Source organism: Halorientalis regularis, assembly GCF_023698535.1.
GTDB classification, from domain to species: Archaea; Halobacteriota; Halobacteria; order Halobacteriales; family Haloarculaceae; genus Halorientalis; species Halorientalis regularis.
The window spans coordinates 1-110,700 of the sequence record NZ_JALJCL010000012.1; the positions used below are offsets into that span (position 1 = coordinate 1).

Here is a 110,700-nt window from a genome sequence, read left to right on the forward strand (position 1 = left end):
CGTGGGTTGCCCCCTGACAGAGCTCACGCACGGCCGCGACCAGCGCGTCTTGGAACCCGTTCGACGTGGCGATCTCATGCCAGAGGTCGGCCGGCGCGCTGTTGGCGGTGGCGTGAATGTCGGCCCGTACGTCTCCGCCGTCATTCAGCGACGGTGTCAGGGAGCCCGCTGCCGTCTCAAAATCGAGTGAACGGTCTGCGTCGTACTGAAAGTCCCCGTCGAGCGTGCCAAAGCGACGCTCCAGGTAGGCATCGGCCTCGTCGCGAAGAACTGCCCGGCGCTGCTCGCCCCACTGGTCGAGCCGCTCGTCGACGAGATTGCCGAACACATCATGGTAGCCAGCGTCCTGCTCGAGGGAGGTCGTCGGAACCGTGCAGTCAATTTCGTCTTCGAGCCGGCCGTAGTCATCAACGGTACCGACATACTCCCCGAGTTCGCCGGCGCGCCGCGCGAGCAGTCGCGCGCGTTGCTCGCAGGCGACCTGCCAGTCCCCAGCCGTGGCCTGGGCTTTGATGCTCCCAGGGTCGCGGCTGTGCCCACAGCGGGGACATTCGACGCGGTCCTGCTGGTGGTAGTGCTCGGCCACCCAGAGTGACTCGCACTCGCGGCAGCCAAGCACGGCAAATCGGTCGGGAGAGTGGGTCGCGCCGGCCATGCTCAGGGCTGACTACAGACACGGCTCTTGCCATGCGGGCAGGCACGCTCCCCCGCGAGAGACAGCGCTACCGCTGTCTGTGGGGAACGCTTATTAGCCAGGCTGGAGAAATGAGACGTAAGCCGCGAGGGTAGTGTTGGTGCACAGGAACCCTCGCGGGGCGTCCCATTTTCCAGGCGTTTGGTTCTGAGCCTGTCGTGTCGCTGTAGCTGTTCAAACGGCGCTAACTTAAGTACTAGCCCCGCCGCCCGGTGGTTGGATCGGCTGGCGAGCCGGGCTACCGTGGTGGTGTTATCGGCAGCCGCTGTCAGCGGTTGCTGTCCTGGCGGTCCCCCTTCACCCCTTTGGCTTGCGGGTTTAGACGGCCTCTTGTTGGAGTGTCCGGTTGTATCAAACAAGCAGTTAGCTTTGGCCTGCCGGCCGGTATCGGCGTCGAAACGGTCTAACAGGACCGCCCCGGCCCCACAGAGTGAAACATGGTCACCAGCACCGACAGGGGTGTTCTTGTGGGCGACCGGTTCTGGCGGTATCTGGTGAGGAAGAGCGTCCTCTTCTCGTACATCCAAGCAACCGACGAGCGGCGCGTATCGCCCGTCTCGGGCCGTCAACCCTTGCTCACGGAGTGTCAATGTCCGCTCGGATTTTTTCGTCCCAGCGAGTATGTCACGGACGGCGTCGGTGAGGGCCTCCTGGAACTCGTCGCTCGTCAAAATCGACTGCAAGACAGCAGACGGGGGGGAATCACTAGCGTCGACGTGGAGAGCGTTAACCCGGTCCTGTGAGGACAGAACGAGAGTCACCGGCCACCTCCCCCGTCAGCGTCGAATTTTCCGACGCTCACGGCTCACACTCCGTGAGTTCACAGGACCCGACTGGTTGGCTTCGGAGAGAAATCCTAAAGCCTCCAGGGGCAAAATAGCAATCACGGACATACTGGGGCCAATCAGACAGTCCGTTCCTGGGGTCGTTCCACCGACCCCTGCCATTCACCGCACTCAGCCGCAGGCTTACTCGTCACCTCCGTCGTCTTCGTCCAGGTAGGTGATCTTCTTTGCCTCAAACTCGACGAGTGCCTCCCGACCGTCGATGGTGAGTGCCTGCCGGTGCTCTTTGGGCACGACCATCCGCCCGTCTTTGTCCACCTTCTTCGAGAAGGTGATTCTCTGTGGCTCGTCGCCGCTCATCGTACATCATTGTGAATTGAGACAGGTAAAAAGTGTTTGGCTCACCGTCATGCGCTCAATTGTTGTTCCTCGTCAAAGTTGAAGGGAAACTACGATTGCATTCATCCCGATGTAGCCGACAATATTCCCGTCCACGAAGCGCCGTGCAACCTGCAGGATGATTTTGAGTGTGATCACAAGCACCGCTGTCCCTACTACGAAGATCGCGACTTCGCTGAGAACGGCCGCTTTGCCGCGATGACGCTCGCCCTGTTTCTCGAGTCTGCTATCACTGGCATCTTCGAGGACCGGGACGTGATCGTGATCGACGAAGCCCACGGCCTCCCCAAGTGGGCCGAGATGTACGGATCCATCACGCTCGGCCCCGACACCGTGCCGAACTGGAATCGGATTCCAACCCCCTCGGTTAACAGTATCACCGACGCCGCCCAGTTCGCCGGCCACATTAACGCCGAACTGGAGCAGACCAGAATCGACCTGAAAGGGAAGCCGAATCTCAATCCCGACGAAGGAGCCCAGCTGAACGAAACCGAACGCCTCCTGCGAGACCTCTCATGGTTCCTCAACGAGTACCACAACTCCGACACGGAGACTGAGTGGCACGTCAGCCAGGGAGAAGACGGTGCCGTGACGGTCAAACCGATCAATCCCGAACGTCTCCTGTACCACACGCTGTGGGACCGAGGCAACAAATTCGCCCTGCTGTCAGCAACGATTCTCAGTCGCCGGTCGTTCTGTCACGAAGTCGGGCTCAATCCCGATCGAGTCGCGCTGGTCGATATCGACCACACGTTCCCCCTCGAACACCGGCCCCTATACGATATCATGCAGGGGAAGATGACGATGGACGAGCGCGACGAGACGATTCCAGACATTGCTGAAGCCATCGCGAAGGTCATGGCGAAACACCCAGACGAAAAGGGGCTGATCCACTGTCACTCGTACGGGATTCAAGATCAGCTATACGCCCATCTCGCAGATATCGTCGGCACATCCCGGCTCAGGGATCACGATAGCGCCAACCGAGACCCTGCGCTCGCTGATTGGAAACGGTCCAGCGACCCCGACGTCTTCCTGAGTGTCAAGATGGAAGAAGCGCTCGATCTCAAGGACGATCTCGCTCGGTGGCAAGTTCTCTGCAAAGCGCCATATCCGAATACGCAAGACCCGACAGTGGACAAACGAGTCAACGGAAACGATGACTGGAGGTGGTACTTCGGGACTACTCTCGCAACAGTCATGCAGGCCTGTGGCCGGGTTGTCCGTTCCCCAGACGATTGGGGAGCGACATACGTAGCCGACACAAGTTTCGAGGACCTCTTCAACCGAACACGCCCGCGGATGCCAAGCTGGTTCCGAGAACAAGTCGAAGCCATGGAACAGCCAGACCTCCCCCAGATCGCTCAACACTAACCTTTCGTTGACGGGCGCGCTGGACACAGCGTAGTACTTATACTACCGTAGCACATGTAATACACTATGGGGAGTGTCAGTTTCCGTGTTCCCGACGAGGTGAAAGCACGGATGGAAGAACACGACGAGGTGAACTGGAGTGCAGTCCTCCGTGACCACATCGAGGAGGAACTACACAGTCTGGAATCGCGGAATATCGCCCACGCAGTTGCGACCAGCGAGCGACTGAGCAGTGCCATCGACGCCGACGAGGTGGCGACGACAAACACAGCAGAAACGATCCGTGAGTTCCGCGACACCCGATACGGAGAGGAACAGACCTAATGGCGGACATTGTCGTCGACACCAGCACTGTCGTGAAGTGGTACATTCCCGAACAGTATCACGAGCAAGCCCGAGCACTTCGTGACGATTTCCTCAACGGCAAACACGACCTGTGCGCACCGGCACTCATGCCCTTCGAGGCGGTCAATGCACTCAACTACAGCGGCCACTACGATGGTGAGCGCCTTCGCGAGGCCGCACACTCGCTGGACAACTACGGTATCGAACTCGTCACGTTCGGGTCGGTCGGCCCCATCGCGGAGATCACGAATGCCGTGGACATCACGGCGTACGACGCTGCCTACGTTGCACTCGCCGTCGAACGGGATGAGATAGCCTACACCGCTGATGGAAATCTCTTACAGGATCTGGACGGGAGTGAGTACGAGGACACCGTCGCCCACATCCAGACCTACTGAGCAGTGAGTTGCGTTTCCTGCTGCATACACTCTCTGTATTGCCTACACCGATAGAACGACGATACTAATTTTGAACCAGCTGAAATATCCATTCAGAGAGTGCATCTGATGTGGTCGGGTCGATTTCGCCGTCATTCCCCACCAACGGTGATATCTTGTCGCCAGCCATCAACAGCGAAAAGTCAAGATCCTTCTTTGCTGGGCGGAGCAGATACGTCCGATTCCCGTTGTGGGCAGTCGCTTCACGTCGAATCTCTCCCTTTTCTTCGAGTTTGCTGGCGATCCGACTTCCAGTTCGACTACTCACGTCGAGTTCCTTCCACAACTCGCTCTGATACAAGGCTCCACGATCTCTGATCAATTCGAGAGCACGGTCCTGTTGGGAGTCAGATTGTGAGTCCTCAGTTGCACTGGATTCAGGTTGAGATGCCTCCTCGGTTGCCGATTGGTCGGTCTGAGAATCCTCGTCGGGTGACTCGTCAGTGTTCGCTGTCTGGGCATCCGTTGGTGATAGAAGGTAGGTCCGCCGCCCACTTCGCGTGGTTTCGGTTCGTTCGATTAATCCCTTCTCGGCAAGCGCAGTCGCAAGGCGACTGCCTGCCCGACTGTTGGCGTCAAGCGCTTTCCAAAGTTCGCTCTGGGTGATTTCGCCCCGCTCCTGGATCAACTCCAAAGCCCGTTGTTGTTGAGTCGTAAGATCACCAGTCGCATTCATTGGCTAGATTCGGTCACCTGTTAACTATCCATCTTGTGATCTCTTCTTGTTGAGTCCTCGCGATTGGAGCGATGAGTATCCAAGTCCCGCTCGCGATCGATAGTTCCAGCAGTGTCCAAGACCTCAAAGACGCCGTCCGGCACCACCTCGCTGACGACTCATACGGGCGATCACCAATCGAATACGATGCGCCGCCCCAGATCAGCGATCCCCTCGAAGCCGAGAAAGCCCTCAGTCGGCCAGGGCACAAATGCAGTGGTCGCAATCTCGGCGTCGTGATCAGTTTCAGGGGGAACCGCCCCTTCGCAACGGTCCACTTCTGGGAAGATCCTGCCAGTTACTCACTCGGTGGACACGCCGGGTGGTCGGACGCCGGCGACAGCGACACTCTGATGGAATACTACAGCGCGCTCGATACGCTTCTCGACGACCTTGGCGTACTCCACGATACCTACGGACTGTCCTGCCCCTGTGGCGAGTCCCACCGTACGACGGGCGGATACCGCGAGGTCCAGGAATGGTTCGCCAACCACAACGACGCCGCCCACGGCGAACGCGTCTCCAATACCGTCCTCGTGAAGCAAGAGGTCGTCCCGGCAGTAAAAGTGGAACCGCCCGCTCTCTGACGTGATATCATAAGAAAACTGTCTGATAGATATACCGCTCTACATCTATTCTACCGCGTCTACAATCACATACCCGGACCATAGTGACAAACTTTTTATGTATTGGTCCACTATATCATGATGGATAGTACCATGGAAGCGTCCAAATCCCCGTCAAACAAAATCGGTTCAGGCACGGCGAGTGCCAGGTGCCCTCAGCTGGACGAGAGCCGACAGATTTCGTTCGAGAGCGTGAAAGAGCAGCAGTCGAAAGTCTGGGAAGCAGCAGTCGAAGAGTCGTTCACCATCGAGAAAGGCGGTCGAAACGATCTGTTCACGATCGAAGCCGAAGACGGCGTCGTCGATGATGCCCTGCCAGTCCAGAACGCATCGTTGATCGAGTCTAGTGCAGGCCAGTTCTGGGGCTGGTGCAGTTGTAGGGACTTCGAGAGGGAGCACGTCTGCCCGCACCTCTGCGCGATCCGGATGCACGCGGCGCTGGATATGCTCACCATCCCACGAGAGTGATTGCGGATTCGCGGATGAATCAACAAATGCCAGAATCAGACCGTCTCCGACTCAAATTCGACAATATCCACGTCCAAGCGATCTTGGACGAGGAGAAGACCGTCACCGCTCGTCTCGGCCTAGACTACGATTCTGTCCACACTGGGGACACACTCGTTCTGTGCGATGAAGACGGGACCGAAATCGGTCATGCCACAATTGATCTCGTCGGCAGTCACGACATGGCCTACTTCGCCAGAGTCGCCGGAGACGGCCACTACTCCGGACACCGCTCCTACCGGAAGGTAGGGCAGTTTCTAGACCAGATGCGGCGGTACTATCCGGACAAGGAAATCGGACCTGAAACCGAGATGGTCGCAGTCTCGTGGGAACACTTCATCCCCCGGGACGACTACCACGGGGGGCGAGAGGCGTGGCGGGAGGGACGACAAGAACAGCGATGACTACAGACACTGCCAAAAAGGCCAAACAGAAACGCGCCCAATTCTCGGCGCTGTTGGCCGAGTACGACAGCGACGTAGTGGCGCAGGTTCGAGACGCAATCGAGGAGTCCACAATCGCCCACACGAAAGACGCCAACCTCTCCGTCGAGGAGTGGCTGGAGTTTCTGGAGAATGTCGGTACGGACGCCTACCTCTTCGCGATGGACACCAACTACACGGGACACGGAGAAGCCCGGAAAACCGAGTGGTATCTTAGACACGACGGCGACGCGTTCGTGTACGGAACCGGGAACACCGGAGAGTTGTATCGGGGCGACAACGCAGAGCAACAGATACAGGCCGTGATCGAGAACTACCGTGTGATCCCGACGCCGATGAGCGAATATCCGCTTCGATCAGCAAACGGTGGCGTTGAGAACCAGCGAGCAGAATGAGATGCAGATCGAACTAGACACGTTCCCCATGTCATCGGTCATAGCGGTCCTCAAAGACGCCGGCTTCGAGACACTCAACGAAATCGACAACGGTGGTTCCATCTCCGTGGAACACGACGCGGAGTACCAGGATGATCTCGTCGTCTCGAAACTTTCCGACCGTCAGCTGAGTGTCGCCCACACGTACTCACAGCGCGGCGACATCATGCACGACCCCGAACTCGTCTTTCAACACACCGGGGACGGCTGGGTCGTCATCATGTATCGCCAGGACCCAAGATTCAAGCGAGTGGACAAAAGCGGTCTCGCAATGGACGAATTTGTCTCCGACTGGGACCACCGTCTCAAAGAGCAGGGCTATGTCGACGCCAAGCCAGAGGTACTGTAGCTCAGTCTTCGATTCCTCTCTTTTGCGGCACTACATTGATATATTGGTATATCGAACAGGTAGCCACTACTGCAATGTCGGGCCAATGTGCAGTCTGTGAGGCCTCAGATGTGCTCCTGCGGGACTGCAAGTACTGTACTGGAGCCTACTGCCCCGGTCACGCCCTCCCCGAGAAGCACGACTGCCCTGGTCTGGCCAAGATCAAAGACAAGGAGCAGTGGGTGCGCGACCGGGAGACAAACATTCCAACCTACCGCGGCGAAGAGGTCCGTCCCCGCCCCGACCCTCTTGACGAAGACGAGATCACGACCTACGGGAGCGCCGAGGCTGAGTTCGAGAGTTCGCCGGATGTCGCGGTCGACGGCTCAATTGCGGGCGACTCTGCAACCGAGTCAGGAGAGCAACCGTCCGAACCCAGTGTTGTCCAGAAAATCGTCTCCCGGTTCAAATTTTGGTGACTGCACTACCGCACAGTGTCATTGATTTCAGGGCTTCCGAGAGTGAATATCCCGATCAGTGTGCCTGCGAATGCAGTACGTCGCACATCAAAGCCAAGATCGCCTGATCCGGCCGAGACAATAGATACTGGTGGGCAAATACCCTCAAAACTCCAAATAATAAACGTTTCGGCGAAAACAAGATTTTGAAAACGATAACATATCTTTATGTTTCCACAACTCATATTGGTAGATGCAATGGTAGTAGAAACAGCAGAGCTACAATCGGAACTCGAAGCAAAGGGAGAACTGATGCTCGCAGTCTCAGAATTCGACGAACCACTGGAGATGCATCTCCATGATACGGAGATTGAAGATGGTGTCATCACGATCGAATTGACCGATGGTGTCCTCACGTTCGATGTCGATGAAGTGGTGGCCTTCTGGCATCACACACACTCGTTCGCAGATCTCGGACTGGAAGACTGAGTTCGGCGGCCGGTGAGTTACACTCCGGCAGATTCAGTATAAAGCCAAGATAATCGGCACACTACCCATCCAGATGTGGTGTGCCGGTTTATTGACGACTGGCAGATGAGGAACCGACCTGAGCGCGCTGGCTCCATCCTCTGTACTGACCATTAACTGCGCTACCTGTACTGAGCAAAGCGATGAGGAAAGAATAGTTGAGTCACTGCGGACGCGATGCAATGGTCGTAGAATATCCGACGCTGACGAACTGTCTCAGCTGTGGTTCAAACAAACTCCGCGGTGTCCAGAGCATGGGCGTGACGATCACGGTCACCGAAGACGGACACAAACGGAAGGTCGGCGAGTCGCTCCCGGCGTACAGTTCTCTCAGCTGTATCGAGTGTGAGGCCGTCTTCATCGAAGACGGCGAAATCGTCAACGAGGAGTTCGCTGCGGCGCAGAACGCCGAGTAGCCACCCTCCCACTGTTTCATCTCAATTCCAATGCCACCGATCAAGAACTGGAAGAAAATATCGGACCAGAAATACGAACATCAAGAGCGTGAACTCGAGGTCACACTCGACGACTACAGTCACATCACTCACGACGGGCGCCACTCGCAGTACTACATCACTCTCCACGACGAAGACGGGACCAAGTACGAGATTGGGATGCGAACGTCCAAGCGCGGCGGGCGAAAGCGGATGGTCGGGTTCATGAGGAACCACCCTGATCCGGACATCAAAGCACTCAGAGAATCCGCGACACTGCGGAATCCACAGTAGTCCCAAATCGCTCTCGCCAGCTTGGGGCTCTGTCGGTGAACTGAGTCAGCTGGTCGCTGGTGAACCATATGCCACAGACAGAATCATCTCCCCAAGACCTGGACGCGGTTTACACCGAGCCAGAACACGATCCGGAGACGCCCCACATCGCACAACTGAACCTCAGCCATCCGAAAAACTATCTCGGCGTCCCACTCGCAGTGTGTGCCGACGGAGCAACAACTCGGCACATCACCGACTCGCTCGTTCAGACAGTCGGCTACGCCCGGCTCGGTGCCGAGGAATTGGGCCTGATCACTCGCGAATTCGAGGTCGGATCTGTCGGTCAGCAGGTCGTCGTCATCGCGACGGGCGAATTCGAGACGCCAACGGCGGCTCTCAGCGCCCTCAAAGACCTCAAAGGATCCCACGCCCGTCTCGCAAAGAAAGCGCCGTTCTGGGCCCATCTCGGACAGCGTGTCTATCGGCACTACCTACCCGCCGACTCGATTCTCACTGCTCTCGCAGACTGTGGCGCCATCGGCATCTCAAACGCAGTCACGCTTCCCGATCTCGTCACCCATCTCGCCGAACAGGATATCTCTCTCGCCAGTTCGATCTGTCTCCAGGACGGCTGGGAGCTCTCCCAGCAGGATCAGAAGCCGGCAGTCATTCACTCGCCCGACGGTCGCGAATATCCGCTCACGAGCAGTAGCAGTAACGGCTACAGTGGCCAGTTCCAGCATCTGAAGTCGCATCTCTACCACGTCGGGTTCGTCACCGACCCCGGCGTCGATACCGCAACACTGGATCCCACGACCGACCGATGGGCGCTCACCAAAGCAGGGCGGGCAGTAACAAGTTCTGGAGGTGATGCCGATGCGGAGTGAGCAAAGCTACATCAACGAGATCATCGGCTCATCCTACGTCGACGTCTACGCCGCTTCCTACATCCCTCGATATCGGTATCCGAATCGGCTGATGCACGCAGGCAAAGCCCACAATGATATGCGGGCAATGTGTACGCGACTGATCATCGACTCCGCCTACGAAGACGAGGACATGACCAACGAAGACGTACTCGAATCTGCTCTCAAGCAGTCTGCTGACATTGTCATCCCGAAAGATTATCCCGGCGAGCCTGAACGGACTCGCGAGTCGCTCGTCGACTTCCTCAACCGCTACCAGGACATCGACGGCCGCCGGCCCGAGATCATGCCCGTCCTCCAGCCACCCTACGTCGAACACTACGAAGCCCACGAGTCCTTCTACCAGCAATTCAGCCGGCTCGCCATCGGTGGGCTCCAGTCACTCAACGACCCGGAGAAACAGGTCCGTCGGATCAGAGCGATCAGCGATGCCGTCAGTGACCATACCTATCTCCATGCCTTCGGTGTCGGGACTTCGCTCACGATGATCCGGGCGATTCGGAACGAGCCGAACCTCATCGACAGTTTCGACACCAAGACAGCCGAGTTCGCGATCGTCAACAAGCAGATTCCCGACAAGGAATGGAAACAGCGCCAGCTGACGCTGCCCTCTGGTACCGACATCTCAACGGTCAACGGCCAGTTCGCCAAGAGTGTCCTGTTGATGGCGAACTATATGCTCACCGACCGCGTCGACGATCCCTGCCTGGAAGAGACCTATCACACTCAAACGAATCTCGATACAGTGCAAGACATGATCAACGACATTCCAGCCAAACAGCGACAGCATCGGTCTCAGCTGACAGTGGACAGAAACCAAGCTGGTCAGTCACAAACGTCTACCACGGCTGACCACCCTGATGACAGTACCACTCAGTCTGGGATTCAGAGTTATTGATCGAGAAATGGATTAAAATGCGCAGAATCGCAACACAGGAGTGCGTTCATCCGTGAATTGTCACAAACATTTTTGCTACTGGAAACGGTAGTCTTTGTTGCTCAGAGAAGTCTGAGCATCCTGGATCAGAGTTGATCTGCTGATTCCGGTTCATGACTCCGGGCATCTCCGCATGCCCCTCCGTACAAATGCAGACCAACAAGAGCCAACAGGAGCTTTCGCATTTGTCAGCCGCTATGAGAGTTGCACTCCGGACGTTGAGATGTCGCCGGTAGTACCAAGATGACTGGAAGAGACCCCAAATCCACTTCTCTTCAGGCGGGCGAGGGCGCCATATTCGAGTTTCTTCGGGAAGGGCCAGACCACACAGATCACCCTGTTGACCGATTACGACAACTACGCGAATACGTCGCAGACCTTCCAGAAACAAAAGCGGTGATCAAACTGGGGGATACTCCCCTCCCCAAGCAGTGCCCGTTTGAGAAATATCTCGTACTGATCGACAGCTGGCCTATCCCAGAGCGATTCACGGGGGAACAACACCAGACTGGAGTCAATCCTGACTACGTCCATCGAGAAACCTACACGGATGCGGCAGCCACGTGTGAATGCGGCGCAGTAATCAACACGACACGGGGTGGCGCAGACAATTGCCGGCTTGCCTCCTGCAACTCCTACTATCTCAGCCAAGCACGAACAGAAGTCTGGGAACGCCGCGCGGATATCATCAAACAGTCGCTCCGATACCAGCGGACAGATCAGTACATCGCGGCCAGAGTGGGTGCGGCAAGTCCGCAGGACATCCATCGGATGTACCAAGACCTGAATATCGACCAAAGCACTATCCGTCAAAAAGGGAAACAGCGGCTCAAGGGACTGTTGGAAGACCTGTCCGAACGCTTCACTCATACCGAGTTGGCGGTCGCGTTCGACATTCCACGATCAACGATCTCATCGTGGATCAACGGTAGCTGATCAGGATTTCGCCAGCCCCGTCGCGTTGGGTACCAGCGAAGGAACCACACCATGGCGCTCAATCCGGAAAATGCAGTTCGAGAGCCGCCGGTCTACAGGCGAAACAGCGGCGCTGCATACCACGGTGACAGCCGCATACTTCTCCAAGACATTCCAGAGGACAGCGTCGACGCGGTCGTCACGTCACCGCCATTCGGACTCGCGGATCCCCTCGAATACGGGAATCCAACCGCAGACGACTACCTCGATTGGTTCTATCCCTTCGCCGTTGAATTGACACGGGTGGTGAAACCGACTGGCAATATTCTCATCGAAGTCGGTGGCGGCTGGAAACCGGAAAAAGCGGTCCGAACCTCCTACCAGCACACACTCCCCGCTGTCTTCTGCGGGTCTGAGAGTTTCTCCGTAAGCCCTCTCTCCGCCCACCAGTCCGATGGTACTGAGGGAGGATACTCACCACCCGAGACAACTGACACGGTGTCTCCGCCCCAGCGGGCCCGCCACGTCGGTAGGCTGACCTGGTACAACCCTGGTACCGACCCAAACGATTCGCAGGAGTACGCGAAAAACCGGAAAACGCGCGTTCGGTGCATGGCTAATCCGATCCACTGGTTCACACCTCTCGGTGGCGACGATGAAGCCCACCCGCCGCTAAAAGCCCCCATCCAGGGCTCGTTCAACATCGATGTCGACGACACAGCGTGGGGGTTGTCGAACCAATCTGCCGATACGGTCCCCGACACTGTCCATCCGAGCGACTTCGAGATTCCTGGGAACTTCGTCGCCCAACCGTCCGATCTGCAGACACACCCCTCGAATCGCGACCTGCCGCCACTGCCACAGCTGGCGACACTCCGCTCACCGTCGATCTCGAAGACCGCTTTTACCGATGCGAAGCAGACGGTAGACCAGTTCGTTCGTGCAAAACTCGGCCTTCGCGATGCCCGGCCAGACCCAGATCGTCTCCCAGAACCAGCCGCGCTCGGCATTGAGCCTTCGGAACTCCGAAAGCATCTCTCGAAGTTCTGCGATCCCTCGCCGCTCGCTGGGGGCGCTCTGTTGTCCTACTACCGGTTCATCGAGATCATGCTGGACAGGGAGCCAGCCGCACTCTCCATCTCGAACACGGCATCGAATACGAAATACCTCCAGATGTGTCGCGAGGCGGGCCGTGACTGGCATCCGGCGCGCTTCCCCCGCAAGCTGGTCGAGTACCTCGTCCCACGCGTCTCCAACCCCGGCGACGTCATCCTCGATCCCTTTGCTGGGTCGAACGTCGTCGGCGCGGTCGCCGCTGAACACAATCGGGAGTGGATCGCCATCGACACCAACCGCGACTATCTCGAAACGTCCGAATTCCGGTTCCAGTCCCGCGAGACCGTTACCAGCACCGACGACCAGCAGGAGACGCTCAGTGCGTTTTCCGGAGATTGAGGACTGGCGAAAGAGACGAAATGTCTACCGAAGACGCCACCGAAGAAACGCCGTCCCAAAACGCGACAGTCATCGCGAAGGCACCGGTCAACATTCTCGTCGACGAGGACGAATCGCTCGAAGAGGCGCTTTCCAAAGAGACCGGCGAGCGGTTCTCCGAAGAACGGATGCAGTCGTTCTTCGAGGATGCGTCGTTTGTCGTTGCACCAGTGGACGACGATCAGACCGCAGCCCACGCCGGCCAAGAAATCGACCCGCTGGGCTACTACGTCGTCAGCAACGGTACCGCCTATGGCCCCTACAACGCAGAAGATCGGGCATATCGACGTGCTGCCCGCTGGAGCGAAAGCGAAGACGCAGAGTTCACCGTCGAACGTGGAGCTGTCCTCGCCGACAACTGTACGACCAACTCCCTGCCGGTCAAAACGCCGACCCGCGAGGAATTGCGGGACGGCCAGTAATCTGAGATGTCAGAGAATCCATACCCAAATCGACCAGATCCTCTCGCGGCGGTCGAGCGAGAACGGATCGTCCGCGATATCGCCTGTTGGAAGCACGAACTGGAACGCGACACATCGTCGGAATTCACGGACCAAGACCTCATCGAGTTCTGCGAGGAACTCCTGAGCCTGTCGGATACCGAACTCTACCATCGGTGGGACAATACCGTCGGCGAGTGGGTCCTATCCCGCGGTGATGTCGAGCGCCCGCAGACCGTCGACGACGAAACATTCCTCGAGTACCAGCTCGGTCTGCTTCTCAACGGCGAGCAGACAAAATACGGGTTTCTCAACACCGTTTCAATCCCCCCAGAAGCTCGGGGTTGACGCCAAGACTACCGGTCGATACGTGTTGGGTATTCGCGACTATAATGAATCATGGATACTCCATACACAGACCTCACGCTGCCGTTTGTGGAGAAAGGCGACGTAGTCCGGCTCAAGCGACCGTACTGGCCAGATACGTCGTCCCTTCACCGGAGCGTCAACAAGGCCCTCTCACGGCTTCTGATCAACCACCCCGAGATCGAGACCCGTGACGCTGAGAAGCCGGAAGAGGTGAGTCTCGTGCTCTGTCGGCAAGACGAGCGTGCCCACGAAATCCTCAATTTCACGCACGCTACAGTCGTCGAGATCCTCGATCGGTACTCTGGCGGTGAGTTGAACTGGCGAGCAATCGATCGGTTCCAAGCCGCCAGTGGGACCAACGACAGAGCAGGACGACCCGTCCAAAACGTCGCACTCCAGTTGCACAATCCGAGTACTGGACTCGTCTACTACGACCGTGGAGCCGGAACGCGAGGAATCCCCTCCTACGTGGATTTCCACACCGCTCAGTTGTCGCTCATCCAGAAGCACGATCGCTCCTACGAGCAGAGAACAACAGATATCGGGAATCTGCACCGATCGTTCGGGATCACTGAGGCGGAGCATCACGACCCCCACTTCGACGCCGAGTAGCCAGTGTCAGGTCTACTGCCGCCGCTCATATCGAGTAAAATGGCTGATTTCAAGTCTGAGATACTATCCTATAAAAGAACAGGTGAGTAACTATTGGGTAATGCCAACTGATGACTCTGCAGATTTGAGTAACTGGATAGATTCTCCGGAGCTTGAAGGCGAGAGTGAAACTTATCGTGTCCTTTCGCAATGGATTGAACGTCACACGGATGCGTCCGTGTACTGGAATTCGTCAAACGATTTAGGATACGATGTATTTCGAACAAGTGATGATCGGATTCCAGATCTGCTCACTGTAGATGAGTACAACATTGTCTACGAAGTGAAGAACGCCGATGGGACAGCAACAGAAGACGGAGGAAGCGACCACGCTAATGATGGTGTACTGCAACTAATCGAGTATTGGTCCGACTACGTGGAAGGAAACGTGAAATATCTAATTGATGGAAAATCAATCGAAATCGACAGGTTTGTTCTTGCCACGAATATGGCTCCCTTCGGGCGTCTATATATGGCTGAAGGGAATAGCGATGTACTCCGGACTGGAGATGGTGATGGCCGACAAAAGGCAGTCCAGCACAATCAGGTTCCGAACAACGAATTCAACGCCACAGAGAGGGCGATTAGACTGATGTGGCGATTTGCTGAACACAAACAGGCAGACACTGACGTTGGGATTGGTGCACTGCTATCCACTCGACTTGACGAAGATAATCCTGACCCTACTGCAACCCCTAGATCGCCCGTTGCAGATTTTGAACCACGCGTTCTCTACAAGCAGTTCAAGCCATATGATCAGTCCTGGTCGCATTTGTAATCTGTTCTGAGTACGAGGGCGCGGTTATTGAGGTCCGGCGATGGGTGGTGAAGTCCGGTAGATCATAAACCAGCATACGATTCATCCATGAGCAAACCACAGTAGTTGAGACTGGCCATCTCAATGCATATGCTCGAACCGATCAGTTTCATGAACAGGATTGTTGGTAGAATCCTCAGTCACCAACTGTATTCATGCCCTGTTCGAGAAGCGGGGGTTAGGATACCACCAGCTCCAAGATCTTACTCGTAGTAGTCGAGACGTTCGACAACCTCCGCAAAGGCAACATTCTGCTGAACATCAGTGATCTCGATGGTAACGCGTTCGCCTTGTTTGCTCTCAGGGACAATGACGACGAACCCACGCTCAACTCGAGTGATGCCGTCACCTTGGTCGCCGAGATCTTCGATTTCGACAGTCCGTTGCTCCCCGTTTTCAACGGGCGGTGTCTGTGGGGTATGCGTGGACTGGGAGGTAGCGTCGGTATCGCTGGTCTCGTCTGCTGTCGGTGCGGCTAGCACAGCCACACGATATGTCTTGCTGGGTTGGACCTCACCAGTTTGAACCTCTTGCTCTGGGATTTCGATAACAGCCGAGCCATTGCGTTTCTCGACAGACGCAGAGAACAGACACTGAAGTTGGTCAGGAATATGCATCAATCGTAACCTACACCGCTTGTCTGGCCGAAAGCACTTGATTCTACTCCCCAGCAATCCGTCAGACGATCTCGGAGAGATGGTAAGCCACAAATCCGGGGAATCGCATCAGCCGATGATGAGCGAGCGCCCTCCCCTCAAAGAACAGGCAACAGACCATCTCGAACAAGGTCTCAGCGCGGACGATCCCGGCACGAAGAACTTCCATATCCGGAGTGCGCTTCAGTTCGAGGAGTGCATCGAGGCGACAGACCAAGCTGACAACGCCCACGCCGACTGACGCTGGAATTACTGCTCCGGCGCGACGACATCGTCACACACCGGACACTCGGCCCAGATGCCCTCGCTGCCGTCATCCTTCTCGTATTCGACGAGGAGCCACGTCTCGGGGATCCGCTCGCCGCAGTCTGGACAGCGACCGAGTGATGATTCGTCGGTGTTCATACAGGGTGGAAGGAGCGTGTGACTGGTTCCTTCCAGTTGATACTGGAACGTCCGCAAATGTAAGCGTTCGGCAGACGGTCGCTCTATAGGACACCGTGTTTCCGGTGAACTGAATGTTCCACCTTCGCCGAGTCACAATCATCCAGAGTAGAGAAACGATGGATGTCCGGACAGTTCTCATAAAACTGCCCACCAAAGGTCGGCCAAAGGATAGTCGTAAAGTGCCAGCGTTGTGGGACCAAGGTGTTCGCGAAAATTGCTGAATGTCCTAACTGTGGGGTGATTGAACTCTGCCGATACGATGTCCTTCAATGGTCGCAGTGACGGTACTCCTAAGGGAATGGGAAAACGAGAATTATTCGGACATTCCGTCCTGACAACATTATGGAAACCGAAATTACCCACCGCCCTTCGTACGCCCACCTCGTCGTTTCGCTAGAGACAGGAGAAACTGTCCTTGCCGAACCCGGCGCGATGGTTAGCCACACGCCGTCGGTCAGCATTGAGACATCGTCGTCTCGAGATGGCTTGTTGAGTTCCGCCAAATCGATGCTGGGCGGCGAGTCACTGTTCGCCAACGAATTTACCGCCGAGGGCGAACCAGGAACGATCACACTCGCCCCACCCAAACCCGGAGACATCCGAGAGTACGATCTCAACGACGAGACGCTCTACGCCGTCGACGGTGCGTTCCTGGCGGCTGAACCACCGGTCGACATCGATTCGGAGTTCGGTGGTCTGAAGTCGATGCTGGCCGGCGCAAGTATCACCCCGCTCGCACTGACGGGGTCCGGACGCGTCTTCCTAGAGGCCTTCGGTGGTATCGAAGCCGTCACGCTCGATCACGGGGAGTCCTACATAATCGACAACGAGAACGTCGTCGCATGGGAGGGCACGGTCGACTTCGACGCCAGACGCGTTGGCGACCTGAAATCGACCCTACTTAGCGGTGAAGGGATAGTCATGGAGTTCACCGGGCCCGGTTCCGTCTGGTATCAGACCCGCGGTTTGGACTCGTTTGTCGATACCATCGCTAGTGCGCTCCCGACTGGCGACGACAACGACGCCACGATCGAATTCTGACACACCAAGCACACTTATGTGGAGTTTCTTCCACGTAGCCAGATTATGCCAACTTTTCTTTACTTGTGGATATATGTGAATTTCCAAATATTAGGCTTATAGTTTGTAGACATACTTGTCAATTAGAACACTGGAAATAAGACAGCTCATCATGAGAATAGCGGAGACGACTGCACCATCAAATGAGCCGGATTGCAACCAGTCAAGAACGAATCCAGCACTCAGAGTCAACCCAGCAACAACGACCCGCCAGTCCATAACACCACATTTTCTGAGGCAACAATTATTTTTGTTCACTGTACAAAATGAGCCCGAACCCTGTGGCAGCCTTTTATAATACGGCCACACTGTTAACTGTCAGAATCATCGCCCGACTTGAGCCGAATGCTTGCAGGCACCTGTGGTCTTTGCGGAAGATTGACCGATTGAGGTTTGAATTTATACCTGAAGTTGTATTGTCTTTTATTTTCATTCCGCTCAGTGACAATGCGCTCGGTTGCGGAGCGAATCAGTCCGCTGGCAGTGATTCGGACGGTTGCGTTATATGTCACGATATTTTGAGCGTTATATCGCTGTCCACCTGCGTACTGATCGGCGCGAAGCACCACCGATGTGGTGTTATCTACTTTACTGACATTGGTAACAGTAAAATTCCCTCGATTGAGCGCCCCTTGAAGCGGACCTCTTGCCGTTGAGAGACCACGGAGTCCCCGGGTGAACAGCTCAGTTCGGTTCCGTCTATTATCAAGCGTCACATTCCCATCAGTAACGGTGTACTGCCTGACAGAGGTCTCATTAGCAGTAATAGCAGTTGTAGTGTTCTGGGTCCCGTTTCTAGTTATCCGCTGTCCTTGTGCCACGTATTGTACCCGAGTAAGATTCCTCTCGGCTGCCACTCGGACCGAGGCAGCGATAGAAATAGTGCTGGCATTCGTATGTGTCCTATGAGTCACAACACCCGGCGTTTTGATTGCAGTCGTTTGGTGAGCGCGAATCATCTGCGTCACGTTACTGAGGCCAGTATCGGTAAGCCCTGCCGGGAACTGGTCAAGCAGAGTTGTGTTCGGCGTTGTCGGTGACGCAGTTGGCGTTGGTGTTGCAGAAGGTGTCGAGGGAGAAGATTCAATTGTCGAAGGCGACGTTGTTGATGCCGCAGTCGGCGTTTGTGTTGCGGAGGGTGTCGATGAGTCGGTATCGGATAGGCCCGCACAACCCGAGAGAGCGATAAGTGCAAGCAACCCAACAGCTACGGCGGTTCTTTGCAACTGTCTTTTGGAGGGCATACACCCTAGAATCCAGCGGATGAAGCAAAAACGACACGATATGCCACCCACAATAGCCACATGGTCTGTGTCCAGCTATACTGACCAAATCATTCCACTGCAGTAATTTGAATCCCGTCGACTCTTTTCCGGTGAACTATTTCTTAAACCGATGGAAGTGTTCACTTGGTCTCAAAAAAAGAAAGCCATTGTGAGAGGACTTATGCCGGTCAATGCGAGGGAATTACTCCACGCACCTACTCGTCGGCTATTGACTCGGCAATCTCGATCGTTTCGGATTTTGATAGATCACCGACAATGCTGACTGTGGAATTGTCACGGGGTAGAGTAAGCGCTGCGGTAGAACTACCGCCGAACTCGAACTCAGTATAGTAGGCGGTGTGGCCACCAACGTCAACCTCGTCGTACCGCTCTACGTCCTCATAGTTCACCTCAGTTGAGTCGCGCGTGGAGATGGTCACAGTCTCGTTGTTGGCTGCTTCGTACTGGAGCGTGACCGAGTGGTAGTCCGAACTGTCGAAGACACGAGCTTGCTCGAAGCTGTAAGATTCGGGCATGTCCGGCTCGGGAACCGTGTGAGAGGTTCCGTTCTTGAGCGCCGACAGCGATTCGTAGGTCTCCATGTTCGATTCGTAGCCCGGCTTCTCGGCGTCGTCGGGAATATCGATCGTGAACTGGTCATCTGGGATCGACGTGTTCAACGTGACGTTCTGGAACCGGCTAGTTGTCTCGTACTTGAAGTTCTCGCCGTCAGTAGCGATGTGGATCTGTTGCGGGAAGTACGTCTCTGTATCGATCCAGAGTGTCGCATCAACAGACTGGGTGTCCGGCATCGCACTCGCGTTCGCTGGCGTCACGTTCAGACGGTATGTCTGCTCGCCATCGATCTGCTCAGTTCCCACATACGACAACTTGCTGGTGTTGAGCGTTCGGTCGAGCGGGATTCCAGTGGTGACGTTGCCAGTGTTATTGAACGTGCTAACAGTGTTTTCAGCGGCATTGTAGATCACCGTCTTGCTCTGGTTGCGGACAGTGATCGTCTCGCTCTGGTTGGTCTCTCGTTCTGTTCGGATACGATCGTTTTGATAATCGACCCAGAGGTGCTGCTCGGCGGTCGTCGTCTGGTTCCCGTTCATTTGTACCTCACTCTCCATCGTCAGGACGACGGTATCAAGCGAGGCCATCCGATCACGGAATGTCTCGACAACTACCTCAGCGTCTGGAGCTGGCGGCTGGCTAGCATCGGGAGCTCCACTTGTCTGGGCGGACTGTTCAGGAGTCGACTGCAGGCTCATAGCGGCCGCTCCAGCGACAACACTGGAACAGACCAGCAGTGAGCCGAATGTGACTGCTAGGAGGGCAGTTCGCAAATCATTAGGGACCATTGCAGATCACTCTTACTGCTCTCTCGACATAATACGGGAAGGGCCTGTTCAGGGGTAGAACCCCAGACAAAGTTATAAGTATCTATGGTTGCTTGCGCGCATCTGCCGCGTTTCGAGTTGATAAAGACACCGCGCGGGCGTGAGCAACGAGATCAAGCTGAGTCCGCTGTCTAAAAGATACGCGGTGACGAGAAGTCAGCGGATTCGGCTCGAGAGTCCGGTTCGGACAGGTTTCTGCCAGAATTTCGAATGGTATCTGCTACGCTGACCAGAGCCGCCGCTCACAGCGGCGGCGAACCACCCGCCGCGAGACGGGTTACCCCACCGATCCGAGCGTGTCGTTCCAGTGCTTCTGGACGTCTCGAATCGCCTGCGGCACGCCACCCCGCATCGGGTGGCGTTGCCGCAGCCACTGGATCAACAACAGTCCAATCAACGCTGCTCTATTGAAAATGGAAGACGGCGATAGGATTAGTCCGTAACGGTTTGAGGAAATGAGGTCGAGACGGCGATTATGGGAGTCGCTTTGCTCGACCTCGTTGAGACAGCACTACGTGTAGCCAAACAAGCGTTGGGGAAGCGAGCGGGCAAGCCCGACTCGGGCGGGCTTGCCCGCGAGGCCCACATCGTCGCTCACTGTATTCGCAAGGAGGAGGGCCACAGCTACACCGAACTCGTTGATCGGTTGAGTCTCATGCCGGCGGTCTGCGACCGCCTCGGCATTAACCCGGACGCGCCGCCTGATCCAACCACGTTCTACCACTCGTTCGACCGCTACGCGATGTACGTCTGGCGGGCGTTGCTGCGCATTTCCGCGCAGCAACACCCGCAGTCTGGTCACGTCGCACTGGACAGTACGTTCTTCGAACGGAAACAAGCCTCACAACACTATCTCCAGCGGTGTGGGCGAAGCGTCAAGACGATCAAAGCGACGACGCTGACCGATACAGAATCGTTGGCGGTGCTGGATGTACACTGCTGTATCGAGCGTGAACATGATACGAAGGCTGGCCCGCGGGTCGTCCGCCGGAATGCGGACGACCTGCGGGCCTTGGCCGCCGATAACGGCTCCCAAGACCGGCATACCGAATACGAGATTGCTGCACATGATATCGAGTACCTCGTTCACTACCGCGGTTCAACAGCGAAGGCAACCGCGAATAACGTACTCATCCGAGCGAAGGGCTACACGCAGCGATGGATGGCAGAAACATCCTACTCGACGGTCAAGCGAACGCAGGACTCCGCCCTGCGTTCGCGGTTCTGGTACCGCCAGTTCCGTGAGATCGTTCTCCTGTTCGCCCTCAATAACCTCAAGAAGCTCGCCAAAACGCTATGATCCCGCTCCCGTACCGCATTTTCAATAGAGCAGAACAGACGGAATCCTGGAGACTGGCGATAGTACGCTGAGTCGTTTGACCCAGTTCCGCTAACCTACAGAAGAGCGTAGATCCAACTGGACACGCTCGGTGTCGGGAGGCTTCGGGGCCAGAAGCCCCGGGTTTGAAAGTAGAGATGGGCAGGAAGGGGTGGCGACGAGTCATGCGTCGGAGCCTGCCCACCCTCTATTCCATTCTCTGACTACCCAACCTTTCGAACCCGGAGAACCTCTCTGCTTGACTATCTGATGACGGTTCAGTCAAACTGACTGGGCGGCAGTAGCGAAGGCCAGAAACGGGAAGGGGCGGGCGGATGGAAAGGACTGATACACCATGCTTTCCGCCCACACATCGTTTGTGGCTGGTGGGATCCAATCTTTCGAACCCGGCGAACCTCTCTGGTTAGCTGATAAACACGTCTGAAGCTACTGCTTTTGCTTTTTATAAGTTCAGTTGCTCGTCTGTACTGACCGTTCACTGAGCAGTCCTAACGGGCGTTTGCGAACCGGCACATAACACCCGCTACTGCAGACCCATCCCCAACGATTTTTGTCAGAGCGCTCTCTACTGGTGGCAATGGCAATGGTCCTCGCCACACAACTCTCCAACAAACCGGTCCTCAGTGCGGATGGTGCAGAACTCGGGCACGTGTATAATCTCACGATGGATGTCAAGACGGGCGCACTCGAAGCGGTACTCGTTGAGCCGTCCGACCAGCCGATCACTGGGTTCGAGACAACTGACAACGGCCGGCTCCGCGTTCCGGCCCGCTGCATTGATGATCTCAGCGACTTCTTGATTGTCCGCAAGCCCGGTGAGTAACAGGCAGTCGCGTGTGAGCGCTCGCATCCACCATGGCGGTCGGATCAAGGCCAGTCGGCAACTGGCTGGACGCCTACCAGTCGAGGTACTGCTGTTCCCACCCGCGGTGGCCGCGCTTGGTGGCGGAATAGAAGCTGATGCGGCGATCTTTCGACTCCTTCTCGATCAATCCTTTGTCGACGAGCGTATCGAGATTTGAGTAGAGGTGGCCGTGATGGATTTCGGTCTCGCCTTTGAGCGTGAGGCTTTGGGGTTCGTCCAAGCCGGCAATCACGTACAGAAGATCGCGCTGGAAGCCAGTCAGATCGTGCATAGTAGGCTAAATTAGACAGTCCGCTGTGTTGAATGTATAGTGAGATAACGCAGGGGGCGGGAACTACGGGGCGTGTGACACCGACCCCGCCGCTCTTATATATGAGCTTGTCTTACACGTCAAAAATTTGGAAACTACGGGCGTGACTGGAGCGGTTACAGAGCCGGATGTTGTCACAGTCTCACTGAGGCGAAAACCGACCGGCCGCAATTACTCCTCGCTGGTCTCAGCTTCCTGGCGGTCGGCTTCGTCCTCTTCTTCATCCGAGCGGGCAGCAACGAGTCCACCGCGGGCAACGCTGTAGAGCGGCTCGTTTACGTGCATGACATCGCTGATGCTGAATGGGATGTCGGACTCCTCAAGGTGGTCTTGGAACAGTTCTTTGAACCCATCAGGGCTAGCTGTCCCGCCAGTGACGACGACGGGCACATCGAGTCCCTCTTCGATGTCTTCCTCGTCGACCTCGGCGACGATGTTGTCGATCACATACTCGAGCAGATTCTCGTAGTAGATGGACAGTGCTCCCTCGACACCACCAACATCAGTCTCGAAGTCGAGTGCAAAGTCCTCTTCTTTGATGGAAGTGACCTTATCGACCGGTGTACCGGTCGCCTGGGCTGCCTGTTCGTCAACCCAGTCGCCCCCGCGAGCGACGGAGAACTTCATTACAGGCACCGCGTAGTAGGAGAGACACACGTTGGTCATCCCAGCCCCGAAGGAGATGCCCAAGCCGGTAAACGAGCGGTCCGCTAGCTCTGAGTAGATAACAGCCATTCCCTCGTTGATAGGCTCGGCATCGTATCCCATGTCATCCAGGAACGATTCCAGCGTTTTCTGGTGGTACAGCGTCGACAGGTCGCTGTCGATGGGATCCGCGGGTGAGGAGAAGTACAGTCGCTCGCCGGGATAGTCGGGTTCACCGACCACCTGTTCGATGATGAGCTTCATCATCGGGATAGCCGACTGCTCGTCGCTCGAGAGGATTCCGTGTTGCATCGGGCGGCGGGTCTCCTTGTTGAAGATGTTCGCGAAGTTCAGGGCGTCGTCGCCGACGACGTACACTTTGTCTCCCTTGCGGATGTGGAGAACATCACTCCGGGAGAGCATCTGCTCGGCCATGTCGGAGTACTCAATCTCCACGAAGGAGTTTCGCTGCTGGACAAATACCGTGTCGGTTCCCTCTTGGTCCGCCGACAGGATATTCATCGTGCCCACGTCAAGGCCTGTTGCCATGTGCGTACCCGCGTGTGCTTGTCTGATAAATCTGTTTGCTGGTCTCTCAACCAGAAATTCATCATAATCAGACTCTGCGGCGGTACGCGGATTTGGTTCATTATCTCGCCGACGATCAGTCCGACAGCCAGGAACGCAAACGCGCAATCACTCCATCGGGTTCGTCATCCAGAGCGTCTACCTCATCGTTGCGCTTCTGCTGTTTGAGTTCGTTCAGCGCTGCGGTCTGGTCGTCGACTGTCGACTCTGAGGTTTCCACGTCACGGTCGCCACCCTTGAGTTGTTTGAGGCCCTCAACCTGCGAGTCGACGCCGCCGGGGTTAACAGTCTTTTTCGCCTCGACGTTCAGGCTGCCACTTGCCTCGTCGGCGTAGTCTTCCCTGAACGAGAGGTCGCGGTTGTCGTCTTTTTCGACGCCGCCCCAAGAGAGATCAACATTCGACATTGCCTCATCGATGTCTGCTTGGATCTCCTCGTCGGTCACGGTCTCGGTCGCCTCGTCGGCCCCGGAGTCCTCTGGCACGGCCACAGTGGCCTGTGCCTGTTCCAGTCGGTGGGCGACAAGGGCGCTCCCCGTGACGGCGGCCAACAGGGCCAACCCGACAGCATAGGTGCCAACGACCAGCAGCGTGTTCTGTGTCCCGAACTCGAACCACTGATCGGGGTAGGAGAGGACAAAGGCAACACTTGCTACGATGGTGATTGCGGTGCCGACAAGACCACCGACCGATGCCCGGCGCTCGGTGGGAAGCAGGATGACGACCGACAAGAGCGCGAGCGGCACCGAGAGCATACCGAGAAAATAGCCCGGCTGTGCGAGCGCGAAGTAGCCGCCCGTCCGGAGCCCGTAGAGACTGGCGCCGGCCACGAACAGCACGAGGCCGATAACAGCACAGGTGATACCTGCAAAAAAGAGGCCGAACCCAAAGTACACCTCGGATTCTGTTTCGGGTTCGCCAATGTAGCGTTCGTAGAGTCTAAGTAGCCTGTCGCCTGGGGGCGCGTCGTCAGCGGGCTCGTCTTCAGTCATTGTACGGCGTTACTTCCCCAGCGAATATGATAGTTTGGCCCGAGTCAGTTAATTGTCTGACTGCTCTCCGTTCTCTCCCTCCTCCTGTATATTCTGCAATTGTGAGACAGGGTCGTCATCACGTGTACTCCGGACCTCAGTTACGTTGTCTGGGTCAAGTTGCGGTTTATCAGACTCCTCGGGTGTCGATTCGACACCGGTCTCGATATCTGGCGATTCGGACTCGTCAGCGCCGAACAGCCACTCTCGAATACGGTCCAGTAGCGTCATCAGTAGTGCTTGAACAGAATGGCCTTCACATCGTCACGCGTCCGGGCTGTCTTGGTGCCGCCGTCAGGTAGGTCGACTTCGTAGCGGGCATCACCGTCGCCCTCGCGCCACTTCTCCTCGTGATCGTCGAGCAAGTTCAGCATCCCGGGACCACCGCTGGAGGCACCGTCATCATCGGCCGCCTCTTCATCAGTTGCTGAGATGTCTCTGCCTTCATCGACCACGTCTGTGGTGTCTTCGCCGTCATCCTGTGCTGTTGTCTCGGACTTGCCATCGGACACGGCTGTCGGATCGTCGGCCGCCTCAGCTATGTCGAGGAGGTACGCCATCACGTCGGTAGACTGGACTGAGGTATACTCGCCGGCGTGTGCCGCAGCTAGTTCCTTCCTAATGGCGGCGAACCGCTCGTGTTGTTCGCTCGTAATTTCGATGGATGGCATACTCCGTTCTACACTTCGACAATACAAAACAGTCAGTACTCGCTTGGCCGCCACACCACTCCGCTGGCACTCACTCTTTGTCGTCCGATTTCGTCCCCGGGTCCTCACCTGTTCCGGTGGTGGAAGCCTTGCCGTCTGTGTCGCTGCCATCCTAGTTCTCTGTCACGCTGGTACCGCTCCTCTCGTCGGCTGCTGTGGTCGCACTGTCATCGGAACTTGCCTCAGCTTCGGCACTGTTGTCGCCAACAGCCTCTTTGGCGGCAGCTGTCCCGTCTGTGTCAGCAGTCCTCTCGTTGGTCACAGCATCGCCCTCCGAACTGTCGTCTTCTGTGCTGTCTTCTGTAGCGTCGACGGCGGCACCAGCTTCGTCAGGTTGGGCCGCGGGATCGTTATCCGCGTGATCAGCATCGGAGTCGGTGACCGGCACGATTGTCTCGTCGCCAGCGTTGAGTACATCCGAGTGAGTCTCGCCAGTCGGAAAGTCGGCCCCTGGTTCCGGCCCGGACTTCGCCATGGTCGTCGACTCGGGACTACCACGAAGCTGAAAGCCATCGTCCTCTGTCGTCGCGTCGTCGTCCAGAGGGCCGTCTGGTGGTGTCGTGTCGTCAGTGACGCGGGCCACACCGTCGGGCACGGAGTCTAAAAACTTCGCCTCGAACCGCGTCAGTGCGTCGTCCCACGACTCAATATCGGTGTCCTCCGGCCGGTGGTCGATCAGAACACCGACGTACGAACAGTCTTCACAGACCTGGGAAACAGCCTCTCCCAGTTCATACATGGTGAGGTGGCCACCACAGCGGGGACAGCTCATATGAACAGGTACACTCGGAGAGGCAAAGTTCTTCGTGGTTGCGCCAACGTCGGGGGTGTAACTACCGCTGCCGGTCACCGGCAGTGTCGCACCTGTTTGTCTCGGGCATGCCAGGAGTCCGTATCTTCGAGTCTGGCATCTGCTTCAAGATAGCACGCGCTTCGCTGTCAGCACTCCGTGCATGGACAGCAGTGAGTATACAAGATGCTGAGACGCTTCTGTACCCACTCTTGGGTGAGTGATGATCAAAATTTACTGCCGTGTTGAATAGATTCTGAGTCACAGTTAGAGTGGCTCACAGAGCGGTTCTATGTTGGAGATGGCGAACATGAGGACGATTTCACGGAACTGTCGATACCAGCCGAGCGCTCGCACGGCATCGCCGAGCGAGCGCTTCGTTGTTGAATACGAAGTTTCGGCCATCCAGCGCTGAGAGTAGCCTTTTGCCCGGATGAGTGTGTTATGTCCTCGCGTCAACGGTTTCGATCCACGCTGTAAGATGAGTGGCTCGACACCGAGGGCTTAGAACTCGTATTTCGTGATCCAGTTGTGGAAAGCTTTGTCAGCAGCCACTGATAGCAGGTCGTCCGCGTTCCGGCGGACGACCTGCGGCCCGGTCTTCGTATCGTGTTTCCATCGGGCGGAGATATGTACGTCAAGAACAGCAAGGGACTCTCTATCCGTTAGTGTCGTCACTTTCAGTGTCTGGACGTTACTTCCTGACCGCTGGCGGTAGTACGACGAGGCTGAGCGACGGTCGAAGAACGTGCTGTCCAGAGCTGCGTGACCAGACTGCGGGTGTTGCTGCGCTGAAACGCGCAGCAACGCCCGCCAGACCCACATTTCCAACCGGTCGAACGATTTGTAGAGCGTAGTGAAGTCAGGCAGATTGTCCGGATCTAGGCCAAGTGCGTCACAAATATCGGTCATATACTGTAGCCGATTCGGCGTTTCACGGTAGCTGTGGCTGTCTTCGAGCCGGAAACAGTGGAGAACAACGTGCTTCCAGCGGGCGAACCCGCCGCTGGCGGGCTCGCCCGCGTGCTTCCCCAACGCTTGTTTGACTAGCTGCCGACACTGCTCCACGAAGTCGAGGAGATCGACTTCCATAGCCAGAATCGATTTCCTCGACTTCGCCCTTCTAACCCGTGATAACCGCCGATTAGATCGCTATTCAACGCGGCACGAACAACAATGATTCAATCAGCTGTATTCTGTTGTCTGATAGTCCGAGTTAAGTGATTTTAGACGTAGACGGGTAGTATGGCTGAAATTACGGTCGGTGACGACACCTTGGATGTTGAGATCATTGCCGCAGATACTGAGTCACAGTTCTACATTCGTGTGGAATATGAGGATCCGGCGGGAGAACGGCGACGCAATGAGTGGCAACTGGATGTGGACAAGCGGAGTGAGCTTACCATTGACTGGATCGAACAGACACTGTCGGAGTGGACTGAGCGTCGTGATGACGTGGCCTCTCTGGCGAGTTTCTCGATCCAACGCGTCGACGTTGCTCGGCAAGGCGAACACATAGATGCTTACTCCGCCACCAGCCCCACAGACGACCAGCCTATCGACCCAGCAACGGCCACCAGCGACCTTCCGTATGCACAGGGGGATAGAATCGCCTACTACGTCGACGGCCCTGACAGTACTGTCTACGGCTACACGACAGACGCGATTGTGACAGAACTCCCACCGATCCACAAACAGCATCGAGAGCCAATCCAGGGCAAAGTCGAGATCGATACCGGCGTCGATACCAAACTCATCCCCACAGACTGGGTCGTTGGCCCGGCTGTGGACGGTGACATTGACCGACCGAACGAGAAGATTTGATTCGAGCTATGGCTGTTGTACTATGCAGTTGGACGACTACTTGAGCGTGTCGCTGCCACCATCCCGCCGTGGCCCTGACACGTGAGTCTCGCCGTACTGTCTTCCGGCAAATCGCCCAGCGATCCTACGCCGACTGGCCCACGTACGAGTCGTGCCCGCTATTCGATCGCTCTTCTCTCCCCGCACTGGAATCAGATGTTCGGCTCGTTGCGGAAACCTGGTTCCAACATGACGATCACAATAGCGTTGATCAATTCGTCCACGCAGTGCCACTCACATACGTCCAGTTCGATGCTCACGACCGGTATGCAGGCTCAACAAGCTACGAGATGGAGACGCTGTTTCGCCTATTCCTGCTGAAAGAATGCCATGGCTGGGACCACGAAACCGCGCTCGTCGAATACCTCACCAAGCATCCCGATCTCTGTGATCAACTTGGCCTGGAGTCGGTCCCCAATCAGTCCACCCTGTGGCGGAGCTGGCACCATCGGTTCACTGCTGATCTCCAAGACACCGTCGAGACAACAGCGCGGACCATCCTCATCAAAGCCCAGAATGCAGGCGTCACAGTCCCGCGCGATCCAGAACATCAGAGCCGCAGATACGAGAACGGGAGTACGGAATCAGATCCTGACGACCAGACCGTATTAGAGCAGGCCGAGACCGTCACTGAGCAGGTGAGTTGCGTTGCATTACCAGCGTTCTCACTGGACCGAGGCGAGGGCTGTGAGATCCACGAGAACGCCTACTGGGATCTCCAGACCTATCTCGGACTCCGTGAGAACCTTGCCGTCAACGAAGGGGCTCGGAGCTTCATTCACGAATCTAATCGGGAGCGGACACCGCTCGGCCACGCCCATCGGGAGCATATACGCGACCTCACCATCGAACAGATTCGGGAGATGTACCGCCAAGCCATTGGCCGACTGCTGGGCCGTGTCGCGGAGACTGAGGAATTCCTCCGAGCCGGCATTGTCGCGATCGATGTCACCGAGGACGATCCCTTCACGGGCGATAGGACGGACCACGAAGACGAGATTATCGGGACGAAGGAGAAAACCGACGAGTACGCCTACCAGTGGGCGACGGTCCAGCTGGTTGGGAACGCTGTTCCAATAGTCCTTGATGCGCGCCCAGTCCGGAAAGGCGATACGCGCAAGGAGATCGTCGAGGACCTCTTGGATTCGGCAGAGGCGGCTGTTCATGTCGATAACGTGCTGATGGACCGGGAGTTCGACAGTCAGCACATCTTGGAGATGCTGAGTCAACGTGGGCTGTCCTACGTCGTGCCGAAGCGGATGCAGACGAGTGAGAAAGCGCAGGCGAAACGACTTCTCAAGCGCAACAAGGACCGGTACGAGACAGATCGGAAACTACATCTCGGCGACAACGAGTGGCACTCGACGACGCTGATCTACCGACGGAAAGAGAACTCCGAACACACCGATCACCAGCAGTATTCGGTGTTCATGACGAATCGAAATAGCGGGCTCCTTACTGAGTACGGATACAGATGGGAGATTGAGAGCGGGTACAAGTCGATCAAGCGGTTCATGGGTGCGACGACCTCGAAGCACTTCGGCCTGCGGTTCTTCTATTTCGCGTTCGCGTGTCTGCTGTACTCGGTCTGGCGGGCTGTTGATTTGCTTGTGCAGGTACAGTTGACCGGCGAGTACGAACACTCGCCCATTGTGACAGCCGACAACACGCTGACGCTGGTAAAGAAGAAAACGGGAATCGGATAGTAACGAGACTCTCCTCGCGATAGCGTGTCTTCTCAGTGGCGACACTATCCAGAGTCTCCGAAATCCGCTGGAATAGTTGCCTGTGGAACAACAGTGGCCGTTCAGAAAGCGATCTGACGAAGATTCCGATTATCGATTCGGGCGATAACACGCATTACAGGCCCTCTATGCCCGCTGTAGTCTCAACTTCGGAATGCATGCAAAAGTTGAGACTCTTCTTCTCAATGCATACGATCTCATCGAGATCGATTGAGTCCAAGAACCACTAAGCGAACCTACGGTGAGATGGTCGTCATTTTCTGCAAGCGTTCAGGTATTGGCCAGTATCCGATTCGTCGAGAGTGTCCGTGTCAATATGCCCTCCTTACTAAGCTCTCATATTAGCTATCTGCCGAGATATTAACTGACGGATTAGATATAGCCAGATTTAATAGAATAGTCTTTATTGTTAATAACACGATGGCACACATCCACCTCGGTGAAGGCTCGTTCCCCCTGTGGGCACTTGTGCTGTGGACGACCCTCGGCGTGGCACTCGTCGGTGCAGTCGTCTATCGGATCCGCAAGGGCGGAATCAAGACCCACCAGATCGCACTCGCCGGAATCGGTGCGGCAGCGAGTTTCGCAATCTTCCAGCTGAATATCCCCGTCTGGGGTGGCATCCACATGAACCTCACCGGCCTCGTCGGCATCCTCGCCGGGCCGCTGCTCGGAGCGCTCATCGCACTGGTCGTGAACATCTTCTCGGCAGCACTCGGCCACGGTGCAGTCGGCCTCCTCGGCGCGAATACGCTCGTGAACGCGAGCGAAGCTATCGTCGCCTACTACGCGTTCAAGACCCTGATGGGGATGGACTGGGATGTCTTCCCCGCCGGCGCCAGTGCCGCGACGCTCGGCCTCTCGGCAGGTGCGTTCCTGATGGGAGCGATCATCGTCATCAGCGGCGTGAACGGGAGCGCGCTGCCGCGTGGTGACCTGACGATCGCGGTCGCTGGTCTCGTCGGGCTCAACCTCGGCGTCGCAGTCATCGAGGGTATCCTGACGGGATTCATCGTTCAGTTCCTCGCGTCCGTCCGCCCCGACCTCGTCGGCCTCGCCGACCGTGACACCCAGGAGGAGCCGACCGGGGTGACGGCCTGATGCAGCGCTGGAAGCAGTACGGTGGTCTTGCTGGCCTCTTCGCTGCCTTTCTCGCGGCCGGCTACTGGGGCTTCACCGCCACCGGCGGCGCACTGCCGTGGGCCAAACGCTCTGCGAAAGCGCTCCAGCGCGGTGTACAGGACGGTGGCGGCGCGCTCGTCGACTTTGGCCGCGGAATCGTCGTCGCTGGCCCGATCCGCAAAGGCGGGATGATGCTCGAGTTCGGCGGGCTCGTCCTCCTTATGATCGTGCTCGGTGTCGGCATGTACGTCTACGTCGACCGCTACGGTGGCTTCGAGGACGGAGAACGCCCAGCTCGGTAACCGTGACGACACTCTCGAACCACGTTCCCGATCCGCGGCTCATCACGGCGTTCGCCGAACGGCGAGACGGACCGTTACACCGCGTCAACCCCTGGACGAAAGTCGGCATCGTCGGCGCGCTCGTCCTCGCAGTCACGGTGTTCGACCGACTCGCACTCCTGGCCGGACTGTACGGCGTCGTGCTGGCCGTCTACGGTCTCGCGGGGCTCCCATACCGGCGGCTGGCCGGCTGGTACACGCTCCCGTTACTGTTCATCGTCTCCGTCGCCGGACCGCTGGCGTTTCTCGAACCGGGCACGCCGATCGGAGGCGCGCTCTCGACACCGGTCGGTGAACTCTCGGTCACGTGGGCGGGGCTCGTCCTCTTCGCCGAGCTCAGCTGTCGGTCGCTCACGGTCGTCACGTTCACGCTGGCGGCGTCGATGACGACGAAATACACCGACGTGGCGCACATGCTCGGGCGGCTGCTCCCCCGACCGATCGACCAAGTCGCCTTGCTCACCTACCGGTTCACGTTCGTCATGATCGAGACGCTCGAGGACCTGGTGAAAGCCGCGCTCTCCCGTGGAGCGAACTTCTCGGAGTTCTGGTCGAACAAACGGCTGTACGCCAGAATCCTCGGGATGACGATGTTGTCGGCGATCGAGCAGTCCGAACGCCTCGTCAAGTCCATGGAAGCCCGCGGGTACGACGGCAACATCACGCTGTACGGAGACGTCTCGCGGCCACCGACCCACGAACTGGTCGTCGTCGTCGGCTCGTACGTAGTGGTCGTCGGGTACGCGGCAGTCGCGGTCTACGGGGTGAGACTGTGAGTCGAGACGATTCACCGCTCGTCGACCTCCAGTGTGAGGCCCACACCTACCCCGACGGAACGGTCGGCATGCACGACGTCGACTTCTCGGTGTACCCCGACGAAGTCGTCGCACTCGTCGGCGGCAACGGTGCCGGGAAGTCGACGCTCCTCGAACACCTGAACGCGACGCTCGTTCCCGACGACGGCGAACTCGTCGTCGACGGCACGCCGATCACCGAAGACAACAAGGCACACGCACGGAGAGAAGTCGGGTTCGTCTTCCAGGACGCCGATACGCAACTCGTCGCGCCCACGGTCCTCGATGACGTGATGTTCGGCCTCCAGAACTACGGCGTCCCCGGTGATGAAGCGAGAGCGCGCGCTCGTGAAGCGCTCGCGACTGTCGACGCGGGCCACCTCGAAGACCGGATTCCTCACTATCTGAGCGGTGGCGAGAAACGCCTCGTCGGCCTCGCCGGCGTGCTCGTGCTCGAACCGAGCGTGGTCGTGCTGGACGAACCGCTCGCAGGGCTCGACCCCGAGCGGTCCCAGCTGGTCGCCGAGCGAATCCAGCAGATTCACGAGGACGGTATCAGCGTCGTCCTGTCGACGCACGACCTCGAATTTGCCGCTGAAGTCGCAGATCGAGTCTGTGTGATGGCCGACGGCAACGTCGTCGGAAGCGGAACGCCCCGCGAGGTGTTCTACGACGACGCGCTGTTGACGGACGCGAACCTTCACCCGCCGAGTGCGGTTCGTGTGGCTCGCGATGCAGGGCTGGGGGCGACCGAACAGCCGGTGACTGAAGCGGATCTGGTGGCGCTCCTCACAGAAGCCGACACCCTGGGACCCACACAGACACCCTCTCCAGATGGGCGCGGACACGACTGAGCGCCTCCCTCGGTATCTCGCGCCACTTCCTCGGCGGATCGAGACGGTTGCCCTGCAGTACGCGTGGGTAATCGTCGCGATCAATGTCGCGGGAACGGCATTCGGCTTCTGGTACTACATCCCCCAGTTCCAACTCGAACCGGTCGTCGCGTGGCCGGTCGTCCCGGACAGTCCGACGGCTACGCTGTTCATCGCCTGCTCGCTGGCGCTGTACAAACTCGGCCGGTCGAACGAGTACCTGAACGTGTTGGCGTTTTTCGGTTGTATCAAACTCGGCCTCTGGACGCCGTACGTCCTGACGGTGTTCGCAGACGCGTTTCTCGCGACGGTCACGCCACCATCGCAGGTCGTTCCACTACTCGGACGAGAACTCGCCTCGAACGCGATGTACGCGTTCCTGTTCGTCTCACACTTGGGGATGGTCGTCCAAGCGTTCCTCATCCATCGCTACAGTGACTTTCCGGGTCGAGCGATTCTCGTTGCCGTAATCTGGTACGGATTCAACGATCTTGTCGACTACTTCGTCCCGATTGTCGGGACACCGCATCACACCCTGTTGCCGGTCGAACCGATTGTGAACGGCACCGTCCAGCACGTCTCCCCAGCACACGAGATCGCAGCTGCGGGCGCTGTTGCGCTGACGATACTGGCGACAATACTCGCCGTCGGGACTCGACGCGTGAAAATCACCCAAAACGAGGGATCTGTAGCGGGCTGAGAGCTCACTTTGGGTCCTGGTCCCGTCACAGAACGCCCAGTTCGAACACTGCAAGGTAGATCTGCCCAGCACCGGCTATTATCATCACCAGGGCCGCAACCTGTTGGACCCGCCTTGAGTACGTTCCCAAGGAGCGCCAGGAGTCGATTCCGACGCCCGCGAGCAACGTCACTCCAACAAGTGGGAGCGTCACCCCGAGTGCATACACGGCCAGTACGAGGGCACTCGAATGCGCCGGTAATGCGAGCGCTTGGGTGACCACGCCGAAGAGGAGTGGCACCACACAGCCCGCTGCGGCCACTGCATACACGGCACCGAAGACACCGAATCCAGTTACTGACGCCGGTCGTTCGGGTAGTGGGACGCGAAGTTCCGGTCCGCGGTTCATGAGCGTCGCGATGCCGAAGGCGATCAGCCCGACCCCGATAATCGGTTCGAGTACCGGCAGTGCGGTCTTCACTGGCTGACCCACTGCCAGGACGAGCAACGCGACGACGGCGAGAGCACCGAGTGCGCCTCCGGCAGCGGCACCAGCAGGTGCGAGCATCCCCGTATCCCCATCGTTCTCGCTCAGATAGTACCCCACGTAGCCCGGAAGAAGCGGGAACGCACAGGGGGCGAAGAACGTCGCGACGCCAGCGCTTGCAGCGAAGGCCAGCGCCCCAACGACTGCAGGTTCGACCATGTTACACCAGTGAATCGAGTTGGTCTCGGAGTGTTTTCTCCCCGGCGAGCCCGCTGTGACCGAACTCGATGGTTCCGTTCTCGTCGGTGATGGCGATGTAGGGGAGTCCGCCCGCTCCGAACGCCGCCAGCAGCTCGCTACCGGGGTCCAAGCCGACAGTCCAGGCACCATTATTGCGACTCCACCACTCGGCAATGTCGGCTCTGGTCAGCGTCTCGCTCGGGCGTTCGTTCGTCACGGAGATAAACGATACCTCCTCATATTCGGGCTGAATCGCGTTCAGAATCTCGAGCTGGTCGTCGCAAGGGGCACACCAGGTGGCGAAGAGATCGACCACAGTGACTGTATCTGGTGTGGGTACGAGTGCCTGACCGGCAGTTGATCCGCGTGCGTCCAGGGTCTCGACGCGGATTGGGAGTTGCCCCTCACCTCGGGATTGTATGCCCGGCAGACCGTTTTGGGCAACCCACAGACTTCCCCCGGTGAGTCCGAGCCCTGCGATAGTAGCAACGGCCTGCCGACGGTTCACGCGTTTCTCACCGTTCTCAGATCAGAGATGATAGTTTCTTCATCCGGCGATTTCGAGCGATAAGCGCGCTCGACGAACCCGTCGGCGTTGACGAGCAGCGTCAGGGCCGAGTGTGTGAACATATACATGTCCATGTCCTCGGGTTCGGTGCGCTGGAAGGCGACGCCAAACTGGTCCTGTACGACTGCCTTGGCTCGCTCCTTCGAGGCTGGCCGGAGGAAGTGCCAGTTCTCGTGATCGGCGTCGACGTTCATATCGTCGGCGTACGTCCGAAGGCGCTCGGCAGTGTCACGGGAGGGGTCGAACGTCGTCGGGAAGAACGAAACGGCGTCGCTGTACCCGTTGTTTTGTGCGTGGGCCTGGATGTTTCGCTGTGTCGAGATGAGGACGGGACAGACGGTTCGGCAATGACTGTAAAAGAATGTGAGAAGTGACGGTGTCTCGATGTCACGCAGACGAATCTCTCGGGAATCGACTGGTGCGGGGACAGTTACATCCGGAATCTGTTCGCCCCACGCTGGATACGGAACGTCGCTACTCTCGAATTCTCGGTTGGGTTCCCCGAGAGCGACATTAGGATTCGAATCGCCGAGGCCAACGCTCCCGAGACACCCGGCAAGTCCACCGATTGCTCCAATTGCTCCGGTCGACCTGAGAAACGTTCGTCTGTGCATAATGGGTACTTACGGTCTCGAACATTTGGGGTATCTGGTTTGAGTCTCGAATACACGTCACCGCGTACTCTTGGTCCGTTCTCGTTCGTCTGGATTCGGATGATGCTCTTATAATCATAGAGACGAAACAGCGGGCTAGAACTCGGACTATCTAGTGGTGACAGGATGACACTCGGTGCTCCAGCGGCTGAGACACTCTCGTCAGTGGTACTCCATACTGGGTTAGTAACGTCCGAGCAGATCGAACTCTCTGCGTTCTTCCTGATCGGTCTCCTCGGTGGGGCACACTGCCTCGGGATGTGTGGCCCCCTGGTAACGATGTATGCCAAACAGTTCGGAGGAAGTGCAACGAGCAGTCCCGAGCGGTCTGGGATTACGTTTCGGGAACTCCGCCAACACCTCCTGTTCAACGGTGGTCGAACAGTGAGTTATGCCGCGTTGGGCGGACTCTTCGGACTTGCAGGCGCATTCGTGTTCGACGCTGCGTCGGTCGTCCTGGTATTCAGCGGTGCCGTACGCGCAACGGTCGGGTTGGTCATCGGCCTCCTGATTGTTGGGACCGGCCTCCGATACGTGAGCGGGAGACACGGCAGCCACGGAAGCAGTATTGAACTTCCACTTGTGGGACGACTCGCCGGCGTCTTCGGAACGCTCCAGTCACGTATCGACGGGTGGGCCCAGGGCCCAGGTATCGTCGGTCTGGGGCTCATCCACGGCTTGCTCCCGTGCCCGCTTCTCTACCCGGCCTACCTGTACGCGTTCGCGCGCGGTTCTCCGCTCGCCGGTGTCCTCACGCTCGGTGTTCTCGGATTAGGGACCTTCCCCACGCTGTTCATCTACGGAACGATCGTCCAGTCGGTCGATGCGACCAACCGTCAGCGACTCCACCGTGCGCTTGGGGTGGCGTTCCTGTTCCTCGGGCTGATGCCGATCGCGCACAGTCTCGCGCTGTTTGGGATTCAGGTTCCGCATATCGAACCACCGATCTACCAGCCCCTCAGTGGGTGATGGATCAAGAAACGAAAGTTGGGTTGGTGCCGCAGCGTGTCATAGAAGTCTTCACACGGTACAGTCAGCCTCATTACCTTTTTAGAGAGTTACAGTCGTAGAAGAGCGTGCACTAGGTGCACGGCGCTTAGAATTGTTCAAAGATAGGCATTTTATTTCCGTATAGTGACTGTTCTTTCTCGGTTGGCGTGATTTAGCTTAGCGACCGTACTACCCATGTAGCCGCAGACAGCAGGCTCGGAGCTGGTGACGCTGAATCCGTCGAAAGCCATGAGAACAGTTCTATGACACCCTCTTGGTGCCGGTCAACGACCGAAGTCGAAGGCAACGATTCGCCCTCGTCGATACATGACGAAGGCTTCCATATCGCCGTCGCCAGTCGAAACATAACAAAAAAGACACGAAGGACCGGATGAATTTGGGAGTGTGACCGGGTGAGATAGGCGTTATTCGGTGTGTCTCGCGTAGATAGTACACCAAGCGTTCGGCTCGATGTAACCTTCGACGAGGCTACAGGCACCGAGGCCGTCGTCATTCTTATCGCGGATATAGTGGACACAGTTCTCGCAGATGGCAGCCCCCTGTGCATCGTGGTAGTTGACACCTGCTTTCGACTGGAGGTTTCCCACGGAGCGCTCAGTCCCACCCTGGGCAGTCGCTGTTTGGTACTCATCAGGAACCGGTCCCTGAAGATCCTCGTACTGAGGATCGTCACTGGCGCAGCCTGCCAGTCCAACAAGCGACATTCCACTAAGCACGTGTAAGAGTCTGCGTCGTGTAGGGGTCAAGGATTCGTCCATACTCTAAATTCACATCCCGATTAGAGTAGGCGTACTGGTCCAATACTCGAAGTTATTGTAGACCGGCACATTCTCCTCGTCAGTCAGAACCGAGCTCTCTGCCCTCACTCGAACGGGCATAGTACACTGCAGCAAGTACGAGTGCCATCATGACGACATCGAGTGAGTGTTCGAACGAGTGGTGCATCTCGGGGTTCATACGTCCCATCAGGTACGTAAGTCCTAGACTAGTCTTTCCGAGGAATGTCGAGAACGCGACTGCTATGAGAAGATACGATATCGTCCGACGCCTCACAAACGCGACGAACGAGAGCAACGCGATGAGTATCGAGAACACTGTACCTGCACTGAGCGCAATAAAAAGCAGACTATCGGACAGTGAAAGCCCGGAATGGAGTGGTAATAGAACGTCCGCGGTGAGTGACGATATCGACAGCATGTGATTGAGCCCCAGCACTCCGACGTGGCCAGTCGGGTATAGTTACCCACAGTAGCCAGGTCGACTCAGAAGTTGTGGTTCAATCAGCGAACTTGAACGGCGAACCGTGAGATATAGAAGCCATGGCTCAAAGGTATCTGTATAGTCGAATCGGTGAGTTCGCTCTGCAGTCGGAGACTATCAAACAACGCTCTTCTGTAGCGGATTGTTGGTGAGTTGGAGCAGTAGCTGGAAGTCACAGCGGGCAAGGGTGGCGCGACCGCGCCACCCGACGAACAATGTTCCCATTGAAGACGTTCGTCTCGGAGCGTCGGGCCGCGAATCTGCTGGGACAGATTCGCTGGCGTGACGGCGTCTATTGCCCGCGCTGCCGTGCCGAATCAGCGATTCGGTACGGCAGCTATCGAGAGTTTCAACGGTATCTGTGTAAGGATTGCGGCCGCACGTTCAACGACAAGACTGGCACGGTCTTCGAATACTCGTCGGTACCGCTCAGGAAGTGGTATCTCGCCATCTACACGTATATCCGGCTGAACACGAGCATTCGGCAACTGGACGCTGAACTCGCCGTTTCCTACAAGACCGTCTACCGGCGCGTCCAGCGCTTCCTGCGGGCGCTGGACGCGCCTCGGCCACAACTCGAAGGGCCGGTCGAAATCGACGAGCTGTACGTCAACGCAGGGAAGAAGGGCCGCGAGCGCGATCGGCCGTCGCGCTCGCGTGGCCTGTCCACGCGCGGTCGTGGAACGTATCACGAGGATAAGCCACCAGTGTTCATTCTCGCTGACCGCGGCAGTGGAGAAACCTACGTCCACCCGGCGAAAGCCGCCGACGAATCGACGATTCGACTCCTGCTTGGCGACCGCCAGCAGGAGTCGCTGACCGTCTATACCGATGGCTTTCGGGCGTACGAACCACTCGACGGGGACGACGCCTTTGACCGGCAGTACGTCGTCCACGGCGAGGGTGAATACGCTGATGGAGACGTGCACGTCAACACCTGCGAGAGCCACGCGTCGCTGGCGCGACGGTGGCTCTCCCCCCATCGGGGCGTCTCCAAAGACAAACTCACACCCTACCTCAGAGCGTCACAGCTTCGAAAACGAGTCCGCAGAAAACCCGGCGACGAAGCACTCAAAACCATCCTCGAAACTGCGCTATGATTCCGCCAACAATCCTCTACCCATGAGCGATCAAACAATGACCGGAACACGAAACCGAATTGCACAGCAGGTTCGTCGGAACCCCGGCATCCATTTCAATGAACTTACCCGGACGCTTGATCTCGCACCAGGGCAAGTCCAGTACCATCTGAGGAAACTCCAACGCTCCGATGACGTCCTCGAGGAGTCGCTCTACGGCCGGACGCATTATTACACGCCGGACTACGGAACCTGGGAACGGGGAGCGTTGGCCGTGCTCCGTCGAGAAACCGCACGGGACGTCCTTGTCTACCTCATGGCCAACGGCCCGAGTGCACCCAACGCAGTGGCCGACGGGGTAAATATCGCGCGCAGTACCCTCGAGTGGCATCTCAACCACCTCGTCGAACAGGACCTCGTCGAGAAGCAGCGCGATGCTCGTAACCACGTGACACTCGTTATTACACACCCAGAGGAGACTGCCCGGATGCTTCGGCTGGTGGAGCCGTCGATCGCGGATCGTCTGGTTGACCGCTTCACGCGGCTGGTTGACGGGCTGCTTGCCACCGAACAGGCGAAGAATGGAGACAACGAGTGAGACAAAAGGAACGCTCCTTCGAGAACCGAACCAGAACTCTGCTTTCCGTCGAGTTCAGAGGTTCGAGGTAGTGATGAATCTGCTCGACGACGATCTTCCTCGGCGACAGGTGCTCAAAACAGCCGTTGCGCTTGGGGGCGCGAGTGGCTTGAGTGCCTGCTTGGACCTCGGTGGCTCCGAGCCGGTCCCGACCGGTGATCCGAACGCCAAACCCTCACGCCAACACGCCTGGCGCGAATACATACGCCACGACGAACACGGGAACTCCCAACTCCCGAAACACCAGGTGCTCCTCTACATCAACTTCGACGGGGATGGTCAACCGTCGACTGACACCCGGTCGACACTTGAACGAGCACTCACGGTTCTGGACCGGGCCTACGAGTGGAGCCACGAGGGCTTGCTCCATTCGATCGCGTACTCGCCATCGTACTTCGAGCGGTTCGACGAGCCCCTCCCCGAGAACGTAGAGCTTCCCGAGCCACGGGCGCTCTCACCATTCGAGTCCCCAACCTTCGATACGCAGGACGCGGTCGTCCACCTCGCGAGCGATCGCGCCGACGTGGTGCTCGAAGCCGAACAGGCCCTTCGGGGCGAGCAAGACCAGGCGAACGACGTCTCCGTTGACGCCCGACTCACCGATGTCGCGACGATCGCTTCACGACGGACCGGGTTCGTCGGCGCTGGCCTCCCGGCGAACCACCAGGACGCGGCTGGCATTCCCGACTCGAAGCCGGTTCCGGAGGCCTCGCCGCTGTTCATGGGCTTCGAGGTTGGCTTCGGGGGGAACCAGGCGACCGAGGAGTACGTCACCATCCAAGATGGGCCGTTCGCGGGGGCGACGACGAAGGTGATCGCCAATCTTCGCCAGCGGCTCGAAGACTGGTACGACGAACAGTCCTCCGAGGACCGCGTGATGGAGATGTTCAGTCCCGGTCACGCAGAGAACGACCTCGTTGAAGGGGTCGGGTCGAATCTGGGCTCTGATAGCGGGATCGACCAGTTCGTCGACGACATCGAAGCGGACGCGAGAGACCACGGCCGCGTCGGTCACGCACAGAAAGCCGCCCGTGCGAACCGAGACGCGGACGGGAAGGTGAAACTCCTCCGCCGCCACTTCGAATCGACGGACGATATCGGGTCGGACCAGAAAGTAGCAAGTCTCCACTTTCCGTCCCTGCAGCGTCGAATCGCGGATTTTGAGGATGTCCGTCGGGCGATGAACGGCACCGATTTGACCGAAGTCACGCCAGCGATCCGTCAGCGTGTCAACAACGGCATCCTCGAGTATATTTTCGTCCGCCGTCGCGGGAACTTCCTCGTCCCACCCCGCCGATACCGGGCGGTTCCGACGCCACGACCTAAATCCTAGCCGGGTTGCAATATATGTCCGCTGGCGACGATTCGAGGACCGGACCAGAATCGGTTTTTTCCGGGGGTTCTGAGTGTCGGGCATGAATCGACGTGCGTTGTTGCAGGCTGGCGCTGCTCTCACCGGGTCGGCAGCCCTCGCCGGCTGTATGGGACTGTTGGAAACCGAAACACGGCCGATTGGCATCCCGCCGATCCCGGAAGATCGACCGGACGCTATCTACATTCCAAGTCACGTCGAGGGGATGAAGATGTCCGGGATGGCCACCCAGGGCGATTACGCGTTTGGACTCATGTACAGCTATGCCCACCGGTTCTGGAATGTCAACGGCGATTCCGTCTCGCTGACCGAAATCGCCGACGAGGACGACGTCCACCTGATGGCGAGCGTCTGGGACCCCGAGACGATGACGGTGCTTCCGGACACTGGACTCTCGGCGGAGATCTACCAAGGCGACTCGCTCGTCACCCAGGAGGCTATCTATCCGATGCTCTCTCAGCCGATGGGCTTTCATTACGGGTCGAACTTCGGGCTGAATGGCGATGGAGAGTACACCGTCAAACTGAGCGTCGGTGCGATGTCCACCCGCCGGTCGGGAGCATTCCAGGGACGGTTCTCGGAGCCAACGACCGTCGAGATTCCATTCGAGTACAGCCAGCAGGCGAAAGAGGAGATAATGTTCAAGCGAATGGAGGACAAGACCGCGACGCCCGGGGCGGTTGACCCGATGGAAATGGAGATGATGCCCGACTCGCTGGCGCCGTCCGAAAGCGACCTTCCGGGCACAGTCATCGGCCCCGGGATGAGTAACGATGCGAAATTCGTCGTGACCGTACTCGAGACGCCGCCAGCCGGTATCGACGGGGACGGACAGTACGTCGCCGTGTCCGCACGGTCCCGGTACAATCGGATGATTCTCCCCGCGATGGGACTGGAAGGCACGCTCTCGAGGGGGAGCGAGACAGTCTACGAGGGTGAATTCACACGGACGCTCGATCCGAACCTGAACTACCACTACGGCGCAGTCGTTGACGGTGTCGAATCGGGTGACGAACTCTCGTTGCGGGTGACCGTCCAGCCGCAGACCGCACGGCACGAAGGATACGAGACGGCCTTCGGCGGGCTCATGGGTGGAATGGATGACGTGACTATCACTGTCGAGTGACAAGAAGGAGAAGATACAATGGAAGAAACACACACTCGTTCGTACCGCCCACAAGCCATTGTTCGACGTATCAGATATCACCAGCTCGCCTCGGTCACGCTGGCAGGGACGTATGTACTCATGATTCTCGGTGCGTACACGAGTGCGATCGGGGCTGGCCTGTCCTGTCCCGACTGGCCGATGTGTTACGGAACGGTCGTCCCCTTCTTACACCCGGAGATCATCACCAACTCGCCGTATTCGGCACTCCAGATCTTTGCCGAGTGGGCCCACCGTGGGCTCGCAATGATCGTCGGACTGCTAATCATCTCGACGGCACTCGTTGCCTGGTATACCCGGGAGAGAGCCATCGTGAGAGGATCTGCTGTATTCGCCGCTCTCCTGTTACCGGTTCAAGTCGTGCTGGGTGGGCTGACCGTCACGGAGTCGCTGGAACCGGTTATCGTGACATCACACTTGGCGACGGCGACGTTGATTCTGGTGGCATTGACTGCGTCGACTGTCGTGAGTTGGCCGGCTCTCGATGCCAAGATATCAGTCAGGCGATGAGCTGTATCGAGCGGTTCGTATAATCAGCATCAAAACTCTCCCGCTCGATCTACTGGACTGTTCATTGCTTCGATTTCCGGCTTCAAGCCCTTAACATAACGTTATCTACTATGTCATCGACAGAGCAATCGCGACGGGATGTCTTTCGGACTATCGCACAGTTACAGCATGTCGAGTGGCCTGCATACGGGTCGACACCACTATACGACCGGAGTTCAGTTTCTGCTCTCCAATCGGACATTCGAACCGTCGCCAGAGTCTGGTTCGATCACGACGCCCACGAGTCGATTGCGGAGTTCATATGTCAGTATCCGCTGAAATACGTCGACTTTGGGCAGCACGACGAGTATTTTGGCTCTACGCGATATCAGATGCCACAGTTGGTGCGGTTGTTCTTGCTCAAAGAGATTCACGGCTGGGACCACGAAACGGCAGTCTTGACGTTCCTCCAACAGCGACCGGCACTCCGACGAGACCTCGGTTTTGAGCGTATGCCGAATCAATCGACGGTATGGCGCAGTTGGCACGAGCGGTTCTCTGTCGACCTACGCGAGGCCGTCCAAACGGCAGCTCGAACGATCCTCATCAAGGCCCAGAATGCCGGTATCGCGATTCCACGAGAGCCAGAGCGGAAGCTCAGCTATCGGAACGATATTGAAGACGACTCAGTACCAGATGATCAGACCGTTCTGGAGCGAGCAAAGACAATCACCGACCACGTCAGTCACATTGTCTTCCCGGCATTCTCGCTGGATCGTGGAGACGGCTGTGAGATTCACGAGAACGCCTACTGGGACTTACAGACGTATCTCGGACTTCGTGAGCGCCTCGCGGCCAACGAGGGCGCTCGTAGCTTCACCTGCGAGTCGACTCGTGAGCGGACACCGTTAGGGCACGCCCATCGCGAGCAGATTCGCGATCTCTCGGTATCAGAGATTCGCGAGATGTACCGACAGGCCGTCAACAGGCTCCTGAGCGAAGTCGCGGAGACGGAGCAGTTCTTTCGAGCGGGCATCGTCGCTATCGATATCACCGAAGCTGACCCCTTCACCGGTGATAGAACGGGGCACGAAGACGAAATCATCGGGACGAAAGAGAAGACCGACGAATACGCCTATCAGTGGGCGACGGTCCAACTGGTCGGCAACGCTGTCCCACTCGTCCTTGATGCTCGCCCGGTACGGAAAGGCGAGTCGCGACTGGAAATCGTCGAGGACTTGCTTGATTCGGCTGAAGAGCTCGTTCACGTCGATAACGTCCTGATGGACCGGGAGTTCGATAGTCAACACGTTCTGGAGATGGTCAGCCGACGTGGGCTCTCCTACGTCGTGCCGAAGCGGATGCAGACGAGCGAGAAAGCCCAGGCAAAACGATTGCTCCGGCGCGATCAAGACTGGTACGAGACCGACCGCAAACTCCATCTTGGGAAGAACGAGTGGCACGAGACGACGCTGATCTACCGCCTGAAAAAAGACTCTGAGCACGACGATTATCGGCAGTACTCGGTGTTCATGACGAATGGGGCCAGTGGCCACCTCACCGAGTACGGCTACAGGTGGGAAATCGAGAGTGGCTACAGATCGATAAAGCGATTCATGGCCGCCACTACGTCGAAGGATTTCGGGCTTCGATTCTTCTACTTTGCGTTTGCGTGTCTGCTGTACTCGATCTGGCGAGCGGTCGAGTTGCTCGTCCAAGTCGAGTTGACTGGTGAGTACGAACACTCACCCATTGTGACGGCCGACAATACGCTGACGCTGCTGAAGAAGGAGACTGGAATCGGGTAGATAGGCACTCTGTCTGGGTTAGCGCGCCGTCTGAGTGGCTATACTATTGGAAGTCTCGAATATTCACCCATACGATCGGAAGTGTGACAAGAATGGCCGCTTGGAGAGTGATCTGAGGTATTTTCTACGATCGCATCGGTCAAATTCACGCATTACAGCCCCGCTAAACCCTCCGTAGTCTCAACTTCCCACAACTTCGGAGGATGATTTTGATGTGTGCCTTCTGTCCTTCTGACAACGACAGATATCAACCATGAACTGCCTCACTAACAAACTGCCGACGAGTTACGCCACGAAAGTATGAATCTATATTAACTCCCTACTCCAGTGTTAATACATGGGAGTCGTAAGCATCTCGATGCCGGACGAACTGGAAGAACGGATCGACGAGTTCGGTGACGACCACGGGTACACCGGCCGCAGTGAAATCGTCCGCGAAGCCGTTCGAAACCTCCTCAGCGAGTTCGAGGATAAGCGACTCGAAGACCGGGAGCTAATGGCGATCGTCACTGTCCTGTTCGACTACGAAACGACGAGCGTCGAGGAAAAAATGATGCATCTTCGTCACGATCACGAAGACCTCGTCGTGTCGAACTTCCACAGCCACGTGGGTAACCACTACTGCATGGAGTTATTCGTCCTCGAAGGCCAACTGGAAGAGATCTCAACCTTCGTGGGGAAGATCCGTGCGACCAAGGATACCATCTCGGTCGACTACAGCGTTCACCCCGTCGACGACATCAGCCTCATCTCCTGAAGTCTTTCGTCGGTCGCTACTCCTCTCCGCCGTCCTAGTGCCGACGGCCACTGCTCAGTGACTTTTCAACCGCTCGGCCCAGCACTGACCCTATAACCACACTGTGATCTACCACTGTCCTATCCCCAGTTCGGCTATCCGCTACCGCCACCAGTGTATTAAAAATAAAGTTATTATTAACAACTGTTATTAGAACAGAGCTGAGTGTTGGTACTACATGGGAGAGAGGACACGGCGCGATGTTATTCGAGGCGGAACGACACTCGCAACGGTCGGACTCACAGCCATGGCGGGCTGTCTTGGCGGCGGTACCAGTGGTGAGCTCGACCGACTCACCGTCGCCTACGTTCCGATCTATCCGAATATGCATCACTACGTGATGGACAAAGAGGGGTTCTACGACGACATTCCAGTACCTGTCGAGACCGAGCGCTTCTCAAGTGGTCCAAGCGTCGTGAAAGCGTTCGCCAGTGACGAAATAGACGTTGCTCTGTTCGGAATCACGCCCTCGATGGTTCTTGTTGATAAAGGAAAACCAGCGAGTGTGCTGGCGGCGAACTCCCGTGAAGGGTTCAAGATGATGGGGACCGCCGCGTTCGCCGATCTGTATGCTGAGCACGGTCGAGACGCATTCGAGCGGTTCGAGTCCCAGAACGGCCGGAAGGTTCGGTTCGGTGCCCCACCAGACGGGAGCGTCCCGGACGTCGTCCTACGATACTGGATCGAACAGGACCTCGGACTCGGGGAACTGGAGTCGGTCGTATCCAAGTCGAAGGTGCCACCGGCCAACGCGCCACAGACGATGCAGGCAGGCGATATCGATGCGACGATCATTCAAGAGCCGTTTGCAACTGTCATCGGCAACGACGCGGACTTTCGGGAGGTCGCGTGGTCCGGTGCGGTTCTCGATGGCCACCCGGTGACTGTGCTGTTCGCCCAGAAGCGCGTCGTCGACGATACGGACGTGGCCGAGGGACTCGTCTCGGCACACGTCGACGCGACGAACTTCATCCGCGACAACCCGGAAGCGGCTGCCAGAGACGCCAGCGCAGTCATCGGGTCCGGTGTGAGTGACGACCTCGCGGTGCGAGCGATGGACTCTACCGCATCGAACTTCCTCTCGGACCCGCACGCGATAACCAGTCAGACTGAGACCATGGCACAGTACGTCGCCGATGTCGGGAACACGGACGCTGTCGTCGACAACGAGCAGCTGTTCCATTTCGGAGCGTACGACGCAATCGCACGATGAGTCTCGGAACAGCGACCGACGGCGATGACGAGACGAGCGTGCTCGGCCTGTTCGAAGATAGCAGCCCGCTTCGACTCGGCCGCGGTGCGATCGGTCTCACCGCCTTCCTAGTCGTCTGGTGGGCCGGTGCCCAGGTGACGACGCCGTCGTATCTCCTGCCCGGGCCGATCGCCTCAGCAACTGCCTTCGTCGACCTGTTCACCGAGTCGACACCCGTCGCGTTGCCACTCGTCGGGAACGTGGCGATTCCAGTCGGCCTGTTCAAACTCGGGCAGAGTCTCCTGCATTACATTCCGGGAGTCTTACTCGGAGCGACGGGCGGGATCGCCCTCGGTGTGACGATGGGCTGGTCGGGGCGACTCGACGACTATCTCACGCCGCTCGTTCGCATCCTCCGACCAATCCCCCCGCTGGCGTGGGTCGTCTTCGCCATCCTCTGGTTCGGGATCCATCACACGGGCGCTGCGTTCATCGTCTTCGTCGGCGCGTTCTGGATCAACTTCTACGGCGCCTACAGCGGCGTGGAAGGCGTCTCGACGGACTACACGGAGGTCGCGTCCAGCCTCGGCGTCGAGACTGACTGGCAGATGATTCGCCTCGTGATGCTGCCGGCCGCCGCCCCGAGCGTGCTTACTGCCTTCCGGACGAGCATCGGTCGGTGCTGGATGATCGTCGTCGGGGCGGAGCTGTTCGGGGCACCGGGCGTCGGCTACGAGATCATCAACGCCTCGAACAACCTCGCAGTGGACACCAGCGTCGCATACATTTTCGTCATCAGCCTCGTTTACGTCGGAATGGACGTGTGCTTCCGCACCTTCGAACGGAGGGTTCTGGCATGGCGCTGACTGACTCACCCGCGGAGTCGGGTGTTGTGACAGACAGTGATTCGAAAATCGCCGTCGACAGTCTCTCAAAGCGATACGAGGTTCGCGGGGAAGCCGTCACCGCGCTCGACGACGTGAGCTTCGAAGTTGCAGACGGGGAGTTTCTCTGTATCGTCGGCCCGTCTGGCTGTGGCAAGACGACGCTCTTTCGGGCCATCGCGGGCCTGGAAGCGCCGAGCGAGGGCGGTGTCTACGTCGACGACGAGCGGGTGACCGAGCCCGGTATCGACCGTGGGATGGTGTTCCAGAACTACGCGCTGTTCCCGTGGCGCACCGTACGGGGGAACATCCGGTTCGGGCTCGACCGCCCGACCTGTGAGTGTCCGGATTGCGAGCAACGCGTCCAGGAGTTGGTCGACCTTGTCGGGTTGTCTGGCTTCGAGGATGCCTACCCGAAAGAACTCTCAGGTGGGATGAAACAGCGTGTCGGCATCGCTCGCGCGCTCGCGGTCGATCCCGACGTGCTCCTGATGGACGAACCATTCGGGAGCCTCGATCCGAACACCCGTGATACGCTCCACGGGGAACTACTGGACATCTGGCGTGCGACGAACAAAACCATCCTGTTCGTGACCCACGAAGTCGAGGAAGCTGTCACGCTCGCGGATCGCATCCTCGTGATGGCTGCCGATCCCGGGCGAGTCGACGATGTCGTCGACGTCTCGCTGGATCGGCCCCGTCAGCGAACGGACATCGAGTTCGTCGAATACGTCTCGGACATCCGGGAGCGTCTCGGTCAGTGAGGCCGACGTGATGCGGTAAGAATCAACTGACGACCTCCCAATCGACACTGTTTGTCTCCGGTCGTACCGGAACTAGGCTTATTAACGGAACCTTCCATCGGCTCGTTTTGATCGAACAGTTGATATCGATGCGTCGAGCCAACCCGTATCCGCACTGTCCGGAACATCAAACTCGGGAACGAATGGCTTGATATCCAGCAACGGGGTTCCATCAACGACGTCGATTCCGTCCACGACTACTTTTTGGCCCGCGATGGTATCGATCTCGACAATTGAAATCCCGATTCGGTTCGGCCGTTGTGGGGCCCGTGTAGCGAACACGCCTCTTTTTTTCTCATCGAGGAACGGTACGACGTGTAGTGAGGATCGATTGGGTGATTCATGGAAATGGTAGAGCAGGATACAATGAGTGAACCCGTTCAGGTCCTTCAACCCGTCTTCGTATGCCTCCTCAACTTCGACGATTCCCTCTGTGGCATCGTTTCCGACCGGCTGGATTGGCATCCCTTCGGGTGATTCGAAGGGCGTCCGGATTACACCAATCGCCTCGTAGTCGAAACGGTCACTCGTCATAACTCATGATTGGTCTCCGGATGACAAACCTGTATCGTGGCGGAACTGGGTCTCTCTAGAATCCTCGGTTTGCAGTCGCCACGGTAATACTGGATCCATAGATTTCACCCCTGAAATCCGCTCATTCGCCACGAAGGGCTACCATTAGCACCGTCGTCGCTGTCGCTCGGCGCACTCACCAAGACGAACGCGCTCTCTTCGTTGCCGTTCCGGATCTGTCGCGTCGCCGCTGGGGGAATCCAGACCGCGTCACCGCTCTCCACGGGAACGTCCTCGTCGTCGACACGAACTGTCGCCGACCCAGTGATCAACACGTACACCTCCTCGTGTTCGTCTTCGGTGTGATCGTGTGGCTGTGATCTCCATCCCGGCTCACAGCGAGCGATGGTGATACCAATCTGGCGGCACTCCAGTGGCTCTCGCAGGAAGTGCATCGCGTCCGAGACTTTGTCGACGTCCTCGTAGTTGGTCTTCGTGTAGCTCATCTACTCTCCGTTTCGTGAACTTGCTATTAATAACTTCATCAATATTAGTAAGGAGTAGTATCTGATGTTGGGTGTGTATTATCTCCTCGAAAAGATCGTCGCTACCCGCGGGCGACTCAGTGCGACTCGTGGATGTGTTCGCGGAGCTGATCAGTCTCGTCGAACTCCTCGTTACATTCCGCACAGGTGTCGTGGTGAAGTGCCACGTGCTGGGTGACACCAGCTGCACTCTGGAACTCTGCGTCGCAGGTGGAACACGCGTATGCCATTGCGTTATTATCTTAGTGACAATGCCATAAAAAGAGTTGTTATAATTCGCCCGCTCTTCTTATTCTGAATTACTAAATCATCCGTGCAGAGTAACAACCACGTGCGGCAACAAGGTAAGTTCCCACAGTAGAGATCGTATTCCGGCGGAGGCGTACTATCAATACTGAATTGTGTAATAACAGATTTTATTATATTGGCGTCCTCTTTTATGATATGGGAATTGTCAGCGTCTCCATGCCGGAGGATCTTCTCGAAGAAATCGACGACATTGTCGAGACCCACGACTACTCTGGGCGGAGCGAACTCTTTCGAGAAGCTGGACGAAAACTGGTCCAGGAGTTCCGGGAACCCTCACTCGAAGACCGAGACCTTGTGGCGATCGTAAGCGCGCTGTTTCCGTACGACAGCCCGGCTGTGGAGACGAAAATGACCGAGCTTCGGCACACACACGCAAGTGCCGTCCGGTCGAATTCACACAGTTGCATCTGCGACGATCAGGGATGTGTCGAGACGTTCATCATCGAGGGAGAACTGGCGACTGTCTCGGAGTTCGTCCGCGATGTCGAAGCGACCAACGAAGATGTGCAGGTCGAATACTCACTGTTTCCCGTCGATTCGATTCAACGACCAACGTTGTGAGGCGTGCTACGCTGCAATTCCCAGCGTCTCGAGTTCGTCATCCGAGTACGCATCTCGGAGTTCCTGTTCCGAGTGGTCCTCGACCAGTTCCCGTCGCTCTTCATCGGTCAGTTCCGTCACCGCACCAAAGCAGTGGCACATTGCACCTCATCCTACGATTTCTGGGTGCATAAGGGCTGTTAGCACGGTTATCGAGATTATGTAACACTCTTCGAGAACTATGAACAAATATTATACTGGGCTTCATAATTAGCAACAGCGATGCGTACCAGCTTCAATATCCCGGAGGAACTGCTCGACGACTTCGATGCGACGTGGCAGCGTGAAGGGTACGACTCACGCTCGCGAGCGGTCCGAGAGGCGATGACGGAGTATATCGAGTCACACACCGCCCTCGAATCGGTCGACGGCACAGTCGTCGCCGTCCTCGCGTTCGATTATGAACACGAGCGAATCATTGAGGACATCCATGGCGTGCAACACGAGTACGACGATATCATCGCGTCGACCAGTCACGTACACGAGGGAGACTGGTGTCTCGAAACGGTGTTTTGCCAGGGGGATGCTGCCCAGATACGGAGCCTCCTGTACGATCTCCGTGATTTCGATGCGGTCGGTCGCGTCAACATCTCGCTTGTAAGACGCACCTGACCCAGCACTCAGAATTATTAATACTCTATCTTAGTTTCGTAATAACTAATATTCAAGTGTGTAGATTTCATATCTATGGCTATGAGTACCGATAACTCCGATCCGATTCCAGTGACGGTTTTGAGCGGGAGCCTCGGGGCGGGCAAGACGACGACGCTCAACCACGTCCTGAACAGCGACCACGAACTCGACGCGGCAGTCCTCGTCAACGATATGGGTGAGGTGAACGTCGACGCCGATCTCGTCGAACAGGAATCCGACCTCTCTCAGGAAGACGAAGAGGTCATCGAGATGTCGAACGGGTGTATCTGCTGTCGACTACGCGGTGACATGCTCGACGAGGTCGGTCGGCTCGCTGAAACCCGTGAGTTCGATTACCTGCTCGTCGAATCGTCGGGAATCAGCGAACCGATTCCGGTCGCACAGACGTTCGCACAGGGCTTCGAGGACGCCTCGTTCGACCCGACGGGCGTGTATGGACTCGATACGATGGTGAGCGTCGTCGACGCCCACAGCTTCTGGCAGGGCTTCGAGTCGGGTCAAGTACTGACCGACGACGATCTGGAACCGGACGACAACCGCGTTCCGGAGGAGGTCCTCATGGATCAGATCGAGTTCTGTGATGTGTTGCTATTGAACAAGTGCGATCTGGTGCCTGACGACGAACTGGACGAGATCGAGGCCGTCATCGAGACGCTCCAACCGCAGGCAGAGATCATCCGAACCGAGCACGGGGAAGTCGCACCCGAACAGATCCTCGGGACTGGACGCTTCGACTTCGAGCAGGTGAGCCAATCCGCGGGGTGGAAACAGGAACTCCAGCACGGCCATCATCACGACGCCGCTGCCGAGGAACACGGTGTGAGTTCGTTCGTCTACGAGCGCCGGCGGCCGTTCCACCCCGAGCGAATCGCCCGGACGCTTGCAGAGCTCCCGGATAGCGTGATTCGTGCCAAAGGCTTTTTTTGGTCGGCCGGTCGCGAAGACGTGTCGATGGGACTGGACAAGGCCGGCCAGTCCGTGCGCGCCGGGCCGAAAGGGCAGTGGATCGCGACGCTCCCCGAGCCCCAACAGCAGCGGTACTTCGCTGCGCGTCCCCAGATCAAAGAGGAGTGGGACGACCAGTGGGGTGATCGGGGCATCGAACTCGTCTTCATCGGCCGTGACGTCGACGAGGAGCAACTGGTTGAGCGTCTCGACGAGTGTCTGCTGTCCGACGCCGAGATGGACGAGGACTGGAGCAACTACGTCGACCCGTTCGCACCTGACCTCCAGGAGGAACTGGCCCTCGCAGACCAGTAGCCATGTCGGCCTCCGATATTCCAGTCTCGATCCTCTCCGGCGGGCTCGGTGCCGGGAAGACGACGACGCTGAACCATCTGCTCGAAAACGCGCCCGAAGAACGGGAAATCGCGGTGCTCGTCAACGACATGGGCGAGGTGAACGTGGATGCTGCCCTCGTCGAGCGGCAGGTCACGCTCGACGACGACGAGACCACCGTAACAGAGCTCTCGAACGGGTGCATTTGCTGTGGGCTCGCCAATGAGTTCGGCCAGACGATCGTCGAGTTGGCCAAGACAGTCGAGTTCGACGCGCTCGTTGTCGAACCCTCTGGAATGAGCGACCCCGCAGAAGTCGCACAGACAGTGCGGAGCAATCGCCAGGCAGCGTTTCACTACAACCTCGACACCATCGTCACCGTCGTCGATGCCGCGCTGTTCCACGACGTGTTCATCGCCGGTGCGGAAGTCAACGAGGTGACCGAGGACGCGAAACCTCTCTCGGATCTCCTGGCCGAACAGGTCGAATTCTGTGATCTGGTCCTGCTCAACAAGACGGATCTCGTCACGGACGAGGAGTTAGCTGAGGTCGAGTCCCTGATCCGAGCCTTGCAGCCACAGGCAGACATCGAGACAGCCGAACGCGGACGGGTCGACCCGTGTGTCCTCCTCGACGTGGGACGATTCGACCTCGACCGGGTGAGTGGCGGCGCTGGCTGGAAACAGGCACACAAGTATCACCAGGAAGCGACGGACGACGAGGACGGGGAGGGTCACGATTCAGACGATCACGACCACGAGGACAGTCACGACAACGAAGGACACAGCCACGAGGGACACGACCACGATGATCACCTCCACCCGCCCGAAGAGTTCGGGCTGACCTCGTGTAACTACGGTCGGCCGCGACCGTTCCACCCCGAGCGGCTTGTCGACTGGCTCGCAGACGTTCCTGCCGACGTGGTCCGCGCGAAGGGACTCATGTGGGTCGCCGGCAGAGAGCGACACGCGCTCAATTGTAACCTCGCCGGCACACAGGTTCAAGTGGACGTCAACGGCCAGTGGGCCGCGACCATGCCTGAATTTCAACGGAAGGCGTACCGAGAAGCCAGACCCGACCTCGACTGGGACGAAGAGTGGGGTGACCGCGAGATCGACCTCGTGTTCATCGGCCACGACCTCGACGAAACCGCGATCCAGAACTCGCTCGACGATTGTCTGCTGACCGATGTCGAGATGGACGAGGACTGGGAGCGCTACGAGAACCCGTTCCCTGGCCGTGCCGAGGAAGAACTCGTCTTCGATGCCGATGTCGACAAATGGGGTGTGGCGACCGTATGAGTCTTCAGAACAGGACGCTGCCGGCGCAAGACGACCGGCGAGGTACCGACGCAGATGACCACGACATCGTTGACCCGCTCGGCGTGGGCGTCGTGACAGTCTCTTCCTCGCGAGACCCGACGGTCAGCAAGAGACCGACGGATCCAAGCGGTGACTGTCTCGCGGACGTGTTTCAGCGAGCAGACCACATCGTGACGGCCCGCACGCTGATTCCCGACGAGTATGCGGCGGTGCAGGCGACACTCGGCGAGTTCGTCGGTCGCGACGAGGTGGATGTCGTCGTGACGACCGGTGGCACCGGCGTGACCATCGACGACGTGACACCCACTGCCGCGGCCGACCTGTTCGACAGAGAGCTGGGCGGCTTCGCGGAAGCGTTTCATCGACTGTCGTGGGACGAGGTCGGAACCCGTGCCATCGCCACGCGGGCGACCGCTGGCATCGTCCAGAACGTGCCCGTGTTCGTTCTCCCGGGAAGCGTCAACGCGGTTCGGCTGGCGTCACGCGACATCATCGTCCCGGAAGCACCGCACCTCGCCGGACTCGCAACCCGACACGAGGTAGCGTAGATGCAGGGTTCGAAAATGTATCAGGAGGTAATCCTGGATCACTACCGCAATCCTCGAAGGTGGGGGCGCCTCTCGCCAGCTACCGTCTCTCACACTGGCGAGAACGCTTCCTGTGGCGACGAACTCACGTTCGACCTCAGACTCACGGAGGACGGTGAAACGATCGAAGAGGTCACGTTTACTGGAGAGGGCTGTGCGATCAGCATCGCGAGCGCGAGCCTGCTTGCCGAAGAGCTCCCGGGAATGACGCTCTCGGAGGTTCGTGACCTCGACCGTGAGGACGCCCTCGATCTCTTGGGAATCGAGCTGACGCCGATGCGCGTCCCGTGTGCTGTACTCGCGGAGAAAGTGGTTCAGGACGGCGTCGAGAGCTACGATGAGGGCACGTAACCGATGACGCTGTACGGTATCGGCCTCGGTCCCGGTGCAGCGGACCTGCTCACCGTTCGGGGCAAGCGCGTGCTCGAAGATGTCGCGGTCGTGTACACGCCCGGACGACTCTCCCGGCGAGTCGCTCGGGAGTACGTCGCAGAATCCAAACTCGGTGATCTGGACTTCCCTATGACGCGCGATCCCGAGGAACTCCGGCGTGCATGGCGAGAGGCGGCTGACGCTGTCGCGCCGACTGCGCTCGACGGCGACGGGGCGTTCGTGACGCTCGGCGACCCCTGTATCTACTCGACGTTTGGACATCTTCGCCGGACGCTGGAACGGGAGCATTCGGATGTCGATGTCGAAGTCGTTCCGGGCGTCAGTTCGGTGACGGCGTTCGCCTCGGTCTTCGGCGTCGATATCGAGGCCGGCGAGGAACTCTGTCTGCGTGAGGCTGCTGACGGCGCTGCGCCGACTGGTCCCGAACGCATGATCCTGTTCAAAGTCACCGACGTGCCGACGACCCACGAGAAACTCACCGCCGCGGGCTACGACGTGACGTTCGGACGGCGACTGTTCATGGACGATGAGGACCCACTCATCACTGACGATCCGGACGAACTCGGCGAACGAGATTACTACACGCTTGCGTACGCGGTTCGATCCGACGCAGACCAGACAGCCGACGACTCACCGTTTTCCGAATTGGCCTAACCGGCGTATCGAGTCGCTTGTTTTCGGCCTTGCAGCGAGTGTTATCGAGTATTTCTCGAAGTAGCCCTTGCCAAAGATGGCGAAAATGAGGTATTTATTCAGTGCATTGAATATTGTTCGTTGGGATCAAAGCGTATTCCACGGACTAAATTGTTTTGACGAAAACAGGACTCTGGGAAGAAAAACATATTTTTATTATTCGGTAAATCGTATTCCTATATGCGATGGTAGTAGAAACAGCAGAACTCCAATCGGAACTCGAAGCGAAAGGTGAACTGATGATCGCAGTCTCGGAATTCGATGAACCATTGGAGATGCACCTCCACGATACGGCGATTGAGGACGGTGTCATTACAATCCAGTTGACTGACGGTGTCCTCACGTTCGATGTTGATGAGGTAGTGGCTTTCTGGCATCATACACATTCGCTCGCAGATTTCGGACTGGAAGACTAAGCTCAGCGGGGGGAGAAGAGTAGTCCACCAAGTTCCGTCACAGAGCCACAACGACCGGGATATCTCTATTCATATTTCGGAGACGGTGACTAGCGAATAGCTGGAAGAACCGAACTGAGTGTACTGACGCCATCCTCTGCACCTAGTACAATGGTGAGTGCCAATAGCAGCTGATTTTTAGCTGTTTCACTGGTGCAGGCGAGACTCTCTGATCGATCTCACCATGTAGTAAAAATATTGTTATTAAGATTGCTTCTAAAAATCATAGCTCTTATTACCTAGTCGACTATCGATAATAATTGATGGCAGAACATACACGCCGACGATTCGTTACTGGTGGAATCGGAGCAGTCGCTGCAAGTGCCCTCGCTGGCTGTCTGGGGGGCGGCAACGAATCCAGCGGGACGACTGCCCAGGCGTCGTTTTTCGTCTTCGGTGATTTCGCCTCGAAGGTCGCAGGCGACACAGCGACTGGCGAGACGCTCGTTCCGGTGGGCCAGCACGGCCACGGCTGGGAACCGGGGCCGAAAGTGCAACAGACCGTCCTGAAATCGGACCTGTTCGTTCACGGGATGGAGGGCTTCCAGCCGTGGGCCGACGACATCGTCGAGACGATCAAATCCGACGACGCCGACGTCGCCCTCGTGAACGCCAGTGCCGGTGTCGACCTTCGCGAGGCCGGGCACGCTCACGAAGAAGAGCACGGCCACGAAGGCGAAGACGAACACAGCGACGAGAGCGGACACGGCGGCTCGCCCCCGTGGGAGTGGGCTGGCCTGTATCACCTGGACGCCGGAACGTACACCTACGAGTTCGAGCAGGGGCCGGATCCACGGATGCACCTTGCCGTCCTCGCGACCGATGAGGGTGGCGACCACGGCATCCACCACGTCGAAGAAACTGCACACTCGCTGTACGAGAGCGGTCACGACGCACACACGCCGGTCGAAGCTGAAGGGACACTCACGCCGTCCTCGGAGTCGCTCTTCACGCTACAGTTCGCCGAGAGCGGGACGACGAACTACCGTCTCCAGATCGAGTCAGCCGGACACTACGTGCTGTTCGCCCAGCACGTTCCCTCGGAGTTCAGCGCGACGCTGTCGAACGAGAGTGGCACGTTGGTCTCGCCAGAAGTGACTGAAACAGCTGGTGGACACGAGCACGAGGGCGACCACGGCCACGAAGGCGAAGGTGAACACGAAAGCGATCACGGTCACGAAGGTGAACACGATCACGAGAGTGAGGGCGGTCACGACGGCGGACACGGCCACGACCACCCGGGCGGGATGGACCCGCACTTCTGGATCGACCCGGTTCGGGCGAAGACGGCCGTCGACAACATTCAGCAGGGCTTTGCGAACGTCGATAGCGGGAACTCGTCCACGTACGAGAGCAACGCCAGCGCGTACAAGCAGGAACTCGACGACCTACACAGTTCGATGCAGAGCAGTCTCGACGGGGCCTCGAAGGACGTCGTTTTCGTCGCAGGGCACAACGCCTTCGGCTATCTCGGCGCTCGCTACGGGTTCGAGGCCAAGACGCTGACGAGCGTCTCGCCGGACGATGAGCCGACGCTGGAGGACATCGAGCAGGCACAGAAACTCATCGACGAGCACGATCTCCAGTACGTCTGTGCGGACCCGCTGGAAAGTCAGACGGCTGCCAACCAACTCGTCGCAGAAACGGACGCCCAAGAGGTACTCCCGCTGACCCCGATTCCAGGACAGACCCAGGAGTGGGCTGACGAAGGCTGGGGGTACGTCGAGGTCATGGAGAACGTCAACCTCCCCACCCTGGAGCAGGCACTCGACGCACGATGACGAGTGAGTGCGAGTCGCATCGACGTGAGACTGACCCGGACTGGGTCGTCAGTCGTGACTGTGACCAGCCACCGCAACTGGCGTCGGCTGTCGTCGATTCCAAAGACGGGCCACCCCGGAGAACGATCTATCCGTCGGACGTGGACGAGATTTCGTTGCTGGCGCAGTGGCTGACGGCCGACGTGACGGATTTCGCCGACCTCGGGGAGTGGCGATGAACGGTACAACGGTCGAGACGGTTTCGGAGGCAGTCGTGACCGTCGAGAACGCGTCCTTTGCCTTCGCCGACCGTCCCGTGGTCGACGACGTCTCTCTCGAAATCGAGCCGGGCGCGTTTCTCGGCCTCGTCGGCCCGAACGGGTCGGGAAAGACGACGCTGGTCGAACTCATGCTCGGACTGCGCCGTCCAGACAGCGGAGCGGTTCGGCTGTTCGGCGAGCCGGCACACGCGTTCGACGACGGCGAACGGGTCGCCTACGTCGCCCAGCACGCGACGAAAGCGGCCGGTCGTATGCCAGTCACTGTCCGCGAAGCTGTCACGATGGGTCGGTACCCCCATCGGCTGGTCGGTCGCTTCTCGGAGACGGACCGACGAGCGATCGACAACGCGCTCGAACGCGTTGATCTAACCGAACTGACAGATCGCCGAGTGAGCCGGCTGTCCGGTGGGCAGCGACAGCGGGTGTTCATCGCTCGCGCGCTGGCTGCAGAGGCGGACCTGCTCGTCCTCGACGAGCCGACGGTCGGCGTCGACGCCGAGTCACGTGAAGCCTTCTACGACCTCCTGCACGATCTGAACGCGAATGGGATCACCATCATCCTCATCGAGCACGACATCGGTGTCGTCACCAACCACGCGACGGAGATCGTCTGCATCAATCGGGAGCTGTACTTCGATGGCGACCCCGAGACGTTCGTCGAGACGAACGCCCTGGCCGACGCCTATGGGGCCGAACAGGCCGTGCTGGAACACGATCACTGATATGTTCGGAACTACCGCTTCGCTGACGCTGTTCGCGTTCGCCCCGTTCGACTGGTTCCTCGATGATCTCTACGGTGCGTTCATGGAAGTGCTTGCGAGAGTGCTCGGGATGCCGGCACTCGAGTACGCCTTCATGCAGCGTGCCTATCTGGCCGCAATCTGTATCGGGATCATCGGTCCGCTCGTCGGCACGTTCCTCGTCCACCGAGAGATGTCGATGATCGCGGACACACTCGCGCACACGGCCTTCGCCGGCGTTGCCGTGGGGCTGTTCGTCAACAACGCCCTCTCGCTGTCGCTCGCACCGATTCACAGCGCGCTCGTCGTTGCCGTCGGCACGGCGTTGCTCGTGGAACTGCTCGTCCAGTACGGCGACGTCTCGACGGACACCTCGCTAGCGATGGTGCTGACCGGCGGCTTCGCGCTGGGGAGCGTGCTCATCACGGCGACCGACGGTGGCATTGCAGTCGGTATCGACGCGTACCTCTTCGGCTCGCTCGCAACGGTCTCCAAAGCCAGCGTCGGTCTCCTGGTCTTCATGACCGGACTCGTGTCGGCCGCGGTTGCGGTCGCCTACCGACCGCTGCTGTACGTCACCTTCGACGCCACAGCAGCACGGGCAGCGGGTATCAGCGTCACCTGGTACAACCGATTGATGGTCGTCCTGACCGCGCTCGTCGTCGTCAGCGCGATGCAGGTCATGGGTGTCATCCTCGTCGCCGCACTGCTCGTCATTCCAGTCGCGACTGCCGACGGGTCGCGCAGTTTCAAGCGCTCCCTTCTCGCGGGCGTCCTCGTGGCCGAAATCACCGTCGTCACGGGCGTGACGCTCTCCTATCAGTACGGACTCGCAGCGGGCGGCACTATCGTCCTCACCGGAATCGGGCTCTACGTGCTGTCTCTGGTGTATCGGCGGCTCGGAGTTCCGACGCGAATGCAGCACAGAACCGGCCGGTGGCGACTCAACAAGCTGTCCGAGCGGATTCACGGCGACGCCACTGCCGAACCGAAAGCCGATGGAGGGTCCGATGACGAAAGACGGTGAGACCCACCGCGACACTGCAGTCGTCATTGTCGGCTGTGGCATCCACGGGACGACTCTCGCCGTCCGCCTGCTCGCCGAGACTGACCTGACGACGGACAACATCCGTATCATCGACGAACACGGGGAACCGCTCGCAGCCTTCGAGGCGAAGGCTCGACAGTGCGGGATGGAAACACTACGTTCGACGTTTGTCCAGCACGTCTCACCGGAACCGTTCAGTCTCGAGTCGTTCGCCGAGGGGCGCGACCGAGAACACGAACTCGTCCCGACCAGGAACTACCCGCCACGACCGACGCTGTCACTGTTCCTCGACCACGCACAGTTTGTCGTGGATCAGCACAATCTCACGGAGTCGGTCGTCGAAGCGCGGATGACGAACGTGACTCGACGGGATGACGGCGTCACGGTCGAGACGACGGGCGGTTCCTTCGACGCTGGGTCTTTGGTCTTGGCTATCGGGATGGGGGGCGAGTATACCTGGCCGACGTGGGCCGACCCAATCTCGGACAACGAACGAATCCAGCACGTCTGGAACGAGTCGTTCTCACCCACAGAAACTACGGCATCCGGAGAGTCACTCGTCGTCGGTGGTGGGATTACAGCAGGGCAGGTCGTGACTACGCTCGCCGAGCGGGGCGGTTCCGTAACGCTCTGTCATCGAACGCCGATCGAGACAGCCGAATCGGAAGCAAATCCGTGCTGGATCAACTGGCGACACGTCGAACGTGAGCTGCACTGTTATCCACCCGGTTCTGAACGACGCTACCGAACCGTACAGCAGGCACGGAACGACGGCACGATACCGCCGTATCTGTTCGACGAGATCAAGGATCTCGAACGGCATACCCACCTCGACTGCCGACATGGCACTATCGAAACGGTCGCACCGGTCACTGACGGACTGCTCGTGCGGTTCGGCGACGGGACCAGTCGAACTGTCACACGCATCCTCCTCGCGACCGGATTCGAGTCGCCGTTCGACTCACCGACGGCTGCCCGTATCGCCTCTTGGCTTGATCTCGAACGTGGCTATTGCAACGTGCCGGTCCTCAACGACGAGGCGCTGGCCTGGCAACGTCGGGAGGGAGAAGGTTCCCAGGTCTACGTGACCGGTGCCCTCGCTGAGGGAACAGTCGGTCCGCTCGCGCGCAACGTCGTCGGCGCGAAGCGCGCTGGCGAGCGGATCGCTACCACATTCGATGGCGGGCAAGGGGATGAGTACGGTCGACCGACGCCCGGACGGTCGCTCGCAGACGACTGATCAACGACGAGCGGTGAGCGATCCTCCTGCGAAACCCTGACGGAAAGATCGATGACGGCGGCATCGGTCTCGGACCGCTACTCCGATCGATCAGTTTCGAAAAAGGACGACATGAAGTCGGTCGCACGCTCGATACGGTTTCGCCGTTCGTCGTGGTCAATCTCCTTGACACCCACCGGGACCTCGCGGTCGTAGGACTCGTAGTAGCCCTCTAGAGCGATCCAGTCGTTGTAGAACTCCGTGTCCAGTTCTTCGATGATTTCGAGTGCGACACGGGCACCGTCCCCTGCGTTGACGATTGCCTGATGATGGGTGTCTGTGAGCCGGCCAGCGGCGTATACATCGTCGACGTTCGTCTCCCCGCGTTCGTCGGTCTGGACCACGGAAACGGAACCAGACGACTCCGTTTCGGTTCGTACCCCTAATTCGTTGAGATATGTGCTGTCCGACCACGAGGCAGCGAGAATTCGCTCAGCCAAGATTGAGCGCTCGCCGAGGTGGAGAACGATTCCATTACCGTCGGTCTCCGCAGATTTGACTGTGCCGTCGACGAGACTACAGCCCGCCTCTCGGGCGTGTGTCTCGACTAGTTCGAGCAACGCTCGCGGTTCAATACCGAGCGGAAAGCCCAGGTAATTCTCGACGAAGGCGGATTTTCGAAGCGTCGATCGGTCGTTCGTGACGACGACGGTGTCGAGTCCGGCCCGGCTACAGAACACACCAGCCGAACAGCCAGCAGGACCGCCGCCGACGATTGCGATGTCGTAACTCTCAGTCATGAATTCGTGATGATCGAGTACTGCGGTTCGGTTGGTACGATCGGTCCTCCTCGCACTCGCCCGTGGCTTCCGGAGCGTGAAAGCACCGGACTCGCGCGCCCTCGACTGTCTCGAACTCGGGATGCCTCTCGGCACACTCTGTCGTCGCCGCGGGACAGCGGGGGTGGAACGGACACCCGGTCGGTCTGTCCGTCGGATCGGGTGGATCGCCGTCGAGCGGTGTCGGGGGTGCCACCCCCGGATCCGGACTCGGAATCGCCTGAAGTAACGCTTCGGTGTATGGATGATTCGGATCCCCGAACAGTCCGTCTGCTGGCCCGACTTCGACGACTTCGCCGGCGTACATGACAGCGATCCTATCTGCGAGATACTGTACAACAGCCAGGTCGTGAGAGATAAATAGATATCCGATACCGAACCTCTGCTGCAGGTCGGCGAGCAGGTCGAGGATCGTCGCCTGTGTCGCCACGTCCAGCCCCGATACCGGTTCGTCAAGGACGATCACGTCAGGGTTGTGTGCCAGAGCTCGGGCCAACGCGACGCGCTGGATTTGCCCACCCGATAACTCGCGAGGGTACCGGTCGGCGATCTCCGGGCCGAGATCGACGCTGCACAACAATTGCTCGATGTCTCCGAGACCGCGTTCGTTTTCCGAACCCATGTCGGCGTCATGTCTGGCCTCGGAGAGCGACCGGCCGACCGGCCACCGCGGATCGAAACTTTCTCCGGCGTGTTGAAAGACGACACCGATTCGTCGACACTGCCCGGCGGAGCGATCCGATACCCCGCCGACGCGAGTGCCGTCGAGACGGACCTGTCCGCGATCCGGCGTGAGCTGGCCGGTGACGAGCTTCGCGAGCGTCGATTTCCCGCAGCCGCTCTCACCGACGAGGCCGACGGTCTCACATGGGTGAACAACCAGCGATACGTCACAGACCGCTTTTGCTGACGAGTCGCTGCCAGAGAGCCGTTCCAGAACCGAATTGCGTACCGAGAACGACTTGGAGACCCCACGTAACTCGACCACGGGGGTGTCCGACGGGGGTTCGAACGCGTCCCGATCAGGTTCTATCATTCTGTCGTTCCCCCGTCTGGCGTCGGTGACACTCGCTGTGGAGACGACTCTCGAGTGGCGGGTAGTGGCGCCTCGAGGCAGCTCAGTCGGTGTTCGGAACTGCGTTCGGTGGTCGGGATGGGACCCTCGCGACACGCCGCGGTCGTGTGACGGCATCGATCTGCAAACGGACACCCCTCGTGGCCGTCGACGGGATCCGGCGGCCGGCCCTGTGCCGAGTGAATCCGCTCACCAGAGTCTGTGTTCCGGACAGAACAAGCGAGCAGCGATCGGGTGTATGGGTGGGCCGGATCGGTCAACACCCGCTCGACCGGGCCAGCCTCCATCACCTGACCGCCGTACAGGACGATCACGCGATCACACGTTTGCGCGATGACACCGATATCGTGGGTGATGAGGAGTATCCCAACGTCTCGCTCGTCTCGCAGGGAGCGCAGCCGTCGCAGAATGTCGGCCTGTGTCGTCGTGTCGAGTGCAGTAGTGGGCTCATCGGCGATCAGCAAGGAGGGTTCACTCGCCAGAGCAACCGCGAGGACTGCACGCTGACGGAGCCCACCCGAAAACTCGTGTGGGAATGCCGTCGAGCGCGACTTGGGACTCGGGATGTCCATTTGGCCCAGTAATTCGACGGCACGCTCTCGCGCGTCCGCCCAGGCTGACCGGTCCCGGAACGGCGGCACGCCGAGGAAATCGAGGAGACGCTGGCGGTCGTTCGTCTCGTGGATCCGCACCGCCTCGGCGATCTGCTCACCGACCGGGAACACCGGATTCAGTGTCTCGGTCGGATCCTGGAAGACCATCGAGATCTCGTTGCCGCGAAGTCGTCGCAGCGTGGATTCTTCGGCAGTGGTCAGTTCGATACCTTCGAATTCGATCGTCCCGCCGGCGATCCGTCCTGGGTCTTCTAGTCTGCAGATAGATCGGGCGGTGACGGACTTGCCGCTGCCGCTCTCGCCGAGGACGCCGACGATCTCGCCACGGTCGACGGTAAACGATGTGCCGTCGACCGCGTGAACGGTTCCGCGATCGGTGTCGAAGCGAGTATGGAGGTCTTCGACGCGAAGCAGTGGTTTGCTCATAGTTGTTCCATCTGTGCCGACTGTGTCGGTGAGAGTGTGTCTCGGAGACTATCTCCGAGCAGGTTGAACCCGAAGACGGTGAACATAATACAGACGCCCGGGGCGTTGACGAGCCACCACGCCTGGCGCAGGTAAGTGCGGCCCGACGCGAGCATCGTTCCCCACTCGGGCGTCGGTGGCTGTGCGCCGAGGCCCAGAAACGACAGGCCCGCAGTCCCGAGAATGACGCCACCAATATCGAGAGTCGCGAGGACGACAACCGGTGCGACGACGTTCGGTATCAGGTGCCGGGCGGTAACGTGGGTCCGGGTGTGCCCGAGCAGCCTGGCGACCGTCACGAACTCCCGTTCTCGGACCGAGAGGACGCTACTCCGTACGAGCCTGGCGTAAGAGGCCCAGCCCACGACGGACAGTGCAAGCATCACGTTCACCAGACTCGGCCCGAGTATGCCGGCGATGACGAGCGCGAGGACGATTCCGGGGAACGCCAGCAGCGTGTCGACGAGCCGCATCAAGGCCTCGTCGATCCACCCCCCGGCGTAGCCAGCGACGAGACCCACCGCCGTGCCGACGACGAGTCGGACACTGGTCACCGCGAGGGCGATTCCCAGCGACAGTCTGGCACCGTGAAGGAGTCGAGTGAGCACGTCGCGACCGAGCTGATCGGTCCCGAGCGGATGCGTCAGCGACGGAGCTTCGAGCCGGCTACTTAAGTCCTGAGTGGCCGGATCGTATGGCGACACGATCGGTCCGAACACCGCGAGGACGAGCAATATAAATACAATTCCGAGACCGACCTGCGCGAGGCGATCCGCCGGAATCACCTCGGTCCACTCATCGCGCTGGTCACTCTCTTGCCGTACTCCCGTATCGGCTGCCGGTCCACTCACGTTGGTTCACCCCCGAGTTCGATCCGCGGATCGAGCCGACTGTAGGTCAGATCGACCACGAAGTTCGTTACAACGAAGACGACGCCGATGAGTAGCGTCACGCCCTGTACGACCGGATAGTCGCGTGCGAAGATCGCATCGACCAGAAGCGTTCCAAGTCCTGGTCGCTGGAACACGACTTCGACGACGACCGCGCCGTTGAGGACGTAACTCAACTGCAACCCGACGATCGTGACGACAGGCACGAGCGCGTTCCGGAGCGCATGCTTGTAGACCACGATCCGCTCTCGCAACCCCTTCGACCGGGCGGTGCGGATATACGCGTCGTCGAGTACGTCCAGCATCGCCGTCCGAACCAGGCGCGCGATCACCGCGGCCATCCCAGATCCGAGCGTCAGTGCAGGGAGAACCAGATATTCGGGGCCCTCCGCACCGGCGACCGGGAACAGGTCGAGCCAGAGCGAGCAGACGATAATGAGCAGGTACCCGAGCCAGAAGTTCGGCATGGAGATGCCGACGAGCGCGCCGAGTTGTGCGGCGTAGTCGGTCCGACTTCCCGGCTCCACCGCGCTTGCTATCCCAGCCGGAATAGCGATGACAATCGCGACAAGCATTGACGCCACGGCCAGTGCGATCGTGTTCGGAAGTCGCTGGGCGATCATCGCACTGACCGCCTGGTCGCTGTAGTACGACTGTCCGAGATCGCCACGGAGTACATCACCCATCCAGCGGGCGTACTGCATCGGGAACGGATCGTCGAGACCGTTGGCGACACGGAACTGTTCGACCGCCGCTTGAGAGGGGCTTTGTCCTCCCATCTGCTGGGTGAGAATCGTTCGCGCCGGATCGCCGGGCGTGACGAAGATCAATCCGTACGTGAGAAGTGACACGGCGAACAGGACGACCCCCATCGTCAGCAACCGCTTCGACAGGTGCCACCCATTCATTGCTGGTCCGTGACGTTCTCCAAGTGATAGCAGGACTCGATCGGATGGGGTCGATAGGCCTCGACGCCAGCACGCGTTGCGACCACGTTGGTGTAGTAGGTGAGCCAGCCAATAGGGAGGTCTCGCTGAAGGATGTGCTGTACTTCAGCGTACCGCCCGAACCGCTCGTCTCGATCGGTCGTCCGTCTGGCTTCTTCGAGGCGTCGATCGACCGTCTCGTTCTCGTAGCCGCTGAACATAGTCGCAGTCTCCGAGTGAACGAAGTCTGACAACCGGTCCGGGTCGGGATACCACAACACCGAATTCGACCAGAGAACGGCGTCGAACGATCCGTTCGTGGCTCGTTCTTTGATCGTCGACGATTCCATTACTTCGATGTCGACTTCGAACCCGACCTCGCCGAGTTGTGTCTGTATCACCTGTGCGATGGTAGGGAGCAGTGGGCGAGTGTCGTACGTCCAGATCGACACGGAGAGGGGGTCGCCATCTCGGGTGCGACCAGTACCGTTCGGTTCCCAGCCAGCCTCGGCCAGGAGATCGCGCGCCCGGCCTGGATCGTGCTCGTACGGTTCGAGGTCGTCGGCGGCCCAATCTGTCACATCCGACGGAAATGGACCGACGGCTGGCGACCCAAGCCCATTCAGCAGATTTTCGACGATCGTCTCGCGGTCGACTGCGTGCATGACCGCTCTTCGAACTCGTCTATCTGCGAACGGTGAGGAATCTAGATCGAATACGAGGTACCGCGCCCGTGGAATCTGGTACGTGTGAGCGGTGATGTCGTCGCGTAATTCGAGCGAATCGACCGTCTCGTTCGGAAGGATCCGGGCCATGTCCAGTTCGTCGTTTTCGAGTTTCAGCCGACGGGTCTGGTCGTCGGTAATTCCTTCGTAGACCAGCGTCTCGATGCTCGCGTTCTCACCGTGGTAGTCCGAATTTGCACTCGCTGTGATACTGGAACCCTGATTCCAGCTTTCGAACTGGAACGGGCCGGTCCCGATCGGTTCGCTGACAGACCCATCGTCGGCGATTGCAGTGGGGGAAACGAGACAGGTCGATCCTCGGGTGCAGTGTGCCGGTAGTGGCGAAAACGGCTCGTCCGTCTTCATCGTCAGCGTCCGATTATCAGCTGTTTCGATCGATTTGACCGGCACGGAAGCCATCGAACTCGAGTCAAAGGCTCGCCTGAGCGATGGGAGTACTGTTTTCGCTGTCAACTCGGTTCCGTCGTGGAACGTGACGCCCTCACGGAGGTCAAATTCCCACGTCTCGTCGTCGACCATGCGCCAGTCCGTGGCTAGACCCGGAGCCACGGTCGCATCGTAATCGACGGTCAACAGCGGTTCGAGTACACTTATACGTCGCCAGAGCCACCCGTTCACGACCGGGTCTCGCGAATCCGGCGTCCATGGAGAGCCAACCGTGAACACGTCTTCTTTTCCACCGGTACCGCTGATTGCCCAGTAGCCACCGAGGCCGGTAATCCCGGCCCCGAGTCCGGACAGTTTCTGTCGTCTGGTGAGTTCGATCATCGTGTTCCTCTATCGGCAGATACATCCCCAGATTTCACGTCGGTACTACGCTGCTCGTTCTCCCGAAGCCACTCGATGAGAGCAGTGAGTTCGTCGACGGCCGTTTCGAACAGGCGCTGTCCCTTCGCCGCCGACGCACTCGTCGGATCACCGACGACACCGTTCTCGCTAAATTCGTCGGTGAGCCCCGCCACCTGTGCCCCGTGGATCCACTCGCCCCAACTCTCGGTGTCGCCTTTCTGGGGTGTGCCGACCAGTTCCGGCACGAGGTAGCGCAGGACGCTCGTCTCGGCTTCGCCGGCATGGCTCACGTCTTCGTCGACCGCGTCTGTCCATGCCCAGTACTGGGCATCGAGCGCGGTCTCTCGTCGCAATTGACGACAGACCGCTTTCAGCGCGGTCCGGTTTCCGCCGTGGCCGTTTACAGTGACAACTGTCTCGATGCCCCACGCTTCCGTCGATTCGAGGACGTGGAAGGTGTAGTCCCGAAACACGTCGGCTGGGATATCCAGCGTTCCAGGGAAGTTGCCATGATACGGTGCGATACCAGCCTGCACGGCCGGAAGAGTGAGGGCTTCCACCCGCCCCGCTGTTGCCTCCGCGATGGCCTCGGCGATGAGGACATCAGTCCCGAGCGGGCCGTGTGGCCCGTGCTGTTCGATGCTCCCGACCGGAAGCAGGCACACGTCGATATCGGACTCCGCTATGTCGGTCCACGACTGCTGTCGGACCTTCACGGCGTCCCACGCTCTGTGCCTCTCACTCGGATCGACGGACCACTCCTCCGGGAGATCATTCCCCGCCATGTCACTCACTCTGTGTGAGGCCGGACCAGCCGACCATGTTGTCGACTGGGTGCCAGTCGATCCCGGTGATATCAGCCTGTCGGCCGAAGACGTACTCGTTGTAGTACAGGGGAATGACTGCACCGGTCTCGACGACCCGTTGTTGTACCTCTCCGTAGTAGTCGCGCTTTTCGGCCATCGTCTCGGCCCGGTACCCCTGCTCGATCAACCGGTCGACTTCGCCGCCAGGATTGTAGACGCCAGTTCCGTTTTGCTCGTAGAGTTTCCGATTGTCACTCCCTTCGGAGTGGAACATCGCCCGGATGAGGTAATCACTGGCCGCACTGTTCGAGCCGAACCCGACGAGTGTTAGGTTCGCCTCGCCAGACGTGAACGTGTCGTAGAACGACGCCGGACCGACCTGTCGGATCTCGCTCGCGACGTTGATTTCATCGAACCAACCTGAGAGGATCTGTGCGATAGTCCTGTCGTCGGTATTTTGACTGTTGATCAGGATGGAGAGTGTTTCGCCGCTATAGCTGGACTGTGCGACCAGTTCCCGGGCCCGTTGTCTGTCGGGTCCGTACGTCGGAAGGTCGTCGTGAGCTGCCCAGGGAATGACCGAAGAAATCGGACCGGTGGCTGGCTGGCCAATTCCGTTCAGGACGCTCTCGACGATCTGGCGCTGATCGACGGCCCAGTTGAGCGCCTGTCGAAGTCGCTCTTCGTCGGTCGGTGACGAGTAGAGGTTAACCGCGACCAGTCCTGCTTCAGGCGTGAGTTGGGTTTCGATCGCCGTTCCGGGGGCCTCACGCAGGGAGGTGGCACGGCTCTTCGGGATTTTCTGTGTGACGTCGGCCGACCCTTTCTTGAGGGACAGTGCTCGTGTATTCGGGTCTTGGATCCACTCGAACGTGAGTTCGCTCGGCTTTGCCGTCTCATTCCTGTAGCCCTCGTACGGCGTGAGTGTGATCGACTGTTCTTCTTCGACATTTTCGACCCGGAAGGGACCAGTACCGGCCGGTGGGTCGGTCGCATCCGGGTGCTGGATGCCAAAGTAATTATGCGAGATTGTACCCGGAAAGGCAGGAAACGGCTCCGTCGTCTGGAACCGGACAGTGGTTTCATCCACTGCGGAAACGCCATTAGGCTCGACGCCGATCCATCCAGGAACCCACGACAACTGTTTGAAGACCCTGTCGAACGAGTGGACAACAGCGTCGGCTGTCAGCGGTTTGCCGTTGTGGAAGGTGACGTCCTCCCGAAGCGAGAAGTCCCACGTCGTCTCGTCGACGGCTTTCCAGTCGGTGGCCAGTAACGGTGCCGTCTCCATCTCATCGGTGGTCTCCACGAGTGGTTCGAAGACGTGGGTGTAATACGGAGAAACACCGTGGAACATATCCCACTTCTCCTGTGTAGGGTCCCGGGCGAGCGCCACTGTATACGACCTATCCGAATTGGCTTCCGAACCACTACAGCCCGCAACAAGTCCGGCAGCCCCAGCCGCGGCACTGCCGAGCAGTTGTCGTCTGGAACAGGCTCTACGCATCGACGATCACCGACCGATTGGACCTGGAGACTGCCCGTACTGAACCGGAAGACGCGCGTGACTCCGCGCGATTTTTCCATACATCTCCTTCTGTCTCGTTTAGTATCACATGAGTGCCACCACGCCCCCTCAAGTAATCAATTTTGGTTTGATTAACTAAATTATATTTGTAAAAGGTCGGCCGTTGGCGCACGACGGAGATTGAATACCGTGGGTAATCTTCCACTGGATTGCGCATCGCGGCCGATAGGCCGGTACCAGATATCTCCATTACACCGTCCATCGCCTTCTCCTTCGACTGCTGAGTGGTCATATCCTGCTGCATCGTGGTTATTATTCTTATGCTCTTTTCTAATAAGTGTTGTTAATAATTACTACTACTTTATTACACTAGTGACTCGAGAACGGATGTGTCTCGCTTTGAGAACGACCGATGAACGGCGAACAAGAAGGGAATATCCTATGATAGATCCTGAAGCTCGGAAACGACGGTATTTCAGGTATCGAACGTTCCAGTGCGTGCGATGACATGACCCTCGTGACAGCGGCAATTACACCGGAAGAAATCGGCTCCATAGCCGTTTCGCCGAAAGCTACGAACAATGCCGATGCCAGACGCGACGCTTTCAATTTCGACGTTGACGACGGATCGCCGACCGCTATCGAGTGCTGCTTTCGCTTCTCTCACCGGCAGGCGCTCACTCTGGAGGGCCTCGAGCAATATCGTCTCTATCGTCCATCCGTTGAGCGTGGGAATCTCTCCAGCCGACATCGCCGTCTCTATTATCTCGTTTTCATAGAGGTATTCCGCGAGTTCGAGACCGTCGAAGGCCCCAAGCCGATCTCGATCATCCTCTTCGAACCGGTTGACCACGAGGAACGTGTCCAGAGCATGACGGTCTGCGACCGTTTCGTACGGGGCCACCTGATCTAACGTCTCGGGCGTCGCGACGACAAATGCTGTATCGAGCGCGTCGGCCGCGGTCGCAAGTACGTCCACACCAGCGTCGTAGTCGAGGATCGCCCAGCTGATACCGAGCGTACCGCTGTCCATCGTCGAGACCTGTGGCTGATCGAAGAAGCCTGCTGCCTCACCGGTAATCTCGACCGCTGTTCGCTCAGTGAGCCGATCTGCCGCTAGCGTAGCGACTGTCGTCTTGCCGACGCCTTCGGGACCGACGAATCCGATCCGCTTGTGATCGTGATCGAACTGTTGCTGTCCACCTACAACGCCCATACGTCCCGATTCAAGTCCCAAACTCATCGTCGAGCTTGCTTTCTGATGGCGGGATCGACCGCTCGATCGGCGGCGATCGTTTCCAGAGCGTCGGTCGCACCCAGGGCCTCCAACTCCGCGACGGCATCTCGGCGAAAGACACCGTGGAGGCCGTTCGTTCGCGTGATCGTTTTGAGTTGTCTGACTGCATCGAGGCGTCCGAGTTCACGAATCGCCTCACGACGCGTCTCACGCGGTGCGGACTTCGTGACGGCTCGTTGGAAGCAGGTACTTGCACTGGGCATCTTAGTCTGCCAGCCCCACTTCCTCGGCGCTCTCGTCGTCGGCCGGTTCGTCCTCGTCGTCGGTCGTGAAGACTGGGAACAGGTCGTCGAACGCCGTCCAGTCGGCGTCCATTTCGGCCTCTGTGAGCAGCGCATCGGTCAGTGATTCGCGCACTGTGTCGTGGTCCATGTCGGTCCCGATGAGCACCAGCCGTGACGAGCGGTCACCGTACTCGGGATGCCAGTTCGCTTCGAGTTCGGGATACGTGTCGAGATACTCCTGTTGTTCTTTCTCCGAGAGAGCCGCGATCCACTGGCCGGCTGGTTCGATGCGGATCGACTGGCCGGCGACGTTCAGCCCGAGCCCCATCTCTTCACGGCCGGCGAGCCAGAAGCGACCCTTCGAGCGCACGACGTTCGGAGGGAACTCGTTCAACACCTCAGCGAAGCGCTCGGGGTGGAACGGTCGTCGAGCTTCGAAGACGAAGGATGTGACACCGTGTTCCTCCTCGGCGGACTCGTGTGGCTCTTCGAGTTCCTGCATCCAGCCGGCAGACTGGCTCGCCGCCTCGAAGTCAAACCTGCCCGTGTCGACGATATCGTCGGGATCGACACGACCGTGTTCCGTCCGGATGATCTTCGCCCGTGGCTGCAGGGTCTCGATCATCGCTTCGATTTCGTCGAGGGTGTCCTCGTCGACGAGGTCACACTTGTTGAGCAACAGGACATCACAGAATTCGATCTGCTCGACGAGGAGATTTCCGAGGTCCTTCTCGGTGTCGCCGTCCATGAGCGACTCCTCGGAGTCGAACGTCGTCCAGAACTGGTGGGCGTCGACGACGGTGACTGTCGTGTCGAGGTCGTAGTAGTCCATTACCTCGATACCCGTCTCCTCGTAGAACTCCGTGGGGTCCAGATCGGCCTGGTCGAATCCCATCGTGAGCGTCTGCGCCACGGGCAGCGGTTCGGCGACGCCCGTCGACTCGATGACAAGGTAATCGAAGTCGCGCGCCTGCGCGAGTTTTGCGAGCGCGTCAAGCAGGTCACCACGAAGTTCACAGCAGATGCAGCCGTTCGACAGTTCGACGAGTTCCTCATCGTCTTCGGAGATGTCTGAGTGTTCCGCGACGCGGTCGGCGTCGACGTTCACTTCACCCATGTCGTTGACGAGCACCGCGATGTCTGCGGCTCGCTGTTCGGTAAGCAGGTGATTCAGCGTGGTCGTCTTCCCCGCACCGAGGTTACCGCTCAAGACGGTGACCGGGATTGAGTCTCGACTCATTGCGTTATTAACGCTAGCGACTATTTTATTTAAAATTGGCTATTTTATATACGTCTTTAACATCACTAAGATTTTATATTTGCAATTTCCGAGTCTCTACCCAGGGCTTCAGTCTTCTTGATCCGGTTAGCGGGACATTTTGGGCCGATTCCGGACTGATTCGATAATGCCTGACATGGGAATGTAGACGCTGGCAGTAACAAATCTAGAACCAAAATCTGGAATCAATAATAACTACTATGGCTCTAGAGCGTAGATTTATTATATCTGCACTCTAGATTGCTAACTACACATGGCACACATTCATCTCGGTGAGGGGTCGTTCCCGTTGTGGGCGCTGGCCCTCTGGACGGCCGTCGGCGTCGGACTGATCAGTATCGTCGTCTATCGCGTCCGGAAAGGCGGCATCAAAACTCAGCACATCGCGCTCGCGGGCATCGGCGCGGCCGCGAGTTTCGCGGTCTTCCAACTCAACCTGCCCGTGTGGGGCGGCATCCACATGAATCTCACCGGGCTGGTCGGCATCCTCGCAGGTCCGACCCTCGGGGCACTTGTTGCACTCGTCGTCAACATCTTCTCGGCCGCACTCGGCCACGGTGCGGTCGGCCTGCTCGGGGCGAACACCCTCGTGAACGCCACGGAAGCGATCGTCGCCTACTACATCTTCAAGACGCTGCTGGGGATGGACTGGGATATCTTCCCCGCGAGTGCCGGTGCCGCGACCATCGGTCTCTCGGCCGGTGCTCTCCTGATGGGGGCGATCATCGTCATCAGTGGCGTCAACGGAAGCGCACTCCCACGCGCGGACCTGACGGTCGCTGTGGCTGGCCTCGTCGGCCTCAACCTCGGCGTCGCCGTCATCGAAGGGATACTGACCGGCTTCATCGTCCAGTTCCTCGCGTCGGTTCGGCCCGACCTCGTGGGACTGACCGACCGCCAGCACGATGACGAGGAGCCCGCGGGGGTGACTGCCTAATGCAGCGCTGGAAGCAGTACGGTAGCCTCGCAGCGCTGTTCACGGTTGCCGTCGCGGCTGGGTTGTGGGGATTCAGAGCCACCGGCGGCGCCCTTCCGTGGGCCAAGCGGTCGGCGAAGGCGCTCCAACGCGGCGTGAAAGAAGGGGGCGGCTCGCTCGTCGATCTCGGCCGGGGCGTCATCATCGCCGGCCCGATTCGCAAGGGCGGCATGGTTCTGGAGTTCGTCGGGCTGGTCGTCCTGCTGGTCGTCGTGGGCGTCGCTCTCTACATCTACGCCGACCGGTATCGCGGCCGGAACAATAAGGCGGCCTGACAGCTGATGACGACGCTCTCGAACCACGTTCCCGACCCGCGACTCATCACGGCCTACGCGGAACACCGCGATAGCCCACTGCATCGCGTCAACCCGTGGACGAAGTTCGGCATCGTCGGCGCGCTCGTGCTAACGGTGACGGTGGCAGACGCGCTGGCGATCCTGGTGGGCGTGTACGCCGCGACGCTGGTCGTGTACGGCGTCGCCGGCCTGCCGTACAAACGCCTGGCGCTCTGGTACACGCTGCCGTTGCTGTTCATCGTCTCCGTCGCGGGCCCGCTCGCCTTTCTCGAACCTGGGACACCAATCGGCGGTGCGCTCGGGACGCCGCTCGGAGAACTATCGGTCACGTGGGAGGGTGCAATCCTCTTCGCGGAGCTGTCCTGCCGGTCGCTGACCGTCGTGACGTTCGCGCTCACCGCGACGATGACAACCCGGTACGCCGACATCGCGTACCTGCTTGGGCGGACGCTTCCGAGCCCGATCGATCAGGTCGCCCTCCTTACCTACCGGTTCACCTTCGTCATGATCGAGACGCTCGAAGACCTCGTCAAGGCTGTCCTCGCCCGCGGTGCGAGCCTTTCGGAGTTCTGGGCGAACCGGCGCACCTACGCACGCATCCTCGGGATGACGCTGTTGACGGCCATCGAGCGGTCCGAGCGGCTCGTCAAGTCAATGGAGGCCCGCGGCTACGATGGCGACATCACACTCTACGGCGACGTTCCACGCCCGCCCCTTCGTGAACTCGTCGCGGTCGTCGCGTGTTACCTCGCCGTCGTCGGCTACGCGCTGATCGCCGTCTACGGGGTGATCCCTGTATGACCGACCAGTCCGCCGCTGGGGACCCACTCGTTGACCTCCACTGTGAGGCCCACACCTACCCCGACGGGACCGTCGGGATGCACGAGGTCGACTTCCAGGTCTACCCGGACGAGGTCGTCGCACTCGTCGGCGGGAACGGCGCAGGCAAATCGACGCTGATGGAGCACCTGAACGCGACGCTCGTGCCCGACGACGGCGAACTCGTCGTCGATGGTACGCCGATCACCGAGGAAAACAAATCGCACGCGCGGAAGCAAGTCGGCTTCGTTTTCCAGGACGCCGATACGCAACTCGTCGCGCCGACGGTGCTGGACGACGTGCTGTTCGGTCTCCAGAACTACGGCGTCCCAGCTGACGAAGCTCAGGAACGTGCGCGAGAAGCGTTGGCGACTGTCGACGCGAGCCATCTCGAAGACCGGATTCCCCACTACCTGAGTGGTGGCGAAAAAAGGCTGGTCGGTCTCGCTGGCGTGCTCGTCCTCGAACCCAGCGTCATCGTCCTGGACGAGCCTCTCGCAGGTCTCGACCCGGACCGCTCTCGTCTGGTCGCCGACCGTATCACGCAGATTCACGAAGAAGGCATCAGCGTCGTCCTCTCGACCCACGACCTCGAGTTCGCAGCCGAGGTCGCAGACAGAATCTGCGTGATGCATGACGGGAACGTCATTGGGGAAGGCACACCACGCGAGGTGTTCTACGACCCCGAATTGCTCGCCAAAGCAAACCTCCACCCACCCAGTGCCGTCCGCGTTGCCCGTGACGCGGGACTGGGCACCGAAACGCAACCGGTCACGGAGGCTGAACTCGTCGAACTCCTTACTGGGAGTGAATCAGGACGGACTGCGACATCGCACGCCGATGGACACAGAACAGACTGACGGCTGGTCCCGGTTTCTCGGGCCACCCATCAGGCGTGTCGAGGATGTGGCACTGAAGTACGCGTGGGTAATCGTCGGTATCAATCTGCTCGGGACAGTCTTTGGCTTTTGGTACTACATTCCTCAGTTCCGTCTCGAGCCGCTCGTCGCGTGGCCCGTCGTTCCAGACAGCCCGATGGCAACGCTGTTCATCGCGCTCTCACTGGCCTTCTACAAACTCGGGCGGCCGAACGAATACCTGAACGTGCTCGCGTTTTTCGGCTGTCTCAAACTCGGCCTCTGGACGCCGTACGTCCTGACGGTGTTCGCGGACGCGTTTCTCGCTACGGTCGTTGCACCGCCGCAGATCGTCCCGTCTCTGGGCCAGGAACTCGCGTCGAAGGCGATGTACGGCTTCTTGTTCGTGTCTCATCTCGGGATGGCTGCCGAGGCGTTCCTCGTCCGCAGGTACAGTGCATTCCCGCTCCGTGCGATTCTCGTCGCTGTCGTGTGGTACGGGTTCAACGATCTCGTGGATTATTTCGTCCCAATCGTCGGGACACCACATCATACTCTGCTCCCAGTTGAGCCAATCGTGGACGGAACAGTGCAGCACGTCTCACCAGCCCACGAGATTGCGGCGGCTGGTGCAGTTGTACTCACCATACTGGCGACAGTGTTGGCAGTGGTGATCCAGCGGATGAGCGATCAAACAAGTACTGACTGAGGGATCGATCCGCCTAACGAACGCATATTTCATTGGAATGAAACTGCGAACGTTGCCTCGTGAGGTGACATCTCTTTAGGAGGGCATCCGAACCGTAGGTTGACGGTTTGAGGTACCACTGAAAGAATTCAGACCGGGATTTCCACAACTACGGAACATCGAACTGTTCAGTTTGATCCAACGATATTTATCGTTTCGATGTAGCGTACTTCGGTCACGATTCGTACTCTGGCGTGCGATCATCCGATCGCGCTAAATAGACCGCTGCGACGACGAGCGCGACCAACACCACGTCGAGCCCGTGTTCTAGCAAATGATGGTTCGCAGGCGAGAGATATCCCATCGTCGACAAACCTGCAACAGCAGATCGGGCGAACAGCGCAGCGAACGCGCCGACGATCAACAAATATGACCGGGAACGCCGTTGCAAGAATGCAGCGAGTGCTAAGCCGAGCAGCAGGGCAGTTGCGGCAGCAGCAACAGTAAGTATCGTTATGAATGGCAACGACGGACCAGTAGCGGTACCGACGTGGAGTAGATGCCACTGAATCATAACGCCCCATTTAGAGCCGTCCACCTGTCCGCGTCGGCTTGCGCTGTCACGATCCCTCCGTGTAATCCAGCGACGTGATCCGGCCGTCGCCGTAGATCACGAACACTTCCGCGCCTGGGTCTTCGGTCACGTCGGCAACTGTCGGGAACGTCCAGACTGGCACGTCGCGTTGATAGACCGCCAGCTGGCTTCCCGAGTCGGGACTCAGAACGGTGATGGTACCGCCGTTCGTGACTGTCACCAGCTCGGCGGTGCCGTCACCGGTGAGATCACCGACGACCGGTGCCGGAGTCATCGTGTTCTCTTCGGGGCCGAGTCTGGTCGACCACGCCTGCTCGCCTGAGGTCGCGTCAAGCGCTCCGACGATGTTGCCCGGTTCGCTGAAGTACACCCGAAGTGGGCCGTCTTTGCCTGCCTCCCCGATTGCGTGCAGCGAGAGCGACGCGCCGCCACGGACCTCGTGTGTCCAGTCCACGCCCCCGTCCGCACCATCCATCGCGGTGACGCCCGAACCGGACGCGGTGAAGACTTCGATAGCCTCCTCGTCGTCGACCTGGCCGACATCGAGGTCTTCGGCGGCTATGTCGGTCGTCCATGCGAGCGATCCATCAGCGTTCAGTGCCACGGTGCGCTCGTTGGTCCCGACGACGACTTCCTGCTGTCCGTCTGCATCGATATCACCAACGGCTGGCGCGGCCCAGACCGTCTCGTTCAGCGAGCGCGTCCAGTACACCTCACCGTCGCCGCCGGCCACGACGACGTGGCCGTCGATGTCGCTCGTGACGATTTCCGGTCCGGATGCGGCAGTGACGTTCCCAATTGTCGGCTTCGAATATCCGTACGTGGACAGGGGGACACGAAACTCTTCGGACCCGTCGGCAGCCGAATAGGCGATGGTGGCGTTCCGGATCGTAGCCGCGACGACCTCAGTCGTCCCGTCGCCGTCCACGTCCGCAATCGCGGGCTCGGTCAGTGCGTGCATGAAACAGTCCGCGGGCGGTGTGGTCGTCTGCCAGCCCACCCCGCCGTCGCCTGGCGCGAGGCGATTGAGGGAACACGAAGTCGGCGAGAGACGCGAGTTGTCGGCCGCGATGGTCGCGACCGGCGCGACTATCACCTCTCCGTCGGAACCGATCCCGACTGCATGGTGGTTGACCGTGTTGTTACGGGCCGTGTCGCTGATCCAGCGTTCGGTGAGTTGCCCGTCCGGTGTCCCACCCCCTCCGAGCGTGAGAACGGCGATGCCCGCTAGAACGACCACCAGCCCTGCGAGTACCACACCGGTCACGGGTCGCATACCCGGAATCCCGCTCGGAGAACGGGAAAACGCTTCGTCCCGGGGACGGGTTTCGAGAATCGGACCACCGGACCTTTCACGCGGAGTTCCCGATGGCCGGTATGGGCCGTTGGACGCGCTGGCTGGTCGTCTGGTGCGGGTACTACGCCCTCGTCGGGGCCGCAAGTGCACACACCATCGGCCGCTCCCGGTTCGGCGCGCCGCTTCCTCTGGCGTTGCTCTACGCAGGGGCTGGTGGAACAGTCGTCCTCACCGCCGTCTGGCTTGGGGTTACCGACGGCGAGACGACCCACGCGCATCCTCGAACCGTGGGCGCACTTTCACCGTCAGCTGGGACAGCCCTCAGAGGCGTCGCACGAGTCTCCTTCTTCGCGCTGTTCGTCGCCGCACTCGGTCACGGCTTCGCTGGACGGCAGGTCGCGGCGGAGAACCTGGCGACAGTGTTCGTGTGGCCGATCTGGCTCAAAGGTGTGGGATTGTTGGCGATTCTCTTCGGCTCGCCGTGGCGGGTCCTCTCGCCCTGGGAGTCGCTGTACGACCTGCTCGTCGCTCTCGAAGGTGAAGAGTTGGCGGTAGTCGGTAATTTGCCATCGTGGCTCGGTGCATGGCCGGCCGTCATCGGCTTCGTCGTCGGGATCGGAGTCGTCGAAAACCTGACCGTTATCATTCGCTCGCCACGGATGACGGTCCTGATGGTCGCTAGCTACACACTCGTCATGCTGCTCGGGGCCGTCGCGTTCGGCCGCGAGTGGTTCGAGCGTGCAGACACGCTGACGGTGCTCTACGGGCTGTTCGCTCGCGTCGCCCCGGTTCTGTTCGATCGGACCGATGCCGGTGGGTGCCGTATCTATCTTCGAACGCCCTGGGCTGGCTGTACGAGGGCCGTCAGTGGCGTCTCGCTCGTCGTCTTCGTCGTCGCGGCCGTCTACACCGTCAGCTTCGACGGCTTCAGCGAGTCGACCGCATATCAGACCCTCCTGTTCGGGACGCGAGAGCTGTTCGGCGTCGGCCCGATCGTCAGCGTCCTCGTCTATCTCGCGGGGCTGCTCGCCTTCGTCGGAAGTTTCGCGCTGGCCGCTATCGCCGTCGAGGCACTGGCGACCGGCGACGCGACCGACTGGATCGCCACTGCCCGCGCGTTCGCCCCGACGGTCGTTCCCATCGCCGCGGCGTACGAAATCGCGCACAACTACCCGTTCGTCCTCCGGAATGTCGGCCAGTTGCTGACTATCGCCCTGGAGTTCGTCGGGGACGGCGGGACGACGATTTCCCTGCTGGGATGGCTTTCCGTTCCGGTGTTCTGGGCTTCACAGGTACTCCTCATCGTCGGTGGCCACGTCGTCGCCGTCGTCGCCGCCCACCGCGTTGCCGTCGACCGCTACGAGACGCTCACACTGGCACGCCGGGGGCACCTACCGCTCGTCGTCGTGATGGTCGGCTATACCGTCCTCTCGCTGTGGATCGTCTCCCGTCCGTTCGCGGCATGACGAGCCGAACGCATGGGGGCCACGTCGCGGTCGGCGTGGCCGGTCAAACCGTGTCTTCCCGTGCGGGTGATCCTGACCCGCTCCGGTACACGGCGTACAGAACCAGGAGCGCGATGAGGAAATCGAGCAGATGTGCGACGACGTGATGAGCGGTCATCGGGACGACGCCGAAGACGGTGCCCCATCCGACGACGGTCCGGGTGGCGAGTGCTCCCAGCGCCAGACAGATCAGCAGGTAGCGCTGCTGGAGGCGTCTGGTGTACGCGACGACCGAGAGGACGAACAGTGACAGCGTTCCGAGTCCGGCGAGGACCAGCCCGGCGACGAGTAGCGGGGCGAATTCCGGCGTGACCCAGTCCGCAGGGAAATCGACTGTGAGTATATCCAGTGCCATCTGTCTCGCCTCGTCGTTACAGGGTCGGCGTATTGAGCCACACGGTGGTTCGGGATGGGATTCGACGGTCGCACCAGAACGTACATTCCGTATTCGTCCCTAGCCCACCCGATGTCAGAAGACCGCGACCGTGGGATTTCGCGGCGGACGTTCGCCAAGTCCGCCGTCGCGATCGGGGGGACGGCCGCGCTCTCGGCCTGTCTAGACTGGTTCGGTGGCCCGGACGTACCCCAGGGCCCGTCGGACCTGTCGACGCTCCCCGCCCGTCAGCACGCCTGGAACGACACCCTCTCGACCGACCAGCACGGCAACGTGGTCACGCCCCGGCACCACGTCTTGCTCCTTCTGAACTACGACGGGAGCGGTCGGCCGTCAGAAGCCGACCGCGAACGGGTCGAACAGGCGTTCCGAAGTCTCGAACACGCCTACCGTCGCGGGAACGACGGTCTCCTCTTTACTATGGGATATACGCCGTCGTACTTCGATCGGTTCGACGGGGAACTCCCCGAGGCCGTCGACCTGCCGGCACCAGCGGCGATGGCTCCCTTCGAGGACCCCGACTTTGATACGCCCGACGCCGTCGTTCACCTCGCCAGCGATTACTCGCAGGTCGTCCTCGCCGCCGAGGAGGCGCTGAAGGGCACCCAGGCGGAACTCAATGGTGTCGAGATGAACGGCTCCGTCGACGGCGTCCTCTCCGTCGCGGACCGTCGGACGGGGTTCATCGGCGAGGGGCTCCCGGCCAGAAACGACGACGTCGACGGCGTGCCCGAAGGTGAGGTGCCTGAGGAGTCACCCCTGTACATGGGCTTCAAATCCGGGTTCGAGAAGAATCAGGCCAGTGAGGATCGCGTGACCATCCAGTCCGGCCCCTTCGCCGACGGCACGACCCAGCACCTCTCGCTCATCCGCCTCCACCTCCAGCAGTGGTACGAACAGGACAGCCGCTTTCACAGGGTGGCCACGATGTTCTGCCCCGCACACGCCCAGAACGACACGGTCGAGGGCGTCGGCGACAACCTCGGTGATTCGAGCAAGATGAGCGAGACGGGGTGTCCGGCACACACGACCGAGGATGCGCGGGAGAAAGGGGTAGTCGGCCACTCGCAGAAAACGGCTCGCGCCCGCGAAAACGATTCACCGATCATCCTCCGGCGGGACTTCGACTCGACTATCGGTGATCGTGCGTCGCTGCACTTCCTCTCGCTCCAGCGGGGGATCGGCGACTTCGTGCAGACTCGTGAGGCGATGAACGGCACCGACGTGGCCGACGAGTCGGCCGTCGGCCAGCGCACCAACAACGGTATCCTCCAGTACATGACCGTCGAACGCCGCGGGAACTACCTACTCCCGCCCCGACAGCACCGCTCGCTACCGACCCCAAACCCGAAGTGAGGTTCGCGGCGGCTCAGGCCGTCGGGGCCGCACAGGTGCCACCGCCTGTACTGGCATCGTCGTCGGTCTCGCCGACGGGATCAGTCGACCGGAGGAAACTCCAGAGTAGCATCGACACTGCACCAGCGAAAAAGAGGCCGCCGACCGGTGAAGTGGGGTCCATGAACGCCCAGTAGACCGGGCTGGCCGCGGTGCCGAAGGCCGCGCCCACGACACCGTACATCGCCGGGGCGCAGCAACAGCAGGCAGTCGCGCCCGAGGAGACGACGGCACCCACGGACGCTCCGCCGGAGTCGACCTCGCGGGTCACCTGCCACTGCTGGGTGATCGACGCCGCGTTCAGCGTGATCAGACCGCCCAGGATCAGGGTCAACAGGACCGTCCCGATAGACACGTACCCCGCCAACGGGATAGCGGGGACGTAGAACTCCAGAGCCGGCCAGTAGACCAGCGGGCTCCCGACTCGGAACAGTCGGACGAACCCCTCTCCGCTCATCCCGACGCCGAGGTCGGGGTTCAGGGTCAGCGACCCCGCCGAGAACGCGAAAAAGCCGGCGAAGGCCAGGAGTGCGAGTCCGCCGACCCGACGGGGCCACCGCCGCCCCAGGAGGAGGCGAACCCGCTCGCGGCGCTCCGTCCAGAGGACGTAGCCGATCGTCGCGGGCACAGCGGCCGCGATCAAATACCCGACGGGATTCGTGAGCCCGCCGGCGGGAAGGAGTGCGGGATAGACGACCCACGCGGCCAGCAGGACGCCTAGCGCGGTGTAACGAGGTCGGCGAGGCCAGTAGCGAATCCCCAGCAGCAGACTGCCGACGACCATCCCCGTCCCGGCGAGCAGGTTCAGCACCTCGAACCAGCCGGTCCAGTCGGGAGCCGTCGGCGGTGTCACCTGAATCTCGACGAGGCCGATGCTCCCGAACAGGATCAACACGAGTCCGACCACGAGTACGGGCAGCGAGTAGTATCTGGATCGGTCGGCCCGGAGCAACCGGACACTCAGCCCGCCGGCAGCGAGTCCGACCACGACGAAAACGAGAAGGACCCAATGGGGCGTGCCAGCATGTGCGGTGCCGGTATGGGCCTGGACGCCCGGGACGATCTGGAGCGTGACGAAGGCGACGATAGCAGCGGGGATCGACCGCCGAATCCAACGCGCCCGACCGCCGGTTTCTCCCGTCGTCTGCATCCCTGCCATTTCGTGTCGATTCCCGAGTCCGGATCAAGAGGATTCTGGTCCATCTCTCGAAATCCGCCGATTCGACGGTCGTACCAGAATTTCTTTTCGAGAAGACCCCCGAACCAATGGTAATGAAGCGCAGACAGTATCTCGCCGTTCTCGGGACGGGGAGCGTCGCGAGTGTCGCGGGGTGTATGGGGTTGCTGGAGACGGAGCAGCGATCGGTACGCATGCCGCCGCTGGTTGACAACCGACCGTCGGCAGTGTACATCCCGACCCACGTCGAGGGGATGGAGATGGCGGGGATGAAGGAAGCAAGCCGGCTTCGACTCGCGCTCTCCTACAGTTTCCCGCACCGGTTCTGGACTGTCGACATCGACCGTACGAATCAGGTGTCGGTCCAGTCCGACGACTCGGCTCACCTGATGGTGAGCGTCTGGGATGGTGAGACGAATACGGTAATTCCCACATCGAACGCGTCGGTGACGGTCACACAGAACGGGAGTACGGTCACACAGAAGGATATGTGGCCGATGCTCTCTCAGAACATGGGCTTTCACTACGGTGACAACGTCCAGTTGGATGGCGACGGCACCTACGAGGTCAACGTTCGGTTCGGTCCCGTCGGGACGCGTCGTACCGGTGCATTCCGGGATCAGTTCGGTGAACAGGCAACGCCCTCTTTCACGATGGAATTCAGCCAGTCGAAGCTGGAAACACTCATGTTCAAGCGACTCAGTGATCGCGAGGGTAACCGAGGCGCGGTAACCCCGATGGACATGGAGATGATGCCGATTCCACAACTCCCGAAGCCGGACGGGATGCCAGGATCGGTCCTCGGGACTGGGACCAGCGGTGACGCGAAATTCGTCGCGACGGTACTCGATTCGCCGCCGGCCGGCGTCGAGGGATCGGGCTCGTATCTCGCCGTGTCGGCGCGGACGCCGCACAATCGGTTCCCGATTCCGATGATGTCGATGACGGCCACTGTCTCCGGGGGCGACAAGTCGAAGTTCGACGGACCACTGACCAGCACACTCGACCCCAACCTGAAGTACCACTACGGGGCAGTCGTCGACGGGATCGAGTCCGGCGATACCATCACGATCACACCCCAGTCCGTCCCACAGGTCGCACGCCACGAGGGGTACGAGATGGCGTTTCTCGACATGTCGGAGATGGAGCTAACGGTCGAGGGCTAGCATATCGACGGAATATTCATCTTCGCGGAGGTCTCGTTACTCCAGGAATCTCCTGAAGAGGCGAAGTAGAGCGGTGTTGGACTGTTCTCCGCCGTATACTCTGAGGGAATCGACACCCGCGAGCCCGTGTTCCCCGGAATCGTCACGCTCCCAGTACAGCCATGCCGCTTCCTCGCTCCCGTCGAGTCCCGTGTCCTCGACTGGGAACTCCAGAACGAGCGACTCGTCACTCTCGCCGTGTCCGCTCTCGATTTCGGTCACGTCTCCATCACCCGCCGGTCGCGCACCACCCCCATCTTGCAGATCGAACCGTGAGCCGAACCGATACCGCACCGCCTCTTCAGTCGGGTCGAAGGTCTCTCGCTCGCCGTCACCGTTCAAGTACTCGGTCGGATGGACGGCCACGGACACGGAGTCGTGTTCCGCCAGATCGATGAAATTGTCTTCGTTCTGGGGCTGGATATCGATATCCAACTGCGTCGGAAAGTGTGCAGCCGCGACACCGCTCACGGCCGGGATGGCCGCGGCTCCCACTCCGATACCGACGGCATTCCCGAGCAGCCGTCTTCGGGTAGTAGTCTTCGTCGATACGTCCATGGCCGCCCGCTGTGTCCGGTCGTTCATACTACATTCTTAAATCGATCCGTTTGCCGCATAGCGGTTCTGGCGCGATCACCGAATTCATTTGAGACCAGCCGACTGGATGGGAGACCTCAACTGCGGGATCGTTTGAGGCAGGTGAACGCCGTTCGAGAGCTACACCACGTCCGCTAGTTTCGTCCGTTGTCGGACGCTTCCAGATACGACACCGGTCGCATCTGGTTCGGTCATTGAAACCGGTCGACGGATCGTGAGGTATAGAAGGGGCTCCCGCTATATTGTGGGCAAGAAGCACACGGACCGGATCACTGCTACACCAATAGTCCATAGATGTCTGATACAAGAACGAGTATCGCGTCCGAGATTCGCCGAACGCCGGGGATTCACTTCAACGAACTTACCCGGGCCCTCGATCTCGCACCGGGACAGGTCCAGTACCATCTCAAGAAGCTCACCGGGACCGACGAAGTCGTCGAAGAATCCCTGTACGGACGGACTCACTACTATCCGGCAAACTATGGATCGTGGGAGCGAGGGGCGCTGGCCGTATTACGGAGGGAGACGGCCCGCGATATTCTGGTGTACCTGCTGACCAACGGCCAGACAAGTCCAGCCACCGTCGCGGACGGCGTGGGGATTGCACGAAGTACGCTCGAGTGGCATCTCGATCACCTCGTCGAACAGGACCTCGTCGAAAAGGAGCGCGACCATCGGAATCATGTCACGTTGGTCGTCTCACATCCGAAAGAGACAGCCGAGCTCCTAGGACTGGTCGAGCCATCGGTCGCAGACCGGCTGGTCGATCGGTTCACGCGATTAGTCGACGGACTCCTTGACGGTGGCGCCAACCCGCCTGCGGAAGACCAGTAATCTGGTGTGTGTTCATCCGTCTCACCGGCACCACACTCGAATTCTGAGTGATAGGGGTCCGTAAAATCGGCTGCACAACCGAAAGTCGAACGAATCTGCCGATCCCGATTCCGAGGATATAGCCGTCGAACGTATCGTTCCAGTCTGCCAAGTGGCCAGTGATTACAATTCGATGGGTGGACCAGAATCCGCTTTGTTATCGGAGCTCACACTTCGAGTTGTGGTATGAAACAGGCACAGTTGTTTTCGTCATTTCGGAGGGCAATCGTTCCCGGAATCAGCTATCACCAACTGGCTCTGACCACACTGATCGGAACATACCTCCTCATGATTCTCGGAGCTTACACGAGCGCGATTGGGGCCGGTCTGGCGTGTCCCGACTGGCCAGCCTGTTATGGCACTCTCGTTCCGTTCTTGCATCCAGAAATTATCGCGAGTTCACCGTATTCGGGACTCCAGATCTTCGCCGAATGGGCCCACCGTACCCTGGCTGTAATCATCGGACTGTTAATTGTCTCGACAGCATTCACTGCCTGGTATACACGTGACAGTGCCCTCGTAAGGGGGCCTGCTGTATTCGCTGCCCTATTGTTACCATTCCAGGTTATTCTGGGCGGACTTACTGTCACAGCATCGTTGGCACCCATCGTCGTGACATCCCATCTCGCGACAGCGACATTGATACTGATTGCACTGACAGCGACGACAGTTGCAAGTTGGCCCTCGATTGTTATCACTCACTGACAGTGTATTTTGAGATGATTTCAGGTTCTACGTAATGGAGTGTACAACGGACCCGTACTCTGCCCGCGATAGTCGGATGACTGATGCCTACACGACTGGCATCGCGATACACGATGACCTTCGGGATGGCGAGTCGCTTTCTGGTGCCGTAAGCGACGCACCAATGCGGACTAGGACACTCGACGACGCGTATCCTGACTGGCACCCTGCGCCGGACTCGTTTCGCGGGATGCTCCGACTGTTCATCTACCGAGAGATCACGGGCGATAGCTACCGCTCCTTGGCTCAGTACCAAGAGCTGGCCGACGCGTTTGGACTGCATCACATCCCCGACGAATCAGTGCTCTCCCGAACGTGGCGTAATCGCTTCAACGATGAGGTCCGCGAATTCATCACTATCGGTGCCCACTTCGTCGTCAAAGAAGTCCACGATCGCGGGCCGGCCATCCCGGCTGTCCGCCCGAAAGATGAGGTTGTTGACCACGAGACTGAATCTGGAGAAGACGATTCCAAAACGGAACGAAAGTTCACAGACGAGCAGATTCACCGGACGACACGCCTCGCCCGTAACCACGGCTTCGATGGGTTCGATTCCGGCCGAGCACACAACACATCCTACGGAGACACTCAGTTTTTCGAGTTGCAGACGTTCATGGGGATGGTTGGCTGTGGCACTGCCCAAGGCGCGTCCCGCTTCCAGTACCGGCGCGGTGAGGAGTACGGCCCCCACGGCGATACTCACCTCCGATCGGTCAAACAATTCGAGTCGGATAGTCTGATCGACGGATTTGACGCAGCCAGCGACCGCCTGCTCTCGGTAATCGCCGAGGAAACCTCATTCCGGCGGCCGGTGACCGTAGCGATCGACATTACGACCGTCCCATACTACGGTGAGGTCGAGGAGATGCCGATGGTCAACGGCATGCGAGGGGAAGAGAAACGCGCGTTCAAATTTGCGACGCTGTCAATCGTCGGCGAGAATATTGCGTTCGTTCTGGCGATCGAACCAGTCCGAGAGAGTTCAGCGTGGGACAAGAATCGGTCAAATCAGGTTCATCAGACCGTCCGACGACTCGTCCAACGTGCGAAGAAGCACGTACCGATTGAGACCGTCCTCTGTGACCGCGAATTTGATTCAGCAGGCGTGTTTCAGGCCCTCACCAACCTTAACGTAAATTATCTGATTCCCACACGGATCTCCAGCACTGAACGGGAGGCGATCGAGATAATGGACGAAGATGGACGTAATGTGGCCGTTGAGAAGGCGTCTATCGATGTTGAATCGGGCACGCACGCGATGCGATTTCTTTACGTCCCGTCGACGAACGGCGATGGGACAGCAGTCTTCGCGACGAATCTCTCCGTTAGTCCAGACGAAGCCGAATCGTTCTGTCGGCGGTACAGCCGGCGGTGGCAGATCGAAAACGAATACAAGTCCATCAAGAACGATTTCCTCGCGAGCACGTCCTCGAAAGACTATCGGGTTCGGTTGTTCTACTTCGTGTTCGCGGTGCTGCTCCACAATATCTGGCGGCTCACGGACTTTCTGCTGAAGGCAGCCGTAGACAGAGAGATGGACTACGCACCCGTGCTGACTGCCGGCGAATGCGTTGAATTGGTATCCTCAGGCCTTATTCCCACGGATTAGCGCCGACACCACCCGATCGGTTGGCGTTCGGGAGTGAGTGGCAACGCTCTGCTGAGCGCGTCTCAAACACCTGTGTTGAGACGAAGTGGCGATATTAGCTCAAATTATGGTTGGTTTTAGATATCTTCGCGTCCCTATTCCATCACTCACCGGCGAAATCTGGCCGTGAGATTGGTATCCTCCGAAACTGTGAACTTCAGAATTGCGATGGAAGTTGAGACTACAGCGGGTACAGCGGGTGTATAATGCGTGGTTTCGGCCGATTCAGTGATCGGAAACCGACTCAGATTACCCTCCAGACGGCACATTCTGTTGAACTTCCAACCATATACGCGAATTTCCACGACTTTCGACAGCGTAGCCACTCAGACGCCGGGCTACCACGGGTAGAGCTCCTCGCTATCCGATTCCGGTTTCCTTCTTCACCAGCGTCAGCGTATTGTCGGCTGTTACAATCGGCGAGTGTTCGTATTCACCGGTCAATTGCACCTGTACCAGCAGATCAACCGCTCGCCAGATCGAGTACAGGAGACACGCGAACGCGAAATAGAAGAACCGCAGGCCGAAGTGCTTCGAGGTCGTCGCACCCATAAACCGCTTGATCGATTTGTAGCCGCTCTCAATCTCCCACCGATATCCGTACTCTGTGAGATGCCCGGTTCCCGTATTCGTCATGAACACAGAGTACTGCCGGTGATCGGTGTGTTCGGAGTTCTCTTTCCGTCGGTAGATCAGCGTCGTCGAGTGCCACTCGTTGTCGCCGAGATGCAGTTTTCGATCAGTCTCGTAGCGGTCCTTCCCCCGCTTGAGAAGTCGTTTCGCCTGCGCTTTTTCGCTAGTCTGCATCCGCTTCGGCACGACGTAGGACATCCCGCGCTGGCTGATCATCTCCAGGATATGCTGGCTGTCGAACTCACAGTCCATCAGCACATTATCGACGTGAACGAGGGCCTCTGCCGAGTCCAAGAGGTCCTCGACGATCTCCTTGCGTGTGTCGCCTTTCCGCACCGGCCGGGCGTCCAGCACAATCGGGACAGCATTCCCGACCAGTTGGACTGTCGCCCACTGGTAGGCGTACTCGTCTGTCTTCTCTTTTGTGCCGATAATCTCGTATTCGTGGCCCGCACGGTCGCCAGTGAACGGGTCGGACTCGGTAATGTCGATCGCGACAATGCCAGCTCGGAAGAACTCCTCTGTGTCTGCTACTCGGTCCAGCAGTCGACTCACCGCCTGTCGATACATCTCGCGTATCTGCTTGACCGAGAGATCACGGACGTGATCACGGTGTGCGTGGCCAAGTGGTGTCCGCTCCCTATTGGACTCATGAATGAAACTCCGAGCGCCTTCGTTGACAGCCAAGTTCTCTCGAAGCCCGAGATACGTCTGTAAGTCCCAGTAGGCGTTCTCATGAATCTCACAGCCCTCGCCACGGTCCAGTGAGAAGGCAGGGAACGCAACATCACTGACCCGCTCAGTAACTGTCTCTGCCTGGTTCAGGATGGTCTGGTCGTCAGGGTCCGGTTCTGTATTCTCGTCACCGTGTCTACGGCTCTGTCGTTCTGGATCGCGTGGGACTGTGACGCCCGCATTCTGGGCTTTGATGAGGATGGTTCGCGCTGCCGTCCTGATGATGTCTTGGAGATCGGCCGTGAAGCGGTGGTGCCAGCTGCGCCACAGCGTCGACTGATTCGGTACCGACTCTAGACCGATCTGTTCGCGGAAATCGGGGTGTTGGGTGAGGTACTCGACGAGGGCAGTCTCGTGGTCCCAGCCATGGCATTCTTTCAGCAGGAACAGGCGAAACAGTGTCTCCATCTCGTAGCTCGTTGAGCCTGCGTATCGGTCGTGGGGATCGAACTGGACGTATGCGAGTGGTAATGCTTGGACGAATGGTTCGACGGTCTCGTGATCGTCATGCTGGAACCAGGTTTCCGCAACGAGACGAATATCCGATTCTACTCCGGGGAGTGACGTCCGATCGAACAGCGGGCTCGACTCGTACGTTGGCCAGTCAACGTAGGATAGCTGGACGATCCGGCAGAAGACAGTGCGACGAGACTCACGGGTTGGGGCCACAGAGGAATGCTGAACCCGGGATGTTCAAGTATTCGTTCAACTGCTCAACACAGGTGAGATACTCATCCCCGTACAGATAGAGCGCCCAGCCACCCTCTAGACCATTCCTGCCGCACGACAGGCCCGGCAGTCGTTCGGCGAATCGGCCTGACGGATCGGCTCTCTCAGTGTAGGGCGATATACGGCCCCAGCAGCAGCATCAGAACCGCGAGGAACCGCGTCAACCTGTCGGCGTCGACCGCCTGTGCGACCCGCCAGCCGAGCACGACGCCGACGAGTTCGGGGACGCCGATGGCGACCACTAGGGCCCAAGAAACTGCGTCGCGCACGACGTAGCCCAGGGTCGCGAACGCCGCGATGAAGATGGACTGGACCTGCGCGACGCCGACGGCGAACAGCATCGGCACGCCGAGTGCGACCAGTAGCGGGACCGTGAGTACGGGGCCGCCGACGCCGAGGAGGCCTCCAGAAATACCGACGAATGTGCCAACGGCGGCGACGCCGAGCGTTCCCCGCGTCGAGGTCGTGTCGTAGCTGGCACCGCCCGTGCCGTAGCGTGACCGGTAGAACACGAGCACGCCCGTCACCATCACCAGTCCGCCGAGCAACAGCCCGAAGGCGTCTCTCGAGACGAACGCGTTGAGCCGGACACCGATCAGTGCGCCCACGAGCCCGGTGACGCTCAGGACGCCGGCGGAGCGCGGGCCGCCGTGGGAGCTGAGTTCTCCGGAGCGGTAGTATCCTGCCGTGCCGACAAGTCCCGTGGCGATGAACGTCGCGCTGGCGGTGCCGACGATGGTCGCCGGCGGCAGGTCGGTTAGCGCGTACAGCGCGATGGTGACGAAGATACCACCCGGTCCGACGGCGGTGATGCCGATTCCGGACAGCAGCGAGATGACCAGCAGGAGAGCGAGGGTTCCAGCGGGGATGCTAGCGGGCATTCCTCAGAGCCCGCCAGACAAGATGGCGTTGATGACGAACCGACCGGCACTCCACGCGGAGTAGACAGCCAGTAGGATGAGCGCGCTATTGAGGATGTTCAGTTTCCAGCCGTTCGTGTACTCACCCATGACATCGCTATCGTTGACCGCCCAGAATAGCAGCAGAGCGGTTATCGGGAGTCCGACAACTCCGTTGTACGCGGGGAAGAGAATAATCATATCGATGACACTCAGTCCGAGATACTGGTGGACGAGCGGCGAGAGGCTCCCGACCCCGACGCCGATGACATAAATGAGCTTGAACAGGCGAGTGCTCTCGGCGAACTCCTCGCCCATCGCTTCCGGGATCATGTACGCGGGCGCCCACATGATCGGAATGATGCTGTTGAACGCGGCCGCGAGCGTCCCGACGAGGAAGACAACCATCGCCCACTCGCCGAGAACGTTCGCGAGGGCCCTCCCCGGTGTGAGGAAGGTCTCAAGGTGGGTGTAGCCAGCCGGCCGCAGCACGGCAGCAGCTGCGACGACGATGGCGATCGTGGTGACGCCGCCGACGGCGTAGCCGATGGAGAGGTCGCGGCGCATCGTCGGCACGTCGGACTTACTTGTCCAGCCCTTGTTTTCAACGAGCTGTGACTCGAGAAAGAAGTTCGGCCAGAGCGCGGTCGTCCCGAGGATACTCACCGCGAGCGCCATCGCCCCGGCCGATTCGATTGCGGGAACGAATCCCTTCGATACGGCGACGAGGTCGGGGCTACTCGCGCCCGCGACGACGACGTACGCGATGAGGAGACCGAACATCATCGTGACCATCACCTTCTCAACCATGTCGTAGCCGAGGATACCGATGACCATGGCTGTCAGTCCGGTCAGGTAGGCGAACGGATGCCAGCCGATTCCGTGGAGACCGAGGAGGACGACGACCCCCTTCCCGACGGCCGCTGTGAGTTCGAGGGTCCACGCGATACAGCCGACCGCCAGCAGAACCATCAGGATGGTCGCGACGGTCGAGCCGAGTCTCTTCCGTGCGAACGCCGCGAGCGACTCGCCGAAGATGCCGAGTCGGGCGCTCATGTCCTGTGCCATGAACCCGAGGAGGACGGCGCCGACGACGGCCCACAGGAGACCGTACCCGTAGCGGACCCCGGCAGAACTCGCGATGAAGACCGACCCCGAGCCGAAGTAGCTCGCGACCATCACGAATGCGAGACCGTACTGCTGGAAGAGTTCGGTGATTGTGAGGTCTGGCGCTAATCCGGTGAATGATTTGATTTCTATATGCGAATAGTCGAAATTATTGGTTTTTAGCCGATTCGAGAGCAGTCGCTCCCACGGAGTATTCTGGCACGTTGCCCCGAAACTGCCGAGACTAAGCCCAGAATGTAACTATTCAATCCATACCGAAATATGCTGTGAAATCCTGCCGCGACTACTGCCGTATCTGACCACACCCGGCCTTCTGGAGCGTCCGCTTGAGCCAGTTGCGACAGTCATTCGGAACTTTGCCGGACGATGTATTCGCAGATACACTGAGAAGTCACGCAATCCGCGTTTCCTGAATGAACTCTGGACTTTCGGACCATATGCATTGAGAGTCCCAGTCTCAACTACTGAATCGAAACGCAGTCTCCTCTACATACAGCGCTCCCTGACGCAACGTTAGTTTCAGCGGTGGTAGCTAATACCATACCTGTTGTTGGGGTACTCGCGTTCGATATGTTGGCCCTGTAGTTTCGGCATACACCGGTTGATGCGGACCGATAACCTCGTAGAGTTAGCCGAGGAGTACGCAGTGCAACCACGCAATTGGCTCGCTGTCTGTTCGCTGTTGCTGGGGCTGAAACAGTGGTACACAGTATATACCCCTACGCTCCAATCGACTACCTGCAGATGAGATTCAACAGGAAGCAGATAGCTGGCATAACCGCTGTGGCACTCACTGTAGTGTATAGCCTTCGCCGCTGGCGTGATGACTCCGCCACTGTAGACGACCCAGAGTTCGAGCCTGAACAGACAGCTCCAATTGCGGACTGATAACCGATCGAAATACTACCAATGGACTACGAATTCTCACACCGACCGTCGTACACGCACTTGACCGTCTCACTACAACAGGGTGAATCAATCGTCGCTGAACCCGGTGCGATGGTCGGTCACTCAACGACCGTTGATGTCGAGACTGAAACGAGCCGCGATGGGTTGCTCAGTTCAGCTAAATCGATGCTGGGCGGCGAATCGATGTTTACCAACACGTTCGTTGCCAGAGAGGGGTCAGGACAGGTTACCCTGGCACCGCCGACACCAGGAGACATGATGACCCACGAACTCAGAAATGAAACACTGTATTCGACTGACGGGGCGTTTGTCGCCGGAACAGAAGGTATTGATATCGATTCGGAGGTCGGTGGCCTCAAATCGATGCTCAGCGGGGCTGGGATCACGCCGCTCGCGCTGAAAGGCAGCGGCACAGTCTTTATCGACGCCTACGGCGGCCTTGAGAAATTAGAGTTGGCCGCAGGCGAATCGTACGTTCTGGATAACGAGCATCTTATCGCGTGGGATGACACGATCGAGTACTCCACTCGACGGGTTGGCGATCTAAAATCAACGCTGTTGAGTGGTGAAGGGCTTGTCTTCGAGTTTACTGGCCCTGGGACAGCGTGGTACCAGACCCGTGATATGGACTCACTGGTGGAGGTCATCGCTCCGCGACTGCCGAATCAGGACTCAGGCGACGGCATTGAGTTTGAATAAATGGTTGCCTGAATGCAGTATAAGCCGGTGGTGCAGCGGCGACCAAAATTTGTGGACGTAAACTACTACGCGACCTCATGCGGTAGTCCGGAGCAATCTAACTTGTTTGCTGAGCAGTTAGCAGAGAACACTAACAACCGAACATGTCAGTAAAAAAGTTGAAACGGTAGTGAGTGATCACTCTCGTTCATCTAAAACTGTGAGCCGTTCAGATCGAGTAATCGGACTCAGTATACCCAGTCTCATCGCTATCTGATTCGATTTCGGTTCCCGGTGAATCTCCTTGTCGTTCAGAACTTCCTGAGTCAGTTGTGGATGCCTCTGATGATTCTGTAGTGAGGGCAGCTCTGGGACTACGCCCGCGATATCTACCAGCATTCGGGCGTTGCAGAAACATGCAATATGTCGCACATCAAGGCGCACTACTACCGGAGCCACGAGGATCTCAATCCAACCGGATTTGTCCGAGTTGGTTCCGAGAGTGAGTGGTCGGACTCCCCCATTGAGACCAGCTCACTAACTCAAAAATCACATCGATGTATAACCAATCTACTAGGGCTCGCGTAAAACACGCGCGATGTATTCAGCACTTGCCGTTGTAACGGCTATCAGACAGGTCAGTTGAGCAACTGCTGAATATACATTATACACGGGGTGTGTGATAGAAAAATACGGCAGTTGTCCCTTTGCTCGTATGGGTTGGCTGGCGATTTATAAAACAGAGCTTGTCAGAGCTGTCGAAAGGTTGCTGTCGCCGTTGGGCTGGGATCGCTCGAAGATTCGTCGGGAACATTCGTCGGGAACTCGCCGAGACAGGGGTGCCGGAGTTAACGGCGTTTGCGAACACTGAGAAGGATTAACCAACACGAGGGTTACCCGTAACAAGTTTGTTGGTTAACCATACCCCCACGAGGTTGAACCCTCACACCCCGTGTGCGAGATGAAATCGGGAAAACGACGGGAGGGGGTGGTCGAGGAGAGAGCCAACGAAACGCTAGAAATTCACGATTTCACAGAGGAGAAGTCTCAAAGACGGCAATATCGAGATGATCTCTAATATAGAGAAATCTTTATGTACTCACTCTGTCAACAACGTTCAAACTAGAACTAGTGTCGGTCGAAACGAAACAATACGTTTCGTGATATGACCGCACTCATGGCACTGTCTAGTTCAGGGCCGCCTCAACGGGCGTTTGATTATTTAGCGCTTGATTCGGTCGATCGTGGTTATAGTGGTGTCGAAAGCGGCGTAACCAGCGCCGGGCGCTTGATTAACTGCCCCGCCAGAACGAGCGAAAACGGTCGATCGAGACTGTCTGGAACCACTTTTCGATGTGATTCCGTTCTTCATAGTCGAGCTGACCGCTCAGATCATGCCGAAAGAGGGCAGTCAAATACCCACCAGCATCAACCAGAAACTCGGCGTTTGAAACGTCGTGTTTCTCAGTGAGGCGATACAAAAATGCCGCCGCGGGATCGGTCCCGCGGCGGCTGTATACATCGATTTCAAGCAGTAATTTTGACTCCGTATCGATCGCCGCAAACAGCCACTTCTTTTCTACATCAACCTCGATTTGTTTCTCATCGACGGCGACCCGCGACGGCTCAGCCGTCGGCGGGTCGGCCTGCGATTCAGCGAGATCGTGCGTCCAATTCCAGACCGCTCCATGAGAGCGATCAACGCCGAGTAACTCCAATACGGCAGCCACTTCCCGCACCGACAACCCCATCGAATGAAGCCGGACCCCGAACACCCTAACGGGTGTCGGGGTCCGCTCATTCTTCCAAACCTCATCACAATCCACATCTAACGTCTCTCTGAGCAGGTCTGCAAATGTCATAACCACCGCTCACTACGACCTGCTCGCTTCTCAAACTCCCTCAACTAGACAGTGCCGTATTTTACCAACTCTAATCTTCCCAACTCATCATTATGTAGCTGATCCAGAGAGGGATTGCCATCTGCCCATAAGATATATTTCCGGCCAAAACCATATCTTATCCACGCTAAGAAATGGAGGCACTATAGATTCATGAGTTCTGATCCAACTGAGGAATACAACGACGTAAACGAGGCAGCAGTGGCCGACTGGAAGGGCGAGACAACGACACGAGAGCGAATCAAGGCTATCATCACGCGAACGACCGAGCCCACGCCAGCCTCCGAGATCGCCGAAAAAGCACGTGCGAGCAAGCCGGTAGTCCGTGATGAACTCAACGAGCTTACTGAGCTCGGACTCGTCGAGAAAATCGACGGTGGACAGGGTGCATTGTACAAACGCAACGATCAGATGTATATCTACCAGCAGGTGCTGAAGCTTCACGACGAGTACTCCGAGGACGAACTGATTGAGACACTGCAGGAACTGAAGCAGACAGTCCAAGACATCAGGACAAAATACGGCGTCGAATCACCTGCAGAACTCGCACAGCAACTCGACCCAGACGATCAGGACGGCTGGGACGACCATACGATGTGGCAGACCGCCCAGAAGAATCTCTACCTCGCGAAAGCGGCGATCAGCTTCTATGATGCGCGGAAAGTGGTTGCCTGAGCAATGTCGTATCTAACCGGGAACACAGGGCCGATTGATTACGAGGCTCTCCAGCGCATCCGAGACATCTTTCTCGAACACGAACCACTGGTAACTCATCACGACTTAGGTAACCGACTTGACCCTCAGCTAGAGTTGAATATTACCGTCGACGAAGGCTTTGGCGATAGCCCCAGTGGCCGGTTTGATATCGTCTGGACTGAGCGCGACTGTTACAACTTCCACTACACCGAGTCGGATGGCATCGACTTTCGTTTCGATCGCCATCCTGAACCGCACGCTCCAGAGAAGCACTATCACGAACCACCGAATGCGAATACACGAGTCCTTTCGTGTATCGACGTCGAACCAGTCGACATAGTCACTCGCGCAGTGCTGAAATGCTGGCGCACAGCACTCAATCGGGATGACCCTACACTGGTGAATATGCAGTCGAATCCGCCCTGACAGCTACTCATTACCCGTGTTCGGAGGGCAATTCCTCGCTGGCTTCGTTGTTGACCGACCGTCTCTGTCGTCCCTTAGGCCTTCTCAATCGGTGATAGATTACAGCACTCCTGCTGAATACAACGCGCATATGCAGCACGCACTTCAGCTCTGACTTCCGGAATCGCGCTAAACTATATACAGTCGGTGAGTACAGCGATAGATACTGGCAATAGTGGATTTTCCGTTGGCCGTTCAAATAGGGGTATGGAACGTACGCAGGAATTCTACTACGAGCCGGATGAGGACGAAACGCTGAGCTTAGCAGTCGTATCGGCGGTTGCAGAGGCTCACGACGAGGATGTAATCGAACAGGAATGGCGCATCAGTGAAGATATTAATACAGACGCTCTCGACGGACTGTTTCAGGAACATAATCTCAAGATGACTCTCCAGTTTGAGGCGGATACGACGACCGCGACTATCGTTGCCGACAACAACGGAAACCCGATGATCAAGATTGAATCACACCGCTAATTATCAGCTCTACTGAACGCTAATACGTGTGAAACCACTGATAGCTGGCTGGACCCTCTAAATTCAGCAACCGCTCAAATCCCATGTCTGAAATTCGTCACAGTGGCGATTGATGAATAGAAAGCGCGAGTCTTGCACGTCGCAAACCGAGAATCGGGGTCGTCTGATCCAGTAAGTACAAATTCTCTACTGAACAGTCAACGGCAATCCATCAACAACCGATGACATGAGTAGATTCATTAAACTCTTTTCGAGATATTTGAAGTGCGTGGTGTCCAGAGACCATACAGTATCAGGCATAGCCCGACAGTCTGGTTAATAGCGCTAATCGCATACAAAATAGCTTCCTCTGCTATTGGAAATAGAAACTGGAATAATAACGGAAATGGCGTCAAGAGTACCAAAATGAACCCAGCAGCAATGAATAACATCGGTCGTTGACCATTCCGAAGATAGCCGCGCACAGCAAGGTACGCAGTACTGATCCCGAGTCCGAGGCCTACAATGGAAAAAATCAACCCAACTACCGCAACTGGGTGCCATGAACCAACGTCTATCATTTATCCCTCACCTGGCTTATGAATTCGCTGAAACGGTCGGCCATTCTTTCCCGTTTGCTGATAGTCATATCAGTATTCTCCTCGGAAATGCCAATCACAACCTGAGTAGGATCGGCGGTATACATCTGAAAGTGATGGCCATCTTCGTCATACTCCATTTCCGCATCTAAAAGGTCATAAGACGAGAGTTTGTCCGTCCGGCGATAGACTGACTGTGGTGATATATCACACACATCACTCAATTCCTCAGCTGACATCGGCCGTTTCATTGTCTCTTGGAGAATCTTTCTTGAGTGCTCGTCACTTAATATTTCCAATATGTTACTCAGATCCTCATCGGTCATCGTCTCTAAATATTCATGCGATCCACTCTACTTGTCATTGCCATACAGGAGTAAATTGGGACGGATAATAAGGGGTAGTTCACAATTCCATACCTTGGAACTGTGGCTGACGCTTCTTTTGTACTGGTTGATAACACATCGGTACCGATGACAGCGACCGTGACTGGAAGAGAGAGTAACAGCAATCAAAACACCACCATTGCAGCGTTGGTCCACATAGCCGGCCTCTTTTTTGGCTTTTTTGCCATTGCCTTTGTTTACTTGGCTACCGATGATGAGTTTACAAAAGCAAATGCAGCTAATGCATTAAACTGGCATGTTCCTCTCTCGTTGATAGCTCTGTTAGTCGTTATAATTGGCATTACTGTAAGTGAACCCGCCGGTGTAGCAATAGCAATGATACTAGCGTTGGCAACGATCTGTTTCGCGCTTATAGCAAGTATGAAAGCATACCGAGGCCGAGCGTGGAAATATCCGATAGCACCTGAGATAATTGACTTTTCATAAGTAGCGACTCTACAGCAGATCCTGCCCTGTCGAAACCGTTTTGTTCAATTTACATTTTCGTGAGTTTACTGCACATTACGCAGTTCTACTGGCTGGCTGATTCATCGGAATCTGTGTGAACCAAAGATGGCCTACTGCTGACTCCAGCCTCTATATTCAGCACGCGGTTTCTGACAGACTCTGAGTAGATCGGCGTTCAAGGTGGTACAGCGTTCCTCTGTACTGAACGATTCGCAGATGCTCTCCCACAGTTTGTGTCCCCCTGGCGGGTGGGGGAATCATCCCCCAAGAGAGCATATGTCGAACGAGAATTCCGTCACTGACACCGACCGCGCAGTCGCACAACCGAGCCCAGATCCAGTGGACTGGGAAGCTCAGATCGGCCAGTCGATCCGTGACACTGCCGAGCAGGACAGCCACGTCGAACGGGACGCCGTCACGTTCCATCCCTCGCAGTTGGCCAAGTGCAAGCGGCAGGCAACACTCGCCAAACTCGGCCTCAAGGACTTCGACACCCATACCCTCGGGACCTTCCGGGCGGGAACGCTCGTCCACGAGTGGGTTCAGTCGGAGCTGGCCGACCAGTTCCCCGACTGTGAGTTCGAACGCGAGATCGAAGAGGCCTACACTAACCCCGTCAACGGCGAGGAGATCCGTCTGACCGGCCACGCCGATCTGTGGGACCCCGAGCAGGAGATCGTGTACAGGCGGAGCAGGCCGAGTGCCTCGGGGTCGTTCGGAAATCGAAGATTTCCGTGATGACGAGAGACTCCGTCTCTCGAACCACTTGACCCCGAGGGTGAAGGCCGTAAGCTCAGGTGAGTGTTCCACTTTCACTGTGGATGGCTGACATTCAAGATAATCGCACTACTACACTCGTACTGTAGCGAATGATCGACGCACAGGCTCTCGTCAAGACGCTCGACTTCCAACTCGACATCCAGAGTGATAACGAGGGCCTGCTGTACGACGCCACACGTGAAGCACGGTGGGCGTACAACGAAACCATCCGACTCGCCAAAGAAGGCGTGGACTGGGACGCCATTCCCGACAGGGTAGCCGACGACGCTGACCTCGTGAAGAACACTACTCAGCGTGTCGTTGCGAAGGCACTCGGTGCGATGGAGAACTACTACGAATACGACGACTTCGGCCAACCGAGCCACACCAAGGGCGGAACGTACCCGCTTCGTGCGAACTACGAGGAGGGGTACAACCTGTCGCTCACCGACAACGGCGACGTTTCGTTCCGAATCAGCGCGAAGCCGTACAAGCACGTCAAGGGCGTTCTCGAAGGCGACAACGCCCACCTCGACGTTCTCAAAACCGCACTCGAAAGCGACGAGTGGAAGATTGGGACGGCGGAAGCCCTGTTCCACAACGACAATCCCGAATTGCACGTCAATGTCACCAACACCAAGCAGACCGTTCGAGACAAGCAGGACTCACGAACGGTCGTCGGCGTGGACGTGAACGAAGACAACGTGGCTCTCACCGCTCTCTCCGAGGATGGCATTGAGGACTCGTTGGTTATCGACTTCCCCGAAATCAAGTTCGAGCGTCATCGCTACTTCACGATGCGGAAGCGCGTGCAAAACGCAGGGAAGCAGAGTATGCACGACACGTTGGAAGGACGTGAGGAACGGTTCGTCCGCGACCGACTCCACAAAGTGTCACGACACATTGTGGAGTGGAGCCGTCAGTTCAAGACGCCGTGCATCGTCTTTGAAGACCTCAAAGAGATGCGCGACAGTATCGACTACGGTACACGGATGAACCGACGCTTGCACCACCTCCCGTTCCGCGCCCTTCAGTTCTATACGTCGTACAAGGCGTCGTTCAAGGGGATTCCGACTGGCTGGATTGACCCGTACAAGACGAGTCAACGGTGTTCGCTGTGCGGGCACGCCGAGCGTGCGAATCGGAACAAGAAGCGGTTCAAGTGTCGGTCGTGCGGGCATCAAGACCACAGCGACCGTGGTGCAAGCGTCAATATTGCCGTGAAAGGCATCGAGAAGCATCAGGACTGGAATGTGCCTGCTCTCAACAGCCTTCCCCAAGTGCGGAAGGTGCGACGGCGGGCATCGGGGGCCGTGGACGCCCCGACCGTGACCCACGACGCCGTTCGAGGTTATCAGACCGATGGTATCGTGGGAGTGTCCGATTAAACCACAGGAAGCCTCGGGGCTTGACCCCGAGGCGGTTCACATCAACCGGAAGAATCTCGAAATCCGACCCTGGCCGGCAGATACGACGTATCCCTTCGATGTCGACCGGCGGGCGAAACTCCTGCAGAAGGCCCGCGCGATCCGCGATGGGATCCGTGAAGCAGGCGCGATCACCAGCAAGGCCGATGTTCCCTTCGAGGACTGTGGCTGCTGGCTCTGTGGACAAGAGTAATCCAAATCCACCTCACAGCCTCTCCTCGGTGTGTTTGTTTCCCCAGGTGGGGTGAGGGAGCGTTCCATCGAGAGTGCTTCCGAACCAGACCAATGTCGACGACACACTCCGAGCAGACCGACGAAACGAACCAGCAGGAACCGAACGTTGCGTTCGACGAATCCGATTCTCGCGCCGACGATATGCGCGAGCGCCTGGATAGCTGGGTCGAGGACCTTGCCAACCTGACCGACGAAGCCCTCGCCAGCGAGCAGTTCCAGGAGTGGCTGGACGTCCAGAGCAAGTTCCACGACTACTCACACCGCAATACGCTCCTGATCAAGTTGCAGTGCCCCGAGGCAACGAAGGTTGCCGGCTACTGGACGTGGCAAAACGAGTTCGACCGTCACGTCACGGAAGGCGAGAGCGCGATCTGGATCTGGGCACCGATCATCACCAATCGGTGTCCCAAATGCGAGAATGCGCCGTCGTACCACGACAACATCGACTGTGACTACGACGAGACGGACCCGGACAACTGGCCAGAGGGGCTGGTCGGATTCAAGCCCACCAGCGTCTTCGATGTGAGCCAGACCGAGGGCGAGCCACTCCCTGAACTCGATGCCGAGGCCCACGGTGACCCCGACGGCCTCGTCGAGGCGCTGATCGACGCCGGCGAGGAGCTTGGGTTCGAGGTGGACATCGTCGCTCCCGACCAGTGGGAGCACGGGTCGAGTAAAGGCATCTGCAAGCGTCGCAGTCCCGTGACGATGCACCCGATCATCGAAGTTCGGGAACGGAACAACAGCGCCGACCTCGCACGGACGCTCATCCACGAGATCGCCCACGCGATCCTCCACTTCGAGCCCGACGAGGACGAGGAAGAAGCCAAGATCGAAGTCGAAGCCGAAGCCGTCGCCTACGTCGTCTGTCGGCACTTCGGCCTCGATGCAGCAAACTCCCGGTTCTACCTCGCCGCCTGGGATGGGGACGCACCAGAAACTGTCCACGACCGATTGAGTCGGATCTCGAACACCGCACAGGAAGTCATCGAGACAGTCGAACCAACTGATTAGCAACGGTCAACTAGTTCAGAAACCCGTTCCCGAAGTTCGGGGTTCGTGTCGATTTTGTCAAGGGATATGTCCTTCACGACCCAACTGTGGCCACCGGGACAGCGATACAGGTCGCCGTTCGTCGCCGTTTCTCGATCTTCATGAGCGTGCTCGCACACCGGGCAAGTCGCCATATGGCTCGGTGGTCTCCCAATCGAATTTGAAGTTTATCCCTTCCCGGCTCGGTGAGGAAATGCTGTCGTCAGCAGCTTCCATAGCGGCAGACCCACTAGAACAGCTGTACCAGACACTCGCCGACCTTCGCGAGCAGACCCACGGGCCGTACTATCTCGACGACGTCGACGGAACGTTGGACTGGCCCGACCGCGGTGTGTATTTCTTTTTCTTGCCAAACAGCGAGCTCGGAAGGATGTCGCCCGCAGACTGGCGACTGTCCCGGATCGGCAACGTCGGCGTCAGCGAAGGGTCAAGCAACACGCTTTGGAACCGCTTGCGACAAAACCGAGGCAACGTCTGAAGTAAGTACGCCGGTGGCGGCAACCATCGAGGCTCGATCTTTCGACTCCACGTCGGCCGTGCGCTAAACACCGGTATGTTAACTGCAGAAACGGAAACGGCGAGGTCGAAACCTGGAACGGAGCCGGCCCGAATCGACCCCGTGCGTCAAACGGCCGTTATCGGGTCCCATCTAGAGAACTAGGTCGCCAATACAACCGCCACGGCTGTGAACGCGGTGGTGATGACACGGGAGAACGGCGGCGACGGCGGGATGGGATCGACGGGCGGAACGCGACGGAAGTACCTCGCGATGGTCGGCGCGGGGACCGCGAGCGTCTTCGCCGGCTGTGGCGGGGGCGACGGTACCACCACGGCTCCCGGCGGTACCGAAACGCCTGGCGGGTCGGCGCTGTCGGCGGTCCCGTCGGGTCCCTGCCAGCAGCCACCCACTGACAGCACCACCACGTACGAGGGACCGTCCCGGATCAGTCAGGACACGACGCTCGGGTCCGACGCCGACGTGGTCGAACTCGACTACGGTCTCAGCGTCGATCCTGACGCCACGCTCACCGTCGAGTCGGGGACCACGCTCTCGTTCGCCCAGGGAACGTCTGTGTCGGTGGCGGGGACGCTCACGGCCGCTGGCAGCTGTTCGGCGCCGATATTCTTCACCGGCCGGTCGGACACGAGAGGGATCTGGGGCGGCATCACGTTCACCGGCGAGGCCAGCGGGACCCTCGACCACGTCCTCGTCGAAAACGCCGGCTCGGAGGACGGCGCCGGCGTCGAGATACGGAGCACCGGCCCAGTCGCCGTCACCAACTCGGAGATCCGGGGAAGCCGGAACTTCGGGATCTCGGTCGACTCGGTCGCCCGCCTCGAGTCGTTCAGCGGCAACGGAATCACGGGCAACGCCGAGCCAGTCGAAGTCACGGCGAGCAACGTCGACGCCATCGCCGGCGACAACGCGCTGACCGGCAACGACACCGATCGACTGTTCGTGTGGGCCTCGATCGACTACGTGGTCCCGGAGGGGGAGCAACACACGTGGGCGAATCCGGGCGTCCCGCTGTACCTGAACCAGAACCGACTCACCTTCGAAGTCCGGGGCGACCTGACGCTCGAACCGGGGATCGAACTGCGGGTGGCGGAGGGCAACGGCATCTTCGTCACCGGGTCGTTGAACGCGGCGATCCCCGGGGACGACCTCCCCGGAGAGGGAGCCGTCGAGAGCCCGCCCGAGAACGCCATCACGATCCGCGGCGCCCAGGCCACGCCCGGCTTCTGGGAGGGGCTGATGTACGCGGAGACGGCGGACGCGAACAACGTCCTCCGAGGCGTCGTCGTGCGCCACGGCGGCGGCGAGCTCGGCGGTCGCGGCATCTACCAGGAGCCGGCGGGCGTGAGCGTGCTGACCGGCTCGCGCCTCACCCTCGACGGAGCGGTGATCGAGGACAACGACGGGTACGGGCTGTTCGTCAATAAGGAGAACGAACTCCAGACCGTCGACCGAACGCGCATCAGGAACAACGTCGAGCCGGCGATGCTGTACGTCACGACCGTTCCCGCGCTGGGGACGTCGACAGATTACTCCGGCAACGAGACGGACCGAATCGAGGTCGTCAACCCGACGAACGCGATCGAGACCTCGATGACGGTGCCCGCCGTCGACGTCCCCTACCGGTTCTCGCTGAGCCAGGTGGGGACACTTGTTCGGATCGCAGCCGACGTCGTGATCGCCGACGGGACGGAGATCCAGTTCGGACAGGACGCCGGCATCGACGTGGATCACGGCGGTTCGCTGACGATCAAGGGCAGCGAGACCGACGACGGCGGCCGGTCGACGGTGCTACGTGGCGAGGAGGCGACCCCGGGCTTCTGGAAGGGGATTCGCTACTTCGACACCCGAAGCCAGGACAACGTCATCGACGGCGCGGAGATCCGTCACACCGGATCGTCGAACTGGGCGAACATCGAGCCGCCGTCGAAGGCGGCCGTGGCGGCCGCGGTCGCGGCGGAGGCGACGGTCCAGAACTGCCTGATCGCCGAGTTCGAGGGCGCCGCGTTCCAGGCCTCCGGTGATCGGGCGCCAGCGGGCGATCAGACCTCGACGATCACGACGTCGAACAACGTGGTCCGATGACGGCCGTCGCGACGGAAGCCCAACGCCCCGCACGGGACCGCAGCGACTGCGCTCCCGGTCCCGTAACACCGGTATCCTAGCCAGCTAGATCCGGGATAGGAGTCCACGACGGCCGTTGCCCGACGTATGTCCGACGACTCGGACGGACGGCAGGCATCACGAACGGAATCGTACCGGCGACGCGACGTCCTGGGTGCGCTGGGGGCTGCGGGTGCCCTCGCGCTCGCAGGATGCGCCTCCGATGGTGGCAGCGACGACGATGGCGACGGCGGCGGTGAGGACCCAGACGACGGCGACGATGGCGGCGATCCCGACTCGACCGCGACGTCGGGTAACGCCGACGGCGGGCGATCCGGCGGCGACGGCGGACAGCGAGTGGCCTGTGGCTCGCCGTCGTTCGCGTACCGGACCGAGACCTTCCAGCCCTCGACCGGTGACGCGACGTTGCAGACGTCGGTTCCCGAACGTGCGTCGGTGCGGAAAACGACAGGCCTAACGGCACAGATCTACTACCAGAACTATCAGACCGACGCGCTCAGCCTGTACGCGACGTACATGCCGGCGGGCACCGCCGACGACGCCGCCGCTGGCATGGCTGGTGCGGAGGACGTCACCGACGAGTACGACCCCACGGTGGCGGGCACGCGGGTCGTGCGGACCGCCTCGGATGACGGTCGTCGCGTGCTCAGGGCGTTGCAACCGGCCGACGACGGCTACTTCGATGTTCGCGTGACGATCGGCGAGCGAGCGTGTCCGGAAGCGACCGCGGTCGCCGCCACCGAGATGATCGACACTCTCCGGCCGACCGGCTGAGTCGCCCTCCGAACGGGCTGGGTGCGTTCGTTCTCACGATATCTAGGACACCACCGTTCGGAGACGCTCTGAGAGAGATCGTTTTCTTTATCGACACTAACGCCCGCCCGCGTCCGTTCTCACAATCCCGCATCCGGGCACTGCCAGGGGGCATTGTTCAGATTAGCTGGGTCCATGCGAACGCGAAGGTTTGCAGCCAATTTTCGGCCGACTCAGGAGTTGCGTTGCGGAAATGATTAGCAAACTGTTCGGTTCGTCGTTTTACCCCATTGAAGACACGTTCGACGGCATTCCGATTTCCATGAGTGACGTGCTGAAATCGGAGGCTTTCTTCAAAGAGCGCGGCCTGTAACCATGGTGCGCCATCGACGAGAAACACGGCGTCGGCCACGTCATGTTTCTCTTGGAGTTCCTGCAGGAACTGTTTTGTCAGGACGATGGTTCGCGTCGGAAACAGCCGCACATGGAGAAATTCGTTCGTGTCGGGATCGACCGCGGCGTACAGCCAAAATCGTTGATCGTTGAGTTGAATCACTGTCTCGTCGACCGCAACGTGATTCGGGCTCTTTCCGCCTTCGGGCTGTAGATCGGCTTTCTGCCCCCAGTTGTGGACGGTGGAACGAGCGCGTTGGACACCGAAGCTATCGAGAACACAAACAGTGTCTGAAAGCGATAGTTCAGCCGCGTGCAGGTGGATACTGAGCCGCATCAGCGGCTCCGGTGTCGCCTCGCGCTCCACAAAATCTAATTCGATGCAGTCGCTAGAACCGCCGAGGCGGTCGATTTCTGGCATAGGCACCACAAATTTCGACCGCCTCGTCCTTCAGACCTTATCTGAACAGTGCCCTGCCAGGGAGCCGAATAGTTTTTCCGTCCGGACTGTTCACTGACCTGATATCGATCGGTCGGATCCGACGGGGGTCCGGCACGTCGTCTGTGTAACACATGGTACCGAGCTTTCGAATCGTCTTCACCGCGGCCCTCCTTCTCTCGGGGGCCTCGACGCTGGTGCTGGCCGTGTTCTCATACCGGCAACGGGAGAAGCCGGGGGCACTGCCCTTCGCCGGTCTGGCCGCGTCGCTGGCCCTCTGGGCGTTCGTCTACGCCGTGGGAATCCAAATTCGGAACCCGACGGCACGGATCGCCATCCTCCAGATCCAGTGGCTCGCTCATCCGTCGGTCCCGCTGTTTCTGTTCCTGTTCGGCCTCAGCTACACGGGCCACGACGAGGTCATCACGCGTCGGACCCTGCCGCTCATCGCCGCAATTCCGATACTCGTGGTGGTGGGCGCCTGGACGAACCCCTGGCACCACCTCCTCTGGACCGACCAGGTGATCCATGTCGTCGACGGGGTGTCGGTCCTCGTTCCCACGTACGGCCCGCTGTTCTGGATCAACATCGTCTACGGCTACGGCATTGAGGCCGTCGCCATCGCGATGCTGATCCGCCTCGTCTACGAGTCCGACTACCTCTACGCCGATCAGTCGGCGCTCCTGTTGCTCGGGATCGCCATCCCGTTCGTCGCGAACGTCCACGAGATATTCATCGTCGGAGCGACTCCGGCCGTCGACTGGACGCCGATCGCCTTCGCCGCCAGCGGAGTGGCCTTCGGCGCCGCCGTGTTCCGGCACCAGCTGTTCGACCTGATCCCGGCGACCCGGACGCTCGGCCGCGACGACGCCATCACGCAACTGGAGAGCGGTATCGTGATCATCGACAGCGACGACCGCGTGGTGTACGCCAACGGCGAGGCCGGCGACATCTTCGAGCGCGACCCTCGTGACATGCTCGGCCGGCAGGTCCAATCGTTCGTTGACGAAGAGTGGGTCGACTTCGACGCGGTCGACGCCCTCGCTGAGGCAGAACGCGGGGGCCGGACCTACGAGATCCGGACGTCACCGATCACCGACCGCTCGGGCCGGGAGATCGGTCACACCCTCGTCCTCTACGACGTCACTGCCCGGAAGCGCCGCGAGCGCGAACTCGCCACGGTCAATGAACTCAACGCGCTGATCCGCGGGGTCAACCAGGCGCTGGTCTCGGCGACCAGTCGCGAGGACATCGAGTGTGCGGTCGCGGCGCACCTCGCCGACGCGGACCTCTACGAGGGCGTCCGCGTCGCCGACGTCCAGACGTGGATGGGGGAGGCCGACCGCTGGCGCGTCTCGGGCACAGGCGTCGACGACGATTCGGCCGCGACCGTCAGCGGGGGACACGGCGCGATACCACCCGAACTCGATATCGATCGCATCCGTGCCGAGCGGGACGGGACCGCGGACGGCGACGCGCCGGTGACGGCCGCGATCCCCGGTGACGCGACGGCGAGCAACTGGCTGATCGTCCCGATGGTCTACGGACGGACGGTCTACGGGGCGATCGGACTGGTAACCGACCGGACGGACGTCAGCGATCGCGAGCGGGAAGTGCTCGGTGAACTCGGCGAGCTCGTCGGCCATGCCATCAACACCACGGAGTCGCGGCGGCTATTCGCGACGGACGGCGTGATCGAGATGACCGTCGCCGTCGAGGACGACGCCGACCCCGTCGTCGCGGTGACCGTGGGCTGTGACGCCCGGATCGACGTCGTCGGCATCGTCCCGAAGAACGGCGAGGGCAACCACGCTTTCCTGGAGGTGACGGGGGGCGACATCGAGGCGATCCGGGATCGCCTGGCCGCTGCGGACGTCGACGTGCGGATCGTCGAAGGGGACGGTGAGAGCGGTTTCATCGATGTCGCACTCGACCAGGCCACGTCCCTGGCTCCCATCGCCGAGCGCGACACCCAGCTCCTCCGCGGGACGGTCGCCAACGGGACGGCGACGTACGAACTGCTCGTTCCCACCGCCGCAGAGGGTCGGACGTTGATCGACCGGCTATCCGCGGTTTTCGACGGGACGGACCTCCGCGCCAAGCGAGAACGCGACCATCCGTTCGACACGATGGACGGGATGACACCGGAGGACCTCGAGAGCCTCACTGACCGCCAGCGCGAGGCGCTGGAGGTCGCCTATCGCGCCGGCTACTTCGAGTGGCCCCGGGACGCGAACGCCGAAGAGGTCGCCGAATCGATGGACATCACGTCGCCGACCCTGCACAGCCACCTGCGCAAAGCCCAGCGGACGCTTTTCGAGGACCTCTTTGATCGCGATCCAGAGTGATAGGCGCGCCGGGACCGTCCCGGCTCGTCAGGCGAGCTGTGCCGACGTTATCGCGCGTTCCTGCACAGCCGTCACCGGATCAACGCAGGCGACGTTGCCGCGGAAGGTCGCCTCCACGGCGACGAGTCTGGTTTCGGTGGGAAAGAGGATGCTGAGCGTTTGTGGTACGCCGAACCGTTCGTCGTCGGCCGCGACCGCGGCCGCGTCTGAGGGAACGTCGTACCGGTCGGTGACCTCGCGGAGTCGCCAAGTCTCCAAGTGCTCGTCGACCGTCGACTCGCCGTAGTTCAACGCGCCGACGGTGACGGCGACATCACCCAGGCTGACCTCTCGACCGGGGCCGGTTTGCACCGCGTGTGCACGAGACCTCGGGATCTCGGCGGACGCCAGCACCTGATCGTTGTGGGAGAGTTCCGTGCGCTCGTACGAGAACGGTGGCGACGGACAGTTCCCGGTCGGAGTACCGGAACTGTCCCCCGCGGAGCCGGGAGAGTTTCCCGGCCCGTCGCTGGAGCAGCCCGCGAGTGTTAGGACGCCCGCAGTCCCGACCGCGCCGAGCACGTCACGTCGTCGGTACGAATCGCCGGTTCGCGTCTGCTGTCCGTCCGGAGTGTCGTCGGACATGGATCAGTCCGGGACTCCCACCCACTCTTACCCCGGCACTAGCTGACTAGAGCCGGTACTCCGGCGACCGTCGTCACATCGCATTCGGAACGCCTACTCAGTCCTGAACCGGGAACTGGGGCTTCCCGTTCCACCACAGCAACCTGTCGCCTTCGTTCCAAAACTCGCGTCTGAGGTCGATACCTCAGCTGAGACACGACACGAAGCATCTCAAATCGCGGAGCGTGCAGCAGAGACAGGACGCTCCAGCGGACGAAATCCAGCTGGGGTAGCAGCTGCCTGTCTTGAGATAGCTGCTACTGACACCGAAGATGAAATCACGCAAGAGGAGCTTGCGGCAGCAGCTGATGTATGTTCTGCAACTGTCCGTTCAAATCGGGACACGCTCAAGAAACAGCTACGAAGGTGATTGCCGACTGGATTGTGGGCATCTTCTTTCTGAGATCTGTCTTTCCACAGATGAAGTTTGTAAGCAATTTTATACGTTTCTTATTTGGGCTTTGATGAAAAATGTTAGCAGCACATATATAATTGTTAATATGATTGCATCTGAGTTTAAAAGAAGCTGAGGGAGCGTGATCCGACGATATCACCCGTCAGGGCGTTCGTCATCCCACTTTACACTATTGATTGTACACTCAAAGAGACAACATCATTTCTGGCAGAATTAGGTTGTGAATGCTCTCAACAAGCAGTTTGGCAGTGTGTACATCGGCTGGCTGACAAGGTTCCTGATCCGCCAACCACTTACCCGTCGCGGGTCGGTGTCGACGAGACCGCTGTCAAAATTAATGGAGAGTAGTCTTGGTTGTATAATAAAATATAAATCGACACAAAGCTAATCTCTGACGCCGAGTTGTTCGGACACTGCAGCACTGATCAACTGATTGCGTTTCTGCCTGAATCCTCGGAACAGCACGATCTTTCAAACGCCACGGTTTTCATCCATTTATTCGTTCAGCGGCCTGACATTCCTTAATTATGATTAAACGGTCGTGTGGACCATACCGGCCGACCCTCATAAAAAATGGTTTCTCACGCCCAAAATGCGACTTGACTGTTTCCATACTTCGTTGGGGAAATCCGGCGGAGCGGTCGCCTATGAATTGCGCTATTTGTACATTACTGTATCCGTCTCAAACCACACCTATCGCTTCCCGATTGAATGCCAGCCGACGGGGTACTGAATTAGAAAGTACCGGGAAATCTTATTTAACCATCAACGAATATATAATACATCTTTGTTATTTAGAATGTTATACTATCGCGAGTGAGTGTATTGTGTAAATTATATTTTCTGAACCGGTTGCTGTCGGTAAACCTAAATTCAATTCGGACAAAGGCCATCTGAAGTTGGCGTCCCGGAACTTATGTTATGCTGAAAACTCAGCGCTTCAGAGTTGCCAATCTTAACGGCGGATCACCATACAATGGGCATTAGCGATGATACAATAGCTACTTATTTATTCGTCCGTTCAGTTCCTGTGAGTATGTCAAAAGCTGATTCCGCTGTTTCAGAAGCGACAGTCCAAGCCGAGAATATCGGGGGGATTACGAGGACGAAAGTCAACATCCCAGCAGGTGTGACTATTCTTTCTGGAGAAAACGCCACGAACCGGACATCTTTTTTACAGTCGATTATGGCTGCGGTAGGGAGTGATGATGTCACACTCAAGGGTGACGCCGACCAAGGAGAAGTACAGCTCACTATCGGTGGGGAAACGTATCACAGGACCCTCCGTCGCACGAACGGGTCAATTGCATTCGGTGGCGATCCGTATCTCGATGATGCCACGCTCGCTGATCTTTTTGCCTTTCTGTTAGAGTCGAACGAGGCCCGCCAAGCGGTGGTCCAGCAGCGCAACCTACGAGAACTCATCATGCGGCCCGTCGACACTAACGAAATCAAGGCCGAAATCGACCGGCTCGAACGTAAGCGCAACGAGATTGACGACGAACTTGAGGAGTTGAATTCGCTCAAGGAAGAACTTCCATCGTTGGAGGAGCGAAAACGGGACCTCGAGGACCAAATCAAGACAAAACGAGAGGAACTCGCCGAAAAGGAGGCAGAGATCGAATCAGCTGA

124 protein-coding genes and 8 pseudogenes (1 of these 132 only partly in view) are annotated in these 110,700 nt (G+C 58.8%); 84 read left to right on the plus strand and 48 right to left on the minus strand.

Annotation, left to right across the window (positions count from 1 at the left end):
- Positions 1-586 (minus strand): annotated as a pseudogene (locus tag MU521_RS15180) (DUF5817 domain-containing protein); the annotation flags it as partial.
- A gap of 545 nt (positions 587-1,131) precedes the next feature.
- On the opposite strand from MU521_RS15180, the gene MU521_RS15185 reads away from it, so the two are divergent.
- Positions 1,132-1,437, plus strand: coding sequence for a hypothetical protein (locus MU521_RS15185; RefSeq protein ID WP_250864809.1), 306 nt, complete (start codon positions 1,132-1,134; stop codon positions 1,435-1,437).
- Between the two features lie 225 nt (positions 1,438-1,662).
- On the opposite strand, the gene MU521_RS15190 is transcribed toward MU521_RS15185, so the two are convergent.
- A complete protein-coding gene (locus tag MU521_RS15190) occupies positions 1,663-1,839 on the minus strand; it encodes a hypothetical protein (RefSeq protein ID WP_250864810.1) in 177 nt (58 codons plus the stop codon).
- Positions 1,840-1,917: 78 nt separating this feature from the next.
- Here MU521_RS15190 and MU521_RS21840 point away from each other — a divergent pair.
- From MU521_RS21840 to MU521_RS15210, 4 genes and pseudogenes are all read left to right on the plus strand, one after another.
- Positions 1,918-2,139, plus strand: a pseudogene (locus MU521_RS21840) (ATP-dependent DNA helicase); the annotation flags it as partial.
- A complete protein-coding gene (locus MU521_RS21680) occupies positions 2,140-3,252 on the plus strand; it encodes a helicase C-terminal domain-containing protein (RefSeq protein ID WP_245681240.1) in 1,113 nt (370 codons plus the stop codon).
- Between the two features lie 66 nt (positions 3,253-3,318).
- Complete coding sequence (locus MU521_RS15205) at positions 3,319-3,576, plus strand: hypothetical protein (RefSeq protein ID WP_092695467.1); 258 nt, start codon at positions 3,319-3,321, stop codon at positions 3,574-3,576.
- Positions 3,576-3,995 (plus strand): type II toxin-antitoxin system VapC family toxin, encoded by a 420-nt coding sequence (locus tag MU521_RS15210; protein ID WP_092695465.1) that lies wholly within the window; start codon positions 3,576-3,578, stop codon positions 3,993-3,995. Before MU521_RS15205 ends, MU521_RS15210 begins: the two co-directional genes overlap by 1 nt.
- A 64-nt stretch (positions 3,996-4,059) precedes the next feature.
- Here the strand turns inward: MU521_RS15210 and MU521_RS15215 are convergent, their stop codons facing one another.
- Positions 4,060-4,356, minus strand: coding sequence for a helix-turn-helix transcriptional regulator (locus tag MU521_RS15215; RefSeq protein WP_245681243.1), 297 nt, complete (start codon positions 4,354-4,356; stop codon positions 4,060-4,062).
- A gap of 174 nt (positions 4,357-4,530) precedes the next feature.
- A pseudogene (locus MU521_RS15220) lies at positions 4,531-4,710 on the minus strand (helix-turn-helix transcriptional regulator); the annotation flags it as partial.
- Between the two features lie 71 nt (positions 4,711-4,781).
- Between MU521_RS15220 and MU521_RS15225 the strand changes: the two are divergent.
- From MU521_RS15225 to MU521_RS15305, 17 genes are all read left to right on the plus strand, one after another.
- Positions 4,782-5,336, plus strand: coding sequence for a hypothetical protein (locus MU521_RS15225; RefSeq protein ID WP_092695461.1), 555 nt, complete (start codon positions 4,782-4,784; stop codon positions 5,334-5,336).
- A 120-nt stretch (positions 5,337-5,456) separates the two neighbouring features.
- Entirely contained in the window at positions 5,457-5,843 is a 387-nt protein-coding gene (locus MU521_RS15230; protein WP_092695459.1) for a hypothetical protein, read from the plus strand.
- Positions 5,844-5,869: 26 nt separating this feature from the next.
- Positions 5,870-6,286: a hypothetical protein gene (locus MU521_RS15235; RefSeq protein ID WP_092695457.1), complete on the plus strand. Its 417-nt coding sequence runs from the start codon at positions 5,870-5,872 to the stop codon at positions 6,284-6,286.
- Positions 6,283-6,720, plus strand: coding sequence for a hypothetical protein (locus tag MU521_RS15240; protein ID WP_092695455.1), 438 nt, complete (start codon positions 6,283-6,285; stop codon positions 6,718-6,720). Before MU521_RS15235 ends, MU521_RS15240 begins: the two co-directional genes overlap by 4 nt.
- Before the next feature lie 28 nt (positions 6,721-6,748).
- Entirely contained in the window at positions 6,749-7,108 is a 360-nt protein-coding gene (locus tag MU521_RS15245) for a DUF6908 domain-containing protein (protein ID WP_217630200.1), read from the plus strand.
- 74 nt (positions 7,109-7,182) lie between these two features.
- Positions 7,183-7,566 (plus strand): AN1-type zinc finger domain-containing protein, encoded by a 384-nt coding sequence (locus tag MU521_RS15250; protein WP_092695451.1) that lies wholly within the window; start codon positions 7,183-7,185, stop codon positions 7,564-7,566.
- A 237-nt stretch (positions 7,567-7,803) separates the two neighbouring features.
- A complete protein-coding gene (locus tag MU521_RS15255) occupies positions 7,804-8,034 on the plus strand; it encodes a hypothetical protein (RefSeq protein WP_092695449.1) in 231 nt (76 codons plus the stop codon).
- Positions 8,035-8,255: 221 nt separating this feature from the next.
- Complete coding sequence (locus MU521_RS15260; RefSeq protein WP_092695447.1) at positions 8,256-8,489, plus strand: hypothetical protein; 234 nt, start codon at positions 8,256-8,258, stop codon at positions 8,487-8,489.
- 30 nt (positions 8,490-8,519) lie between these two features.
- The gene (locus MU521_RS15265) at positions 8,520-8,801 is read left to right on the plus strand and encodes a hypothetical protein (RefSeq protein WP_092695445.1); all 282 of its coding nucleotides are present in this window, start codon (positions 8,520-8,522) and stop codon (positions 8,799-8,801) included.
- Between the two features lie 68 nt (positions 8,802-8,869).
- Positions 8,870-9,670: a hypothetical protein gene (locus tag MU521_RS15270; protein WP_092695444.1), complete on the plus strand. Its 801-nt coding sequence runs from the start codon at positions 8,870-8,872 to the stop codon at positions 9,668-9,670.
- Positions 9,660-10,607 (plus strand): hypothetical protein, encoded by a 948-nt coding sequence (locus MU521_RS15275; RefSeq protein WP_139171202.1) that lies wholly within the window; start codon positions 9,660-9,662, stop codon positions 10,605-10,607. Before MU521_RS15270 ends, MU521_RS15275 begins: the two co-directional genes overlap by 11 nt.
- Positions 10,608-10,889: 282 nt before the next feature.
- Entirely contained in the window at positions 10,890-11,582 is a 693-nt protein-coding gene (locus tag MU521_RS15280) for a hypothetical protein (RefSeq protein WP_139171201.1), read from the plus strand.
- Between the two features lie 51 nt (positions 11,583-11,633).
- Complete coding sequence (locus MU521_RS15285; RefSeq protein ID WP_092695438.1) at positions 11,634-13,016, plus strand: DNA methyltransferase; 1,383 nt, start codon at positions 11,634-11,636, stop codon at positions 13,014-13,016.
- Positions 13,017-13,036: 20 nt separating this feature from the next.
- Positions 13,037-13,477: a hypothetical protein gene (locus MU521_RS15290; protein ID WP_092695436.1), complete on the plus strand. Its 441-nt coding sequence runs from the start codon at positions 13,037-13,039 to the stop codon at positions 13,475-13,477.
- A 6-nt stretch (positions 13,478-13,483) separates the two neighbouring features.
- A complete protein-coding gene (locus MU521_RS15295; RefSeq protein WP_092695434.1) occupies positions 13,484-13,843 on the plus strand; it encodes a hypothetical protein in 360 nt (119 codons plus the stop codon).
- Positions 13,844-13,894: 51 nt separating this feature from the next.
- Positions 13,895-14,476: a hypothetical protein gene (locus MU521_RS15300; protein ID WP_092695432.1), complete on the plus strand. Its 582-nt coding sequence runs from the start codon at positions 13,895-13,897 to the stop codon at positions 14,474-14,476.
- Positions 14,477-14,576: 100 nt separating this feature from the next.
- The gene (locus MU521_RS15305) at positions 14,577-15,293 is read left to right on the plus strand and encodes a hypothetical protein (RefSeq protein WP_139171199.1); all 717 of its coding nucleotides are present in this window, start codon (positions 14,577-14,579) and stop codon (positions 15,291-15,293) included.
- 242 nt (positions 15,294-15,535) lie between these two features.
- Here MU521_RS15305 and MU521_RS15310 read toward each other — a convergent pair whose 3' ends face one another.
- The gene (locus MU521_RS15310) at positions 15,536-15,949 is read right to left on the minus strand and encodes a TRAM domain-containing protein (protein WP_092695429.1); all 414 of its coding nucleotides are present in this window, start codon (positions 15,947-15,949) and stop codon (positions 15,536-15,538) included.
- Positions 15,950-16,067: 118 nt separating this feature from the next.
- On the opposite strand from MU521_RS15310, the gene MU521_RS15315 reads away from it, so the two are divergent.
- Positions 16,068-16,229, plus strand: a complete 162-nt coding sequence (locus MU521_RS15315; RefSeq protein ID WP_175452957.1) for a hypothetical protein — start codon at positions 16,068-16,070, stop codon at positions 16,227-16,229.
- Positions 16,230-16,237: 8 nt separating this feature from the next.
- On the opposite strand, the gene MU521_RS15320 is transcribed toward MU521_RS15315, so the two are convergent.
- The gene (locus tag MU521_RS15320; protein ID WP_175452956.1) at positions 16,238-16,393 is read right to left on the minus strand and encodes a DUF7837 family putative zinc-binding protein; all 156 of its coding nucleotides are present in this window, start codon (positions 16,391-16,393) and stop codon (positions 16,238-16,240) included.
- A gap of 384 nt (positions 16,394-16,777) precedes the next feature.
- On the opposite strand from MU521_RS15320, the gene MU521_RS15325 reads away from it, so the two are divergent.
- Entirely contained in the window at positions 16,778-17,476 is a 699-nt protein-coding gene (locus MU521_RS15325) for a TIGR00266 family protein (protein ID WP_092695423.1), read from the plus strand.
- 1,519 nt (positions 17,477-18,995) lie between these two features.
- On the opposite strand, the gene MU521_RS15330 is transcribed toward MU521_RS15325, so the two are convergent.
- Together MU521_RS15330 and MU521_RS15335 are read right to left on the minus strand one after the other, a co-directional pair.
- The gene (locus MU521_RS15330; RefSeq protein WP_175452955.1) at positions 18,996-20,054 is read right to left on the minus strand and encodes a DUF2092 domain-containing protein; all 1,059 of its coding nucleotides are present in this window, start codon (positions 20,052-20,054) and stop codon (positions 18,996-18,998) included.
- Between the two features lie 406 nt (positions 20,055-20,460).
- Positions 20,461-20,583: pseudogene (locus MU521_RS15335) on the minus strand (IS4 family transposase); the annotation flags it as partial.
- Positions 20,584-20,658: 75 nt separating this feature from the next.
- Between MU521_RS15335 and MU521_RS15340 the strand changes: the two are divergent.
- Complete coding sequence (locus tag MU521_RS15340) at positions 20,659-21,483, plus strand: transposase (RefSeq protein ID WP_092695419.1); 825 nt, start codon at positions 20,659-20,661, stop codon at positions 21,481-21,483.
- A gap of 616 nt (positions 21,484-22,099) precedes the next feature.
- A complete protein-coding gene (locus MU521_RS15345; RefSeq protein ID WP_092695417.1) occupies positions 22,100-22,345 on the plus strand; it encodes a PRC-barrel domain-containing protein in 246 nt (81 codons plus the stop codon).
- Positions 22,346-22,418: 73 nt separating this feature from the next.
- Here MU521_RS15345 and MU521_RS15350 read toward each other — a convergent pair whose 3' ends face one another.
- The 7 genes and pseudogenes from MU521_RS15350 to MU521_RS15380 form a co-directional block, all read right to left on the minus strand.
- A complete protein-coding gene (locus tag MU521_RS15350) occupies positions 22,419-22,658 on the minus strand; it encodes a MarR family winged helix-turn-helix transcriptional regulator (protein WP_092695415.1) in 240 nt (79 codons plus the stop codon).
- Between the two features lie 210 nt (positions 22,659-22,868).
- Positions 22,869-23,891, minus strand: coding sequence for a cell division protein FtsA (locus MU521_RS15355; RefSeq protein WP_092695413.1), 1,023 nt, complete (start codon positions 23,889-23,891; stop codon positions 22,869-22,871).
- Positions 23,892-24,006: 115 nt separating this feature from the next.
- Positions 24,007-24,921, minus strand: a complete 915-nt coding sequence (locus MU521_RS15360) for a cell division protein CdpA domain-containing protein (RefSeq protein ID WP_092695411.1) — start codon at positions 24,919-24,921, stop codon at positions 24,007-24,009.
- Positions 24,922-24,969: 48 nt separating this feature from the next.
- Positions 24,970-25,191 (minus strand): hypothetical protein, encoded by a 222-nt coding sequence (locus MU521_RS15365; protein ID WP_092695409.1) that lies wholly within the window; start codon positions 25,189-25,191, stop codon positions 24,970-24,972.
- The gene (locus MU521_RS15370) at positions 25,191-25,631 is read right to left on the minus strand and encodes a hypothetical protein (protein ID WP_092695407.1); all 441 of its coding nucleotides are present in this window, start codon (positions 25,629-25,631) and stop codon (positions 25,191-25,193) included. Before MU521_RS15370 ends, MU521_RS15365 begins: the two co-directional genes overlap by 1 nt.
- A gap of 151 nt (positions 25,632-25,782) precedes the next feature.
- Positions 25,783-26,409: a prolipoprotein diacylglyceryl transferase gene (locus tag MU521_RS15375; protein WP_217630199.1), complete on the minus strand. Its 627-nt coding sequence runs from the start codon at positions 26,407-26,409 to the stop codon at positions 25,783-25,785.
- Positions 26,410-26,727: 318 nt separating this feature from the next.
- A pseudogene (locus MU521_RS15380) lies at positions 26,728-27,552 on the minus strand (IS5 family transposase).
- Between the two features lie 153 nt (positions 27,553-27,705).
- Here MU521_RS15380 and MU521_RS15385 point away from each other — a divergent pair.
- From MU521_RS15385 to MU521_RS15415, 7 genes are all read left to right on the plus strand, one after another.
- Positions 27,706-28,284 (plus strand): hypothetical protein, encoded by a 579-nt coding sequence (locus MU521_RS15385; RefSeq protein ID WP_092695403.1) that lies wholly within the window; start codon positions 27,706-27,708, stop codon positions 28,282-28,284.
- A gap of 68 nt (positions 28,285-28,352) precedes the next feature.
- On the plus strand, positions 28,353-30,029 hold the full coding sequence (locus MU521_RS15390; RefSeq protein WP_092695401.1) for a transposase: 1,677 nt from the start codon (positions 28,353-28,355) through the stop codon (positions 30,027-30,029).
- A 459-nt stretch (positions 30,030-30,488) separates the two neighbouring features.
- Positions 30,489-31,169 carry an energy-coupling factor ABC transporter permease gene (locus MU521_RS15395; protein ID WP_092695399.1) on the plus strand — a complete coding sequence of 227 codons (681 nt, stop codon included), beginning with the start codon at positions 30,489-30,491 and terminating at the stop codon, positions 31,167-31,169.
- The gene (locus MU521_RS15400; protein WP_092695397.1) at positions 31,169-31,492 is read left to right on the plus strand and encodes a cobalamin transport operon protein; all 324 of its coding nucleotides are present in this window, start codon (positions 31,169-31,171) and stop codon (positions 31,490-31,492) included. Before MU521_RS15395 ends, MU521_RS15400 begins: the two co-directional genes overlap by 1 nt.
- A 2-nt stretch (positions 31,493-31,494) precedes the next feature.
- Positions 31,495-32,307: an energy-coupling factor transporter transmembrane component T family protein gene (locus MU521_RS15405; protein WP_092695395.1), complete on the plus strand. Its 813-nt coding sequence runs from the start codon at positions 31,495-31,497 to the stop codon at positions 32,305-32,307.
- Positions 32,308-32,375: 68 nt separating this feature from the next.
- A complete protein-coding gene (locus MU521_RS15410) occupies positions 32,376-33,179 on the plus strand; it encodes an energy-coupling factor ABC transporter ATP-binding protein (RefSeq protein ID WP_284731984.1) in 804 nt (267 codons plus the stop codon).
- Positions 33,160-33,897: a DUF1405 domain-containing protein gene (locus MU521_RS15415; protein WP_092695391.1), complete on the plus strand. Its 738-nt coding sequence runs from the start codon at positions 33,160-33,162 to the stop codon at positions 33,895-33,897. The genes MU521_RS15410 and MU521_RS15415 overlap by 20 nt, the downstream gene beginning before the upstream one ends.
- Positions 33,898-33,922: 25 nt before the next feature.
- On the opposite strand, the gene MU521_RS15420 is transcribed toward MU521_RS15415, so the two are convergent.
- From MU521_RS15420 to MU521_RS15430, 3 genes are read right to left on the minus strand one after another with little or no spacing between them, the layout of a single operon-like run.
- Positions 33,923-34,582, minus strand: a complete 660-nt coding sequence (locus MU521_RS15420; protein ID WP_092695389.1) for a cytochrome c biogenesis protein CcdA — start codon at positions 34,580-34,582, stop codon at positions 33,923-33,925.
- Position 34,583: 1 nt separating this feature from the next.
- Positions 34,584-35,111, minus strand: coding sequence for a TlpA family protein disulfide reductase (locus MU521_RS15425; RefSeq protein ID WP_092695387.1), 528 nt, complete (start codon positions 35,109-35,111; stop codon positions 34,584-34,586).
- On the minus strand, positions 35,108-35,785 hold the full coding sequence (locus MU521_RS15430) for an SCO family protein (protein WP_092695385.1): 678 nt from the start codon (positions 35,783-35,785) through the stop codon (positions 35,108-35,110). Before MU521_RS15430 ends, MU521_RS15425 begins: the two co-directional genes overlap by 4 nt.
- 165 nt (positions 35,786-35,950) lie before the next feature.
- Between MU521_RS15430 and MU521_RS15435 the strand changes: the two genes are divergently transcribed.
- Positions 35,951-36,793 (plus strand): sulfite exporter TauE/SafE family protein, encoded by an 843-nt coding sequence (locus MU521_RS15435; RefSeq protein ID WP_245681239.1) that lies wholly within the window; start codon positions 35,951-35,953, stop codon positions 36,791-36,793.
- 446 nt (positions 36,794-37,239) lie between these two features.
- On the opposite strand, the gene MU521_RS15440 is transcribed toward MU521_RS15435, so the two are convergent.
- Both MU521_RS15440 and MU521_RS15445 read right to left on the minus strand, forming a co-directional pair.
- Entirely contained in the window at positions 37,240-37,593 is a 354-nt protein-coding gene (locus MU521_RS15440; RefSeq protein WP_092695383.1) for a high-potential iron-sulfur protein, read from the minus strand.
- Between the two features lie 79 nt (positions 37,594-37,672).
- On the minus strand, positions 37,673-38,032 hold the full coding sequence (locus tag MU521_RS15445) for a DUF7471 family protein (protein ID WP_432613035.1): 360 nt from the start codon (positions 38,030-38,032) through the stop codon (positions 37,673-37,675).
- A 278-nt stretch (positions 38,033-38,310) separates the two neighbouring features.
- On the opposite strand from MU521_RS15445, the gene MU521_RS15450 reads away from it, so the two are divergent.
- From MU521_RS15450 to MU521_RS15495, 10 genes are all read left to right on the plus strand, one after another.
- Entirely contained in the window at positions 38,311-39,195 is an 885-nt protein-coding gene (locus tag MU521_RS15450; RefSeq protein WP_092694741.1) for an IS1595 family transposase, read from the plus strand.
- Positions 39,196-39,232: 37 nt separating this feature from the next.
- Entirely contained in the window at positions 39,233-39,772 is a 540-nt protein-coding gene (locus tag MU521_RS15455) for a winged helix-turn-helix transcriptional regulator (RefSeq protein ID WP_092694752.1), read from the plus strand.
- 79 nt (positions 39,773-39,851) lie between these two features.
- The gene (locus MU521_RS15460) at positions 39,852-41,144 is read left to right on the plus strand and encodes a DUF7405 family protein (RefSeq protein ID WP_394327230.1); all 1,293 of its coding nucleotides are present in this window, start codon (positions 39,852-39,854) and stop codon (positions 41,142-41,144) included.
- 82 nt (positions 41,145-41,226) lie between these two features.
- Positions 41,227-42,309, plus strand: a complete 1,083-nt coding sequence (locus tag MU521_RS15465; protein ID WP_092694736.1) for a DUF7350 domain-containing protein — start codon at positions 41,227-41,229, stop codon at positions 42,307-42,309.
- A gap of 18 nt (positions 42,310-42,327) precedes the next feature.
- A complete protein-coding gene (locus MU521_RS15470; RefSeq protein ID WP_092694734.1) occupies positions 42,328-42,858 on the plus strand; it encodes a COX15/CtaA family protein in 531 nt (176 codons plus the stop codon).
- Positions 42,859-42,968: 110 nt separating this feature from the next.
- Positions 42,969-44,645, plus strand: coding sequence for a transposase (locus tag MU521_RS15475; protein ID WP_092694732.1), 1,677 nt, complete (start codon positions 42,969-42,971; stop codon positions 44,643-44,645).
- A gap of 337 nt (positions 44,646-44,982) precedes the next feature.
- Complete coding sequence (gene nikR / locus MU521_RS15480) at positions 44,983-45,402, plus strand: nickel-responsive transcriptional regulator NikR (protein WP_092694730.1); 420 nt, start codon at positions 44,983-44,985, stop codon at positions 45,400-45,402.
- A gap of 217 nt (positions 45,403-45,619) precedes the next feature.
- Positions 45,620-46,654, plus strand: a complete 1,035-nt coding sequence (locus MU521_RS15485) for an ABC transporter substrate-binding protein (protein ID WP_092694728.1) — start codon at positions 45,620-45,622, stop codon at positions 46,652-46,654.
- Positions 46,651-47,499, plus strand: coding sequence for an ABC transporter permease (locus MU521_RS15490; RefSeq protein WP_092694726.1), 849 nt, complete (start codon positions 46,651-46,653; stop codon positions 47,497-47,499). Before MU521_RS15485 ends, MU521_RS15490 begins: the two co-directional genes overlap by 4 nt.
- Positions 47,490-48,281, plus strand: coding sequence for an ABC transporter ATP-binding protein (locus tag MU521_RS15495; RefSeq protein WP_092694724.1), 792 nt, complete (start codon positions 47,490-47,492; stop codon positions 48,279-48,281). Before MU521_RS15490 ends, MU521_RS15495 begins: the two co-directional genes overlap by 10 nt.
- Before the next feature lie 81 nt (positions 48,282-48,362).
- Here the strand turns inward: MU521_RS15495 and tsaA are convergent, their stop codons facing one another.
- The 3 genes from tsaA to MU521_RS15510 all read right to left on the minus strand — a co-directional run bounded on the left by tsaA (position 48,363) and on the right by MU521_RS15510 (position 49,608).
- Positions 48,363-48,854: a tRNA (N6-threonylcarbamoyladenosine(37)-N6)-methyltransferase TrmO gene (gene tsaA / locus MU521_RS15500; protein ID WP_092694722.1), complete on the minus strand. Its 492-nt coding sequence runs from the start codon at positions 48,852-48,854 to the stop codon at positions 48,363-48,365.
- 104 nt (positions 48,855-48,958) lie between these two features.
- Positions 48,959-49,339, minus strand: a complete 381-nt coding sequence (locus MU521_RS15505) for a cupin domain-containing protein (RefSeq protein ID WP_092694720.1) — start codon at positions 49,337-49,339, stop codon at positions 48,959-48,961.
- A gap of 116 nt (positions 49,340-49,455) precedes the next feature.
- The gene (locus MU521_RS15510) at positions 49,456-49,608 is read right to left on the minus strand and encodes a C2H2-type zinc finger protein (RefSeq protein WP_170845425.1); all 153 of its coding nucleotides are present in this window, start codon (positions 49,606-49,608) and stop codon (positions 49,456-49,458) included.
- A gap of 214 nt (positions 49,609-49,822) precedes the next feature.
- Here MU521_RS15510 and MU521_RS15515 point away from each other — a divergent pair, with 214 nt between their 5' ends.
- Complete coding sequence (locus MU521_RS15515; RefSeq protein ID WP_092661410.1) at positions 49,823-50,248, plus strand: CopG family ribbon-helix-helix protein; 426 nt, start codon at positions 49,823-49,825, stop codon at positions 50,246-50,248.
- A gap of 6 nt (positions 50,249-50,254) precedes the next feature.
- Here MU521_RS15515 and MU521_RS21500 read toward each other — a convergent pair whose 3' ends face one another.
- Entirely contained in the window at positions 50,255-50,389 is a 135-nt protein-coding gene (locus MU521_RS21500; RefSeq protein WP_280141397.1) for a hypothetical protein, read from the minus strand.
- A gap of 120 nt (positions 50,390-50,509) precedes the next feature.
- Here MU521_RS21500 and MU521_RS15520 point away from each other — a divergent pair, with 120 nt between their 5' ends.
- The 12 genes from MU521_RS15520 to MU521_RS15575 all read left to right on the plus strand — a co-directional run bounded on the left by MU521_RS15520 (position 50,510) and on the right by MU521_RS15575 (position 60,738).
- The gene (locus tag MU521_RS15520) at positions 50,510-50,899 is read left to right on the plus strand and encodes a CopG family ribbon-helix-helix protein (RefSeq protein ID WP_092661408.1); all 390 of its coding nucleotides are present in this window, start codon (positions 50,510-50,512) and stop codon (positions 50,897-50,899) included.
- An 81-nt stretch (positions 50,900-50,980) separates the two neighbouring features.
- Positions 50,981-52,201 (plus strand): GTP-binding protein, encoded by a 1,221-nt coding sequence (locus tag MU521_RS15525; protein ID WP_092694717.1) that lies wholly within the window; start codon positions 50,981-50,983, stop codon positions 52,199-52,201.
- A gap of 2 nt (positions 52,202-52,203) precedes the next feature.
- Positions 52,204-53,520, plus strand: a complete 1,317-nt coding sequence (locus tag MU521_RS15530; RefSeq protein ID WP_092694715.1) for a CobW family GTP-binding protein — start codon at positions 52,204-52,206, stop codon at positions 53,518-53,520.
- Positions 53,517-54,089, plus strand: coding sequence for a MogA/MoaB family molybdenum cofactor biosynthesis protein (locus tag MU521_RS15535; RefSeq protein WP_092661402.1), 573 nt, complete (start codon positions 53,517-53,519; stop codon positions 54,087-54,089). Before MU521_RS15530 ends, MU521_RS15535 begins: the two co-directional genes overlap by 4 nt.
- Positions 54,090-54,479 (plus strand): iron-sulfur cluster assembly scaffold protein, encoded by a 390-nt coding sequence (locus tag MU521_RS15540; protein WP_092661400.1) that lies wholly within the window; start codon positions 54,090-54,092, stop codon positions 54,477-54,479. It abuts the gene before it with no gap.
- 3 nt (positions 54,480-54,482) lie between these two features.
- Positions 54,483-55,175, plus strand: coding sequence for a cobalt-factor II C(20)-methyltransferase (locus tag MU521_RS15545; protein WP_092694713.1), 693 nt, complete (start codon positions 54,483-54,485; stop codon positions 55,173-55,175).
- 224 nt (positions 55,176-55,399) lie between these two features.
- On the plus strand, positions 55,400-55,630 hold the full coding sequence (locus MU521_RS15550) for a hypothetical protein (protein WP_092661395.1): 231 nt from the start codon (positions 55,400-55,402) through the stop codon (positions 55,628-55,630).
- A 302-nt stretch (positions 55,631-55,932) separates the two neighbouring features.
- A complete protein-coding gene (locus MU521_RS15555; protein WP_092694711.1) occupies positions 55,933-57,450 on the plus strand; it encodes a metal ABC transporter substrate-binding protein in 1,518 nt (505 codons plus the stop codon).
- Entirely contained in the window at positions 57,447-57,668 is a 222-nt protein-coding gene (locus tag MU521_RS15560) for a DUF7511 domain-containing protein (RefSeq protein ID WP_092661391.1), read from the plus strand. The genes MU521_RS15555 and MU521_RS15560 overlap by 4 nt, the downstream gene beginning before the upstream one ends.
- A complete protein-coding gene (locus tag MU521_RS15565) occupies positions 57,665-58,432 on the plus strand; it encodes a metal ABC transporter ATP-binding protein (protein ID WP_092694708.1) in 768 nt (255 codons plus the stop codon). Before MU521_RS15560 ends, MU521_RS15565 begins: the two co-directional genes overlap by 4 nt.
- Before the next feature lies 1 nt (position 58,433).
- Entirely contained in the window at positions 58,434-59,477 is a 1,044-nt protein-coding gene (locus MU521_RS15570) for a metal ABC transporter permease (protein WP_092694706.1), read from the plus strand.
- The gene (locus MU521_RS15575) at positions 59,461-60,738 is read left to right on the plus strand and encodes an FAD/NAD(P)-binding protein (RefSeq protein ID WP_092694750.1); all 1,278 of its coding nucleotides are present in this window, start codon (positions 59,461-59,463) and stop codon (positions 60,736-60,738) included. Before MU521_RS15570 ends, MU521_RS15575 begins: the two co-directional genes overlap by 17 nt.
- Before the next feature lie 77 nt (positions 60,739-60,815).
- Here MU521_RS15575 and MU521_RS15580 read toward each other — a convergent pair whose 3' ends face one another.
- From MU521_RS15580 to MU521_RS15630, 11 genes are all read right to left on the minus strand, one after another.
- On the minus strand, positions 60,816-61,517 hold the full coding sequence (locus MU521_RS15580) for an NAD(P)/FAD-dependent oxidoreductase (protein ID WP_092694704.1): 702 nt from the start codon (positions 61,515-61,517) through the stop codon (positions 60,816-60,818).
- Positions 61,510-62,592: an oligopeptide/dipeptide ABC transporter ATP-binding protein gene (locus MU521_RS15585; protein ID WP_092694702.1), complete on the minus strand. Its 1,083-nt coding sequence runs from the start codon at positions 62,590-62,592 to the stop codon at positions 61,510-61,512. The genes MU521_RS15580 and MU521_RS15585 overlap by 8 nt, the downstream gene beginning before the upstream one ends.
- Complete coding sequence (locus MU521_RS15590; RefSeq protein ID WP_092694700.1) at positions 62,589-63,671, minus strand: ABC transporter ATP-binding protein; 1,083 nt, start codon at positions 63,669-63,671, stop codon at positions 62,589-62,591. Before MU521_RS15590 ends, MU521_RS15585 begins: the two co-directional genes overlap by 4 nt.
- The gene (nikC, locus tag MU521_RS15595; RefSeq protein WP_092694698.1) at positions 63,668-64,561 is read right to left on the minus strand and encodes a nickel transporter permease; all 894 of its coding nucleotides are present in this window, start codon (positions 64,559-64,561) and stop codon (positions 63,668-63,670) included. Before nikC ends, MU521_RS15590 begins: the two co-directional genes overlap by 4 nt.
- Complete coding sequence (gene nikB, locus MU521_RS15600; protein ID WP_092694696.1) at positions 64,558-65,508, minus strand: nickel ABC transporter permease; 951 nt, start codon at positions 65,506-65,508, stop codon at positions 64,558-64,560. The genes nikC and nikB overlap by 4 nt, the downstream gene beginning before the upstream one ends.
- Positions 65,505-67,040 carry an ABC transporter substrate-binding protein gene (locus MU521_RS15605; RefSeq protein ID WP_092694694.1) on the minus strand — a complete coding sequence of 512 codons (1,536 nt, stop codon included), beginning with the start codon at positions 67,038-67,040 and terminating at the stop codon, positions 65,505-65,507. The genes nikB and MU521_RS15605 overlap by 4 nt, the downstream gene beginning before the upstream one ends.
- Positions 67,037-67,846, minus strand: coding sequence for a creatininase family protein (locus MU521_RS15610; protein WP_092661373.1), 810 nt, complete (start codon positions 67,844-67,846; stop codon positions 67,037-67,039). Before MU521_RS15610 ends, MU521_RS15605 begins: the two co-directional genes overlap by 4 nt.
- Before the next feature lies 1 nt (position 67,847).
- Positions 67,848-69,263 carry an ABC transporter substrate-binding protein gene (locus tag MU521_RS15615; protein ID WP_092694692.1) on the minus strand — a complete coding sequence of 472 codons (1,416 nt, stop codon included), beginning with the start codon at positions 69,261-69,263 and terminating at the stop codon, positions 67,848-67,850.
- 607 nt (positions 69,264-69,870) lie between these two features.
- Entirely contained in the window at positions 69,871-70,611 is a 741-nt protein-coding gene (locus tag MU521_RS15620) for a hypothetical protein (RefSeq protein WP_092694689.1), read from the minus strand.
- 23 nt (positions 70,612-70,634) lie between these two features.
- On the minus strand, positions 70,635-70,895 hold the full coding sequence (locus MU521_RS15625) for a hypothetical protein (protein ID WP_092661367.1): 261 nt from the start codon (positions 70,893-70,895) through the stop codon (positions 70,635-70,637).
- A 1-nt stretch (position 70,896) separates the two neighbouring features.
- Positions 70,897-72,156 (minus strand): GTP-binding protein, encoded by a 1,260-nt coding sequence (locus MU521_RS15630; RefSeq protein WP_092694687.1) that lies wholly within the window; start codon positions 72,154-72,156, stop codon positions 70,897-70,899.
- Positions 72,157-72,448: 292 nt separating this feature from the next.
- Between MU521_RS15630 and MU521_RS15635 the strand changes: the two genes are divergently transcribed.
- Genes MU521_RS15635 through MU521_RS15655 form a run of 5 tightly spaced genes read left to right on the plus strand, consistent with a single transcriptional unit; the run spans position 72,449 to position 75,852 of the window.
- Positions 72,449-73,132: an energy-coupling factor ABC transporter permease gene (locus MU521_RS15635; RefSeq protein ID WP_092694685.1), complete on the plus strand. Its 684-nt coding sequence runs from the start codon at positions 72,449-72,451 to the stop codon at positions 73,130-73,132.
- The gene (locus MU521_RS15640; protein ID WP_092694683.1) at positions 73,132-73,446 is read left to right on the plus strand and encodes a cobalamin transport operon protein; all 315 of its coding nucleotides are present in this window, start codon (positions 73,132-73,134) and stop codon (positions 73,444-73,446) included. Before MU521_RS15635 ends, MU521_RS15640 begins: the two co-directional genes overlap by 1 nt.
- A 6-nt stretch (positions 73,447-73,452) precedes the next feature.
- Positions 73,453-74,268, plus strand: coding sequence for an energy-coupling factor transporter transmembrane component T family protein (locus tag MU521_RS15645; RefSeq protein ID WP_092694681.1), 816 nt, complete (start codon positions 73,453-73,455; stop codon positions 74,266-74,268).
- On the plus strand, positions 74,265-75,146 hold the full coding sequence (locus tag MU521_RS15650; RefSeq protein WP_092694679.1) for an energy-coupling factor ABC transporter ATP-binding protein: 882 nt from the start codon (positions 74,265-74,267) through the stop codon (positions 75,144-75,146). The genes MU521_RS15645 and MU521_RS15650 overlap by 4 nt, the downstream gene beginning before the upstream one ends.
- Positions 75,127-75,852 carry a DUF1405 domain-containing protein gene (locus MU521_RS15655; protein ID WP_092694677.1) on the plus strand — a complete coding sequence of 242 codons (726 nt, stop codon included), beginning with the start codon at positions 75,127-75,129 and terminating at the stop codon, positions 75,850-75,852. The genes MU521_RS15650 and MU521_RS15655 overlap by 20 nt, the downstream gene beginning before the upstream one ends.
- Before the next feature lie 214 nt (positions 75,853-76,066).
- Here MU521_RS15655 and MU521_RS21845 read toward each other — a convergent pair whose 3' ends face one another.
- Together MU521_RS21845 and MU521_RS15665 are read right to left on the minus strand one after the other, a co-directional pair.
- On the minus strand, positions 76,067-76,405 hold the full coding sequence (locus tag MU521_RS21845; RefSeq protein ID WP_092694675.1) for a DUF7471 family protein: 339 nt from the start codon (positions 76,403-76,405) through the stop codon (positions 76,067-76,069).
- A 46-nt stretch (positions 76,406-76,451) separates the two neighbouring features.
- Positions 76,452-77,702 (minus strand): outer membrane protein assembly factor BamB family protein, encoded by a 1,251-nt coding sequence (locus tag MU521_RS15665; RefSeq protein WP_092694673.1) that lies wholly within the window; start codon positions 77,700-77,702, stop codon positions 76,452-76,454.
- Positions 77,703-77,803: 101 nt separating this feature from the next.
- Between MU521_RS15665 and MU521_RS15670 the strand changes: the two genes are divergently transcribed.
- Positions 77,804-79,189, plus strand: a complete 1,386-nt coding sequence (locus tag MU521_RS15670; protein WP_092694671.1) for a hypothetical protein — start codon at positions 77,804-77,806, stop codon at positions 79,187-79,189.
- A gap of 43 nt (positions 79,190-79,232) precedes the next feature.
- Here MU521_RS15670 and MU521_RS15675 read toward each other — a convergent pair whose 3' ends face one another.
- A complete protein-coding gene (locus MU521_RS15675; RefSeq protein ID WP_092694669.1) occupies positions 79,233-79,583 on the minus strand; it encodes a DUF7471 family protein in 351 nt (116 codons plus the stop codon).
- 111 nt (positions 79,584-79,694) lie between these two features.
- On the opposite strand from MU521_RS15675, the gene MU521_RS15680 reads away from it, so the two are divergent.
- On the plus strand, positions 79,695-80,978 hold the full coding sequence (locus MU521_RS15680; protein ID WP_092694667.1) for a DUF7405 family protein: 1,284 nt from the start codon (positions 79,695-79,697) through the stop codon (positions 80,976-80,978).
- A 13-nt stretch (positions 80,979-80,991) separates the two neighbouring features.
- On the opposite strand, the gene MU521_RS15685 is transcribed toward MU521_RS15680, so the two are convergent.
- The gene (locus MU521_RS15685; protein WP_139171172.1) at positions 80,992-82,176 is read right to left on the minus strand and encodes a hypothetical protein; all 1,185 of its coding nucleotides are present in this window, start codon (positions 82,174-82,176) and stop codon (positions 80,992-80,994) included.
- Positions 82,177-82,289: 113 nt separating this feature from the next.
- Here MU521_RS15685 and MU521_RS15690 point away from each other — a divergent pair, with 113 nt between their 5' ends.
- Positions 82,290-83,360 (plus strand): iron transporter, encoded by a 1,071-nt coding sequence (locus MU521_RS15690; protein WP_092694663.1) that lies wholly within the window; start codon positions 82,290-82,292, stop codon positions 83,358-83,360.
- 36 nt (positions 83,361-83,396) lie between these two features.
- Here MU521_RS15690 and MU521_RS15695 read toward each other — a convergent pair whose 3' ends face one another.
- Positions 83,397-83,984 carry a hypothetical protein gene (locus MU521_RS15695; RefSeq protein ID WP_284731980.1) on the minus strand — a complete coding sequence of 196 codons (588 nt, stop codon included), beginning with the start codon at positions 83,982-83,984 and terminating at the stop codon, positions 83,397-83,399.
- 306 nt (positions 83,985-84,290) lie between these two features.
- On the opposite strand from MU521_RS15695, the gene MU521_RS15700 reads away from it, so the two are divergent.
- From MU521_RS15700 to MU521_RS15710, 3 genes are all read left to right on the plus strand, one after another.
- On the plus strand, positions 84,291-84,830 hold the full coding sequence (locus MU521_RS15700; protein ID WP_092661338.1) for a winged helix-turn-helix transcriptional regulator: 540 nt from the start codon (positions 84,291-84,293) through the stop codon (positions 84,828-84,830).
- 225 nt (positions 84,831-85,055) lie between these two features.
- Complete coding sequence (locus MU521_RS15705) at positions 85,056-85,574, plus strand: COX15/CtaA family protein (protein WP_092694661.1); 519 nt, start codon at positions 85,056-85,058, stop codon at positions 85,572-85,574.
- Positions 85,575-85,650: 76 nt separating this feature from the next.
- Entirely contained in the window at positions 85,651-87,222 is a 1,572-nt protein-coding gene (locus MU521_RS15710) for a transposase (protein ID WP_092694745.1), read from the plus strand.
- 399 nt (positions 87,223-87,621) lie between these two features.
- Here MU521_RS15710 and MU521_RS15715 read toward each other — a convergent pair whose 3' ends face one another.
- The 3 genes from MU521_RS15715 to MU521_RS15725 form a co-directional block, all read right to left on the minus strand.
- A complete protein-coding gene (locus MU521_RS15715; protein ID WP_092694659.1) occupies positions 87,622-89,298 on the minus strand; it encodes a transposase in 1,677 nt (558 codons plus the stop codon).
- A 164-nt stretch (positions 89,299-89,462) separates the two neighbouring features.
- Positions 89,463-90,239 carry a sulfite exporter TauE/SafE family protein gene (locus MU521_RS15720; protein WP_092694657.1) on the minus strand — a complete coding sequence of 259 codons (777 nt, stop codon included), beginning with the start codon at positions 90,237-90,239 and terminating at the stop codon, positions 89,463-89,465.
- Between the two features lie 3 nt (positions 90,240-90,242).
- Positions 90,243-91,436 carry an NRAMP family divalent metal transporter gene (locus MU521_RS15725; protein WP_092694655.1) on the minus strand — a complete coding sequence of 398 codons (1,194 nt, stop codon included), beginning with the start codon at positions 91,434-91,436 and terminating at the stop codon, positions 90,243-90,245.
- 858 nt (positions 91,437-92,294) lie between these two features.
- On the opposite strand from MU521_RS15725, the gene MU521_RS15730 reads away from it, so the two are divergent.
- Positions 92,295-92,993 (plus strand): TIGR00266 family protein, encoded by a 699-nt coding sequence (locus MU521_RS15730; RefSeq protein WP_092694653.1) that lies wholly within the window; start codon positions 92,295-92,297, stop codon positions 92,991-92,993.
- 1,166 nt (positions 92,994-94,159) lie between these two features.
- On the opposite strand, the pseudogene MU521_RS15735 reads toward MU521_RS15730, so the two are convergent.
- Positions 94,160-94,834, minus strand: a pseudogene (locus MU521_RS15735) (IS6 family transposase).
- A 192-nt stretch (positions 94,835-95,026) separates the two neighbouring features.
- On the opposite strand from MU521_RS15735, the gene MU521_RS15740 reads away from it, so the two are divergent.
- From MU521_RS15740 to MU521_RS15745, 3 genes are all read left to right on the plus strand, one after another.
- Positions 95,027-95,548 (plus strand): winged helix-turn-helix domain-containing protein, encoded by a 522-nt coding sequence (locus tag MU521_RS15740; protein WP_092694651.1) that lies wholly within the window; start codon positions 95,027-95,029, stop codon positions 95,546-95,548.
- A gap of 3 nt (positions 95,549-95,551) precedes the next feature.
- Positions 95,552-95,995, plus strand: a complete 444-nt coding sequence (locus MU521_RS21935) for a toxin-antitoxin system TumE family protein (protein WP_092694649.1) — start codon at positions 95,552-95,554, stop codon at positions 95,993-95,995.
- Positions 95,996-96,241: 246 nt separating this feature from the next.
- A complete protein-coding gene (locus tag MU521_RS15745) occupies positions 96,242-96,511 on the plus strand; it encodes a HalOD1 output domain-containing protein (protein ID WP_092694647.1) in 270 nt (89 codons plus the stop codon).
- Between the two features lie 239 nt (positions 96,512-96,750).
- Here the strand turns inward: MU521_RS15745 and MU521_RS21850 are convergent, their stop codons facing one another.
- Positions 96,751-97,071, minus strand: a complete 321-nt coding sequence (locus MU521_RS21850; protein ID WP_432613036.1) for a DUF7521 family protein — start codon at positions 97,069-97,071, stop codon at positions 96,751-96,753.
- Entirely contained in the window at positions 97,068-97,415 is a 348-nt protein-coding gene (locus tag MU521_RS15750) for an ArsR/SmtB family transcription factor (protein ID WP_092694645.1), read from the minus strand. Before MU521_RS15750 ends, MU521_RS21850 begins: the two co-directional genes overlap by 4 nt.
- A 147-nt stretch (positions 97,416-97,562) precedes the next feature.
- On the opposite strand from MU521_RS15750, the gene MU521_RS15755 reads away from it, so the two are divergent.
- The 8 genes and pseudogenes from MU521_RS15755 to MU521_RS15785 all read left to right on the plus strand — a co-directional run bounded on the left by MU521_RS15755 (position 97,563) and on the right by MU521_RS15785 (position 104,831).
- Complete coding sequence (locus tag MU521_RS15755; protein ID WP_092694643.1) at positions 97,563-97,922, plus strand: DUF4870 domain-containing protein; 360 nt, start codon at positions 97,563-97,565, stop codon at positions 97,920-97,922.
- 360 nt (positions 97,923-98,282) lie between these two features.
- Entirely contained in the window at positions 98,283-98,681 is a 399-nt protein-coding gene (locus MU521_RS15760) for a hypothetical protein (RefSeq protein WP_139171171.1), read from the plus strand.
- A gap of 131 nt (positions 98,682-98,812) precedes the next feature.
- Positions 98,813-100,090 (plus strand): RNA-guided endonuclease InsQ/TnpB family protein, encoded by a 1,278-nt coding sequence (locus tag MU521_RS15765; RefSeq protein ID WP_092694639.1) that lies wholly within the window; start codon positions 98,813-98,815, stop codon positions 100,088-100,090.
- Complete coding sequence (locus MU521_RS15770; protein WP_092694637.1) at positions 100,065-100,322, plus strand: hypothetical protein; 258 nt, start codon at positions 100,065-100,067, stop codon at positions 100,320-100,322. The genes MU521_RS15765 and MU521_RS15770 overlap by 26 nt, the downstream gene beginning before the upstream one ends.
- A 92-nt stretch (positions 100,323-100,414) precedes the next feature.
- Positions 100,415-101,377 carry an ImmA/IrrE family metallo-endopeptidase gene (locus tag MU521_RS15775; protein WP_092694635.1) on the plus strand — a complete coding sequence of 321 codons (963 nt, stop codon included), beginning with the start codon at positions 100,415-100,417 and terminating at the stop codon, positions 101,375-101,377.
- 232 nt (positions 101,378-101,609) lie between these two features.
- A pseudogene (locus tag MU521_RS21940) lies at positions 101,610-102,077 on the plus strand (GIY-YIG domain-containing protein).
- A gap of 39 nt (positions 102,078-102,116) precedes the next feature.
- Entirely contained in the window at positions 102,117-104,018 is a 1,902-nt protein-coding gene (locus tag MU521_RS15780) for a hypothetical protein (protein ID WP_092694633.1), read from the plus strand.
- Positions 104,019-104,144: 126 nt separating this feature from the next.
- Positions 104,145-104,831, plus strand: coding sequence for a hypothetical protein (locus MU521_RS15785; RefSeq protein WP_092694631.1), 687 nt, complete (start codon positions 104,145-104,147; stop codon positions 104,829-104,831).
- A 157-nt stretch (positions 104,832-104,988) separates the two neighbouring features.
- On the opposite strand, the gene MU521_RS15790 is transcribed toward MU521_RS15785, so the two are convergent.
- Positions 104,989-105,624 carry an IS6 family transposase gene (locus MU521_RS15790; protein WP_092694629.1) on the minus strand — a complete coding sequence of 212 codons (636 nt, stop codon included), beginning with the start codon at positions 105,622-105,624 and terminating at the stop codon, positions 104,989-104,991.
- A gap of 152 nt (positions 105,625-105,776) precedes the next feature.
- Here MU521_RS15790 and MU521_RS15795 point away from each other — a divergent pair, with 152 nt between their 5' ends.
- Positions 105,777-107,990: a histidine kinase N-terminal 7TM domain-containing protein gene (locus MU521_RS15795; RefSeq protein WP_092694627.1), complete on the plus strand. Its 2,214-nt coding sequence runs from the start codon at positions 105,777-105,779 to the stop codon at positions 107,988-107,990.
- 27 nt (positions 107,991-108,017) lie between these two features.
- Here the strand turns inward: MU521_RS15795 and MU521_RS15800 are convergent, their stop codons facing one another.
- Positions 108,018-108,551, minus strand: a complete 534-nt coding sequence (locus tag MU521_RS15800) for a hypothetical protein (RefSeq protein WP_250864813.1) — start codon at positions 108,549-108,551, stop codon at positions 108,018-108,020.
- Positions 108,552-108,729: 178 nt separating this feature from the next.
- Here MU521_RS15800 and MU521_RS21855 point away from each other — a divergent pair, with 178 nt between their 5' ends.
- The 3 genes and pseudogenes from MU521_RS21855 to MU521_RS15810 form a co-directional block, all read left to right on the plus strand.
- On the plus strand, positions 108,730-109,023 hold the full coding sequence (locus MU521_RS21855; protein WP_432613037.1) for a transcription initiation factor IIB family protein: 294 nt from the start codon (positions 108,730-108,732) through the stop codon (positions 109,021-109,023).
- Positions 109,024-109,179: 156 nt separating this feature from the next.
- Positions 109,180-109,779 (plus strand): annotated as a pseudogene (locus MU521_RS15805) (transposase domain-containing protein).
- A gap of 325 nt (positions 109,780-110,104) precedes the next feature.
- On the plus strand, positions 110,105-110,700 hold the 5' portion of the coding sequence (locus MU521_RS15810) for an archaea-specific SMC-related protein (RefSeq protein WP_092694623.1). It continues 1,354 nt past the right edge of the window; the window shows 596 of its 1,950 coding nt (coding positions 1-596); the start codon lies at positions 110,105-110,107; its stop codon lies beyond the right edge, outside the window.

What these genes read in the sequence shown, in the direction of transcription:
- MU521_RS15290 (WP_092695436.1), top strand. Translation starts at nt 13,037, where the DNA reads ATGTCTACCGAAGACGCCACCGAAGAAACGCCGTCCCAAAACGCGACA.
- MU521_RS21845 (WP_092694675.1), bottom strand. Translation starts at nt 76,405, where the DNA reads ATGATTCAGTGGCATCTACTCCACGTCGGTACCGCTACTGGTCCGTCG.
- nikR (WP_092694730.1), top strand. Translation starts at nt 44,983, where the DNA reads ATGGGAGTCGTAAGCATCTCGATGCCGGACGAACTGGAAGAACGGATC.
- MU521_RS15665 (WP_092694673.1), bottom strand. Translation starts at nt 77,702, where the DNA reads ATGCGACCCGTGACCGGTGTGGTACTCGCAGGGCTGGTGGTCGTTCTA.
- MU521_RS15430 (WP_092695385.1), bottom strand. Translation starts at nt 35,785, where the DNA reads ATGCACAGACGAACGTTTCTCAGGTCGACCGGAGCAATTGGAGCAATC.
- nikB (WP_092694696.1), bottom strand. Translation starts at nt 65,508, where the DNA reads ATGAATGGGTGGCACCTGTCGAAGCGGTTGCTGACGATGGGGGTCGTC.
- MU521_RS15225 (WP_092695461.1), top strand. Translation starts at nt 4,782, where the DNA reads ATGAGTATCCAAGTCCCGCTCGCGATCGATAGTTCCAGCAGTGTCCAA.
- MU521_RS15275 (WP_139171202.1), top strand. Translation starts at nt 9,660, where the DNA reads ATGCGGAGTGAGCAAAGCTACATCAACGAGATCATCGGCTCATCCTAC.
- MU521_RS15510 (WP_170845425.1), bottom strand. Translation starts at nt 49,608, where the DNA reads ATGGCATACGCGTGTTCCACCTGCGACGCAGAGTTCCAGAGTGCAGCT.
- MU521_RS15580 (WP_092694704.1), bottom strand. Translation starts at nt 61,517, where the DNA reads ATGACTGAGAGTTACGACATCGCAATCGTCGGCGGCGGTCCTGCTGGC.
- MU521_RS15720 (WP_092694657.1), bottom strand. Translation starts at nt 90,239, where the DNA reads ATGCCCGCTAGCATCCCCGCTGGAACCCTCGCTCTCCTGCTGGTCATC.
- MU521_RS15730 (WP_092694653.1), top strand. Translation starts at nt 92,295, where the DNA reads ATGGACTACGAATTCTCACACCGACCGTCGTACACGCACTTGACCGTC.
- MU521_RS15530 (WP_092694715.1), top strand. Translation starts at nt 52,204, where the DNA reads ATGTCGGCCTCCGATATTCCAGTCTCGATCCTCTCCGGCGGGCTCGGT.
- MU521_RS15685 (WP_139171172.1), bottom strand. Translation starts at nt 82,176, where the DNA reads ATGGCAGGGATGCAGACGACGGGAGAAACCGGCGGTCGGGCGCGTTGG.
- MU521_RS15590 (WP_092694700.1), bottom strand. Translation starts at nt 63,671, where the DNA reads ATGAGCAAACCACTGCTTCGCGTCGAAGACCTCCATACTCGCTTCGAC.
- MU521_RS15620 (WP_092694689.1), bottom strand. Translation starts at nt 70,611, where the DNA reads ATGGGCGTTGTAGGTGGACAGCAACAGTTCGATCACGATCACAAGCGG.
- MU521_RS21935 (WP_092694649.1), top strand. Translation starts at nt 95,552, where the DNA reads ATGTCGTATCTAACCGGGAACACAGGGCCGATTGATTACGAGGCTCTC.
- MU521_RS15205 (WP_092695467.1), top strand. Translation starts at nt 3,319, where the DNA reads ATGGGGAGTGTCAGTTTCCGTGTTCCCGACGAGGTGAAAGCACGGATG.
- MU521_RS15650 (WP_092694679.1), top strand. Translation starts at nt 74,265, where the DNA reads ATGACCGACCAGTCCGCCGCTGGGGACCCACTCGTTGACCTCCACTGT.
- MU521_RS15185 (WP_250864809.1), top strand. Translation starts at nt 1,132, where the DNA reads ATGGTCACCAGCACCGACAGGGGTGTTCTTGTGGGCGACCGGTTCTGG.
- MU521_RS15765 (WP_092694639.1), top strand. Translation starts at nt 98,813, where the DNA reads ATGATCGACGCACAGGCTCTCGTCAAGACGCTCGACTTCCAACTCGAC.
- MU521_RS15575 (WP_092694750.1), top strand. Translation starts at nt 59,461, where the DNA reads ATGACGAAAGACGGTGAGACCCACCGCGACACTGCAGTCGTCATTGTC.
- MU521_RS15680 (WP_092694667.1), top strand. Translation starts at nt 79,695, where the DNA reads ATGTCAGAAGACCGCGACCGTGGGATTTCGCGGCGGACGTTCGCCAAG.
- MU521_RS15560 (WP_092661391.1), top strand. Translation starts at nt 57,447, where the DNA reads ATGACGAGTGAGTGCGAGTCGCATCGACGTGAGACTGACCCGGACTGG.
- MU521_RS15725 (WP_092694655.1), bottom strand. Translation starts at nt 91,436, where the DNA reads ATGGTCGCGAGCTACTTCGGCTCGGGGTCGGTCTTCATCGCGAGTTCT.
- MU521_RS15670 (WP_092694671.1), top strand. Translation starts at nt 77,804, where the DNA reads ATGGGCCGTTGGACGCGCTGGCTGGTCGTCTGGTGCGGGTACTACGCC.
- MU521_RS15675 (WP_092694669.1), bottom strand. Translation starts at nt 79,583, where the DNA reads ATGGCACTGGATATACTCACAGTCGATTTCCCTGCGGACTGGGTCACG.
- MU521_RS15265 (WP_092695445.1), top strand. Translation starts at nt 8,520, where the DNA reads ATGCCACCGATCAAGAACTGGAAGAAAATATCGGACCAGAAATACGAA.
- MU521_RS15795 (WP_092694627.1), top strand. Translation starts at nt 105,777, where the DNA reads ATGGTACCGAGCTTTCGAATCGTCTTCACCGCGGCCCTCCTTCTCTCG.
- MU521_RS15570 (WP_092694706.1), top strand. Translation starts at nt 58,434, where the DNA reads ATGTTCGGAACTACCGCTTCGCTGACGCTGTTCGCGTTCGCCCCGTTC.
- MU521_RS15785 (WP_092694631.1), top strand. Translation starts at nt 104,145, where the DNA reads ATGTCCGACGACTCGGACGGACGGCAGGCATCACGAACGGAATCGTAC.
- MU521_RS15330 (WP_175452955.1), bottom strand. Translation starts at nt 20,054, where the DNA reads ATGAGCCTGCAGTCGACTCCTGAACAGTCCGCCCAGACAAGTGGAGCT.
- MU521_RS15280 (WP_139171201.1), top strand. Translation starts at nt 10,890, where the DNA reads ATGACTGGAAGAGACCCCAAATCCACTTCTCTTCAGGCGGGCGAGGGC.
- MU521_RS15640 (WP_092694683.1), top strand. Translation starts at nt 73,132, where the DNA reads ATGCAGCGCTGGAAGCAGTACGGTAGCCTCGCAGCGCTGTTCACGGTT.
- MU521_RS15505 (WP_092694720.1), bottom strand. Translation starts at nt 49,339, where the DNA reads ATGAGCTACACGAAGACCAACTACGAGGACGTCGACAAAGTCTCGGAC.
- MU521_RS15790 (WP_092694629.1), bottom strand. Translation starts at nt 105,624, where the DNA reads ATGCCAGAAATCGACCGCCTCGGCGGTTCTAGCGACTGCATCGAATTA.
- MU521_RS15750 (WP_092694645.1), bottom strand. Translation starts at nt 97,415, where the DNA reads ATGACCGATGAGGATCTGAGTAACATATTGGAAATATTAAGTGACGAG.
- MU521_RS15700 (WP_092661338.1), top strand. Translation starts at nt 84,291, where the DNA reads ATGTCTGATACAAGAACGAGTATCGCGTCCGAGATTCGCCGAACGCCG.
- MU521_RS15585 (WP_092694702.1), bottom strand. Translation starts at nt 62,592, where the DNA reads ATGATAGAACCTGATCGGGACGCGTTCGAACCCCCGTCGGACACCCCC.
- MU521_RS15190 (WP_250864810.1), bottom strand. Translation starts at nt 1,839, where the DNA reads ATGAGCGGCGACGAGCCACAGAGAATCACCTTCTCGAAGAAGGTGGAC.
- MU521_RS15495 (WP_092694724.1), top strand. Translation starts at nt 47,490, where the DNA reads ATGGCGCTGACTGACTCACCCGCGGAGTCGGGTGTTGTGACAGACAGT.
- MU521_RS15775 (WP_092694635.1), top strand. Translation starts at nt 100,415, where the DNA reads ATGTCGACGACACACTCCGAGCAGACCGACGAAACGAACCAGCAGGAA.
- MU521_RS15415 (WP_092695391.1), top strand. Translation starts at nt 33,160, where the DNA reads ATGGGCGCGGACACGACTGAGCGCCTCCCTCGGTATCTCGCGCCACTT.
- MU521_RS15540 (WP_092661400.1), top strand. Translation starts at nt 54,090, where the DNA reads ATGCAGGGTTCGAAAATGTATCAGGAGGTAATCCTGGATCACTACCGC.
- MU521_RS15755 (WP_092694643.1), top strand. Translation starts at nt 97,563, where the DNA reads ATGACAGCGACCGTGACTGGAAGAGAGAGTAACAGCAATCAAAACACC.
- MU521_RS21850 (WP_432613036.1), bottom strand. Translation starts at nt 97,071, where the DNA reads ATGATAGACGTTGGTTCATGGCACCCAGTTGCGGTAGTTGGGTTGATT.
- MU521_RS15645 (WP_092694681.1), top strand. Translation starts at nt 73,453, where the DNA reads ATGACGACGCTCTCGAACCACGTTCCCGACCCGCGACTCATCACGGCC.
- MU521_RS15240 (WP_092695455.1), top strand. Translation starts at nt 6,283, where the DNA reads ATGACTACAGACACTGCCAAAAAGGCCAAACAGAAACGCGCCCAATTC.
- MU521_RS15360 (WP_092695411.1), bottom strand. Translation starts at nt 24,921, where the DNA reads ATGACTGAAGACGAGCCCGCTGACGACGCGCCCCCAGGCGACAGGCTA.
- tsaA (WP_092694722.1), bottom strand. Translation starts at nt 48,854, where the DNA reads ATGACGAGTGACCGTTTCGACTACGAGGCGATTGGTGTAATCCGGACG.
- MU521_RS15655 (WP_092694677.1), top strand. Translation starts at nt 75,127, where the DNA reads ATGGACACAGAACAGACTGACGGCTGGTCCCGGTTTCTCGGGCCACCC.
- MU521_RS15385 (WP_092695403.1), top strand. Translation starts at nt 27,706, where the DNA reads ATGGCTGAAATTACGGTCGGTGACGACACCTTGGATGTTGAGATCATT.
- MU521_RS15635 (WP_092694685.1), top strand. Translation starts at nt 72,449, where the DNA reads ATGGCACACATTCATCTCGGTGAGGGGTCGTTCCCGTTGTGGGCGCTG.
- MU521_RS15255 (WP_092695449.1), top strand. Translation starts at nt 7,804, where the DNA reads ATGGTAGTAGAAACAGCAGAGCTACAATCGGAACTCGAAGCAAAGGGA.
- MU521_RS15395 (WP_092695399.1), top strand. Translation starts at nt 30,489, where the DNA reads ATGGCACACATCCACCTCGGTGAAGGCTCGTTCCCCCTGTGGGCACTT.
- MU521_RS15210 (WP_092695465.1), top strand. Translation starts at nt 3,576, where the DNA reads ATGGCGGACATTGTCGTCGACACCAGCACTGTCGTGAAGTGGTACATT.
- MU521_RS15435 (WP_245681239.1), top strand. Translation starts at nt 35,951, where the DNA reads ATGACACTCGGTGCTCCAGCGGCTGAGACACTCTCGTCAGTGGTACTC.
- MU521_RS15485 (WP_092694728.1), top strand. Translation starts at nt 45,620, where the DNA reads ATGGGAGAGAGGACACGGCGCGATGTTATTCGAGGCGGAACGACACTC.
- MU521_RS15235 (WP_092695457.1), top strand. Translation starts at nt 5,870, where the DNA reads ATGCCAGAATCAGACCGTCTCCGACTCAAATTCGACAATATCCACGTC.
- MU521_RS15535 (WP_092661402.1), top strand. Translation starts at nt 53,517, where the DNA reads ATGAGTCTTCAGAACAGGACGCTGCCGGCGCAAGACGACCGGCGAGGT.
- MU521_RS15300 (WP_092695432.1), top strand. Translation starts at nt 13,895, where the DNA reads ATGGATACTCCATACACAGACCTCACGCTGCCGTTTGTGGAGAAAGGC.
- MU521_RS15345 (WP_092695417.1), top strand. Translation starts at nt 22,100, where the DNA reads ATGGCAATGGTCCTCGCCACACAACTCTCCAACAAACCGGTCCTCAGT.
- MU521_RS15625 (WP_092661367.1), bottom strand. Translation starts at nt 70,895, where the DNA reads ATGCCCAGTGCAAGTACCTGCTTCCAACGAGCCGTCACGAAGTCCGCA.
- MU521_RS15400 (WP_092695397.1), top strand. Translation starts at nt 31,169, where the DNA reads ATGCAGCGCTGGAAGCAGTACGGTGGTCTTGCTGGCCTCTTCGCTGCC.
- MU521_RS15475 (WP_092694732.1), top strand. Translation starts at nt 42,969, where the DNA reads ATGTCATCGACAGAGCAATCGCGACGGGATGTCTTTCGGACTATCGCA.
- MU521_RS15745 (WP_092694647.1), top strand. Translation starts at nt 96,242, where the DNA reads ATGGAACGTACGCAGGAATTCTACTACGAGCCGGATGAGGACGAAACG.
- MU521_RS15250 (WP_092695451.1), top strand. Translation starts at nt 7,183, where the DNA reads ATGTCGGGCCAATGTGCAGTCTGTGAGGCCTCAGATGTGCTCCTGCGG.
- MU521_RS15370 (WP_092695407.1), bottom strand. Translation starts at nt 25,631, where the DNA reads ATGCCATCCATCGAAATTACGAGCGAACAACACGAGCGGTTCGCCGCC.
- MU521_RS15320 (WP_175452956.1), bottom strand. Translation starts at nt 16,393, where the DNA reads ATGAACACCGACGAATCATCACTCGGTCGCTGTCCAGACTGCGGCGAG.
- MU521_RS15310 (WP_092695429.1), bottom strand. Translation starts at nt 15,949, where the DNA reads ATGCATATTCCTGACCAACTTCAGTGTCTGTTCTCTGCGTCTGTCGAG.
- MU521_RS15515 (WP_092661410.1), top strand. Translation starts at nt 49,823, where the DNA reads ATGGGAATTGTCAGCGTCTCCATGCCGGAGGATCTTCTCGAAGAAATC.
- MU521_RS15780 (WP_092694633.1), top strand. Translation starts at nt 102,117, where the DNA reads ATGACACGGGAGAACGGCGGCGACGGCGGGATGGGATCGACGGGCGGA.
- MU521_RS15630 (WP_092694687.1), bottom strand. Translation starts at nt 72,156, where the DNA reads ATGAGTCGAGACTCAATCCCGGTCACCGTCTTGAGCGGTAACCTCGGT.
- MU521_RS15230 (WP_092695459.1), top strand. Translation starts at nt 5,457, where the DNA reads ATGGATAGTACCATGGAAGCGTCCAAATCCCCGTCAAACAAAATCGGT.
- MU521_RS15520 (WP_092661408.1), top strand. Translation starts at nt 50,510, where the DNA reads ATGCGTACCAGCTTCAATATCCCGGAGGAACTGCTCGACGACTTCGAT.
- MU521_RS15695 (WP_284731980.1), bottom strand. Translation starts at nt 83,984, where the DNA reads ATGAACGACCGGACACAGCGGGCGGCCATGGACGTATCGACGAAGACT.
- MU521_RS15350 (WP_092695415.1), bottom strand. Translation starts at nt 22,658, where the DNA reads ATGCACGATCTGACTGGCTTCCAGCGCGATCTTCTGTACGTGATTGCC.
- MU521_RS15705 (WP_092694661.1), top strand. Translation starts at nt 85,056, where the DNA reads ATGAAACAGGCACAGTTGTTTTCGTCATTTCGGAGGGCAATCGTTCCC.
- MU521_RS15420 (WP_092695389.1), bottom strand. Translation starts at nt 34,582, where the DNA reads ATGGTCGAACCTGCAGTCGTTGGGGCGCTGGCCTTCGCTGCAAGCGCT.
- MU521_RS15550 (WP_092661395.1), top strand. Translation starts at nt 55,400, where the DNA reads ATGGTAGTAGAAACAGCAGAACTCCAATCGGAACTCGAAGCGAAAGGT.
- MU521_RS15555 (WP_092694711.1), top strand. Translation starts at nt 55,933, where the DNA reads ATGGCAGAACATACACGCCGACGATTCGTTACTGGTGGAATCGGAGCA.
- MU521_RS21500 (WP_280141397.1), bottom strand. Translation starts at nt 50,389, where the DNA reads ATGTGCCACTGCTTTGGTGCGGTGACGGAACTGACCGATGAAGAGCGA.
- MU521_RS15770 (WP_092694637.1), top strand. Translation starts at nt 100,065, where the DNA reads ATGGTATCGTGGGAGTGTCCGATTAAACCACAGGAAGCCTCGGGGCTT.
- MU521_RS15260 (WP_092695447.1), top strand. Translation starts at nt 8,256, where the DNA reads ATGGTCGTAGAATATCCGACGCTGACGAACTGTCTCAGCTGTGGTTCA.
- MU521_RS15545 (WP_092694713.1), top strand. Translation starts at nt 54,483, where the DNA reads ATGACGCTGTACGGTATCGGCCTCGGTCCCGGTGCAGCGGACCTGCTC.
- MU521_RS15245 (WP_217630200.1), top strand. Translation starts at nt 6,749, where the DNA reads ATGTCATCGGTCATAGCGGTCCTCAAAGACGCCGGCTTCGAGACACTC.
- MU521_RS15305 (WP_139171199.1), top strand. Translation starts at nt 14,577, where the DNA reads ATGCCAACTGATGACTCTGCAGATTTGAGTAACTGGATAGATTCTCCG.
- MU521_RS15710 (WP_092694745.1), top strand. Translation starts at nt 85,651, where the DNA reads ATGACTGATGCCTACACGACTGGCATCGCGATACACGATGACCTTCGG.
- MU521_RS15340 (WP_092695419.1), top strand. Translation starts at nt 20,659, where the DNA reads ATGGGAGTCGCTTTGCTCGACCTCGTTGAGACAGCACTACGTGTAGCC.
- MU521_RS15355 (WP_092695413.1), bottom strand. Translation starts at nt 23,891, where the DNA reads ATGGCAACAGGCCTTGACGTGGGCACGATGAATATCCTGTCGGCGGAC.
- MU521_RS15440 (WP_092695383.1), bottom strand. Translation starts at nt 37,593, where the DNA reads ATGGACGAATCCTTGACCCCTACACGACGCAGACTCTTACACGTGCTT.
- MU521_RS15455 (WP_092694752.1), top strand. Translation starts at nt 39,233, where the DNA reads ATGACCGGAACACGAAACCGAATTGCACAGCAGGTTCGTCGGAACCCC.
- MU521_RS15315 (WP_175452957.1), top strand. Translation starts at nt 16,068, where the DNA reads ATGAGCGAGCGCCCTCCCCTCAAAGAACAGGCAACAGACCATCTCGAA.
- MU521_RS15450 (WP_092694741.1), top strand. Translation starts at nt 38,311, where the DNA reads ATGTTCCCATTGAAGACGTTCGTCTCGGAGCGTCGGGCCGCGAATCTG.
- MU521_RS15295 (WP_092695434.1), top strand. Translation starts at nt 13,484, where the DNA reads ATGTCAGAGAATCCATACCCAAATCGACCAGATCCTCTCGCGGCGGTC.
- MU521_RS15690 (WP_092694663.1), top strand. Translation starts at nt 82,290, where the DNA reads ATGAAGCGCAGACAGTATCTCGCCGTTCTCGGGACGGGGAGCGTCGCG.
- MU521_RS15365 (WP_092695409.1), bottom strand. Translation starts at nt 25,191, where the DNA reads ATGACGCTACTGGACCGTATTCGAGAGTGGCTGTTCGGCGCTGACGAG.
- MU521_RS15470 (WP_092694734.1), top strand. Translation starts at nt 42,328, where the DNA reads ATGGAAGAAACACACACTCGTTCGTACCGCCCACAAGCCATTGTTCGA.
- MU521_RS15610 (WP_092661373.1), bottom strand. Translation starts at nt 67,846, where the DNA reads ATGGCGGGGAATGATCTCCCGGAGGAGTGGTCCGTCGATCCGAGTGAG.
- MU521_RS15565 (WP_092694708.1), top strand. Translation starts at nt 57,665, where the DNA reads ATGAACGGTACAACGGTCGAGACGGTTTCGGAGGCAGTCGTGACCGTC.
- MU521_RS15740 (WP_092694651.1), top strand. Translation starts at nt 95,027, where the DNA reads ATGAGTTCTGATCCAACTGAGGAATACAACGACGTAAACGAGGCAGCA.
- MU521_RS15525 (WP_092694717.1), top strand. Translation starts at nt 50,981, where the DNA reads ATGAGTACCGATAACTCCGATCCGATTCCAGTGACGGTTTTGAGCGGG.
- MU521_RS15285 (WP_092695438.1), top strand. Translation starts at nt 11,634, where the DNA reads ATGGCGCTCAATCCGGAAAATGCAGTTCGAGAGCCGCCGGTCTACAGG.
- MU521_RS15375 (WP_217630199.1), bottom strand. Translation starts at nt 26,409, where the DNA reads ATGTATGAACTGGGAGAGGCTGTTTCCCAGGTCTGTGAAGACTGTTCG.
- MU521_RS15605 (WP_092694694.1), bottom strand. Translation starts at nt 67,040, where the DNA reads ATGATCGAACTCACCAGACGACAGAAACTGTCCGGACTCGGGGCCGGG.
- MU521_RS15410 (WP_284731984.1), top strand. Translation starts at nt 32,376, where the DNA reads ATGCACGACGTCGACTTCTCGGTGTACCCCGACGAAGTCGTCGCACTC.
- MU521_RS15490 (WP_092694726.1), top strand. Translation starts at nt 46,651, where the DNA reads ATGAGTCTCGGAACAGCGACCGACGGCGATGACGAGACGAGCGTGCTC.
- MU521_RS15445 (WP_432613035.1), bottom strand. Translation starts at nt 38,032, where the DNA reads ATGCTGTCGATATCGTCACTCACCGCGGACGTTCTATTACCACTCCAT.
- MU521_RS15270 (WP_092695444.1), top strand. Translation starts at nt 8,870, where the DNA reads ATGCCACAGACAGAATCATCTCCCCAAGACCTGGACGCGGTTTACACC.
- MU521_RS15325 (WP_092695423.1), top strand. Translation starts at nt 16,778, where the DNA reads ATGGAAACCGAAATTACCCACCGCCCTTCGTACGCCCACCTCGTCGTT.
- MU521_RS15465 (WP_092694736.1), top strand. Translation starts at nt 41,227, where the DNA reads ATGAATCGACGTGCGTTGTTGCAGGCTGGCGCTGCTCTCACCGGGTCG.